General features: G+C 46.5%; 92 protein-coding genes and 1 pseudogene (1 of these 93 cut by a window edge). 43 read left to right on the top strand and 50 right to left on the bottom strand.

Going from position 1 to position 115,343, the window contains the following annotated elements:
- The 10 genes and pseudogenes from MY523_RS01945 to radD form a co-directional block, all read right to left on the bottom strand.
- Nucleotides 1-934: the start of a sensor domain-containing diguanylate cyclase gene (locus tag MY523_RS01945; protein ID WP_250657130.1), read on the bottom strand. Its footprint begins 941 nt before the window's first position; 934 of the gene's 1,875 nt are visible here — the first part of the coding sequence; the start codon lies at nt 932-934; the stop codon falls past the left edge of the window.
- Between the two features lie 96 nt (nt 935-1,030).
- A pseudogene (gene zapE / locus MY523_RS01940) lies at nt 1,031-1,231 on the bottom strand (AFG1/ZapE family ATPase); the annotation flags it as partial.
- A 332-nt stretch (nt 1,232-1,563) separates the two neighbouring features.
- Nucleotides 1,564-2,262: a 16S rRNA pseudouridine(516) synthase RsuA gene (gene rsuA, locus MY523_RS01935; protein ID WP_250657129.1), complete on the bottom strand. Its 699-nt coding sequence runs from the start codon at nt 2,260-2,262 to the stop codon at nt 1,564-1,566.
- Between the two features lie 101 nt (nt 2,263-2,363).
- On the bottom strand, nt 2,364-3,638 hold the full coding sequence (locus tag MY523_RS01930) for a DEAD/DEAH box helicase (RefSeq protein ID WP_250657128.1): 1,275 nt from the start codon (nt 3,636-3,638) through the stop codon (nt 2,364-2,366).
- Nucleotides 3,639-3,793: 155 nt separating this feature from the next.
- A complete protein-coding gene (locus tag MY523_RS01925; RefSeq protein WP_250657127.1) occupies nt 3,794-4,375 on the bottom strand; it encodes a hypothetical protein in 582 nt (193 codons plus the stop codon).
- A 91-nt stretch (nt 4,376-4,466) separates the two neighbouring features.
- Nucleotides 4,467-5,399, bottom strand: coding sequence for a DUF6160 family protein (locus tag MY523_RS01920; protein ID WP_250657126.1), 933 nt, complete (start codon nt 5,397-5,399; stop codon nt 4,467-4,469).
- Nucleotides 5,400-5,765: 366 nt separating this feature from the next.
- The gene (locus MY523_RS01915) at nt 5,766-7,634 is read right to left on the bottom strand and encodes a choice-of-anchor D domain-containing protein (RefSeq protein ID WP_250657125.1); all 1,869 of its coding nucleotides are present in this window, start codon (nt 7,632-7,634) and stop codon (nt 5,766-5,768) included.
- Between the two features lie 338 nt (nt 7,635-7,972).
- The gene (rlmF, locus tag MY523_RS01910; RefSeq protein ID WP_250657124.1) at nt 7,973-9,013 is read right to left on the bottom strand and encodes a 23S rRNA (adenine(1618)-N(6))-methyltransferase RlmF; all 1,041 of its coding nucleotides are present in this window, start codon (nt 9,011-9,013) and stop codon (nt 7,973-7,975) included.
- A gap of 91 nt (nt 9,014-9,104) precedes the next feature.
- A complete protein-coding gene (gene yihG, locus MY523_RS01905) occupies nt 9,105-10,046 on the bottom strand; it encodes a 1-acylglycerol-3-phosphate O-acyltransferase, YihG family (protein WP_250657123.1) in 942 nt (313 codons plus the stop codon).
- Nucleotides 10,047-10,160: 114 nt separating this feature from the next.
- Entirely contained in the window at nt 10,161-11,984 is a 1,824-nt protein-coding gene (radD, locus tag MY523_RS01900; protein WP_250657122.1) for a DNA repair helicase RadD, read from the bottom strand.
- A gap of 648 nt (nt 11,985-12,632) precedes the next feature.
- Between radD and MY523_RS01895 the strand changes: the two genes are divergently transcribed.
- Complete coding sequence (locus MY523_RS01895; RefSeq protein ID WP_250657121.1) at nt 12,633-14,156, top strand: FAD-dependent oxidoreductase; 1,524 nt, start codon at nt 12,633-12,635, stop codon at nt 14,154-14,156.
- A 74-nt stretch (nt 14,157-14,230) separates the two neighbouring features.
- On the opposite strand, the gene MY523_RS01890 is transcribed toward MY523_RS01895, so the two are convergent.
- Nucleotides 14,231-15,520 carry an FAD-dependent oxidoreductase gene (locus MY523_RS01890; RefSeq protein ID WP_250657120.1) on the bottom strand — a complete coding sequence of 430 codons (1,290 nt, stop codon included), beginning with the start codon at nt 15,518-15,520 and terminating at the stop codon, nt 14,231-14,233.
- 169 nt (nt 15,521-15,689) lie between these two features.
- On the opposite strand from MY523_RS01890, the gene MY523_RS01885 reads away from it, so the two are divergent.
- Together MY523_RS01885 and MY523_RS01880 are read left to right on the top strand one after the other, a co-directional pair.
- Nucleotides 15,690-16,415 carry a YcnI family copper-binding membrane protein gene (locus MY523_RS01885; RefSeq protein WP_250657119.1) on the top strand — a complete coding sequence of 242 codons (726 nt, stop codon included), beginning with the start codon at nt 15,690-15,692 and terminating at the stop codon, nt 16,413-16,415.
- A gap of 14 nt (nt 16,416-16,429) precedes the next feature.
- Nucleotides 16,430-16,693: a hypothetical protein gene (locus tag MY523_RS01880; RefSeq protein WP_250657118.1), complete on the top strand. Its 264-nt coding sequence runs from the start codon at nt 16,430-16,432 to the stop codon at nt 16,691-16,693.
- Nucleotides 16,694-16,804: 111 nt separating this feature from the next.
- On the opposite strand, the gene choV is transcribed toward MY523_RS01880, so the two are convergent.
- The 6 genes from choV to betI all read right to left on the bottom strand — a co-directional run bounded on the left by choV (nt 16,805) and on the right by betI (nt 23,823).
- Nucleotides 16,805-17,983, bottom strand: a complete 1,179-nt coding sequence (choV, locus tag MY523_RS01875) for a choline ABC transporter ATP-binding protein (RefSeq protein WP_250657117.1) — start codon at nt 17,981-17,983, stop codon at nt 16,805-16,807.
- Nucleotides 17,980-18,813 (bottom strand): choline ABC transporter permease subunit, encoded by an 834-nt coding sequence (gene choW / locus MY523_RS01870; RefSeq protein WP_250657116.1) that lies wholly within the window; start codon nt 18,811-18,813, stop codon nt 17,980-17,982. Before choW ends, choV begins: the two co-directional genes overlap by 4 nt.
- A 252-nt stretch (nt 18,814-19,065) precedes the next feature.
- The gene (locus MY523_RS01865; RefSeq protein WP_250657115.1) at nt 19,066-20,013 is read right to left on the bottom strand and encodes a choline ABC transporter substrate-binding protein; all 948 of its coding nucleotides are present in this window, start codon (nt 20,011-20,013) and stop codon (nt 19,066-19,068) included.
- Nucleotides 20,014-20,022: 9 nt separating this feature from the next.
- Entirely contained in the window at nt 20,023-21,714 is a 1,692-nt protein-coding gene (betA, locus tag MY523_RS01860) for a choline dehydrogenase (protein WP_250657114.1), read from the bottom strand.
- Nucleotides 21,715-21,763: 49 nt separating this feature from the next.
- Nucleotides 21,764-23,227 carry a betaine-aldehyde dehydrogenase gene (gene betB, locus MY523_RS01855; protein ID WP_250657113.1) on the bottom strand — a complete coding sequence of 488 codons (1,464 nt, stop codon included), beginning with the start codon at nt 23,225-23,227 and terminating at the stop codon, nt 21,764-21,766.
- The gene (gene betI / locus MY523_RS01850; RefSeq protein ID WP_250657112.1) at nt 23,224-23,823 is read right to left on the bottom strand and encodes a transcriptional regulator BetI; all 600 of its coding nucleotides are present in this window, start codon (nt 23,821-23,823) and stop codon (nt 23,224-23,226) included. Before betI ends, betB begins: the two co-directional genes overlap by 4 nt.
- Before the next feature lie 175 nt (nt 23,824-23,998).
- Between betI and MY523_RS01845 the strand changes: the two genes are divergently transcribed.
- The 4 genes from MY523_RS01845 to MY523_RS01830 all read left to right on the top strand — a co-directional run bounded on the left by MY523_RS01845 (nt 23,999) and on the right by MY523_RS01830 (nt 30,586).
- The gene (locus tag MY523_RS01845; RefSeq protein WP_250657111.1) at nt 23,999-25,321 is read left to right on the top strand and encodes an aspartate aminotransferase family protein; all 1,323 of its coding nucleotides are present in this window, start codon (nt 23,999-24,001) and stop codon (nt 25,319-25,321) included.
- A gap of 163 nt (nt 25,322-25,484) precedes the next feature.
- Nucleotides 25,485-26,666, top strand: a complete 1,182-nt coding sequence (locus MY523_RS01840; RefSeq protein WP_250657110.1) for an exonuclease SbcCD subunit D — start codon at nt 25,485-25,487, stop codon at nt 26,664-26,666.
- Nucleotides 26,663-29,722 carry an AAA family ATPase gene (locus tag MY523_RS01835; protein WP_250657109.1) on the top strand — a complete coding sequence of 1,020 codons (3,060 nt, stop codon included), beginning with the start codon at nt 26,663-26,665 and terminating at the stop codon, nt 29,720-29,722. Before MY523_RS01840 ends, MY523_RS01835 begins: the two co-directional genes overlap by 4 nt.
- Before the next feature lie 231 nt (nt 29,723-29,953).
- On the top strand, nt 29,954-30,586 hold the full coding sequence (locus MY523_RS01830; RefSeq protein WP_250657108.1) for a PEP-CTERM sorting domain-containing protein: 633 nt from the start codon (nt 29,954-29,956) through the stop codon (nt 30,584-30,586).
- Between the two features lie 239 nt (nt 30,587-30,825).
- On the opposite strand, the gene MY523_RS01825 is transcribed toward MY523_RS01830, so the two are convergent.
- From MY523_RS01825 to MY523_RS01815, 3 genes are all read right to left on the bottom strand, one after another.
- Nucleotides 30,826-31,569, bottom strand: a complete 744-nt coding sequence (locus MY523_RS01825; RefSeq protein ID WP_250657107.1) for a DUF3313 domain-containing protein — start codon at nt 31,567-31,569, stop codon at nt 30,826-30,828.
- 311 nt (nt 31,570-31,880) lie between these two features.
- On the bottom strand, nt 31,881-32,333 hold the full coding sequence (bamJ, locus tag MY523_RS01820) for a BamJ family beta-barrel-assembly machinery protein (RefSeq protein WP_370301511.1): 453 nt from the start codon (nt 32,331-32,333) through the stop codon (nt 31,881-31,883).
- Nucleotides 32,334-32,487: 154 nt separating this feature from the next.
- The gene (locus tag MY523_RS01815; RefSeq protein WP_250657105.1) at nt 32,488-33,081 is read right to left on the bottom strand and encodes a DUF1439 domain-containing protein; all 594 of its coding nucleotides are present in this window, start codon (nt 33,079-33,081) and stop codon (nt 32,488-32,490) included.
- A 200-nt stretch (nt 33,082-33,281) separates the two neighbouring features.
- Between MY523_RS01815 and MY523_RS01810 the strand changes: the two genes are divergently transcribed.
- The 3 genes from MY523_RS01810 to trmA all read left to right on the top strand — a co-directional run bounded on the left by MY523_RS01810 (nt 33,282) and on the right by trmA (nt 35,682).
- Complete coding sequence (locus MY523_RS01810) at nt 33,282-33,668, top strand: hypothetical protein (RefSeq protein ID WP_250657104.1); 387 nt, start codon at nt 33,282-33,284, stop codon at nt 33,666-33,668.
- 129 nt (nt 33,669-33,797) lie between these two features.
- On the top strand, nt 33,798-34,517 hold the full coding sequence (locus tag MY523_RS01805) for a nitroreductase (protein WP_250657103.1): 720 nt from the start codon (nt 33,798-33,800) through the stop codon (nt 34,515-34,517).
- Between the two features lie 67 nt (nt 34,518-34,584).
- Complete coding sequence (gene trmA, locus MY523_RS01800; protein WP_250657102.1) at nt 34,585-35,682, top strand: tRNA (uridine(54)-C5)-methyltransferase TrmA; 1,098 nt, start codon at nt 34,585-34,587, stop codon at nt 35,680-35,682.
- 42 nt (nt 35,683-35,724) lie between these two features.
- Here trmA and MY523_RS01795 read toward each other — a convergent pair whose 3' ends face one another.
- Both MY523_RS01795 and MY523_RS01790 read right to left on the bottom strand, forming a co-directional pair.
- Nucleotides 35,725-36,108 carry a hypothetical protein gene (locus tag MY523_RS01795; protein ID WP_250657101.1) on the bottom strand — a complete coding sequence of 128 codons (384 nt, stop codon included), beginning with the start codon at nt 36,106-36,108 and terminating at the stop codon, nt 35,725-35,727.
- A gap of 232 nt (nt 36,109-36,340) precedes the next feature.
- Nucleotides 36,341-37,876 carry a fatty acyl-CoA reductase gene (locus MY523_RS01790; RefSeq protein ID WP_250657100.1) on the bottom strand — a complete coding sequence of 512 codons (1,536 nt, stop codon included), beginning with the start codon at nt 37,874-37,876 and terminating at the stop codon, nt 36,341-36,343.
- A 243-nt stretch (nt 37,877-38,119) separates the two neighbouring features.
- Between MY523_RS01790 and MY523_RS01785 the strand changes: the two genes are divergently transcribed.
- Nucleotides 38,120-38,620: an MOSC domain-containing protein gene (locus tag MY523_RS01785; protein ID WP_250657099.1), complete on the top strand. Its 501-nt coding sequence runs from the start codon at nt 38,120-38,122 to the stop codon at nt 38,618-38,620.
- 204 nt (nt 38,621-38,824) lie between these two features.
- Here the strand turns inward: MY523_RS01785 and MY523_RS01780 are convergent, their stop codons facing one another.
- The gene (locus MY523_RS01780; RefSeq protein WP_250657098.1) at nt 38,825-39,052 is read right to left on the bottom strand and encodes a hypothetical protein; all 228 of its coding nucleotides are present in this window, start codon (nt 39,050-39,052) and stop codon (nt 38,825-38,827) included.
- Between MY523_RS01780 and MY523_RS01775 the strand changes: the two genes are divergently transcribed.
- The 3 genes from MY523_RS01775 to MY523_RS01765 all read left to right on the top strand — a co-directional run bounded on the left by MY523_RS01775 (nt 38,961) and on the right by MY523_RS01765 (nt 42,056).
- Nucleotides 38,961-40,037: a PAAR domain-containing protein gene (locus MY523_RS01775; RefSeq protein ID WP_250658755.1), complete on the top strand. Its 1,077-nt coding sequence runs from the start codon at nt 38,961-38,963 to the stop codon at nt 40,035-40,037. The two genes, MY523_RS01780 and MY523_RS01775, sit on opposite strands and share 92 nt — an antisense overlap.
- Nucleotides 40,037-40,900 (top strand): Imm49 family immunity protein, encoded by an 864-nt coding sequence (locus MY523_RS01770; protein WP_250657097.1) that lies wholly within the window; start codon nt 40,037-40,039, stop codon nt 40,898-40,900. The genes MY523_RS01775 and MY523_RS01770 overlap by 1 nt, the downstream gene beginning before the upstream one ends.
- A gap of 292 nt (nt 40,901-41,192) precedes the next feature.
- Nucleotides 41,193-42,056, top strand: coding sequence for an Imm49 family immunity protein (locus tag MY523_RS01765; protein ID WP_250657096.1), 864 nt, complete (start codon nt 41,193-41,195; stop codon nt 42,054-42,056).
- 810 nt (nt 42,057-42,866) lie between these two features.
- On the opposite strand, the gene MY523_RS01760 is transcribed toward MY523_RS01765, so the two are convergent.
- Entirely contained in the window at nt 42,867-43,229 is a 363-nt protein-coding gene (locus tag MY523_RS01760) for a Fis family transcriptional regulator (protein ID WP_250657095.1), read from the bottom strand.
- 491 nt (nt 43,230-43,720) lie between these two features.
- Between MY523_RS01760 and MY523_RS01755 the strand changes: the two genes are divergently transcribed.
- Complete coding sequence (locus tag MY523_RS01755) at nt 43,721-44,551, top strand: substrate-binding periplasmic protein (RefSeq protein ID WP_250657094.1); 831 nt, start codon at nt 43,721-43,723, stop codon at nt 44,549-44,551.
- Nucleotides 44,552-44,570: 19 nt separating this feature from the next.
- Here the strand turns inward: MY523_RS01755 and MY523_RS01750 are convergent, their stop codons facing one another.
- Entirely contained in the window at nt 44,571-45,665 is a 1,095-nt protein-coding gene (locus MY523_RS01750; protein WP_250657093.1) for an ATP-binding protein, read from the bottom strand.
- Between the two features lie 205 nt (nt 45,666-45,870).
- Here MY523_RS01750 and MY523_RS01745 point away from each other — a divergent pair, with 205 nt between their 5' ends.
- Nucleotides 45,871-47,676: an ABC transporter ATP-binding protein/permease gene (locus MY523_RS01745; protein WP_250657092.1), complete on the top strand. Its 1,806-nt coding sequence runs from the start codon at nt 45,871-45,873 to the stop codon at nt 47,674-47,676.
- 41 nt (nt 47,677-47,717) lie between these two features.
- Here MY523_RS01745 and MY523_RS01740 read toward each other — a convergent pair whose 3' ends face one another.
- The 4 genes from MY523_RS01740 to MY523_RS01725 all read right to left on the bottom strand — a co-directional run bounded on the left by MY523_RS01740 (nt 47,718) and on the right by MY523_RS01725 (nt 52,699).
- A complete protein-coding gene (locus MY523_RS01740; RefSeq protein ID WP_250657091.1) occupies nt 47,718-48,185 on the bottom strand; it encodes an acyl-CoA thioesterase in 468 nt (155 codons plus the stop codon).
- 285 nt (nt 48,186-48,470) lie between these two features.
- Nucleotides 48,471-49,415: a sodium-dependent bicarbonate transport family permease gene (locus tag MY523_RS01735; protein ID WP_250657090.1), complete on the bottom strand. Its 945-nt coding sequence runs from the start codon at nt 49,413-49,415 to the stop codon at nt 48,471-48,473.
- 3 nt (nt 49,416-49,418) lie between these two features.
- The gene (gene oadA / locus MY523_RS01730) at nt 49,419-51,233 is read right to left on the bottom strand and encodes a sodium-extruding oxaloacetate decarboxylase subunit alpha (protein WP_250657089.1); all 1,815 of its coding nucleotides are present in this window, start codon (nt 51,231-51,233) and stop codon (nt 49,419-49,421) included.
- Nucleotides 51,234-51,283: 50 nt separating this feature from the next.
- Nucleotides 51,284-52,699 (bottom strand): acetyl-CoA carboxylase biotin carboxylase subunit, encoded by a 1,416-nt coding sequence (locus MY523_RS01725; protein ID WP_250657088.1) that lies wholly within the window; start codon nt 52,697-52,699, stop codon nt 51,284-51,286.
- A gap of 190 nt (nt 52,700-52,889) precedes the next feature.
- Between MY523_RS01725 and MY523_RS01720 the strand changes: the two genes are divergently transcribed.
- Nucleotides 52,890-53,882 (top strand): LysR family transcriptional regulator, encoded by a 993-nt coding sequence (locus tag MY523_RS01720; RefSeq protein ID WP_250657087.1) that lies wholly within the window; start codon nt 52,890-52,892, stop codon nt 53,880-53,882.
- Here MY523_RS01720 and MY523_RS01715 read toward each other — a convergent pair.
- From MY523_RS01715 to MY523_RS01695, 5 genes are read right to left on the bottom strand one after another with little or no spacing between them, the layout of a single operon-like run.
- Nucleotides 53,846-55,246: a Wadjet anti-phage system protein JetD domain-containing protein gene (locus MY523_RS01715; RefSeq protein ID WP_250657086.1), complete on the bottom strand. Its 1,401-nt coding sequence runs from the start codon at nt 55,244-55,246 to the stop codon at nt 53,846-53,848. The genes MY523_RS01720 and MY523_RS01715 overlap by 37 nt on opposite strands.
- Nucleotides 55,236-58,697, bottom strand: a complete 3,462-nt coding sequence (locus tag MY523_RS01710; RefSeq protein ID WP_250657085.1) for an ATP-binding protein — start codon at nt 58,695-58,697, stop codon at nt 55,236-55,238. The genes MY523_RS01715 and MY523_RS01710 overlap by 11 nt, the downstream gene beginning before the upstream one ends.
- Nucleotides 58,690-59,529 carry a DUF4194 domain-containing protein gene (locus tag MY523_RS01705; protein WP_250657084.1) on the bottom strand — a complete coding sequence of 280 codons (840 nt, stop codon included), beginning with the start codon at nt 59,527-59,529 and terminating at the stop codon, nt 58,690-58,692. The genes MY523_RS01710 and MY523_RS01705 overlap by 8 nt, the downstream gene beginning before the upstream one ends.
- A 12-nt stretch (nt 59,530-59,541) precedes the next feature.
- Nucleotides 59,542-61,026, bottom strand: a complete 1,485-nt coding sequence (locus tag MY523_RS01700) for a DUF3375 domain-containing protein (RefSeq protein WP_250657083.1) — start codon at nt 61,024-61,026, stop codon at nt 59,542-59,544.
- 5 nt (nt 61,027-61,031) lie between these two features.
- Nucleotides 61,032-62,006, bottom strand: coding sequence for a virulence RhuM family protein/type II toxin-antitoxin system death-on-curing family toxin (locus MY523_RS01695; protein ID WP_250657082.1), 975 nt, complete (start codon nt 62,004-62,006; stop codon nt 61,032-61,034).
- 159 nt (nt 62,007-62,165) lie between these two features.
- Here MY523_RS01695 and MY523_RS01690 point away from each other — a divergent pair, with 159 nt between their 5' ends.
- Nucleotides 62,166-63,080, top strand: coding sequence for a WYL domain-containing protein (locus MY523_RS01690; RefSeq protein ID WP_250657081.1), 915 nt, complete (start codon nt 62,166-62,168; stop codon nt 63,078-63,080).
- A 326-nt stretch (nt 63,081-63,406) separates the two neighbouring features.
- Here MY523_RS01690 and MY523_RS01685 read toward each other — a convergent pair whose 3' ends face one another.
- Entirely contained in the window at nt 63,407-63,676 is a 270-nt protein-coding gene (locus tag MY523_RS01685) for a type II toxin-antitoxin system ParD family antitoxin (RefSeq protein WP_250657080.1), read from the bottom strand.
- Between the two features lie 655 nt (nt 63,677-64,331).
- On the opposite strand from MY523_RS01685, the gene MY523_RS21895 reads away from it, so the two are divergent.
- The gene (locus MY523_RS21895; protein ID WP_338021713.1) at nt 64,332-64,499 is read left to right on the top strand and encodes a type II toxin-antitoxin system ParD family antitoxin; all 168 of its coding nucleotides are present in this window, start codon (nt 64,332-64,334) and stop codon (nt 64,497-64,499) included.
- A gap of 246 nt (nt 64,500-64,745) precedes the next feature.
- Here the strand turns inward: MY523_RS21895 and MY523_RS01675 are convergent, their stop codons facing one another.
- Nucleotides 64,746-64,937, bottom strand: a complete 192-nt coding sequence (locus MY523_RS01675) for a hypothetical protein (RefSeq protein WP_250657079.1) — start codon at nt 64,935-64,937, stop codon at nt 64,746-64,748.
- Nucleotides 64,938-65,277: 340 nt separating this feature from the next.
- On the opposite strand from MY523_RS01675, the gene MY523_RS01670 reads away from it, so the two are divergent.
- From MY523_RS01670 to MY523_RS01630, 9 genes are read left to right on the top strand one after another with little or no spacing between them, the layout of a single operon-like run.
- Nucleotides 65,278-66,159 (top strand): helix-turn-helix transcriptional regulator, encoded by an 882-nt coding sequence (locus MY523_RS01670; protein WP_250657078.1) that lies wholly within the window; start codon nt 65,278-65,280, stop codon nt 66,157-66,159.
- 23 nt (nt 66,160-66,182) lie between these two features.
- Entirely contained in the window at nt 66,183-67,931 is a 1,749-nt protein-coding gene (locus MY523_RS01665; RefSeq protein WP_250657077.1) for a type I restriction-modification system subunit M, read from the top strand.
- Nucleotides 67,921-69,333, top strand: a complete 1,413-nt coding sequence (locus MY523_RS01660) for a restriction endonuclease subunit S (protein WP_250657076.1) — start codon at nt 67,921-67,923, stop codon at nt 69,331-69,333. The genes MY523_RS01665 and MY523_RS01660 overlap by 11 nt, the downstream gene beginning before the upstream one ends.
- Nucleotides 69,334-69,335: 2 nt before the next feature.
- On the top strand, nt 69,336-70,352 hold the full coding sequence (locus MY523_RS01655) for an SIR2 family protein (RefSeq protein WP_250657075.1): 1,017 nt from the start codon (nt 69,336-69,338) through the stop codon (nt 70,350-70,352).
- The gene (locus MY523_RS01650; RefSeq protein ID WP_250657074.1) at nt 70,349-73,573 is read left to right on the top strand and encodes a type I restriction endonuclease subunit R; all 3,225 of its coding nucleotides are present in this window, start codon (nt 70,349-70,351) and stop codon (nt 73,571-73,573) included. The genes MY523_RS01655 and MY523_RS01650 overlap by 4 nt, the downstream gene beginning before the upstream one ends.
- Nucleotides 73,574-73,633: 60 nt before the next feature.
- Complete coding sequence (locus MY523_RS01645; protein WP_250657073.1) at nt 73,634-76,093, top strand: McrB family protein; 2,460 nt, start codon at nt 73,634-73,636, stop codon at nt 76,091-76,093.
- The gene (mcrC, locus tag MY523_RS01640; protein WP_256470512.1) at nt 76,093-77,220 is read left to right on the top strand and encodes a 5-methylcytosine-specific restriction endonuclease system specificity protein McrC; all 1,128 of its coding nucleotides are present in this window, start codon (nt 76,093-76,095) and stop codon (nt 77,218-77,220) included. Before MY523_RS01645 ends, mcrC begins: the two co-directional genes overlap by 1 nt.
- Nucleotides 77,220-78,074 carry a restriction endonuclease gene (locus MY523_RS01635; RefSeq protein WP_250657071.1) on the top strand — a complete coding sequence of 285 codons (855 nt, stop codon included), beginning with the start codon at nt 77,220-77,222 and terminating at the stop codon, nt 78,072-78,074. Before mcrC ends, MY523_RS01635 begins: the two co-directional genes overlap by 1 nt.
- A 1-nt stretch (nt 78,075) precedes the next feature.
- Nucleotides 78,076-78,549 carry a 3'-5' exonuclease gene (locus tag MY523_RS01630; protein ID WP_250657070.1) on the top strand — a complete coding sequence of 158 codons (474 nt, stop codon included), beginning with the start codon at nt 78,076-78,078 and terminating at the stop codon, nt 78,547-78,549.
- Between the two features lie 5 nt (nt 78,550-78,554).
- Here the strand turns inward: MY523_RS01630 and MY523_RS01625 are convergent, their stop codons facing one another.
- A complete protein-coding gene (locus MY523_RS01625) occupies nt 78,555-78,794 on the bottom strand; it encodes a helix-turn-helix domain-containing protein (RefSeq protein WP_250657069.1) in 240 nt (79 codons plus the stop codon).
- A 257-nt stretch (nt 78,795-79,051) separates the two neighbouring features.
- Nucleotides 79,052-80,941: a DNA topoisomerase IV subunit B gene (gene parE, locus MY523_RS01620; protein ID WP_250657068.1), complete on the bottom strand. Its 1,890-nt coding sequence runs from the start codon at nt 80,939-80,941 to the stop codon at nt 79,052-79,054.
- 695 nt (nt 80,942-81,636) lie between these two features.
- On the opposite strand from parE, the gene MY523_RS01615 reads away from it, so the two are divergent.
- Entirely contained in the window at nt 81,637-83,157 is a 1,521-nt protein-coding gene (locus tag MY523_RS01615; protein WP_250657067.1) for a methyl-accepting chemotaxis protein, read from the top strand.
- Between the two features lie 167 nt (nt 83,158-83,324).
- Nucleotides 83,325-84,068, top strand: coding sequence for a substrate-binding periplasmic protein (locus MY523_RS01610; RefSeq protein WP_250657066.1), 744 nt, complete (start codon nt 83,325-83,327; stop codon nt 84,066-84,068).
- 124 nt (nt 84,069-84,192) lie between these two features.
- Here the strand turns inward: MY523_RS01610 and MY523_RS01605 are convergent, their stop codons facing one another.
- Nucleotides 84,193-86,937 (bottom strand): S8 family serine peptidase, encoded by a 2,745-nt coding sequence (locus MY523_RS01605; protein WP_250657065.1) that lies wholly within the window; start codon nt 86,935-86,937, stop codon nt 84,193-84,195.
- Between the two features lie 222 nt (nt 86,938-87,159).
- On the opposite strand from MY523_RS01605, the gene MY523_RS01600 reads away from it, so the two are divergent.
- Nucleotides 87,160-88,851 (top strand): amidase, encoded by a 1,692-nt coding sequence (locus tag MY523_RS01600; RefSeq protein WP_275975284.1) that lies wholly within the window; start codon nt 87,160-87,162, stop codon nt 88,849-88,851.
- A 152-nt stretch (nt 88,852-89,003) separates the two neighbouring features.
- Here the strand turns inward: MY523_RS01600 and MY523_RS01595 are convergent, their stop codons facing one another.
- From MY523_RS01595 to MY523_RS01585, 3 genes are all read right to left on the bottom strand, one after another.
- Nucleotides 89,004-89,501 (bottom strand): hypothetical protein, encoded by a 498-nt coding sequence (locus MY523_RS01595; RefSeq protein ID WP_250657064.1) that lies wholly within the window; start codon nt 89,499-89,501, stop codon nt 89,004-89,006.
- Nucleotides 89,498-93,193 (bottom strand): 7TM diverse intracellular signaling domain-containing protein, encoded by a 3,696-nt coding sequence (locus MY523_RS01590; RefSeq protein WP_250657063.1) that lies wholly within the window; start codon nt 93,191-93,193, stop codon nt 89,498-89,500. The genes MY523_RS01595 and MY523_RS01590 overlap by 4 nt, the downstream gene beginning before the upstream one ends.
- A 322-nt stretch (nt 93,194-93,515) precedes the next feature.
- A complete protein-coding gene (locus MY523_RS01585) occupies nt 93,516-94,121 on the bottom strand; it encodes a TetR/AcrR family transcriptional regulator (RefSeq protein WP_250657062.1) in 606 nt (201 codons plus the stop codon).
- 308 nt (nt 94,122-94,429) lie between these two features.
- On the opposite strand from MY523_RS01585, the gene MY523_RS01580 reads away from it, so the two are divergent.
- From MY523_RS01580 to atuD, 4 genes are all read left to right on the top strand, one after another.
- Entirely contained in the window at nt 94,430-96,268 is a 1,839-nt protein-coding gene (locus MY523_RS01580; protein WP_250657061.1) for an acyclic terpene utilization AtuA family protein, read from the top strand.
- The gene (locus tag MY523_RS01575; RefSeq protein WP_250657060.1) at nt 96,258-97,154 is read left to right on the top strand and encodes an SDR family oxidoreductase; all 897 of its coding nucleotides are present in this window, start codon (nt 96,258-96,260) and stop codon (nt 97,152-97,154) included. The genes MY523_RS01580 and MY523_RS01575 overlap by 11 nt, the downstream gene beginning before the upstream one ends.
- 12 nt (nt 97,155-97,166) lie before the next feature.
- Nucleotides 97,167-98,783 carry an acyl-CoA carboxylase subunit beta gene (locus MY523_RS01570; protein ID WP_250657059.1) on the top strand — a complete coding sequence of 539 codons (1,617 nt, stop codon included), beginning with the start codon at nt 97,167-97,169 and terminating at the stop codon, nt 98,781-98,783.
- Between the two features lie 145 nt (nt 98,784-98,928).
- The gene (gene atuD, locus MY523_RS01565; RefSeq protein ID WP_250657058.1) at nt 98,929-100,089 is read left to right on the top strand and encodes a citronellyl-CoA dehydrogenase; all 1,161 of its coding nucleotides are present in this window, start codon (nt 98,929-98,931) and stop codon (nt 100,087-100,089) included.
- Here atuD and MY523_RS01560 read toward each other — a convergent pair.
- Complete coding sequence (locus MY523_RS01560; RefSeq protein ID WP_250657057.1) at nt 100,066-100,452, bottom strand: hypothetical protein; 387 nt, start codon at nt 100,450-100,452, stop codon at nt 100,066-100,068. The genes atuD and MY523_RS01560 overlap by 24 nt on opposite strands.
- A gap of 28 nt (nt 100,453-100,480) precedes the next feature.
- Here MY523_RS01560 and MY523_RS01555 point away from each other — a divergent pair, with 28 nt between their 5' ends.
- The 3 genes from MY523_RS01555 to MY523_RS01545 all read left to right on the top strand — a co-directional run bounded on the left by MY523_RS01555 (nt 100,481) and on the right by MY523_RS01545 (nt 104,323).
- Complete coding sequence (locus MY523_RS01555; protein ID WP_250657056.1) at nt 100,481-101,302, top strand: enoyl-CoA hydratase/isomerase family protein; 822 nt, start codon at nt 100,481-100,483, stop codon at nt 101,300-101,302.
- An 88-nt stretch (nt 101,303-101,390) separates the two neighbouring features.
- Nucleotides 101,391-103,403 (top strand): acetyl/propionyl/methylcrotonyl-CoA carboxylase subunit alpha, encoded by a 2,013-nt coding sequence (locus MY523_RS01550; protein ID WP_250657055.1) that lies wholly within the window; start codon nt 101,391-101,393, stop codon nt 103,401-103,403.
- An 86-nt stretch (nt 103,404-103,489) separates the two neighbouring features.
- A complete protein-coding gene (locus MY523_RS01545; RefSeq protein WP_250657054.1) occupies nt 103,490-104,323 on the top strand; it encodes an SDR family oxidoreductase in 834 nt (277 codons plus the stop codon).
- A gap of 138 nt (nt 104,324-104,461) precedes the next feature.
- On the opposite strand, the gene MY523_RS01540 is transcribed toward MY523_RS01545, so the two are convergent.
- Entirely contained in the window at nt 104,462-104,968 is a 507-nt protein-coding gene (locus tag MY523_RS01540; RefSeq protein ID WP_250657053.1) for a hypothetical protein, read from the bottom strand.
- Nucleotides 104,969-104,974: 6 nt separating this feature from the next.
- Nucleotides 104,975-105,292: a hypothetical protein gene (locus tag MY523_RS01535; protein WP_250657052.1), complete on the bottom strand. Its 318-nt coding sequence runs from the start codon at nt 105,290-105,292 to the stop codon at nt 104,975-104,977.
- Nucleotides 105,293-106,057: 765 nt separating this feature from the next.
- On the opposite strand from MY523_RS01535, the gene MY523_RS01530 reads away from it, so the two are divergent.
- Nucleotides 106,058-108,274, top strand: coding sequence for a hypothetical protein (locus tag MY523_RS01530; RefSeq protein WP_250657051.1), 2,217 nt, complete (start codon nt 106,058-106,060; stop codon nt 108,272-108,274).
- A 252-nt stretch (nt 108,275-108,526) separates the two neighbouring features.
- Here MY523_RS01530 and MY523_RS01525 read toward each other — a convergent pair whose 3' ends face one another.
- The 4 genes from MY523_RS01525 to MY523_RS01510 form a co-directional block, all read right to left on the bottom strand.
- Entirely contained in the window at nt 108,527-108,880 is a 354-nt protein-coding gene (locus tag MY523_RS01525; protein WP_250657050.1) for a MaoP family protein, read from the bottom strand.
- Between the two features lie 21 nt (nt 108,881-108,901).
- Nucleotides 108,902-109,297 (bottom strand): hypothetical protein, encoded by a 396-nt coding sequence (locus MY523_RS01520; protein WP_250657049.1) that lies wholly within the window; start codon nt 109,295-109,297, stop codon nt 108,902-108,904.
- Nucleotides 109,298-109,569: 272 nt separating this feature from the next.
- A complete protein-coding gene (locus tag MY523_RS01515) occupies nt 109,570-110,451 on the bottom strand; it encodes a LysR family transcriptional regulator (protein WP_250657048.1) in 882 nt (293 codons plus the stop codon).
- A 33-nt stretch (nt 110,452-110,484) separates the two neighbouring features.
- Nucleotides 110,485-111,075 carry a hypothetical protein gene (locus tag MY523_RS01510; protein WP_250657047.1) on the bottom strand — a complete coding sequence of 197 codons (591 nt, stop codon included), beginning with the start codon at nt 111,073-111,075 and terminating at the stop codon, nt 110,485-110,487.
- A gap of 234 nt (nt 111,076-111,309) precedes the next feature.
- On the opposite strand from MY523_RS01510, the gene rimK reads away from it, so the two are divergent.
- The 4 genes from rimK (at nt 111,310) to MY523_RS01490 (ending at nt 114,876) form a co-directional block, all read left to right on the top strand.
- On the top strand, nt 111,310-112,215 hold the full coding sequence (rimK, locus tag MY523_RS01505) for a 30S ribosomal protein S6--L-glutamate ligase (RefSeq protein ID WP_250657046.1): 906 nt from the start codon (nt 111,310-111,312) through the stop codon (nt 112,213-112,215).
- Nucleotides 112,216-112,226: 11 nt separating this feature from the next.
- Nucleotides 112,227-113,282 (top strand): succinylglutamate desuccinylase/aspartoacylase family protein, encoded by a 1,056-nt coding sequence (locus tag MY523_RS01500; RefSeq protein ID WP_250657045.1) that lies wholly within the window; start codon nt 112,227-112,229, stop codon nt 113,280-113,282.
- The gene (locus tag MY523_RS01495) at nt 113,279-113,719 is read left to right on the top strand and encodes an ATP-dependent zinc protease family protein (RefSeq protein ID WP_250657044.1); all 441 of its coding nucleotides are present in this window, start codon (nt 113,279-113,281) and stop codon (nt 113,717-113,719) included. Before MY523_RS01500 ends, MY523_RS01495 begins: the two co-directional genes overlap by 4 nt.
- Nucleotides 113,720-113,859: 140 nt before the next feature.
- Nucleotides 113,860-114,876 carry a L,D-transpeptidase family protein gene (locus MY523_RS01490; RefSeq protein ID WP_250657043.1) on the top strand — a complete coding sequence of 339 codons (1,017 nt, stop codon included), beginning with the start codon at nt 113,860-113,862 and terminating at the stop codon, nt 114,874-114,876.
- 92 nt (nt 114,877-114,968) lie between these two features.
- Here the strand turns inward: MY523_RS01490 and MY523_RS01485 are convergent, their stop codons facing one another.
- Entirely contained in the window at nt 114,969-115,283 is a 315-nt protein-coding gene (locus MY523_RS01485) for an alanine-zipper protein (RefSeq protein ID WP_250657042.1), read from the bottom strand.
- Nucleotides 115,284-115,343: the final 60 nt, after the last annotated feature.

The raw sequence follows: 115,343 nt of genomic DNA, 5'->3' as shown, positions 1-115,343 counted from the left end.
TCGCGATCATTACAGTGTGACTAAACTGCTCCGGGAAACTTGATCGAATGAATAGCGCAAACAACGGCACACTCAAATAGAAGGTTAGGTAATCAACAATGATAATCTGGCTGAATGTTAGGGCAGGAAAAACATGAAGTAGAATAATATCGTTTAGTATCAGTTCTCTAACACCTAATGCGGTGCATATCATTGCCACCAAAAGAGGTAAAACCTCTTTCCTGCGCAGTAGACATAAAATCAAATTAAACGCAGCAACGGCGAATAGAAAACCCGATAAAAATACGCTGAGCAGCAAAGAGTGCTGCTGTTCATCATAGATGACTTCAGGGGAACCTAACCCTATTGAATACCAAACCCCACCCCAGTTATAACTAAAGTTTGCCACTCGCAAGGTCAGATCAAATGTCTTGGCAGGTGGCGAAAAACTGATAACTTTAGGTTGATAGGCAGGTTTAGTATTAGACGAATTCGTACCCGGCAAACCCACAGTGGTTAAGTGTGTTTCATTTACAAATAGCGAATAGGCCGTTCCTATCGTAGGTAACCTTATCGCAAGGGGATTAGCAACGTCACCAATAGTGATTTTCAGATGGAAGGTTCCAAAACCGTGAGCGCTATCCTGAACCGTTTGAAACTCACTCATATCCCAAGAATGCGGCAGCTCTATTACGTGAGTATTTTCAGACATCAAGCGTTCATTAACCTGGAAAGCTGACAAATACTCCCCGGGAAAGAAATTCCACTCGCCATCCAGTGATACCGCCTGTTCGGTAAGGTCAAACTCAGTTAAGTTAAAGCTTCCAGCCTGAGCAACCGGTCTGGCATCGGTCTGGTATCGCAGACTCAGCGAGCCCAAAATCATAAACATCATGGCTGATAAAAACAGAACCAGCAACACGGCAACAATGGGTTTAGTCCAATGCAAGATCATAAGATAGGCTTTGGTATCAGAACAATAAGTAACTCATTAACTGTAGGATGATAGCGGCCAGTAAGCAAACTCGTCAGGCCGAATCAGCAGGACAATTCAGGAAGAAGGAGCATGCGGCATACCATGATATTCTTCGGATGCCATTTCGGTGAGTCGGCTAAGCACCCTTTCGAACTCAAAGCTTAACGCACCGCCTAAGTAAAGCTGCGCTAGTGGCACTGAACAGGTCACAAAGAGCTTCACTTTGCGCTCATAAAACTCATCAACCAGCGCGATAAACCTTCTCGCCGCATCATCCGTTGATGACAACACAACCTTTCGTTCTCCGGTTTCGCCCGTCCCACTTTCCCCCACAGATATAAACCTCTAGGAGAGACTACGCGCTTATCAGCAGAGCAAAGCTGCTCATACAAAACGTTAAGCGCATCCAACACCTCCCGTTGCGCCATATCTTCCGATACGGCACCATTGTTAACCAGCAACTGGTATTTTTGTTTTGGACTTAGCGACAAAAAGAGCCTTTAATCGAATTATAAGAACAGACGGTCTGAAACAGACAGCCTGAAAAGGTGCTTATCTGAAAAATGATCACCTGAAAAATAGTTGTAGCTGAATGCAGTAGAGACCAGCTACGAGTGGTTCACCGAGTCAACTTCCTGCTGGGTTAAATATCGCCACTCACCCGGCGCTAGTTCTTCATCCAAGAGAATCTCCCCAACTTGCTCTCGATGCAACTCAACAACCCGGTTATTAACCGCACCAAACATGCGCTTTACCTGATGATATTTACCTTCGTGTATGGTTAATAGCACTTCTTTTGGCGATAGAATTTCCAGCTCGGCGGGGAGTGTTGGCTGTTTTTCCCCTTTCAGCATAACACCTTCAGAGAATTGTTGAGCCACATCGTCCGTAACCGGCTCTGCCAAAACGGCATAATAGCGTTTGCGGCAATGTTTTTTAGGGGACGTAATCTGGTGCGACCACTTGCCATCATCGGTAATAAGTACCAGGCCAGTGGTGTCAACATCGAGGCGCCCGGCAATCATTAAATCTTCGACTCGCTCAATATCAAACAGATCAAATATCGAGCGGTAATCATCATCCAGTGAAGTGCATACTGCGCCGTCAGGTTTATTCAGCATAATATAACGAGGGCCGGAGAAACGCAGCCGTCGCCCGTCATATACCACTTCATGGCTGTCATTGATCTTTACCTTCTGGTCTTTCTCAACAACCCCATCCACTTTAACATGGCCTTTACCGATAACTCGTTTAGCTTGAATGCGTGTTAACCCGGTGCAGGTGCATAAAAATTTATCGAGACGCATAGATACTCACTACTAAAACCAATATTCACTACTAAAATTGACGCTTATTAATATAGACACTGACGACTACTGACACTAACTACTCACAATATGGGTGCTGCTTATTTCTTCGGTCGAGGGTTATGCCCACGGGCATTTTCACCAGACCGCTGCCCGTCTTTGTGTTCTACTCTGGGCTTTTTAGGTTTCTTTGGCTTCTTGGTTTTTGGCGGACGTGTATTCAGCTTCGTTTCGCGCAGTGGTTCAACGGGTTTAAAACCTTCAATCTCTTTGCGGGGCAACAGCTCGCCAATTAGCCGTTCAATATCAGACAATAACTTAAGCTCTTCAGCGCACACCAATGAGACCGCCTGCCCACTAGCCCCCGCACGACCCGTACGGCCAATACGGTGCACGTAATCCTCGGGTACATTCGGCAAGTCAAAGTTAACCACCTGTGGTAACTGGTCGATATCCAAGCCTCTGGCTGCGATATCAGTCGCCACTAACACTCTCACTGCACCGCTCTTAAAGTCAGCCAGCGCTCTAGTGCGCGCGCCCTGACCTTTATTGCCGTGAATAGCCGCCGCGGTAATACCTTTGCTTTCCAGCTGTTTGGTTAACCGGTTGGCACCGTGCTTGGTCTTGCTAAAGACCAACACCTGTTGCCATTTGTTTTCCTGTACCAGCTTAATAAGCATCGCTGACTTTTTTGACTTATCGGCAGGGTACACCCACTGTTCAACCGCTTTAACCGTGGTATTAGGGGGGGAAACCGAGATCTCAACCGGATTGTTCACCAGCCCTTTAGCCAGCTTCCGAATATCGTCAGAAAAGGTTGCTGAAAACAGCAGGTTTTGTCGATTTTTGGGTAACAGAGCGAGGATCTTTTTAATATCGTGAATAAAGCCCATATCCAGCATTCGGTCAGCTTCATCGAGTACCAGCACTTCAAGTTGTTTGAACTTAATGGCGTTCTGGCTATATAGATCAAGCAGTCGTCCAGGGGTGGCAACCAACACATCAACCCCTTTACGCAATTTCATCATTTGCGGGTTGATCTTAACACCACCAAAAACAACCGCAGATCGCAAAGGCAGGTTTTTACCATAGGTTGCAACGCTCTCTCCCACCTGGGCCGCCAACTCTCGTGTCGGGGTTAAAACCAGTGCTCTGACTTGATTGTTTTGAGCACGTTCGCCATCAGAAAGCCGTTGTAGCAGTGGTAAGGTAAACCCCGCTGTTTTACCCGTCCCGGTTTGAGCTGCCGCCATTACATCCTTACCTTCAATGACCGCCGGAATCGCTTGTGCCTGAATGGGCGAAGGTTTGTCATAGCCTTGTTCGGATATGGCTTTAAGAATAGGAGCAGAAAGGCCCAGGGAATCAAAACTCATAGATATATCTCGTGTTACTGCGGAGGATAAAACTGCCAGATAGGCGGGCGTGCAGCTTACAGGATATTGGCCTTAAGCGCCATGTAAATACAAGCTTAAGGCAATAAGCAGAAGAGTTAGTGGTAAATGTGTATTACTGTTTCACTTTATAGCAACTAAAGTGAGTCCGTCAGCTCATCACTTTCTTTCAAGGTAAACAGCTTTGGCTCTGCTTTAGCGGTGTTAACCCCTCCCCATTCGAGCTTATTATCTGAGCCATTTAATATTTCAGCCGCAAAAGATTCGGCAAATCCCGTTTGATACTCCAACTCTACCCCCAAATACATTTGGTTGCTGCTCGCCTTTTTAAACTTATAAACCACAGCAACGCCTGCAATCTGGCGTGTATTGACTTGAGCATTAAGCGTTTGCCAAATAAGCGGTATGATTTTATCGGAGTTCTTCGCAACCTCACCTGGTTTCGCGTACCAGACATATTTAACAGTTCCATTCTTGAAGAGCGCGGCACCATAGGGGGAAAAATCCCCGTAAGTATCTTGTAATCCCTTTGATTTCTGTAAAACATTGCCAAGAAGGTACTTTAGGTTTGTTCGAGCCTCTTGCTCTTCAAACGCGGGCTTATCTTGCGTTGCCTGAGATTCCCCCCCCTCAGCTAAAACCATGCCCGAAAGGCTTTCCATCAGAAGAAAACCAAGTAAAGACAACCATTTTAATATTGATTTTTGATCTAGTTTCATCAGAAATGTTTGAATACTTAAGTAAATGTCTATAAAGCAAAAAGCCTCCTATGGAAGCTTTTTGCCATTAACTCTTGAAATAAAGCAGTGGCTAGTGTCCGTAGACCAGTGCCGAACCTGTCATTTTAATATCGGTCATGTAGACGCTACCTATAGCAGCACCACCAATTGTAATATCTTCAAAATCGATATCGGCTTCAAAGTTTTGCAAATCAATAGCTAACCCTGCAACGCCTTGTGCGCTAGTTCCTTTGTTTATATTAAGCTGTGCGTGGGCCATTGAGTGCCCCTTATCATCCACAGCCAACCAAACTTTGTCGGCACCACGACTGTTATGAATGGCAATTTTGGTTTCAACCCCCATAAAAGGAACTTTCAAAGAACCTTCAGCATTGAAGTAAGTCGAAATATTCATGCCACCACCATCACTATCAATGAAAATCTCAGTTGGCCCAAAGTAACCTGAGATTTTAAAATCAGAAACCAACACAGTCCCTGTGCTCACGTTACCTATCTCTTCAGTAGATTTACCAAGCCCCACTGAACCTATTTCCAAGCTGTAATCCACTTGATTGAGCAGATTAGTAAAGTCAGTAGCACTTACTGATATCAGCAGGTCGCCATCTGAGAGCACGGGAGCCGTGTAGTTACCACTTACCTGACCACCACCAACAACGACTTGAGATGCCAAGTCAATGAGAGTCTCCCCCATGTTGTTTCGGCCGAGATCGGAACCATCACCCACAACATCCACCATAATCTGGATATCATTTAAGATGCCGTCTCCCGTACCACCAAAAGCACCGGTTCCACCTGTCAGGGTTATATCTTTAATAGATATAAAACCGCCATCTTTATAGTCAACAGCGCCCATTTTTATTTCTGCTGAGTGGATATCTATGGTCAAACCCGCCTGGCCGGTGGTATTCCCCATTTCTGTATCATCTAGCGAAACCAAGTCAGCATGAGCTGTTGACGCTGCAGTTATCGCAGCTATTAACGCTATTTTCTTCAGGCCTTTCATATTTTTCTCCGTCATTGAAGATTATTTTATTTTTGATTTGAGTCGTCTCGCTTAACGAGCGGAAAAGCAACCGTGCCCGTAAAGCTATCGCGTAGTCATTAGGCTTTTTTTGCACAAATTAATCATTGTTAAAAAAGGAAAGGATTTTGTTAAAAGCGGTAACCGTGATGAGGATTAATTCAGATTGTGAGCTACTTCATAATATCTGCTAAACACCTTAACTCACACAACCCGTGTGTAACAGGTATCACGCTTACCCTTGGAAGGATATAGGCCACTTAAAACGAAAAAAAGCACTTTCCCGCAAAGGAAAGCGCTTAAAAAATCAAGCAATATTGGCCTGACAAGCCAACTAAGGAGAAAGCATTAGTCGAGGATAGGACTCATATCTAACTCGATTGTATTTCCTGAACCTTTCATTTTAAGGCTTAGAATACTCGTTAGCGCCCCGCAATTTTCAAGTTCAGGCATGTCATAAGTACCTGTAACCTTGCCACCCAGCAATGGATTGAAATCCTCTCCTTCAAGTGAATTGACCGTAAATGTAACGGGTTCTTTGGTACGACAATTTTCTCCACCGCCAATTTTCCAGTTAATCCACCCAAACATCGTTTTTGTCACTTTGGGTAGCTTAACATAAGCCGTAGATACCGCCGTTAACTTACCGTCAATCAACGTGCCTACTGTTTCACCCACTGGCTCAAACTCAACTTGAGCGGTCGCCAAATAGCGACTCCAGCCTTGGATAATTTCAAAGCTCCCCTGAGTTGAATCAAGTAGCAGGTTACCAACAAACGTGCCAGATGCCAGATCAAAATCATTGGTAATGACGCCGCTTAAAGGAATAGTGCCGTGATTGGCTGCAATATAAGATGAACCGTTTACATTGTAGTTTAGCTCTACACCAGGGCCTGGAGGTGGTGGAGTACAGCTATCAGGGTCTGCAATACATGGGTCAACAATTACTTCTTCACCGAAACCGGTCAAGGTTACAACGGTTTCTGCTTCGTCTGCATCATCAGACAAAATTGTAACGGCGCCTGTACCCTGACCTATACTTGCTGAATAGGTGACATCAACAGAACAGCTAGCACCAGCCGCAACCGTTGAACAATTATTAACGCCGGTAAAGCCTTCGCCCGAAACCGCTACGTTAGAAATCGTGAGTGCTGCTCCACCGGTATTATTAACAGTAACAACTTCAGTTTTACTATTGCCTGCTGCAATAGTGCCAAAGTCAACAGACTGAACGACATCAATCTCAGGGAATACTTCGATTTCACCTGATCCGCTAAGCTGAATGTCTACAGCTGGGTCTACCTCGTCGTTTGACTCGATAGTTAATACCGCATTCTGAGGACCTTCTTCTGACGCGTTGTACGTCACAGTAACAGCACAGGTTGACTTACCTGGAATAACAGAACACTGGTTATTCTGAGAGAAAACAGAAGCATCTGCACCTGCAATATCAACTCGACTAATTTCTAGATCCATTTCACCGGCATTGGTGATGATGATTGTTTTGCTAGTCTGCTGACCCAATTGAATAGTTCCGAAGTCCACTGATGTCTGGTCGACTTCGATATCAGCAGGAATTTCTGGAATAACGACACCACCAACGACCTCAAACGTAACCAGTGTATTGTCCTGACCTGGTGCAAGCGCACAATCAGCCACAAACTCACCAACAGGAGCCGGAGCAACCTGGCCATTTTCTTTTAGGTTTTTCAGATCCATAACAAGATCATCAACTGTCAACGTTACAACACCCGCGTGAGATGAATCAAATGCTTGCGCTGGAGCTGTGCCAGAAGCAGGCACTTCAAACGAGCCAGCCTCATCAGTTGGTATAGTCGTAGGAGGGATCACAAGATCAGCGTTATTGGTAATGTCGCCTACAACCGTTCTAAAAGTGTTCAAGCTTGTCGCTGTACCGGTGATGGTTGTTGCATCAACGATACTCAAACCTAAACGACCTTTTTCAGGGATTATATTGACCGTATCTATAAAAACCTCACCTAACGTAGCAGCACCACTTGCGTCCAAAACAAGTTGCTCTGGGTAGTCTGCAGTTATGTTAGCGGTAATCGTTTGATCACCGATCAAAGGAAATGGACATACAAAGTCTAGAGCTTTGGTGACGGGTGCAGCCATTGCCACGTTATTAGCAGCCATTAATGCGGCGCCCATTACTGCTACCCGCAAGGGGTTAAGTTTAAAGTTTGTTGTTTTCATCCTTTCATCCTGTGTGCTCTGTTATCAAAATTATTAGACATTCCAAAAAGCCCTCCACAGAAACTACAACTTATCTGACCAACTTTCATAGAATAAGATCTGTGCGCCGTCCTGTGGAGCAACAAGTTAGGCCTTGGAGGAACTTGGGGGATATTTGGCTGTTTTTGACTCAGATAGTCATTATCAAAATAGGAAGGATTTTTGTTATAAACGGTATATGTGAAGAGAGACCACAAGAAATTGTGACCAAAATCATGATTTGGATATATGAGCGGCTAAGAAACAGCTTAAGGTGAGGTGCTGCATAAATTTAGTTCCCGCCCCCTTTTAAAGTTACATCAAACGTGAAAAGTCCACGCGATCAGACGACTGATCTTTTGTCCCTGAGCCATTTCCACCACCTTAACCTGCTTAGCACCTGACTTACGCAGCATTGCCTTTAATGGCTTAACATTCTCCCTCTTTGATACCAGGCTCGTAAACCAACCGACCTGATGACCATAACCAACACTCTCTTTAACCATGCGGGTTAAAAACGCTATTTCTCCCCCTTTGCACCAAAGCTCTGCCTTTTGGCCACCAAAGTTAAGCGCTGGTTCTGTGCTATTTTGCGCGTCATTCTTTGATGTTTTATTCAGGTTCTTCCATTTGCGTCGGCTGCCCGCTGTCGCGTCTGCCATGGATGAGTGAAAAGGCGGATTGCAGAGTGTCAGGGCGAATCGGTCATTTGCGGTAATAATCCCTTTAAAAATTGACTGAGGGTCTTTCTGCAATTTCACCGTAACCTTGTCTTTTAAACAGCGGTTCGATTCAACAATACATGTCGCTGCAGCTACTGAAACAGGGTCGATATCTGTCGCCGTAAAGTGCCAGCCATAAGACTGGCTACCAATAATCGGATAAATGCAGTTAGCCCCGGTACCAATATCCAGTACCTTTATACCTTTTCCGGACGATACGCCAGTTTTGCCGGACTGTGCGATAGTTTTGCCAGAAACTACGCCATTTTTTGGCCGGTCCCCCTTCGTGGTGTCTATATGGTGAAGCGGCGCAGACTGTTCTAACAAGTCTGCCACATAGTGGATATAATCAGCCCTGCCAGGAATGGGAGGACAAAGATAGCCATCAGGAATTTGCCAGTGGGTGACTTTATAGTAATAAGCAAGCAAGGCCCTATTGAGCGACAGCACCGCTTTTTGATCGCTGAAATCAATGGTGTTATCGCCTTTCGGGTTGGGCTTGATATGGGCCTTCAGCTCCGGGCAGGCTTGGCAAAGCCTCTCAAGGTCGTAGCGCCCGCGGTGAATGTTTCTCGGGTGTAACGATCCTTTGCCTTGAGATTTATTTGCTTTCAGGTTCGAGCCACGGTTTGCTTTCAAGGTAGTCCAGTATTTATAACGTCAGGATTATGCAAGCTGACTGCACGAACCATGCACAGCCAGCAAAAGACAGAGCGTTCGATGAGTACGGTTACGATTGGTTCAAGTGCTGAGTCATGCTGTTACCAAGTGATGAAACTTCACTGGCTTTGAAATGTTCAATAAGTTGATCTTTATTTTGCCAGATACCGGTAATCCAGGCCTGAAACTCGGCCTTAAACACAGGGTCTTGCGAGTAGTCTTTGCCTCTCAGAGTCTCAGGTATAGGTACCTCTTTCACATCAACAACAATATTTTTTACTTTGCCGGTTAACAACCCCCAAATCCCCTGAGGGCCTTCCGGGTAATAGATCGTGATATCCAGCATGGTATGCATCTGCTCGCCCATGCTTCCCATTACAAATGCAGCACCGCCAAACTTTGGATTGAGCAGGTTAATGTATGGTGACTGCTGCTTTGCGTGTTTTGCTGGCGTAAACCGGGTACCTTCCAGAAAATTAAACACAGCTACGGGGGTGGTCTTGAATTTTTCACATGCGATACGGGTTGTTTCCAGATCCTTCCCCTTCATTTCGGGGTGTTTTTTCAAATATTCGCGGGAGTATCGCTTCATAAATGGAAAATCCAGCGCCCACCAGCATACCCCCATAATAGGCACCCAGATCAGTTCCTGCTTGAGGAAAAACTTGAGCATCGGGATCTTTCTATTCAGCACCTTTTGAACCACCGGAATATCGGTCCATGACTGGTGGTTACAATTTACAAAATACCAGTCGTTTTTCTTCAGGCCTTTTACCCCGGTGACGTGCCAGTTTATCTTTTGCGTGAGTGACAGAATTGCACTATTGAATGCGACCCAGGCATTGGCGATCTCAATAAGCAGGAGGGTCATTAATTTTCGAATAGCCTTAACTGGAAGCGCAAGCTTGAGGAATGTTCCGAATAAAAGGAAAGGAAGCCAAAAAAAGGTGTTTGCGACAATTAGTGTAAACGCCAACAGACCTCTGAACCAATTAGGAAGAAAGCTTAGCATCTAATATCCCGGCCATAGTAGTGAACAGATTGGAAAAATTCTACGCGGGAAAAAAACAAACTTCAATAACGCCGTATTGGTAGGCAACATCGCTTTGCCTAGGTCTCTACCAGTCTAAAGCTGGTTAGCCTTTCTATATGCGCCCTGATAGTCGAATATGCGTTCTTGAACCCGCCATATCTGCCCTGCACCTTTGCTGGAAACTTTTCTTGCTATTACATAGTCTGGCGCAGCGAATGATTCTGAAGCGCTCATTACCTGATCAATTCTAGTGAATTTCCGGGGCTCTGCGCCTTGTTTAAATCGGCGTCCGAACAGCTGATTAAAAACATGCTGCTGTCCTTTATGGGAAAGATCAAACGATTCACTCAGCTCGTCCCCTTGCTCGTCATGATAGATAATTTTTAGCCTGCCGTTACTCTCTTCAAAGGTGACGCCAGCACAGCGTATCACCAGCGCATCCTTAAGTTGAAGAGCCGCCTTTAGCTGGTCATCCGGGTCTATTAGCGCTTCATGGCAGCGTTGGCAATCTCGCGCTGCAATATCATTTTCCGCGCCGCAGTGACGACACTCTTTAAAGCGAAACCGATAGTCACAGGGAATTTTCTCACCCTGCGGGTCAACCTCAACTCCCCAGCACTTGCGCCCATAATGCTCGATGATATGACCGCTATCATCGGTTAGTCCCCAGAATGTATTGGCAAAGTCACAGCGAGGGCAATGAACCATGACAGGAACACTCTCCGATGAGGGTTTAGGGGCGCCCACCTCGGGATAAAATAGATCAAACCCATTGCCAGCGTAATCGATTACCAGACAATCTTTCTTCCCTTCCGATAACCGCAAACCCCGACCAACAATTTGTTGGTAGAGACTTACCGACTCTGTAGGACGCAATATGGCAATCAAATCTACGTGTGGGGCATCAAACCCGGTCGTCAATACCGACACGTTGACCAGAAACGTCAGCTGACCGGATTTAAATTTTGATATCAGCTCATTGCGCTCCTGATTTGGTGTCTTGCCAGTAATCAATGCCGTTTTTGTGGCATCCAAATACCCGGTAATTTCTACAGCGTGTTGCACACTCGCTGCAAAAATCATCACGCCGCGCCGCTTGGGCTCTTTGTTTGCCAGCCACTCAACCTGTTCGATGATCCCCTGTGTTACTCGGGGGTAACGAGAGAGCAGTTCGTTCACCTCTCGCTCATTGTACCGACCCGCCGCATCGCTTTTCAGGCTTGAAAAATCGTAGTGGGTAATCGCAGCATCAACAACCTTGGGCGGGGTTAAAAAGCCGTTTTTAACCATATAATTTAGCGGCAGCTCATAAATACAGTGAGCAAATGGCCTTGGCTCGTCTGCTCGACAATACCCATGATAGTGATATCGATAGATCCACCCTATCCCCATGCGGTAAGGGGTAGCTGTCAACCCGAGCACTTTCAGGTTCTTATTGTGCTGTTTAAGTTGGCGAATAAGTTGAAGATATTGGCTTTCGTTATCAACTTTACCCTCTTGATCAACGGCACTTTCTTGATCAACGATACTTTCGTGATCAACATTGCCGCTGACACGGTGGCACTCATCGATAATCACCAGAGAATAAGCCTCCGAGAAGGCGTCGAGATTTCTGGCAACCGACTGGATACTGGCAAAGGTGACTTGTTGCGACGTACTTTTTTGTTTCAAGCCAGCAGAGAAAATACTCGCCTTAAGGCCGTAGCTCTCATACTTTGCATGGTTCTGTTCGACCAACTCTTTGACATGCGCCAGAACCAGAATCTTGCGTTTTGCCAGTCGCGCCAATTCAGCAATCACCAGACTTTTACCCGCGCCGGTTGGCAGCACGATAACTGCGGATTCGTCACTGCTGCGAAAATGCTCTACCGTTGCTTTAACGGCATCTCGCTGATAGTTGCGAAGTGTAAACGCCATATTATTTTGATTGACCTGTACTTTACCGATTTACCTGGCACTGCTTTCCTGCAGATGACTGAAAGAGAGGATATTAACACTTATCAGACCCACATTAGCTAACCTTTTACATTCAGCCCGACGGCTGAAAATTTATTTGATCGGGCGCAGGGCACCCTCCTACCTTCGTAATCTCTTATTTTGCCAAGGTCTTTGTACGAGGGCGCCCTGCGCCCGATTCTATAGGGTGCGCCATGCGCACCAGTGTCAGCAAGTAGATTATATGCAGGAGCCTTCCACGCCTCTATTAGTTTGCAGTTCGTCATTTTAACCGCTGAAAGGAATTAACCAGAGCTTCCCTAAGCATTACATTTCTGCATATCACTTAAAGGGAGGATATTAACACTTATCAGGCTCGGATTAGCGAACCTTTTACATTCAGCCCGGCGGCTGAAAATTTATTTGATCGGGCGCAGGGCACCCTCCTACCTTTGTAGTCTCTTATTTTGCCAAGGTCTTTGTACGAGGGCGCCCCGCGCCCGATTCTATAGTCCACTATAAACCCTTTCAAAAATAGTCCTTAACAGAGTAAAATCGCTTCCCCTTACACTACTTAAAAAGATGAGTCACACTCGATTACAATGATTCAAAGAGCAGTAACGACAAACTATGATCGAATGTGATTCTCAACAACCTCCTTCGTCCCCTTCCCTGCGTATTGGTGTTGTCGGGGGCGGTATGGCGGGCTCAACAGTCGCGCTTCGACTGGCCGAACTCGGCCTTGAAATTGTACTGTTCGAAGAGGGTAAAACACTGGTGAATGGGCCACCTATTTGCCACCTCCATGCGGGCGGAAATCTCTACCGGGAAATTTCGGATCAACAGTGTATTACTCTGCTTCATCAATCAATCGATACGCTTCAGGTTTACCCCCATACGGCCAATATACGCCCCACCGTTATCGCTATTCCCAAACGTGACAAGGGTTCGCCTGATGCCCTGCTTCCCAGGCTTAAAAAACTGCAACACGAATATGCGTCACTGGTTGAACAACAACCATCGAAAAAAGTACTGGGGTCACCCAGTGAGTACTTTAAGCTATATGACCGGGCTGCACTGGAAGCGCTAACAGAGAAAGAAATACCCGATGCCGTCACGACATTGGATGACTGGATGATTCCAGTGGCAAAAAACCTGAACCTGGATGAATTCAAACTCCCTCTGATTATTGTTCAGGAGTACGGGTTAAGTATTTTCCGTATTGCCTCTACAGTCACGCTGGCCTTTGAAAAACTTGCCAACTGCAGGGTATTAACCAGTACCAAGGTTATTGATATTCAACCCCGGACAAACAGTCAGGGGTGGGAGATATCATATCAATCCCGCGGACAGGCAGCTGATTCGGTTCACGTTGACTACCTGATTAATGCATGTGGTTACCGAACAGGGACGCTGGACGATATGTCGGGATTTAAAAGAGACCGACTGGTTGAGTTCAAAGCCGCCTATATTGCACATTGGCCAGAGTGCCACGGACAGTGGCCAGAAGTGATATTCCACGGTGAGCGAGGCACCCCCGATGGCATGGCCCAGTTGACGCCTTACCCTGGCGGTTATTTTCAACTTCATGGTATGACTGAGGAGATTACCCTCTTCAAACAGGGGCTGGTTTCATCGTCCAGCAGCAGCGCTCAGCCTAAACTAAACAGCCTGTTTAATCGCAAGTTAACGGATCGCTGGTATCAAAACGAGATAGAACGACGCACCGACAAAGCCATAGACCATGTTGCTCAATTCATTCCAGCATTTGGCAGCGCCACTGTTGGCGGCAACCCGATGTTTGGCGCTCAACAAATCCCCGGTGATGATCCGACACTGAGGGCGGCCGACGTATCCTTTGCCGGGAGCCGATACGCAAGAGCGGAAATAGTGAAAGCATCATCCGCACTGGCCGTTGCGGATGCCATTCTGGAGCAACTCAAAGAAGAGTCACTATTGACTTCAGGCAATCCTATCAAAGCAGCTACATATGGCACTGAAACCGCTCAGCAGTTCTCCATAACCAACACGCTTGCCCCCGATAACATTACCTCTTTGGCTGAAGAGTTTGCCATAAGCAGAGCATGCCCGGCAGAACTAGCCAGGCCTGTTGGAACCCTTAGTATTGCAAAAACGAGCATTACAAAAAGCTAGTACCAGAAAAAATTAGTACCAGAAAAAACGAGTACCGCAAAAATCCAGTATCGTAAAACGATAACAAGAGCCGATCAGTTAACAGGCCAGGGAATCTCAACATCCAACTGCTGTGCTATTCCCATCGCAGATTGCACTGCGCTCTCAAGCAGCGGTATTCCCGGCATGGCATAAGACCCGCAATACCAGACCTGGCGGTTATTCTGTTTCTGAAGTTGATTCAGTGACTTGATGGCTGCCAGGCTTTCAAGATTGACGGTTGGACGCTCAAAATGAGAGCGGCCCAATACCGTCCCTTCCTCTGGTTCTCGCAACGGGTTCCAGGTCTGAAACAGTGGTGATCTGTTTTCGAGTGATGGGTAAATTTTGTTTAGCCAGATACTGGCCATCGGTTTATCCTGATGAGATTCCAACAGGAAGTTAACGGGCGCTCTATCGCGCTCTGCACGCGGTATAAGGTCGGTGTCACCATGTACCACCACCTCACTGCGCTCATAGGGTATTTTCTTAAGTAACTTGCCCGCCGCAGACTCATCGGCCGAAATCATTTTCACCGCCTGATTCGCTTGAACGGCAATGACGACATGATCAAACTCATGCTCATTACCGTTTCTCTCGCTTATTTTAACCTTGCCATTGTGCTTGCTAATAGACTCTACTTCCGCATTACAGTGCAGCGTATGGCAATTCTCGAGCATCTTGTGAATTGCGTCTTCCGCTCCGCGCTTGGCTCGCCATATGCCGTTAAAGAGCATACCACTGGCTAGAAAGTCGATAATGATTTCAGCCGGGTACTGTTTCACCGCCGCATATGAACAGGTACAGATTGCTGCAAATGAAGGAAATATCACCTCTTCAATAAACACACTAGAGTACTGATTGGCGCGAAGGTAGTGTTCAATGGTTAACCCATCAGTCAGCCCTTTACGACGGTCTCGCTTGGCAAACAACAGGAATCGGCCGGTGTCTCGCGCAATGCGAACCGATTTGGGATTTATCTTGCTCAGGCCAGCAAAAACCGGGAATGCCCGCTTACCGAATTCAACATAGCGATAGCCAAAATAAACACTTCTGTTATCGTTGGATGAGTATGCAGCCGAGTGGTCAGTACGCTGTATTTCAACCCCCATCGCTTTATAAAACGCAACAAGGTTTTGATAGTAACAAGTATTAAACGCCCTGAGTGGTACATCAATCCGTTCTTCAAAATCTCCCTCTTTGTAGGTGAGATTAAACGCCCCCATCCCCGGATTTTCATGGCGTTCAAACAGTGTCACCTCATGCTGACGACCGAGTAACCACGCGGCACTCAAGCCTGCTATTCCACTTCCTACCACTGCAATTTTCTTTTTCACTGTCATCATCCGTTTAATTCATCCGTGAGAGCAATCTAACCAGTCAGGCACGATCATTTCAAGCACATTATTATAAATATCAAGATCATACAGCGACAGTTTGTCACACGGCAAAAGGCTTTTTATTTGCTAACCTGCCCCAGTCAGTCAATATAATCGTTATATATGGAGAAACGAATTGAAAAAACTAACTCTGACCACCCTCGCCTTAAGTATCATTTCATCCGGCACGGCGTCGGCACATGTGTCCGTCGCAACAGGCGCTGCAACTGCCAATTCGAGCCAGCTTATCACACTTAACGTACCACATGGATGCGAAGGGTTTGATACCAATATGGTTGAAGTCAATCTTCCCACCTCGTTCAAGCTAACACGCCCTATCGACAGTACATTCGGCAAAGCCGTGACTCACAAGGAAGTGCTGGACGAGCCTTTTGAACTTTACGGCAAGACCTACACAGAGGATGTAAGAACACTTACCTGGAACAAAGCGGCAGAAGATGTATTAGAGTCCGACACGCACCTCTATCAGTTTTCGTTCAGAAGCAAAATCCCCAACACGCCGTTCAAAAAATACTATCTACCAACAATACAAAACTGCACTGCAGACGATGAAAGCACGATAAAAAGTGAGTGGACGTTTAAAGGCAAAACGGAACACGGCAGCAGCGAAAAGCCAGCGCCCGCATTATGGGTTGTTCCTGCTCACACACCCGGTTGGAATGAGTATACGATAGAAGAGAGCATCAGTGATTTGTCGGTGTTTGACAGCGCCTATATCGTCTGGTCCGGCAATCAGGCATATTCAAGTAATCCTGTGACGCTCAAACAAATAGAAGCGACGGACGATGTGGAGCTTCTGCAAAGCATACCGGCCAATGCAACTATCTGGGTGAAATACTAGAAGAGGAGAGCCACATGCTTAAGCTCAATATGCCAGCCAGGTTTGCTGTGCCAGCTAAGCGACGGTGGGTATCGGCAGCATATATGATGTCTGCACTGATGTTCTCGTCTGTATTGACAGGTTGCAGTTCTGATTCTGACAATACCCTGTCTCGAGGGGCCGTTTCGGCAACTAGCGATGTGGAAAAACCGCCCGAGGAGTCAGCGACATTGCCAAACACTCTAAGAGCGCCAACGGATACAACAACCTTAGACTCCAGCCAAAAACCTGAGACATAACAGACGTGGCTGCTGATATTTAGCAAAATCAAACGGTGAAAGGACAATAGACCTTTCTCCGTTTGTTTCTGGCTTTAGCAAGAGCGGGCAGCGTAGCTTAGTCGAAGCCGTTTAGTCCTCTTCGAACAGCTTACCCAGCATGGCGTGATAGATATCTTGGTCGCCAATATACCCTGCCATTTGATTTTGATCGACAACCAGTACACCATGGCCGGTGTGATATCGAATCTCCATGACATCCTTCATGAGGGTGTTCATTGGCACTCTGGTGGGCTGCTTACCCAGGCTCTCTACCGTCTGACCAGGGGACCAGTTTTGCAGATCATGCTCCTGATCACCATAGCGAACACGGCAGCCCGCAGGCGTCTCCCCTAACTTCAACCAGTAGTCATGACGTCGACTCAGGCAGTACTCGTTGTTTTCAACGGGCATTTGGCTCAGTGGCCGTAGCAACGCATTCGCTTTTACCACTTCAACAGGGTTGGTATGGGCAACAAAGTTACGGACATAATCGTCCGCCGGATTCAGCACGATATTTTCCGGTGTGTCATGCTGAACAATCTCACCATCTTTCATAATCGCGATGTGATTACCCAGCTTCAACGCTTCATCCAGATCGTGGCTGACAAACAGCACCGTTTTATGCAGCTGCTCTTGCAAACGAAGCAGTTCATCCTGCAACTGGTTGCGAATAAGCGGGTCGAGTGCTGAAAACGGCTCATCCATCAGAATAATATCGGTCTCCATGGCCAGCGCTCTGGCCAAGCCAACCCGCTGCTGCATCCCGCCTGATAACTCCGAAGGTTTCTTTTTAGCCCATTGGGATAAGCCAACCAAATCCAGTTGGTGCATAACCCGGTCACGAATAAGCGCTTTTTCCAGCCCTTTTTGCTCCAAACCGAACGCCACATTTTGTGCCACGGTTAACCACGGCATCAGCGCAAACTTTTGAAAGACCATGGTGATGCGTTCCATCCGCACCTTTCGCTTTTCCGCCTCGTCGAGTGCCAGAAAGTTCTGCATCCCCTGGTCTGTTTCCAACCGTACTTCTCCACGGGTAATGGGGTTCAGCCCATTCGCGGTTCTTAACAGGCTCGATTTGCCAGAGCCCGATAACCCCATCAACACGCAAATTTCACCTTTCGCCACCGATAGGCTGGCATTGCGAACCGCTGCGGTTAACCCCGTGCGCTCAAGAATTTTGTTACGGCTCATCCCCTGGTCTAGTAGTGGTATTGCTCGCTCTGGTTTCTTGCCAAAAACCACGTCAACATCTTTAAACTCAATCATCGGGCACCACTCTTAGATAAACGGTCTAACATAATCGCGACCAATACAATGGCCAAACCAGCCTCAAACCCCATTGCGATATCAACCGTATTCAATGCCCGAACAACAGGTTTACCGAGTCCATCAGCCCCAACCAGTGCCGCAATAACCACCATTGAAAGTGACAGCATAATGCACTGGGTCACCCCTGCTCTAATGCTGGACATCGCAGCCGGTATTTCAATTTTCACCAAAAGATTTTTGTTAGTGCAGCCAAACGCCTTGCCTGCTTCCAGTAACTCTGCCGGCACTTCAGATATACCCAGATAAGTCAGTCTGATGGGCGCAGCAATGGCAAAAACAATCGTTGAAATTAGCCCTGGTACAACCCCTAAACCAAACAGGGTTAATGTCGGGATAAGATAAACAAACGTTGGAATCGTTTGCATCAAGTCCAGAATAGGACGTAAAAAGCGGTACAGCATTGGCCGGTGAGCTGCTGCTATCCCAATCGGAACACCAATCAGCACACATGACCCCGTGGCAAACAGTACCAGCGACAGGGTTTCGATGGTTTGCTGCCAATATCCTAAATTCCATATCAGGAACAACGACAACGTACAAAACAGCGCTGTTCCCCAGGTTCTTTGCCGCCAGATCGAAAGCACGGCCACCAAAACAATAAAAATAATGGGATGAAGACTGGAAAGTGCATCGATCAAACCTTGTATCAAGAGCTCCAACGTCATCGCGACATAGTCAAAAAACGCACCGCTGTGCTCAATCAATCCATCTATCAAATTTTCGGCCCAATCGCCGACAGGTATCTTGTTCTCCGTAATAAAGCTCATAGCTATTCGCATTTCTTTGGTTGTATGAGACCTTTGCACGACGTTATGAGCGAAGCAAAGACAAGGCAAAAAATGGCGAAAAAGCGCAGTATATATGCAATATATGAGCATTTTGAGTCATTTTTTAACGCTGTATTTGTAAGCGCAGTAGTCGTGCAAAGGTCTCTAAATAAAAATAAACCACATTAACAACCCATATCGAGTTATTAATGTGGTTTTCTTCTGTGTTACCGCAACATCAAGATAACGTATCTACTTAAGACCAAGTGCTGCTTTTACAGCAGGCAATGCGGGTTTTCCATCAACAGTGTTCACACCAGCTAACCACTGATCCAACACTTGAGCATTGTTTTGCAACCAGGATTTAGCGGCATCTTCAGGCTTCTTACCTTCATCCAGAATGCCGGACATCACTTCATTCTCCATCTGAAGAGTAAACGTCAAATTGGTCAGAAGCTTGCCAACATTGCCGCACTCTTCAGCGTAACCTTTGCGCACATTAGTGTGTACGGTCGCGCCACCCAAATTAGGGCCAAAGAAGTCATCGCCGCCTTCAAGGTACTTAAGTTCGAAGTTGGCATTCATTGGGTGTGGCTCCCAACCCAGAAATACAATCCACTGGTTACGGCGTTTTTTACGTTTGACCTGTGACAGCATGCCTGCTTCGCTAGACTCAACTACGCTAAACCCTTTCAGGCCAAAAGCATCTTGGTCAATCATATCTTGAATCAGGCGGTTACCGTCGTTGCCAGGCTCTATGCCATATATTTTTTTATCGAACTTATCAGCAAACTTGGCAATATCTGCAAAGCTTTTTACGCCTGCATCGTATACGTACTTGGGAACGGCTAAGGTGTATTTAGCACCATCCAGATTTTTGTGGATCGTCTCAACCGTGCCTCTCTCGCGATAGGCTTTGATATCACCTTCCATCGTTGGCATCCAGTTGCCTAGAAAAACATCGATATCTTTGTTTTCCAATGACTTATAAGTGACCGGTACAGATAGCAACTGAGTCTTGGTTTTATAACCCATACCCTTGAGCACAACCGAAGCCGTTGCTGTCGTCGCAGTAATATCCGTCCAACCTACATCAGAAAATTTAACCGTATCGCACTGATTTGCTTGTAGTGAATTCGCTTGTAATAGCAGGGAAGCCGTCGTAACGGCTGACACCATAAACTTGCTGAATTTCATCATGTTGTTTTTCTACTCTCCTGGTATTTTCTTAGGTTCATTTGTCCGTTGCTTTGTTTCCCAGTCAGCATCCATGCCTACCTCGGCATCTATTGGTTCCAACATCTGCCGTCCTCTGATCAGGTCTGCCGCTCGCTCGGCCACCATAATCGTCGGTGCGTTCAAGTTACCGTTAGTAATCGTCGGAAAGATTGACGAGTCCACCACCCTTAGCTGTGCGATGCCATGCACACGGGTTTGAGGATCAACAACCGCCATATCATCCGTTCCCATTTTGCAGGAACAACTCGGATGATAAGCACTCTCTACGTTATTACTGATAAAATCATCAATCTGAGCATCTGTGACCACGTCTTCCCCTGGCTGAATTTCACCATCCCGGTATTCATCAAACGCAGGTTGATTGATAATTTCGCGGGTCAGGCGAACGCAATCCCTAAACCCTTCACGATCTACTTCGTGTTGCAAATAATTAAACCTTATCTCCGGGCTCTCAGCAGGGTCTGCACTTTTCACCCTGACCGAACCGCGGCTCTTTGGTTTGTTATGCCCTATATGTACTTGAAAACCATGGCCGGAAAACGCTGTATTGCCGTCGTAGCTCATGGCTGCGGGCAGAAAGTGGTATTGCAAGTCTGGCCACTCGACGCCCGGCTTTGAACGAATAAAACCGCAGGATTCAAAATGGTTCGTCGCTCCCAATCCATCTTTTAGGAAAAACCAGCGCGCACCAATTAAGAACTTGTTCCAGAGGTCAAGTTTTCCATTCAACGTAACCGGTTTTTTGCACTTGAATTGAAAGTAAAACTCAAGATGGTCCTGCAAGTTTTCACCGACCCCCGGCAATTCATGCTGAACAGCAATACCCGCTTTTTCCAGCACTGACTTTGGGCCAATGCCTGATAATTGTAGCAGATGAGGCGAACCAACAGGGCCAGCGGACAAAATAACCTCTTTATTGACCAGGCTCATTTTAACTTGCCCGTCGTGCCTATATTGAATACCCACCGCTGTTTTGCCTTCTAACAGCACCTTTTCAACCAGCGCATGGGTAACGACCGTAAGGTTCGGTCTGCTCATTGCAGGCTTTAAGTAGGCGTTTGCAGTCGACCATCGAACACCATTGTTAACGGTCATATGCATTGGGCCAAAGCCCTCTTGCTGTTTACCGTTATAATCTTCGGTACGCATATAACCCGCTTGTTCACCTGCATCGATAAAGGCCCGGTACAGCGGGTTTTGCATTTGATTGCCGTTGTTGACCGCCAACGGCCCCTGGTCACCCCGGTAAGTATCGGCCTTAAAGGCCCATGTTTCCGCTTTTTTAAAGTAAGGCAGGCAGTGAGCATAGTCCCACTCCTCGGCCCCATAACTCTGCCACTCGTCGAAATCCTTGGCATGACCTCTCACATAAACCATACCATTGATAGATGACGAACCGCCAAGCACTTTACCTCTAGGGCAGTGCATACGACGATTATTCAGGTGCGGCTCCGGCTCGGATTCAAACTGCCAATTATACTTTTTAGTATTCATTGGAATGGAAAGCGCAGTGGGCATTTGTATAAAGATGCTCTTGTCGCTGCCTCCGGTCTCTAGCAGTAAAACACTGACTTGTTCATCCTCAGTTAACCTGTTTGCCAGTACGCAGCCCGCAGACCCTGCACCGACAACAATATAATCAAACCGCTTTTCCTGTGTCATGATGACCTCTAAACCTTATAACGGACTAAACCTTAGAATGGACTAAACCTTAGAAAGGACTTTGCAGAGGGGTAAGCCCTACGTAGACAGATTTTAGCTGAGTGTACTGGTTGAGGGTTTCTACACCGTTTTCACGACCAATACCCGACATTTTGTAGCCTCCAACCGGCATTTCAACAGGTGATGCGCCGTAATTGTTAATCCAGCAAATACCTGCCTCTATTTGATGAATCACACGATGGGCACGACTTATATCGCGGGTAAATACCGCAGCGGCTAAACCATAGTCGCAATCATTGGCGCGCTGGATCACGTCGTTTTCATCATTGAACTTCAAGATCGACATGACGGGGCCAAAGATCTCTTCTCTCACGATGCTCATATCGTCATTGCAATCAGTAAAAATTGTCGGTTCGACAAAAAAGCCTCCCTCAGAAGAGGCAGGCATCATAGCGTTACCGCCATGCAGCAAGGTTGCACCTTCATTGACCCCCTTTTGTATATAGTCGAGCACCAACGCTTGATGTTTAGCTGATATGAGCGCGCCAAAGTTGGTATCCGGATTCATTGGGTCACCGGCAATAATATTGTTTTGCGTACGCTCTAAAAGCCGCTCGACAAAAATCTCATAAACAGCCTCATGCACAAAGACTCGCGTACCATTAGTGCAGATCTCCCCTTGGGTATAAAAGTTACCCAGCATCGCGCCCGACACAGCGTTTTCTATGTCTGCATCATCAAAAACAATCAGCGGCGACTTGCCCCCCAACTCCATCGTCACCTCTTTTAATGACGAGGCCGCAGCGGCCATCACTTTCTTCCCTGTTCCGACTTCGCCGGTAAATGAGACCTTGGCGATTTTAGGATGGTGAGTGAGCTCACTTCCAACGCGGCCATCCCCTTGAACAACATTAAACACGCCAGCAGGCACCCCTGCCTCGATAAAAATCTCCGCCAACTTTAAAGCGCCGAGAGGCGTCTCTTCAGAAGGCTTGAAGATCATGCTGTTACCACAGGCAAGTGCTGGGGCAGACTTCCAACATGCGATTTGCAGCGGATAGTTCCAGGCTCCAATTCCCGCACAAATACCCAGTGGCTCTCGCCTTGTATAGTAAAAATCACCTCCCAGATCCTGCTGGTTCCCTTCTATTGAGGGTGCCAGCCCTGCAAAAAACTCGATAGCATCAGCACCGGAAACCACATCCACAACAGATGCCTCCTGCCAAGGCTTACCTGTGTCAATAACCTCAATTTCAGCAAGTTCGTCATTGCGTTCACGTAATAGAGCAACGGCTTTTAATAGAATTCTGCTGCGTTCCATACCGGTCATCGCTGACCACGCTTTAAACCCTCGTTCTGCACTCTCAATGGCCGCCTGCATCACGCTTTCATCTGCAACGTCCACTTGATATGCAATTTCGCCATTGGCAGGGTTAACCACATCAAACGTCTCACCGCTTTGATTAGGGAGATACTGCCCATCAACAAAGTTCTGGTATTGTTTAAGCGTCATGACTGCTCTCCGTACTGCAAAATCAGCGTATCGATAACCTGCTTACAATGCATCTCGGCCTCTTTAAATTCGCCTTTGGATGAGTCACTGAGCGCACTGCGCAACCAGAAACCATCAATCATCGCGGCGGTAATTTTCGCCGCATCTATCGCTTTATCAGGCGGCATCAGTTGTTTGAAGGAGTAGCGGAGGTTGCTCAGCAGGCGCTGGCTGTTAACTCGCTGAAGCTTTGCCAGTTCAGGGTCATGCATGGCCTGAGCCCAAAAACTCAGCCATGTTCGGGTTGCCTCGTCAGACTGCTGTATATTGGTAAAGTTAGCCTCAACGATCATCATTAGGCGTTGCTTTGGTGAAAGCGCCTTTTGTTCAGCGCTGTTGAGTAGAGTCACTTTCAGCTGATCCAATAGATAACGGACAGTCGCTTTAATAAGCCCCTGCTTACCACCAAAATAGTGGCTTATAATTCCAGACGACAGACCTGCAATACCGCTAATGGTATTGATCGTTGTACCTTGCAACCCGTGTGTTCCAATTGAGCTCAGGGTAGCTTCTATCAACTGTTTTTTGCGTATCGGTTCGATTCCAACTTTTGGCATTGTTTTTGTTGCACCCTTTATTGATTGAACGTTCAATTAAAATTATTCTAGCCTGTTGGAAGATAATAAGCAATTTGAGTGGCGTTCCAATTGTCTATTGCCACATCTGACGCTAACCTATCACCCCATAAAGAAAGCCTAATACGTTGCACTTATCCACAGAGGAAACAACAGAATGACCAGCACCTCCCACCCCAAGGGCAAAGCACTGCTTGATAACGCCCACAAACACATGCCTCTGGGTGTTGCCGATTCCTACCGCTATTGGGGCGAACAAGACACCGTTTTTGTCAAAAGCATGAAAGGTGGCTCGATAACGGATAGCGATGGTAATGTATTTGTCGATTTCCGCCTCGCCTACGGCCCTATTATACTGGGTTACCGCGATACAAGGGTTGATCAGGAAGTCATCTCCACCATCACCGAAACAGGCACCATATCTGGGTTCAGTACCGCGCTGGATTCAGACGTTGTCAGCCTGGTCAAGACGCTCTGCCCGAATATTGAAAAAATGCGCTTCGCCAACTCGGGTACTGAAGCGGTCATTGGCGCAGTGCGCACCGCCCGCGGGTTTACCAACCGTAACAAGATAGTGGTTGTTGAAGGAGGGTTCCACGGGCTCTACGATGAAATGATGTGGAAGTCTGATGTCGACAACTGGGACAGCAGCACGCAGGCAGTTCCTGAGATCATTCCGTTCGGAGTCGGTATTCCAGAGAGCACCCGCGAGCACCTGGAAACCGTTCCTCTTAACGACTTTGCCGCGCTTAATGAGGTATTCGAAAGAGTCGGCCATGATATCGCCGCCATTGTGATCGAGCCGATTATGGGCAACTGTGGCAGCATTGCTTCCAGCCAGGAATATATGCAGAAACTGCGGGACATTTGTGACAGCAATGGTTCGCTGCTTATTATGGACGAAGTTAAAACCGGTTTCCGTGTTGCCAAAGGCGGTGTACAGGAGCTGTATGGCGTTAAAGCAGACCTCACCACCTACGCCAAAGCGATGGGCAATGGCTACCCGGTCGCCGCCTTTGGTGGCCGCGCAGAGGTGATGGATAAAATCAAATTTGGCCCTGATGGAGTGACTCACGGAGGCACTTACACCGCCAATATGATTGCGCTCAGCGCAGCAAAGGCAACCCTGACGTTATTGAAAGATACCGATGCATTAAAAACCATCGACAAAGTCGGTGCCGATATTCAGGATGTGTTAGCCAGAGTGTTTACAAAGTTTGGCATCGAACACAAGTTCGCGGGACCTAATGCGATGTTTGGCGTTCACTTTGGGAGCGAAGTCCCTCAAAATTACCGTGACTGGAAGAAAACAGACAGCGACCTGTACACCAAATTCGCTCATAACCTGATAAAAAATGGCGTGATGCTAGAACCGGACTCCCGTGAACCCTGGTTTATTTGTGAGGCACATCAAACGGTTGACCTGGCTTGGCTGGAAGACGTTGCCACCTGTTCAATGCATGATGCATTGAATCCATAACGTCAAAGCAGCTGATTAGCAACAGCAATCAGTTGGGTAGCACTCATCAACGTGCTACCCTCCTCGGCCATTCAATAGCCAAATTATAAACGTCACGTTATTAGGCACATCACGCTACTAGATAGAGCGCGTTCCAAATCCACGCTAAACCGAGTCGGTACACATGAAGTTCATCCACACCTCTGATTGGCATATTGGTCGGCAGTTCCACAATGTTTCACTGCTTGAAGACCAACGTCATGTCCTCACTCAAATTATTGACACCATACAGTTAGAAGATGCAGATGCATTAGTCATAGCGGGTGATATTTATGACCGCTCGGTTCCCCCGGCGACCGCTGTGGCCCTTTTAGACGAAGTGCTCAACCAGATATGCCATGAAATAGGCATTCCGGTCATCATCATTTCCGGTAACCACGACAGCGCAGAACGACTTCGGTTTGGTTCGAGGCAGCTTAAGCAGGCCGGGCTTCATATAATGGGTGACATCAGCCAAGTCACTGAACCCGTTATAATAAAGGGCAAATCGGGTATCACGATCAATTTTTATGGCATCCCCTATCATGACCCGGAGCAGGTGAGACACCATTATGAGGCCTCTGTCCGTAACCATGATGAAGCGCATACGTTTCTGGTAGAACATATCAAACAATCAATCCCGTTGTCTGATAGCACTGATCAATCAGATAGAGAAAGCAACTCAGTTAACGTACTGATTAGCCACTGTTTTGTTGATGGCGCCGAAGAGTCTGAGTCTGAAAGACCTCTGTCAATTGGTGGGGCAGACCGGGTATCGTTCACGCCCATGACCGACTTTGATTACGTGGCATTAGGACATTTGCACAGCCCTCAATACCGAGGCGAACAACACATCCGCTACTCTGGCTCCATTCTTAAATACAGTTTTTCTGAACAGCATCAATCAAAAGGCATCACTACGGTCGAATTCCACCTTGATAAAGCCCCCACCATTACCCCCTTGCTTCTCAAACCGCTGAGAGATATGCGTGTTCTGGAGGGTGAATTAGCCAATATCATAGAGCAAGGTAAAACTGACCCGAATAACAATGACTACGTAATGGTTAGACTCACCGACACCCATGCTATTTTGGATGCGATGGGGCAAGTTCGCGCGGTTTACCCCAACGTATTGCATCTCGAAAAACCAGGCATCATGGCCACTGGCGAGAAAAAGGCCATGAACCGGAAAAAGCTGCAACAAGGCGAAGTAGAAATGTTTCGGGATTTTTTTAGCCAGGTATCCGGCAACCCTCTCTCCACAGAACAGGATAAGGCACTGCAAACCATTATCGGTAACCTCCATAAACAGGAGGCCGACCAATGAGACCCATTAAGCTAACCATTCAAGCATTTGGGCCGTTTGCCGGAAAAGAAGAGATTGATTTTGCAGCGCTTGGCGATAACCCCCTTTTTCTAATTAACGGGCCAACGGGTGCGGGAAAAAGCTCTATTCTCGATGCCATCTGCTTTGCATTGTATGGCCATACAACCGGTAAAGAGCGAGAGCCTTCGCAGATGCGGTGTGATCATGCCGCACCTGACCTGCTGACCGAGATAACCCTGGAATTTTCCCTGGGTGAACGACGCTACCGAATTCGCCGCGCCCCCACACAAGAGCGACCAAAGTCACGAGGGGAAGGAACAACCACACACCAGACTCAGGCACAATTCTGGCAACTGAAGCCAGAAGGAGACGAACTTCTAGTCCCCCAGAAGGCGCAAGAAGCCACTCACGCCATTGAAACCATCACCGGCCTCAATGTTGAGCAGTTTAGGCAGGTTATGGTGCTCCCCCAAGGCAAGTTCCGAGACTTCCTTATGGCGGACTCCAGCCAACGGGAAGTTATTTTCAGCCGGTTATTTCAAACCCAGATATACAAGCGAATAGAAGATGCGCTGAAAAGCAAAGCATCCACTATTCGAAAAGAAGCTGAAAGCCTGCAAAATCAAATAAAAGGCATACTACAAGGCGCCGATCTAAGCGCTGAGTCTGATGTGCAAGAACAGCTAGATGAGCTTGCACCGCAACTTGCTTCGACCACAGAGCAAAAAGACCAGGCAGCCAGCTCGCTGGCTAAATCAGAGAAAGCACTAGAAGCGGGAAAGATTCTATCCAAAGCCTTTCTCGCACTGGATAGCACCCGACAATCGCTTAACCAGCTAGAAGCACAGAAAGCGGATATAGACAGCAAAAAGAATCGGCTAACCCGCGCACAGTCGGCACAAAAAATTGAGCATTTACAGACCACGCTAAAAAAGTGCACCCATAACAAAGAGCAACTCAACCGCGACATTGCCGAAACCGAAAAGGCGTTAGTTCATCAACAAGGCAACTTAGCCTCAGCAAAGTCAGCGCTAGAGCAGGCCGAGAAAGAGCGCAACCCGCTTGATCAGCTGAAAGAACAACTGGCAGAGTTACGCAAGTTAGAACCCAAAATCAGTCAATTGGCAGATGCCACCAGCCTAAGCCAAACCACTCAGGCATCATTAAAAGAAGCAACCCTTAACCATGAGCGCCTTCAAACACAACTCAATCAGCTAATCAGCCAAATCAGCTCGGCAGAAGAGAGAGTCACTAAGCTTAGGGCCTCTTGCAGCATACTGCCGGATAAACAACGACAACTGGACAACCTGAGACTATTAGGCCAACAGCGCGCCAATCTAGACAAACGTATTGATGAACAAAACGCTGTTCGCCAAGCGCATCACAACAGAGAACAGGCACTGGCCGAAGTAACTGCACGTTATGAAAGGCAAGAGACCCAAGTAAAACAACTTGAGTTCGCATGGCACAGTGGTCAAGCCGCACTGCTGGCAGCAGAGTTAAAACAAAACGAGCCCTGCCCTGTCTGCGGCAGTACGCAACACCCATCCCCTGCCAATACAAACACCCAGAGCAACCCCGTCACAAAAAAAGAGATTGATGACGCAAGAGCCGAGTTGGCGAAACTACAGCAACAACTTACCAGTGCGCAAAACCAAATCACCGAAACCGCTACGCAGCTTAATAATATTCAGTCGTTGCTACTGGAACAGCAGCGGGAGCTTGGAGAAAACCAGCACAAATCGACCAATCAATTGCGTGAGGAGTGGAAACAGCTGAATGATGAAGTCAGCGCTCTCAAACAACAACACAAAGAGCAGGGTCAGCTGGAGCTTGAACTTCAATCGTTGACTCAACAACGTTCAACAACTGAACAGCAGCGGGAGCAAGCGTTAGTCGCTCTGCAACAGGCACAGCAAAACCATTCATCGGCAAAACAGGATGAACAGTACATTCAACAAGCACTTCCCGAAGCGTACAGGCAGCCAGGCGCTTTGGCCAAAGCAGTTCAGCAACTTGAAGACCGAATACGTTCAATAACAACAAACTATGAGCAAGCAGTCGCGTCATTCGATACCGCACGGCAGAGTGTCACTCAGGTATCTGCAACATTGGAACAGCAACACAGCCAGGCAAAGGCATTCGACGTTGAATATAAGGAAGCCACAGCGCATTGGGAGAGTGCCCTCAGCAGCAGTGAATTTGAAAACCAGCAAGACTATGAGAGCGCATTAAAAACTGAATCAGAACAAGCCGCGTTAACCAAAGAGATAGACCAGTATCTGCACCAATTAAGCGGTTGCAAAGCAACACTGGCTCAGCAGCAGTCGCAGCTGGAGCAACAACCAAAACCAGACATAGAAAAGCTTCAAGCAGAGCGCGACAAGCTAGAAGCAGCATCAGCTACGGCCCTGGAGAGCTGGAAAAAAATCGACAACCGGCATCAGCAGCTTACCGCCGTGCAAAACAAACTCAAACAGGCACATGAGTCCAACCACGCATTAGAGGCTGAGTATAAGATATACGGCACACTGAGTGATGTCGCCAATGGCCAAACCGGGAACAAACTGAGTCTGCAGCGATTTGTATTAAGCGTATTGCTTGACGACGTACTAATTGAAGCGTCGCACCGCCTCAGTGTTATGAGCAAAGGCCGCTATCTACTGATTAGAAAAGAACAACGGGCAAAGGGTAACAAAGCATCAGGGCTGGAGCTTGAAGTCGAAGATGCTTACACCGGTAAAACAAGGTCAGTGGCTACACTTTCCGGCGGAGAGTCTTTTATGGCGGCCCTATCCCTGGCACTAGGGCTATCAGACGTTGTGCAGGCCTACGCGGGAGGCATCAAGCTGGAGACCCTGTTCATTGACGAGGGGTTTGGCAGCCTCGATCAGGAGTCCCTTGATCTGGCAATCAAAACACTTATCGACCTGCAGAGCAGCGGCCGAATGATAGGCATCATATCCCATGTAAGCGAACTAAGAGAGCAAATGGCCCTGCGTATCGACGTGCACAGCTCATCATCAGGAAGTCGCATTACATTACAGGGCGCTTAAAACTGCTAAGTATTTTTTACAGTTTAAAAGCGAGAAACAAAATAATATACACCACATAACTGTATTGTCGATTTTATTTACATTCCGAGGTATTTTAAGTACTTCCAAAATGAGTTATTGACTGATTTAGCTTATCTTTTAATTGTTGGCATGATAATCGCTTTAAATAACATAAATACTGCATTCATTCGCAGATAACCGGTTTTGTAGTCCATGAGAGAATTAGACGTTATGAAAGCAACTATAAAAAGCATCATTATTGCAGGCGGTTTGCTTGCTTCATCAGCCAACGCTAGCCTTATCACCAATGGCGGCTTCGAGTCAGACGTAGGTCTAAGCGGAACTCAGTGGGGTGTATTCAACACAATTGACGGTTGGTATACCTCTGACGGTGCTGGCATCGAAATTCAGCGCAACACGGTTACAAGCGCACAAGAAGGCAACCAGTACGTTGAGTTAGATAGCCACCATGCAGGCAGCAACAGCTCAATGTCCCAAGACCTTGTTGGTTTGAGCGTTGGCCAGGTTTACAAACTGGACTTCTGGTACAAAGCACGCACTGGTTCAACCAACGATAACGGCATCAACGTAAGCTGGGGTGCGTCTCCTGACCTATCACCTTTCACTTACGCATTCAATGTAGATGGCGTTGCACCAATGGACTGGACTCTGGTAACAGGCTTTTTAACCGCCACTGCTGCGGATATGACGCTAACATTTTCTGCTACTGGTAAAGAAAACACGCTGGGCGGTTTCATTGATAACATCAGCCTGGCAAGCTACTCAGTTCCAGAGCCAGGCTCTTTGGCACTACTTGCATTAGGTTTAGCTGGCTTTGGCGTATCTCGCGGTCGCAAGAAGTAAGAAACCAAACAGCGAGTTAAAAAAAGCCTGACTCTTTCGAGTCAGGCTTTTTTAGTTTCAGGTCTTATCAATTCTTTAATTTAGCATGATGCTCGACTTTTCCATCAGGCTGTAGCCTTGTATGCAGTGAGGAACGAACGGAATCAAGGATTTCTTCACGGAGCTTGAGATACCAGTGAGAATAGTCGAGATTTAGCAGTATAGGGTCAGCCTTTTTTTGGTCGCAAACCTTTTTAACGTTACTCTGCAGAAACCAATTCATCAACCTGCGGCGACTGGCTAACTACATAGCGTTCCTCTGCTGCCTGTTTCAAAGCAGAGACCTGCTGCTCTACCCACTGATCAATAGATCGAGTCAGCTTATTTAACGAAACGACTTCCCACTCGTTCTCAAGCCTCTCATGCCCAACCATGCCAACCAGCGTTTTAGCAACAACTTTATCACTCTCTGCATCCGAGAATTCGGCTTCAACAAACAGCAGAATATCTTCATCCCTGATACCGATAAGCTTAGTCACCCCTGTAAATGCCATGGCGGTTGGCCAGTATTCATAAAACCGTAAAGGCTCATCGCGAGTTTCCAGCCCTGTGATGGCGACCTTAGCTCTCAAGGTACGTCCGGTCATCCGATTCGACACCCGATAATAGGTTTCCAGCTTACGGGTTAGCACGTCGGTCATATACGACCTTATAGCCGTCATCGTATCATGGGTGATTTGAAGGTTTTGTTTGATGCCGGGGTCCAGTTTGATCGGGTCGACAATCATTGTTTTGTACGATCTGAGGTCTGCGCCGGGCGCAATCCATGCTTTCGAAGCAATAAACTCCCGTTCTTCAACGTCAACTGTATCTAGAGGCTCATAGTCGCTCATAAAGCCTGAGTAAGGACGGTCTACTCCAGGTGCTTTTGGCGTAAACATTTCACAAGCCGTCAGCGCCGAAAGCATCACCAGCAAGAGGGGTAATCTAATACAGTTGATCATCTATAAACCTTTATAATTATTATTTTCTGTTTTTAACGCGATGCTCTGCTTATTCTGGAATATTCAAAACACGCCATACATAACCTTGCATGAGAGGCTACAGGCTGATGGAAACGTTGAGAATGCGTATTATCTTTCGTGCAAGCTGTAATAGCCCTGACTCTATATAGCACGACTTCTGTGAAGCACTTATTGACTAGAGCAACAACATATTAAAAGATCAAAGAAACGAACACTGAGACGCACAGCTCTTTTTGTAAAGATTAGCGCTGTCAGATTGCATCGACCACTTAAGCTAAATAAGCCAATACTTAGTGAATCGCGATAAGTTTAACTTCAAAGATCAATACTGAACCTGGGCCAATCAAGCCTGCACCGCGATCACCATAAGCCAAATTACTGGGAATAAAAAACCGCGTTTTTTCACCTTCAACCATAAGTTGCAGGCCTTCAGTCCACCCTTTAATAACCTGGTTGAGCCCAAATTCTATCGGCTGGCCACGGGCAATTGAGCTATCAAATACAGAGCCATCTATCAACGTGCCATGGTAATGCACCTTAACACGATCAGTTGCGCGCGGATTAACCGTTCCGGAGCCCTCGCTCAGAATTTGGTATTGCAGCCCGGAGCTGGTTGTTTTAACACCTTCTTTTTGAGCATTTTCTGCCAGGAAGGCAGCCCCCTTGGCCTTGTTTTCCGCGGCAACACGCTTGTTAGCGTATGAACGTCGTACCAAAAAAACGGCTAATAACGTTACGACAATGGCAATAATAATTTGAGCCAAAATGCCTTCCTGTCAGTATCTTTATATTAATAAAAAAAGGGGCGCCCACTACTTGATAAAAAACGGAGCACCCACAATCTGATAAAAAACAGAGTACCCACTATCTGATAAAAAACAGAGTACCCACTACTCGCTAAAACAGGACTTCAATACCGGACGCCTTAACTTTAATATCACTTAGTGTTGGTGTCATTGTGCTCCCCGTCAATTTTTTAATGTCGAGTAGCACGATCACGGGCAAATCCTGACCGACCAGCTGAGTCACCTGCTTTGCCAACTCTTGATTCGCCCCTGATGATTGATCCTGCCAATCCAGGCTGGCTATGCTGGGTTTCACCAGCTGTAGCTGCTGAGCTTTATTATCGAACCGAATCCCCCCTTTGACCAGTGCTTTAGCCTTGGCTGTCTGCCCACTGGCTTCATCTTTGAGTGAGATGTTCAGTGTAATCCCCACTTGCTGTGACTGCTCATAAAAATGAGGTTTTGGGTTGGACAGTTTTATGTAGCTCTCTCCCATGCGGGTTTCATAGGGAAATGTGAGCGCCAGCATGCTATTAATCTGTGACTCGCCAATCATAAAACCAAACGCCCAACAGGCCGTAGCGATAAACGAGGCCAATACAAACGCGGAAACGCTTGATAGTTTTGAGGCCATAATTCTCTTCAGCTGAAGGGTGTACTTTGTTTTCATAAATCCCTTTGGCCGCATTAGCGGATTAAAAGACATAACGGCTCCTTGTGATGTAAATAATTCGTTTGACTGATATTCTACCAATGCATTGAGGCTATCGCCTAGCCTGAAACAAACGGGCTCTGCGTGTTATGGACAACACGGTTATGCTTTACCACTATACTCTATACCATAATACGCTGAATCATAACGGCCTGAAACCCGTTGTTATCGCTTTAGGGCAAATAGGAGCATAAGTGATGGAGTACTTTGAAATAAGACACGCCAAACCGGAAAGTCTGGTGCAAAAGTCATCAATACAGTGGTTTGGCAATCACTTCCCGGGAGAGGAAGCGCAGATTATCCGCGCATTAGAAACTGTATTTGATATATCGGTGTTAGCTAAAAGCCCACCTAACAATAGCGTTTATGAGGCGACATATCGCGCCATTGAAAAAAACGGTGTCAGCGAATTTACAATAGCCGCTCAATGGTTTGATGACTTCAATGGCTTTATCCTATCCATCGAAGACAAAGCGTTAAACGATGAGAAATTCGATATTTTAGTGCGAACACTCACCAATAGCGGCCATTTCGTAGAGACGACCATGGAACAGTATTCCGCCAAACATCCCGAGTGGTAGTCAACGACCTTTGGTTCAGGATAAACTGTCATCTGGGCTTAACCTGATATCACGCGATGCCCGACTTTTCCTGAACCGTTCAAACCACTCCCTATTTACCATAAAACAATCACAACATTTGGAACACGCATGGATTTTTCGGAAGTATTAAAAAAACGTAGAAGCATTAGAGCGTTTTCAGATCAACCTGTTGATCAGGCAACGCTGGATGAGATTTTGCTCGATGCGCTGGAATCGCCTTCAAGCTCAAATACTCAACCCTATAAGTTGGCAGTAGCGACAGGGGAAACCTGTAAAGCACTGGGGGATGAGCTGCTGTTGAAATACCACAAGTCTAACAAAATCCAGAAACAGCCTCTTCCGCTCAAACTGATCTCAGCAATAACCAGTGATGCACTGCCAGACAGTGACTTCAAACCCATGCTTGGAAAATATCCATCTATCTTTCAAGAACGACGTGTATCTACCGGCATGGGACTTTATGAAGTATTGGGGATTGAGCGTAAAGACAAAAAAGCCCGTGACGAACAGATGGCAAGAAACTTTACATTCTTCGATGCCCCGGTAGCGATCTTTCTATTTGTTCACCCCGGCATGCAACATACGGCACTGCTCGATGCAGGCATTTTGATGCAATCGTTGATGCTTTCCGCCACCAACAAAGGGCTGGGAACCTGTGCTCAAGGCGCACTGGGCATTTGGCGCTCCCCTATCGATAAGCACTTTGATATTCCAAAAGGCTATAAATTAGTCTGTGGACTGGCGCTGGGGTATCCTGAAGACAATAAGGTCAACGAATACAAACCCAAGAAGATAGATCTGAACGAGTTATTAATCCCAAAAAAATAGTGCGGTTGAAACATCTAAATTGGCGTATAATTATGCGCCTATTTACTCTACCTGTTGTAAGCACTAAATGAATACTATCGACACCAGCCAGTACCCGGAACTCCTTAAAAGCAAAACAGAGCAGATCAACGAGCGATTTGCTGAATTCGACGTCCCCGAACTCGAAGTTTTCGCCAGTAAACCGAGCCACTTTCGGTTACGTGCCGAGTTCCGTATCTGGCATACGGGAGATCGCTGCCATTACGCAATGACCGAAAAGGGAAATAACAAAAACATCTATGAAGTCACCGACTTTCCCATCGCCTCAGCGCTTATCAACAGCCTAATGCCCGCCCTGTTAGCGGAGATAAATAACACTCAAGCGCTCAAGCACAGACTTTTCCAAGCCGAATTCTTAACCACACTCAGTGGTGATGCGCTTATTACGCTTATCTATCATCGCCAACTTGATGAACAGTGGAAAACACTGGCCCTTGCGCTTCAGGAAAAACTCGGCGTATCCATCATCGGACGCGCCAGAAAGCAGAAAGTCGTTCTGGACAGAGACTTTGTTATTGAAGAATTTGATATTAATGGCAAGCACTACAAGTACAAACAAATAGAAGGCGGTTTCACTCAACCCAATGGTGAGATGAATAAGACCATGCTGGCCTGGGCGCAGTCATGCTCAGAGCAGACAACCCCTGATAAAGATACCGATTTGGTTGAGTTATACTGCGGCAATGGTAATTTTTCCATTGCGCTTGCAGGGCACTATCGCAACATACTGGCGACCGAGATATCCAAAACATCGGTCAACGCCGCTCAATACAATATTCAGGAAAACAACATAAACAACCTCATCATCGCCCGACTTTCCAGTGAAGAGTTTGTACAAGCGCTTCAGGGCGAAAGAGAATTCAGGCGTTTGGAAGGGATAGACCTATCAGGCTATCAATTTGAATCGGTTCTTGTTGACCCTCCCAGAGCAGGGCTGGATGACGAATCGGTAAAACAGGTTCAGTGCTATAACAATATTATTTATATCTCCTGCAACCCTGAAACACTTAGCAACAACCTCGAAGTTTTGACGAAAACGCACGATATAAAACGCTTTGCCCTGTTTGATCAGTTTCCCTATACCCACCATACCGAATGTGGCGTTTTACTGACAAGAAAACCTTAACTCTAGTTTTGACAGTTGGTGAAGAAGCATCAGCCTCATAAGTCACCGCAATGACTCTTCTTTAGGTGGTCGATGGCGATGTTTCTTGGCCATCTGTTCAAACTTTTTCAATTGACTGTCATTTAATACCGGCTCAAGCAATTGCATTGTTTCGTTATGAAGGGCATCCATATCAGCCTTTTCAAGCGCCCGGGTGTTATAATGCTTGTCGCGAACAGTCATTCTTTTCTCATGCTGTTGTTTCATGATGTCTAAAAACTCTGTTCGCTGCTGTTCCGATAACTCAAGCAGCTCAACCAAATGCTCAGGCCCCTTCTTGCGTTCAGGCTTTAATGTATCAGCATGGCCAAATTGTGAATGCACAAAAAGTGTAATCAACAGAAATATGCTTAAGAAAAGTGTGTTTAACCCGATGAGTTGCTTCATAGCCTATCCCCTTTTTTCTTTGAGTTGTTAATGCGTAAGGTTAACGATCAAATATGGAAGAAATATGGACTAAATGAGGAGCTAATTAATAGGGAAGAGAATATCTGAAGAAAAACCGCAACCAGCAACAATAAAAACCTACCGCACATAGAAAAGCCGGTCAGATCTACATCATAACCGGCTTCTATCTTTTACTAATCTCCAAGCGCTAAGCACCAACTTTTTATCAGGGCTAAGCAGCTGATTTCAAAGCCTGCTGTTTAGCTTGCTGGCGCCTCTGCTGGATAACTGCACGGTCTTCCAGTGCATATTTCTGAAGGCCTGCAAAGTGCACATCACGAATATAATGCCTCCAGTCGATCAGCGTAGCATCAACCGGAAATAGCATTTTGTCCTCTTTACCAAACTCTTCAATTAAGCGAATCATTTTATGGTTATTAAATACGACGTTCATATCGCCATAAAACGCATAAATCTTTGACAGCGTTTTTACCACCTGAATATTATCAAGGGCTTTCGTTGAAGGTTTAAGGCCGAGCCATTTTTTGGCTTTGTAAAGCGCTTTAGTCTGAAGTTCAACCAAGCTGATCGCCTTCTGAAAGATAGACTTATTCAAAACATTAAACGACTTCTCTGGCTTGGCATAAAACAACCGGTCGTATTTCGCGTAGTTTGTCTTCCCTTCTTCAACAACATAATCAATTAACGTCTGCACGGTAATGGGATTTGCATGCCCACTACAACATTGGTAAATACGGCTGGCACCAGGGTCTTTAAATGACTTGGCGATGCTGTAAAGAATACTGTTTGAAACAAAATCAGCAGGTACAATATCCATCAAACTATCTTTTCTGCCCGGGAAAAAGCTCACCTTTTGCCGCGCATAAGCCATGATCATTGCATCAGCCACTTTAACCCCTTCAATCCACCCGCCTACAGGCTCTTGATATGTACTTTCGATAATCGAAGGCCGAAGAATGGTCAGTGTTTTGCCATCTAACTTGTGCAATACGAGCTGCTCTGCCATCCACTTGGTAAACGTATAGGTATCATTCCAGCCATACAGATTAGCCGTTCGAGCCCCGAGCTCAACCAGCTCCTCCGTTAACGTTGAAGGGTCACAATTTGCTGCTTTGGTTTCCTCAATGAGGGATTGAAACTCCGTAATCAGGGACTCTACGTCGTAATAACCGTCACTATGTTGCGCAATGCTCTTACCTGTCGGCCCAACAATGCTTTCTCCCATTTGCCCTTCATTAAACCCGTTCACATAGCAGGTAGAAACGTGCACCAGTGGCGCATTTCCAGCGGCTTCTGAAAATTTAATAATATTGAACAAGCTAAGAGTGTTAATTGACAGCGCTTGATCCAGAGCTTCTCGAAAGTTAACACTGGCGGCAGAGTTAACGATTATATCAACCTGCTGTGACAGCTCTTTCCATGTATGCGAGTCAAGACCGAAATTTTCCTCGGTTATTTCACCTGTTATGCATGTTACTTTTTCAGCCAGTATTTTTTCCAACGCCTCTGGGTTTTGTTCCCGAAGCGAATCAAAAATAGAGGCTGATGCAATTTCATGCTTAAAGCGTTCTTCAGCGCTAGAGTATTTACCGCTACCTCGAATTAATAAGGTAATACCTGCAACATCGGGGATCTCCCGTATAATTTTTTCCAGCAGCACCTTACCCAGAAAGCCTGTACAGCCCGTGATAAGAAGGCGCTTGTTTGCAAGTTGTTGCTTGATCACAGAGTTATTTTTATTGTCCATAGCAGTAAACCATTTAATAGCGGAATTCACACCAGCAACAGATCACAACTGGTATCTCGACTGAGTGTGCTTCATGCTAACAGGTTCGGCAATTTTGGCCGTGACCCACTGCACAATACGTTTTTTGCGTGCAAACCGTCTCAGATATTTAACCACTTGTTCAAGCACCACCGCTAGAATTCCTACCCTGATAGACGCTCCTGACCTATAGTCTCTGTAGATTACCCAGTATGGAATACGCTCATGAAAAGCCAACGACAGTTATTTGGCCGTCTTATAAAAGATATAAAACCTGGCACATTAACATGGATAGGTTTGCGCCCTGAACGAAAAGCCCCCATGCGAGCAGTGGATGGTGTGATGGCGCTCAAAGATTTGGGGCTAGAGGGTGATCACCGTTGCACTAAAACACCGGGATCAGCCCGACAGGTAACCATCATATCGGAAGAGTATATTCACCTGATTGCACACTTTATGGGAAGGCAGCACCTTGCGCCTGACTTGCTTCGTCGAAACCTCGTTACCCAAAACATTAACCTTACAGCACTGCGCCATCAGCAATTTTCTATAGGCGACGCCATTTTCGAAGCCACCGCACTATGCCACCCCTGTTCGCGAATGGAGCAAGCACTTGGCAGAGGGGCCATCGCCGCAATGCTTGGCCATGGCGGCCTATGCGCCAAAATACTGAAGAGTGGGCAGATTCAACTCGGTGATGCGGTAGAAATAATACCAAACACCTAACGTCGCGCAGGTATGAAAAGTGCGAATATGCTCAATACTCCACTTTTCCACCAGGCTGTAGTCTTGCACGTAGTGAGGAACGAATGAGATCTGACTGTGGCGCGACAAGGCTCATACGCCGTTAGTGCCCCTGCCTTGACATTTGACTTACATTGCTGAGTTTATATAATCCCGTTTCCAGTGTTTCAGGAAGAAGCATTATCGTCAGATAAAACAAAGGATGTTTTTATGACCACAAAACCCGCCGCCCGCTTGGGCGACATGCACCAGTGCCCCCCTTGTCGATGGCAAAACCCGCCATAAGGGAGGCCCCACTGCCACCGGCTCATCAAACGTTTTCATTAATGGCCAACCTGCCGCTCGCGTAGGCGATACGGCTGTTTGCAATGGCCCGCCAGATACCATTGTCCAAGGTTCTTCAACCGTATTCATTAACGGCATGCCCGCCGCGACCATGGGGAGCGTAACCGCCCACGGTGGTATTGTTATCGGCGGTTCCGGTGATGTTTTTATTGGCGATGTCACGCCAGTGGAACCCTCACCTGCAGCTGAAGCGTCCTTTATTGATACACTGGTTGGCGGGGCCAAGGAGCTGCTTAACCAGTTTCTCAGAGAGAATGCGGCAATTCACGCGGAGTGGATGGCTGGCAGCGGCATTATTCAATATCAGGATCAGGCCACAGGCGAAATACTAAGCGCTGACGAAGTCGCTTATCGCTATAAAGCCGAAGGCCGGGATATGATTCCGCTCAGCAATGAAACAGAGCAGGCAGCAGCAAAGAGCCTGCGCAACCTGCCGCAAACACCGGCGGTTGTATCTGCCATTACGGCGCTGGGTAGCCGGGGCAAATCACTGCTACGCAAGCCCGACCAAATAATACAGGATATTGAGCAAGCCTTGCTAAACAGTCGCTCCAGCAGCGAGGCGCTGGGCAAAGTAGGAATGGAGCAAGCCAAAAAACGTCAGGGTATCACCACAGACTCGCGTTATATTGACCGCTACCATGGGCCAGACGACCTGGCGCTGGACAAAAGCGGTAAGCTGGTTGAAATAGAAGCCAAAGGGAACAATAAAGACAGCCTGACAGTTGCTAAAAATACCAATTTGGAAAGGCAAAGCTCGGAAAAGAAAAATAAACGCAGAGCTAAACTAATGACCAAACAAAAGCATAAAAAGGTCAATCAGCCATCCAATAGACAGGGTGGCCCTTACACAGAGGCTGAGCTGGAGCTCTGGGAAAGCGTTCGGCTTAAGGACGGTCAAAAGCGTCATTTGTCGACCCATACCAATACAGAGACCGGGCGGGTACGAGTGCTGGAGCGTGACTCAGAAGGTGATATTATCGATACTCTGGATGATTTTAATATCGAGAACTTTGACAAGGTCAAACAACTGGTAATGGAGGCGTTTAAATAATGAAAAAAGCAGATCAGGAAGATATTGATTATTGGATAGAGATGAGCTTGAAAACTATTCGGCAGTCTGAGGATGATTACAAAACCGGGTGGTATAAAGATCAGGACATCCCCATGCAAAGTGTTTATTCTGGCACGGCTATGGATTATGCCGGTTTAGGCCGCGCCCGTTTTCTAAATGGCGAACCGCCGGAAAGATTCAGACATGAATTTTCAGCCGCTGGCAAGTGTATGCTTAAATGCTTCAAAATGGCTTATGACGTCACAGGCCCGGATTACGTCGGTGATAAACCCAAACCCCCAAAAGCACCCAGTGCAGGTTACGGCCAAGTGGACTGGTCTGAGGTCATGGAGACTAATGCCATTGACGGTTTTAACTACGCCTTAATGGGAGCCGACTTTGAGACCGCCAGAGAGTTGGCCTACTGGTATCAAGACAGAAAAGATGGCAAAAAAATGGATGCTGTGGTCAACCGGTATACTTATGCCTATAAATATGCCTTGTTGAATGAGCTGGAAAAAGGCCGGTTATTACTGGAAAAAACACTTGAAGAGTATGCCGCCAAACCACCTAAAACAACGGCGGATATGAATTACTTTACCCTCAGCATGACCCTGTACGGCATACTGAAACGCGATGAAGCCCTGTTTAATGAAGGCCTGGCATTACAACTGAAGTTTTATAAAAAGTCATACATCCCCGCCGAAGATTTATGGGGGTCACCTTATGAGTTTATCTGCGACCATGCCGTTGCCCTCTCCAATCTGGCGCTTGATGCAGGGTTACGGGTCACTGTAGAGCATGACCTTTTACCGAAGGGGTTGTTAATCGGTGGGCTGAACAGGCCGCCAGAAGAATGTTAAGTCTTTTGAGGGCTTTGTCTGCGGTTTACAAGCGCGACAAGACGGCTTGGTGATACCAGAAAATTGACCGGTGGAAAAATAGAGCATTAACGTGCTCTATTTTTCGTTGTAGCATCGGCAATGGCTACTCCATCAAAAGGGACAACCACCTGTCGACTCATACCAATACAGAGACCGGGCGGGTACGAGTATTGGAGCGGGACTCAAGAGGTGATGTCATAGACACTCTAGATGATTTTAATATCGAGAACTTTGACAAGGTCAAACAACTGATGATGGAGGCATTTAAACAGTGAAAAAAGCAGATCAGGAAGATATCGATTATTGGATTGCTCAAAATACAAGAATACTTAGGAAAAGAGCCGAAAATATTAACAGCGACTGGTACCAGCAAGAAGATTTGCCGGTGCATAGTGCCTATGCCGGCGCGGCCATGGATTATGCGGACTTAGGCCGTGCCCGTTTTCTAAATGGCGAACCGCCAGAAAGATTCCGGGCTGAGTTTTCAGCCGCTGGCAAGTGTATGCTTAAATGCTTCAAAATGGCTTATGACGTCACAGACCCGGATTACGTCGGCGATAAACCCAAACCCCCAAAAGCACCCAGCGCAGGGTATGGACAGGTAAACTGGTCTGCGGTAATGGAAACCAATGCCATTGACGGTTTTAACTACGCCTTAATGGGGGCCGACTTTGAGACAGCCAGAGAGTTAGCCTACTGGTATCAGGACAGTAAAGATGGCAAAAAAATGGATGCAGTGGTCAACCTGTACACCTATGCCTACAAATATGCCTTGCTGAATGAGCTGCAAAAAGGCCAGCTATTGTTAGAGAAAACCCTTCAGGAATATGCCGAAAAGCCCCCAAAAACCGGGGGGGATATGCACTACTTTACCCTTAGCATGACCTTGTACGGTATATTGAAGCGGGATGAAGCCCTGTTTAATGAAGGCCTGGCACTACAGTTAGCATTCTACAAAAAATCACACATACCCGCAGAGGATTTATGGGGAACAGCAGAAGAGTTTATCTGCGACTATGCCGTTGCCCTCTCCAATCTGGCGCTTGATGCAGGGTTACGGGTCACTGTTGAGCACGACCTTTTACCGAAAGGGCTGTTAATCGGTGGGCTGAACAAACCACAGAAAGAAGGCTAACGCAGTACTGCGCGCTTTTTCCACCAAACTGTAGCCTTGTATGCAGTGAGGAACGACTGGAATCAAGGTTTCCTCATCAGTGCTTGAAATACCACTGAGGATAATCAAGGTTCAGTGAATGACCTTGATTCCAGTCGTACCTCCTTTCATGCAAGGCTACATGTGGCGCATTTTGCATGCCGCAGAAAACACGAATTATTTACTTTACGCCCAAAATACGCCCTACGGACGATTACACTACGCCCCCCTTCTCCTTAATATAAACTCATCTTTTCAAAGAGTGAAACGACATAAACCTTCAGGCCGTTTATCTCGTTTTACTCGAAGATTTCCAATCAGGGCCCTCCCTACAGTGTTAGCCCTATCGTATAGCGATACATGATTAACGTTCGGCGTCATGTGTCGCTTTTTTTTGCTTTAAATTCAGTCTCGCATACTCAACTCACTTAGCTGGACTCTGTATAAGCCCCTGAAAAATACCGATCCCGCGCTGCTTTTTCTCGTTAGCTGTCATTAATGGGTAATATTTAAACACTTGTTCGAACCCCTTATAAACAGTGGCTTAGGGAAGAGTGTAAAGAAGATATTAAGAATGTTATCCACAGATTGTGTGAATAGTGTGAGTGAAAATCCAGGCGTGCCTCCAACAACTCAGCCCTTGATTCATTACAATACTACCTGGCTATCAACCCGCATACAGACCCATCATACGCTAAAAAGCTGCAAGCCACACTGGAGCAGATCAAAGCTGATGGCACTTATGATCAATTACGTCTTAAGTATCTTCATTAGCGGTATTCAGTGAGTTCACTAACAAATGCGTTTTGAACGAGTGGCAAGCCGCTCTTTCCAATTCCCGCTGTGCTCTCTTTCACACGCCTCTTCAGTGTCAAAACAAATTTGCTTTTGTACATGTTTAAACTTAACACCTACTTTGAGCAAATGGCCCTGTATCAGTTTTCTAAAATAAATATCCTGCTCATTTTCATAAGCGGCATCAAGCGCATCACTCGTATCAAAAACGCACGTCACCACAAGACTTCCGGGAAAACAATCATACGACGCGGTATGCGTCAACCACTTAAAACCCTCAACATTTTCCAGTGCGGTATCACAGGCAGTGGTCAGTGCTTTTCTTACATTGTTGTCTATTTTTTTGTCGGTTCTGCGCATTAAATATGCAACCTTTAATCAGTCTAAACGAGGCCTGAATTATAGAGCGTTGAAGGATTGAAGGAAACGCTGTCACAGATGTGTAATTATTAAACACTTGTTTGAAAGCCTTTACACAAAAGGGCTAACGCACTGTTTCAAGAAGTTACTCAGAATGTTATCCACAGTTTGTGTGCATAAGGTACCGACGATATGGAGTGCTTGCTGCTAACCTGGGATAAATGTAAATTACTATTAAAAATATCCACTTATGTGGAAAATACTAATGAAATAGGCAATACTCAACCCAACGATAATAATTAACTCTTAAAGAGACCTTTGCACGACGTTACGAGCGAAATAAAGACAAGGCAAAAAATGAAGAAAAAGCGCAGTTTATGAGTAATAAGTCCCGGTCGACCCAGGAGAGCGCACCATTTTGAGTCATTTTCTAACGCTGTATTTGTAAGCGCAGTAGTCGTGCAAAGGTCTCTTAAAAGCTAAGCACTCATATGATGAACCAGGCCAGCTTAAGGACAATTCGAAGATTTATAACCCTTTCGCTAATTACGGCCATACTTTTATACACCTCTTTCGCTTATGCCAACGCCCGCTCATCTTGGGAGAAAGATGTTTACAGTCCAGCTCAAAGCAAGCCTGGTTATACTGAGACAATTACTGTTTCGACTGGTGAATGGGCCCCCTTTATATCCGAAAAAAAAATAGGTTATGGCCCAATATCAATGGTTGTCTCTGAGGCTTTTGCATTAAGCGGGGTAAAGGTGAAGTATCGTTTTTTTCCATGGAAGCGGGCAATGCAGGAGCTAAGATCCAAACGAGTTGTGGCAAGTTCTGCATGGCGGGCAACCGACGAGCGTCAGCAGGAGTTTCTGTTTAGTGATGGGGTTTACGATAACCAAAATGTTTTCTTTCACCTCAAAAGTACGCCGTTTGACTGGAATAAGCTAAGCGACCTTAAGCGTTACTATGTAGGCGCTGCCTTAGGGTATGCCTATAGCGAAGAATTTGAAAAAGCAGAAGAAAGAGGCGACTTTGATGTGTTCCGCGTTAACAAAGAAAAATCCCTTGTTGAAATGCTACTCACCCAACGCATTGACGTATTTCCCGCCAATCGCGAAGTGGGATTACAGTTGATTCGCCAGCAAGCGCCGGAAGCCTTTGACCAGTTTGCAATACACCCTAAACCAATATCTATTAACCCTCTGCGCCTGATATTTAACCAAGACAAAAAAGGGGCCGCACTGCTGAAAAAGTTTAACGCTGGTTTGCAGCGAATAAAGCAGTCTGGTCGGTATGCTGAAATATATGGCTCAGGGTCGTAAGCAGTGCGCCTCTCCGACTTTAACGTGAAAGTATCCACTCTTTAAAGCCAGGGTCTTCAAACTCCCACACTCCACGTGCCGGGCTGTACAAAACCTGATTAAGTCTGAGCCGCTCAATCGAATTCTGAATGACCTTCACCGAAACCTGTTCGGTGCCGATCTCTTCACCCACAAATACACGAGCCTCGTCAGAGTATATCCCCAATGCCGACGGTTGAGCCAATAGCTTTAGCACTGCACAGTCTGCGGGTTTACATTGATCCCAAAGCGCCGAAAAGTCTGCATCTACATCTACCAGTTCTTTAAAGTTTTCGTAACCTTTTTCAATATCCCATATACCTTTAATGACCATGTGCCTCAACAGATGATGAAAGAGCGCCGGGTTATGGTTCATTTTACTGAATATACGTGTCGCTTTACCTAACGACAGCGTTTGCTGGCTGGCTTGCTGCACCGCATTCAGCATAAAGGCCACAAAGTCTGACTCCAGCTTGGGAAATTCCACCTGCTGTGCGGCGTGAAACATAGGCGCTTTACGGTCACGAAACATCCGTTGCAAGCCGTCCCGGCTACTCCCGGTATAGACCACATGAAGCTTTTTCCGATGTTGATCAAATTGGGTGCGCAATGTCGCAACCAGTGGCGCATAACCATCATTAGCTAAATGCTGAACTTCATCCAGCAGCAATAATGTCGGCCTTTTCTGGCTGGCTAATTTGCCCAATAAATCAATGATTGTGAGCAAATCATCCTCTTCCACTTGCGCGGTTTGGGGATTCGCTTTTAACTTGAGCGTTGCACCGGCAATACTTGCCGACAGTTCGCTTGTAACACCAATATAAGAAGACCACTTATCAAGCCAGTCGCCTTTTTTACTAATTCCTTCAAGTGCAATACGAAGGGCTTTAGCGGGATTGTCCTGCAGGTTCCAAAGCGAGCAGTAGCCTACCTGATAGCCTCTCTTTTCTGCCTCTGGCGCAAGATCAAGCAGCACGAACTCAGTTTTGCCCATTCTACGCGGAGCAAATAGAGCAAGTGCGCCAGTAATACCCGTATCAAAGGCATTCATATATTGCTGTGCCAATTGAGTACGCGGGAAGTGCCAGTCAATCATCTCTAATATCACCCTATCAGTATGCGATTACTTAATATTACTACCAAAAATAGTAATTACCATTATATGAGGTAATTTTTAGTTAAATGGCTTTGGGCATCCGCTGTAAACTCAGCCTCTTTGCCAAGCCTCCATTGATTTTATGAAAAGCCCCCCAATGATAGACTCTACTCTTCATAATCAGGCAGGCTGCTTTAGGTATTTTATGCAATCCAGTGCTAGCGAACTCAGTGCTCACCAAGAGACAGTTAACAAACCCAAGACAACTAAACGGCTGTCCATCCTGCTGGAACTTACTCGCTTTATTCGCCCTTACAAAGGCACTGTAATTGCCGCGGTTATCGCACTTATTTTTACTGCTAGTGTTATGTTGGCAGTGGGTCAAGGCGTTCGTTTACTGATCGATGAAGGCTTTGCCCAACAGTCATATGAACAGCTCAGGCAGGCGATATTTTTCATCTTTGGCGTAACCATATTAATCGCAACCGGCACATTTTTCCGTTTTTATCTGGTTTCATGGTTAGGAGAACGGGTTAGCGCGGATATTCGTCTTGCGGTTTTTAACCACGTTATCACCCTGCACCCAAGCTATTTTGAGGCCAATGGCAGTGGGGATATTATGTCCCGCATCACAACCGATACAACACTGTTGCAAAGCATCATTGGCTCATCATTCTCCATGGCCATGCGTAGCGCCCTAATGTTTGTCGGTGCGCTGGTGATGCTATTTGCCACAAATATTAAGTTGACGTTGATTGTCATGGCATCCGTTCCTTTCGTGTTGTTACCGTTATTGATCTACGGCCGAAAAGTAAAGGCCTTGTCGCGCAAAAGCCAGGATTCAATGGCCGATGTCGGCAGCTATGCCGGTGAAGCGATTGAGCACATAAAAACCGTACAAAGTTATACCCGTGAGCCTGAAGAGCGTCGATCATTTTCAAATGAAGTAGAAAAAGCATTTTTAATTGGCAAAAACCGAATACAGCAACGCGCGATACTGATTGCAGGCGTTATTATTATCGTCTTTAGCGCAATCACAGGCATGCTCTGGGTCGGCGGTAGCGATGTGATCTCAGGTCAAATGACTGGCGGCGACTTAGGTGCGTTTGTGTTTTATGCGATATTGGTCGGCACATCGCTGGCCACGATATCCGAAGTATTTGGGCAACTGCAACAAGCAGCCGGAGCAACAGAGCGGCTGGTCGAAATACTTCAAGTTCAACCCCATATAACTCCCCCCACCAACACAGCAGTATCCGCATCAACGCTAACCGCCGAAGTCGCGTTTGATAATGTCACCTTCCATTATCCATCCAGGCCTAACCAGGCAGCAACGAAAGCGCTCTCTCTTAAAGCAGAGCAAGGTAAAGTGCTCGCGTTGGTAGGGCCATCTGGCGCAGGAAAAACCACACTGTTTGAACTGCTGCTACGTTTTTATGACCCTCAATCCGGCACTATCACACTGGGCGGTGTGGATATTCGCCAGATAGACCCCGATGACCTCCGTCAGCAGATGGCACTGGTGCCTCAACAGCCAGCCCTGTTTAGCCATGATGTATACCACAACATACGATACGGCAACCCTCGAGCGACTGACGAAGAGGTCATCGAAGCAGCCAAAAAAGCGCATGCCCATGAGTTTATTATGAAGCTGCCAGATGGCTACAAAAGTTTCCTGGGAGCCAAAGGAGTCAGGTTATCAGGGGGGCAGCGCCAGCGTATCGCTATCGCGCGGGCGATATTAAAAGACCCTAAAATATTGCTGCTGGATGAAGCTACCAGCGCGCTGGATAGTGAAAGTGAACATCATGTACAACAGGCTCTGCAAACGCTGATGCAAGGCCGAACCACGCTGATTATTGCCCATCGATTATCAACCATTCAGCATGCAGATAAGATCGCGGTGCTCGATCAGGGAAAACTGATAGACTCAGGCAGCCACTCATCACTCATTGCATCAAGCGAGCTCTATCAGCGACTGGTGGAACTACAGTTTAAGCAGTTGCAATAGAGCAGAGTAAGCAGTTCACCTTCCAGCGGGCGAAGATGTTGTCAGTGATTCTCTGCCGTTTGGCTCTGGGCCAAGCCCTTCTCATGGGCAGCGATAAATTCTTCTGGCATTTTTGCAGGCCGACCGGTTTTGAGGGAGATACAGGCAAAATCCATTTTTGCTTTAAGGATTGTTTTACCGTTCGAGGTATTAATCAGTTGAAAGTGGCGGGTTGATTGCAGCTTCATATCACTGGAGGTAATCCAGGTGCCTAGCAGCAATTCATCCCCGGCATAAGAGGCGGATAAGTAATCAATCTCTGTTCGCACAATCGCCATGGCTTTTCCCAGAGCGTCTTTAACCTCCCAGCCACAACCGAGCGCCTCTATATGGCTCCAGGCAATGCCCTCCAGCCATTCCAGATAACGGACATTGTTTGTATGCCCTAACCGGTCGGTCTGTTCAGCCGTAACCTCAATCTCTTTGAGGTGGGGGTTGGGCCAAAGCCAGTTGATCATTTGTTCGCTCATGAAGGCATCATTCCATCAATAATGAGAGACCTTTGCACGACTACTGCGCTTACAAATACAGCGTTAAAAAATGACTCAAAATGCTCATATATTACATATATACTGCGCTTTTTCGTCATTTTTTGCCTTGTCTTTACTTCGCTCGTAACGTCGTGCAAAGGTCTCAATGAATACGAGGTCAATGAACGTAACGTAAAAGTGGCCTAATTTTCAATCTTTATCTGCGTGCAGGAAAGACGCTACTGGTGGCGTCTTTCCTGCCAGACCAACAAGCAGCAGCCCATATCAGCCATAAACGCTTGTGATTATCTGGTGATATAGAGGAATCCCGATAATGGTATTAAATGGAAATGTGATCCCCAAAGATAACAGCATCGCCAAACCAATATCCGCTTTGGGTATCGCCGTTCGAATCGCCGCAGGTGCTGCAATATAAGACGCACTGGCAGTTAGCGTTGCCAGTATCAATACGCTCCCCGCAGTCAACCCTAATGCAATCCCCGCACTCATTCCAACCAGTGATAATATCGGTGGAGCGATGATTGCGAACAGTAGCAGTTTCCACTTTTTCCACGGAATGGGAGACAGCGTTTCTGCCGCAGTTAGACCCATCTCCAAAAGGAACAACGCCAATACGGCTTTGAACGCACCGGTTAATAACTCTGTAACCGCAGCGCCTTCCACTGGCCCATACATAAAGCCAATAATCACACCACCGGTTAAGAGCACCACCCCTCGGTTAGTAAACGTTTCATGCCATAGCTGGCTATGATTGCCAACCGACTCAGCGCCCTTATTCAACCTGCGATAGAGCGCCAACGCAACAAGAATGGCGGGTAGTTCAAGCATCACCAAATATAGCGTCACTTGAGGTTCAATAGGCAGGCCAACGGTATCAGCATAGGCCAACGCCACCGCAAATGTACCTGCGCTAACAGACCCGTAATGAGCCGCCAGACTGGCGGCATTTTCTTTACTGGTTTTAGTCACCTTAAGCAGAAGCGGAATGAGGATAAGCGTAATAATAGCCCCCAGCGCAGCCACCGCCATTAACTCAATAACAAGCGACCACTCAATGGTGCCATAAAGCGCCATACCGCCTTTCAGCCCTATTGTTAACATCAATAACAAACTAAGGATGTCATAGGCGGCTTTTGGAATCCTCAAGTCAGACTTCAATACGCCTGCTACCAGTCCCAGCAGGAAAAACATGACAACAATATCTGGCATAACCTATTCCTCAACAACAATTTCAGCAAGTACTTCTCCAGGGGTAATGCGGTCACCTTTCTGGACATATATGTTAGCCACTCGGCCAGCGATATTGGCTTGAATCTCATTTTCCATTTTCATCGCTTCGGCCACCAGAATACCCTGACCCGCTGTGACCATATCCCCCTCCTTAACAAGAACCTGAACCACATTACCCGGCATGGCAGTCGTCACATGACCTGGCTGACTGGCTGAAGCGCGCTTGCTTCGACCCTCTGACTGATAGGCATTTAGTGGCTCAAATACCGTTTCTTCTGGCATACCGTCAAGTGACAGATAGATCTTACGCTTGCCGCTACCGGCATCCCCTACCCCGGTTATCGCTACCTCATAGGTCTCACCGTGAATATCCAGCTTAAACTCGGTTGGCGTGCCTCCCTGTGCTTCAACTCTGCCAGCAGACTCAACCGGCAACAGTGCTTCCGGCTCTAGTGTGCCATCTTTGCGTGCTTGCAAAAATTCTCTTCCCAGTTCAGGAAACATTGCATAGGTCAGCACATCTTCATCAGACTCCGCCAGCCCTTCAATTTCAGCTTTAAGCTTTGCCATCTCGGACTGAATCAAGTCAGCAGGTCGTCCCTCGATAATATCTTCATTACCAACTGCGCGCTTTTGCAACGCTTTGTCGACGTCTGCCGGGGCTTGGCCATAGCCGCCCTGTAAATAACGTTTCACTTCATTGGTGATAGTTTTGTACCGTTCGCCACTCAGTACATTGTAAACCGCTTGAGTGCCAACAATCTGAGAGGTTGGCGTTACTAAAGGGGGAAAACCCAAGTCTTTACGAACACGGGGGATTTCATCAAATACTTCTCTTATTCGATCAAGCGCATGCTGTTCTTTCAGTTGATTTGCCAGGTTAGACATCATGCCGCCCGGCACCTGATTAATCTGAACCGACACATCTTCCTGGGTGAATTCACTTTCAAACTGGTGGTACTTTTTGCGCACCTCCTTAAAGTAATCCGATATCTCAGTTAGCTGCGCCAGATCCAGCCCTGTATCATAAGGGGTGCCTTTTAGCGCTGCGACCTGAGACTCTGTTGCGGGGTGGCTAGTACCATTGGCAAAAGCCGAAATAGCCGTATCGATGCGATCAGCTCCTGCCTCAACCGCTTTTAACTGGCACAGTGCGGCAAGCCCGGCGGTTGAGTGGCTGTGCAATACAACGGGCAAACTGACCTCATCTTTTAGTGCTTTTACCAAGTCATAGGTTGCAAAGGGTGTTAGCAAGCCCGCCATGTCTTTGATGGCGATAGAGTCCGCCCCCATCTCTTTTAAACGTTTTGCCTGATCGACATACAGCTGTGGTGTGTGTACCGGGCTGGTGGTGTAGCACAAAGTACCCTGTGCGTGCTTGCCTGCCTTTTTGACTGCACGCATTGCCGTTTCCAGATTGCGCACATCGTTCAGCGCATCAAAAATACGGAATACATCAATGCCGTTTTCGGCAGATTTTGCAACGAAGGCTTCTACCACATCATCGGCGTAATGTCGGTATCCCAGCAGATTCTGTCCTCGTAATAGCATTTGCAGGCGGGTTTTCGGTAATGCAGTCCTCAGCTGACGCAGACGCTCCCAAGGGTCTTCTTTAAGAAACCGTACGCAGGCATCAAAGGTGGCGCCACCCCATACTTCCAAAGACCAATAGCCTACTGCATCCAGCTTATCACATATCGGCAACATGTCTTCTGTACGCATTCTGGTGGCAATAAGTGACTGGTGTGCATCACGTAATATAAGGTCAGTAATCTCGACGGGCTTATTTGCGGTCATATCAATATCCTTTAATTCAAATTTATTGGTTAGAGGTGATTGCGCTTGATTTACCAACCCGCATGGGCCGCAACCGCAGTGGCAATCGCAAGCGCCACTTCAGAAGGATGTTTTTTATCCGAATATTCCAATAACTCAGGGTGTTCCGGCACAAAACTCGTATTGAACTCAGCCGCGACAAAGTCTTCATGACTTAAAATCTGTTTATAGTAGTTCGCCGTGGTTTTCACTCCGTGCAAACGCATATCATCCAGTGAGCGTTTGCCTCGCGCAATCACCTCTTCCCAGGTCAGCGCCCAGGCAACAAGCTTTAAACACATTGAGTCGTAATAAGGGGGAATTTCATATCCGGTATAAATAGCCGTATCAACACGTACGCCAGGCCCTCCTGGTGCGTAATAGTGGCTAACACGTCCGAAACTCGGCAAGAAGTCATTTTTAGGGTCTTCAGCATTGATACGAAACTGCAAGGCGAACCCTCGAAACTGAATATCAGACTGTCGATAGCTGAGAGGAAGGCCAGAAGCGATACGAATCTGCTCTCGAACAACATCAACACCGGTGATCTGCTCGGTAATGGTGTGCTCGACCTGAACCCGCGTATTCATTTCCATGAAATATACTTCGTTTCCGGTCAGCAAAAACTCAACCGTGCCGGCATTTTCATAGCCCACTGCTTTCGCAGCTTTCACCGCCAGATCGCCAATATAGCTGCGCTGCTCAGGGGTTAATTGAGGGCTGGGCGCAATTTCTATCAGCTTCTGGTTTCTTCGTTGAATGGAGCAGTCGCGTTCATACAGATGAACCACCTCACCTGATGAGTCTGCCAATATTTGTACTTCTATATGCTTGGGATTAACAATACATTTTTCGAGAAAGACTTCCGCACTGCCAAAGGCTTTAGTCGCTTCACTAATGACGCGGGGGTACTGGGTGCGCAGCTCTTCTGCCGAATCACAACGACGAATGCCTCGCCCTCCTCCACCAGAAGTTGCTTTCAACATCACCGGGTAGCCTATCTCTCCAGCCAGAGTCAGAGCCTCATCGAGGTCTTTCAGGTTACCTTCTGAGCCAGGTGTTACTGGAACGCCTGCCCCTCGCATACTGTCACGGGCCTGCGTTTTATCGCCCATACCATGAATCACATCAGATTTTGGCCCAATAAAGCGAATACCCTGCTGTTCACACAACCGCGCAAAGTCTGCATTCTCAGACAGAAAACCATAACCTGGATGAATAGCATCACAACCCACCTGCTTGGCCAGGCTCACGATAGCTTGAGGGTCAAGATAACCACTAATCGGGTCTTCACCTAGAGAGTACGCTTCATCTGCGCGTTTCACATGCAGCCCGTAGCGGTCAGGCTCAGTATAAATGGCGACTGAGCGAATATTCATCTCTGCGCAAGCCCGAATAATTCGAACAGCGATTTCTCCACGATTTGCGATCAAGATTTTCTTAAGCATAGTAGGCACTCTTGCAACTAAGATAATGACACACGATTAAGCAGGGCAATGTTTCGAAAACGCCCCGCATAACCTGCGTGAATTAGCGATAGATTAGCAATTACAGATATAATGTAAAATTGATATATTTATGCTCAGCTATAAGTAATAACTTATACATAAAAATAAATGGTTTCGATTCGGAGAACTTATGCCATTAACCGTTCAAAAGCTGGTCAATCGACTAACGTTCCGGCAGCTACAGGTTTTCCTGAGCGTTTATCAGTCAAAAAGTTACTCCAAAGCCGGTGACATACTTGGGCTGACCCAACCCGCTGTTAGCAGCCAAGTTCGTCAACTCGAATCGGCCATCGGTGTCCCCGTATTTGAATATGTTGGAAGGCAGCTCTATTGCACCCCTGCTGGCGAGAAACTCGCATCAAGCATCCATGTGATGTTTGACGAGCTGCGCTATTTACAGACTGACCTGGCGGCCTTAGAAGGGCATGTAGCAGGTGATTTAAATCTGGTAGCGGTGAACACGGCACAGTATGTAGTACCCTATTTATTAAAGAGTTTTTTAGATATTCACCCTGCTGTAAATATAAACCTCAGTGTGGTTAACCGGGCTGAGGCCATTCAGCGCCTCAGCCAAAACAAAGATCACTTTGTTGTTATGGGCATCGTACCCGAAGAGAAACCACTGACTTCAATTCCATTCCTTGATAACGAATTTTTGCCGGTCACCAACCCACACCACGAACTCCTTAAAACCAACAATCCTTCCATCAGTGACTTCCTCGAAAGAGATCTGTTAATACGTGAGAAAGGGTCAGGTAGCCGCCTTGCACTAGAGCTGTACTGCCATCAAAACCGGCTCGACCTAAAACCCAAAATGGAATTGGGGTCTAACGATGCAATAAAACATGCGGTTATCGCAGGGCTCGGCGTAGCTATTTTACCGAAACACAGCATCCTCCCCGAGCTAAAGCTAGGACAACTAAAGGTCGTGCCTATTGACGATTTCAGACTTAAACGATCATGGTGCGTGGTCTATCAGAAAGCCAAACATCAAACACCCGCGATGAACGCCTTTTTAGAGTTCGTCATGGAGAATTTGAGTAACTTCAAATCAATGATTAATGTGGATGCAGAGCAGATTGCAGATTACCCCAACCATAATCTTAAGGATTCCAGCACGTAGTCCACAGGTATCCGCTCCTGCTCCAATCTCTTATTGGCGTAATGGTCAGCACGTAATCCGTTAAATAGAATCAGCTCTTTATCAGTCAGTGCAACCGGGGTTTTCGCTACGGAGTCAGGCCCTGAAACCATACGGTCTGCGAAAGTTTTGACCGTCTGCTCATCCATCATTAGTGGAGTAATGCTACTGAGCTTACTTCTAGCATCGCTCAAAATAGCCATGCCTTCAGAATCAATATCTCCCCAGTAACCAACATTTTTATCAGCCAACCAGCCAGCCTTCATCCATGAAATATTTTTTCCTCCTCCCGAGACCGCTATTGTGTTACGAACATCGCGCAGTGCCAGACAGGACTGTTCGTTCTCGACCACCAAGATATTTCTCGCAGGTAACTCAAATTCTTGTAAAGTGTCTGAGGACAGGCGAAGCAGTGGTAGACCACCTAATAAAGCCTTGGTTTTCTCGCATAGCGGCTTAACCAACAACCAATCCTTCGGTTTTTCTTTACAATCAAGCCAGCTTATTAAGCCTGTATCTTTAACGCTCTTATCAATCAATGCAGTAGCGGCAGACTCAATTATTCGTGAATTTTTCTCGATGAACTTAGTATCAACAAAAGTGACGGGTAACGCCCTGAGATAGCCCCCTTCACCCATTCCTTTTTGTAGCTGTGGCAATAATCTCACCAACAGCTCCAAATCATCTTTGTCGAAATTATCCAACGTTTCTAGATGATCAATTAATGCTTGGAATAAGTTCTGGTCGCTGTTCTTATGGAAAGAGTCATGGGAAGAGCTTCCCTCATAAGAGCTGGCTTGATGACCCTCTCTTTGTAGTGAAAAGGATTGCGGTGAAAGTTGTTCAAAAATGTAGCGAATCTTGGAAAGCCAGTTTTGCAGTTGACGCTCTTCGTTCGGACCAAGAATGCAGGCAAGTGACCCTATATCTAAAATCTTTAGATGTGTGGGAACATCCTGCTCAGCGAGCGAACGGAAATTCCGCTTTTCCCAAACCACCTCACACCCTGTGTTTTTACTCTCTTCACCCTTTCCATAAAGTCGGCTTCTTTCTTGGCCAGTACCCTGACCAGATTCTTGAAAATCAGCTTGAGAAAACGCCTTCCAAGACGATACAAAGTTCTGAAAGTGGCCAATATTCTGGATTGCCGCATTACCCCTTGGAGGCTTCAAAGGAACGACCAATGGAAATGAAACCCCACCACTCAGCAAGCTTTTCAACTTTCTTGAGTTCTGCCAGTGCTTATTTTTCAACGCTTGAAGGACATCTTGTGGAAGTAAGCCCCAGCCTGGTCTTGATGAATCAGACTTTAACGAATCGGGGTCATTGTTTAATTCAGATGTCATCGAGCTGCACTTCATTATCAGTTAGGATTGCATCATCAGTTAAGTCTGTTAGTTCTATTTCCGCTGCTATCTTATTTTTTAGCTCAGAGCTCTTTTGCTCAGCCATGCGCCGATCAATTTCCTCCCATGTCACCTCACATAAGTGGCTTTCATGAAGTTCAGGGTCCCGCTCGGCAATGAGCAATGATTTCGCCGATTCTCGCGCCAGGTTTAGATTTTTATAGGGCGTAATCAGATTCACATGTATATGAAGCTCCTTGAAGACACGAAGAACTCTTCGGCTTACTGCCTCAGCGGTATTTGAAAAGGCCTCATCCAAAAACACGGTGCAATAAATAGGCTTATCATAGCCATCGGGAGTCAACACGTAAGCAAGACTAGCGGCTACGATAGTACCGGCAAAGGACTCTTTCTCACCGCCTGATTTGCCGCTACTCGATTCAAGCACGTCTCTGACTTCATCTGTTTTAGAATCTCGCTCTTCAGCAAAGAATGACATTTGATATCTGGGATCTAACAGCCTCAAACTTTCCATATTGTTGGAGGTTCCTGGCGCACTCGCTTTCTCAAGGATTTCCACAACCTCCGCCAGAAGGTTAAACTGGGTTTCGTGATCACCACTTGTTAATTTTTGAAGTGCAAGCTTCACCTTCCTATCAAAGTCCTGAACATGTGGATACTTTTCTCGTTTTGAGCCAAGCTTTAGATGACTGCCTTGCTTAAACTCAGTACGCCTCAACACACGATTAATAGTACCGATCCGCTCCAGGATATCTTCTCTTTCAGATTGAAGGCTCTGCTGGATTCGAGCCAAAGATTGAGTTGCGTGTTTATTTAAGCGTTCTTTGAACTGGTCAATTAACTCGGGCAACCCCTCTTTTTCAATATAGAAATAATGACCCAAATAATCTTGAAGACCTTCTAGGCCTGTAGGCCAATCAACCGTAAGGGGCTGCCATTTATCTTTTCCTCTAAACGACCCCATAATTCCATTCGCGGCATTCTCGGCAGTATTTTTTGCCGAGCGCACTTTTTCCAACTCACGATCCAAAGCTTTTTCAAACTCCGGTTGCTGATCGGCGGTTTCTAATGTGACGACACCAACCCTGTCCGAAAGCAGGATTCTAACCTCATCCGTCATGCCTGATGACGCCAGCAGCTGGTACTTTCCCACCTGTTGTTGCGCATCATCTCTCTTGTTTTCCAATGCGCCTTCATTTTTTTTGAGTTGCTCTTTATTTTCTTGAATATCCAGCAACTGCTTCTTAGCTGACTCCCAGCGTGATTTAGCGAGTTCCAGACTTCCACCTGCTTGCTCAAGCGCCGCTAAATCAGCTTTTACTGTATCCAGGCGCTGTTGCCAGTATGGTGCATTTATCTGCTCCCATACATAAAAATCCAACCTCTCCCATAGCTGTTTTCGCTCATTCACCTGATCCATCGCTTTCCGTGCTTGCTCTGTTGCCGCATGCAGCTTCTTCAATTCCAGCTCAGTGCGTTGTTTATCCAAATTCAACAGACCAAGACGTGACTTATTCGAAAACCCCAGACTCCAACTTCTTCGATCATCTACCTTTCGCTGATCCTTCTTTTCAAAGCGGCCTCGCTCCATATGCACGAGGCCTTCCTTTGTCATTGAGAATGGCGTGGCATCAAGCTCGTCTGTGCCAGACACGCATCGCAAATCAAACTTATTCAAGTGGCTTTTGAGCCAATCGCGATATGAGTGATCTTTCCAGACCAGTTTACGAAGGTAGCCGCGCTCATTAAATTCAGTAAAATTTGAGGCTGACTTATCTTGAGCGCTATTTTCCATCACGACCTGGGCGCGCACATGCAAGCCGGTGTGCCGCGTATTGAGCCAGCGAGTCACCATTGAGTAACTCTTTTGAGGGACTAGTAAAGTCGTCCTTAGGCCACCTAATGCTCGTTCAATTGCGCCTTGCCAAGTTTTCTCTTCGTCGTTGACATCCAGTAACTCACCGATAAATACCAACTCATTATCAGATAAATTTAGTGATGCGATCATTTCATCACGAAGCTGCTGATAGCGAACATCAATGTTTGAATCCGGACGCGCCTCTATCTCTCGAATCTCGTCTTTAATATTGTTTAAGCTTTTTTGCCGTTCACTCAACTGAGCAGCAATTCCGCCAAACTCATCCTGGCTTTGCTTGGTATCGTCTTCTATTTTTTCTAGCTTTATTGTCGCTTCGCGTTTATTGGAAAGAAATATCTCTTCATTCAGATCAGTATCCAACGCCAAGCTGCGACAATCACTTTGATAATTTGAAGATGTTTGTATGACGACGTTCAGCTTGTCTTTAGCGTATAGGATATCTTTCTTTAGGGATTCAATCTTATCGCCACCCTGATTGAGGTATTCTTCATGCCTTTTTTCAACCGACTCCTGTGCATCCTTCTCTTCTGTTTCGGCTCTAGCAATAGTCCTTCCAAGCGATTCCAGTTCTTCTTCCAACTCACTCAGCTTGTTTGACCAAAGTAGTGAAAGTGCCTCGCCAAAGTAAACACTCAAATGATTTTTCTGCAGATGAAGCCTCTCTAAAGCAAGCTTGGATTCGGCAATGGATTCAGAAAGTTCAGGTAATCTAGTCAAGTGTGTTTTTTGTTCTTTGGCATCAATCAGCTGCTCGTGGATGGCGACGAGATCAGAGAACTCTTCAACAACCTTTTTCGCATCCTCTTTTACACCACTGGGTTCCAAGACTAGTTCACGGATCAGTTTTGTAAGATCATCTATCTTCTTGAGACCCAGCGCTCGCGATAACAAAGCAGGTGCGTTTTTGTTGTCCATGTATAAATGCTTGCGATAAAGCTCCTGGTAATCAGTAAAGTTGCTATCACAATCAGTAATGGCTGAATCATCGCGCAGCCATTGTTTCAGCTGCCTTGCATTTCCTTCACCAAACGCGTCCAACAACTCTTTTAGTTGCATGCTCCTTTTTGCAACAAGATAAACCCGCTTAACATCGCCAAGTGTATTAGTTGAACTCGCTGTCCAAAAAAGCGCTGCCAGGGTAATACTTGAACCATCTTCACATTGGTAAAGCGCCCTAAGTCCGGTTACAACCCCTTTCTCACGCTTACTTTTGACCCGTGTAGAAGACCCATCATGAGCAGTTCCAAAGCTGCCGCGCATATAAGATAAAAGAGAACGATCTGAACGATCACCCTGAGCCGCAGCAACGTTAAAAGTTGCCTTGCCTGCCGGTAAGAGTAGAGCCATTAGTCCATCAATAAAGGTCGACTTTCCAGCACCGTTATCGCCGGTCACAAGGGTTCCATCAGGATTGATAGAGGCGGTATGCAAGCCATGAAAAGAGCCCCAATTGTAAACCGACAGCTCCGCTAATCGAATTTGGCCTTGAGAAAATAATTCCTTGTGGGTCACAGGGGCTGTATGCTCTGTATTGCCAAAAAGGTCAGACATAATCACCTCCTTCTGTCGGCCCAGACTCAACCTGTGTGGCCGCTAGTGCACGGTATTCCTCTAGCATCGACTCTAAAAAACTCGCACTAACCACATAGCGAATAATCGGAGTAATTTCGTATCTATCTTCAACCCCGCGAATCGTTGATAATATTTTTCTCTTAACCATCTCCTTCACTCTGGCCAGTAGTTTTTTTCGATCTTTAGACGCATGATCAGTAATTGGCAGAAAAGGGGTGAGATAGGATTCAAGACGTTCAATGTCTATGGTGATTTTTTGCTCTCCGGCCGACTCTCTGTCTTGATAATGTTTTCTAAGCACCAGCAATATCAGCGTGTCGTACAGCGATAGGGTTCTTTTTGAGATAAGTGTTGTGGCATCTTCAGTTTCCTGTTCATCCCTATCTGCGTCTTCAGCATGCTCAGAATCCATGCTCGCAATAAACGCCACCCCTGATTTTTGATCGAGAACCAACTGCAGATAAACTTCCGACAAGTGCTTTCGTATTGCGGCTTCATGTCGACAAAGTAACTCAAAGAGTTTGGACTTTTGCGAAGCCATCACCGAACCTTGCCGCATTAAATGCACCAGCACTCGCCTGGCATCATGAGGCATTGCCGACTCATTTGGCCCAGCCAGTGTTGCATCATCTATGGCCGAATCATCTATGACCGAATCATCTATGACCGAATCATCTATGACCGAATCATCCTCAGTCATGTTATTAGTATCGTTGTGCGCAGGCGACTTTATATCATTATCGTCATTACCGTTTTCTCGGTTTCCTGTCACCATCGAGAAAAAGCTATTTGAATTCAATTCTTCAGCCATACAAAGTTCCTGCTAGAGTGAAAGCTCATCAATATCTTCGGGGAATAAATCGAGGGTCAACAGGTAAGTAGGTATTGATGCCTTCAACATAACACCTTGCTTATCCATCAATGCCACCTCTTCTTTTTGCTCCAAGGCCGTTGCACCCACTGCTTTGGCCACTCGGAGATAGGCAACCAGTTCTTCCAAACCAGACTTCAATGGATTCTTAGCAGCCAGCCCGGCTATCGACATCGGGCCATGTTCTTTGAGGGAGCCAAATGCTTTATGTGCAATCTCCCTCACTTGAACCGCATCCAGGCAATCGAGAACATGAGCGCTTGGTTCACGACTGTTTGCTTTTTCTTCCACACCTGATGTGTCTAACTTATCGTCAGGGTTTCTTAGTCGCATAGCTTCTGGTGACTTAATTTCGATGGGGCCAACAGGTAAACTAAGCGTGGTTTCGGTTTTTAAGTCCACTCTTAAGCCTAAACCGTCATCACGCATCCCATCCCTTAACAACACAGCCTGCCTTTCAAGTTTTGATAGCAAGCGATCAACCGCTTGGTTTTCTGCCGCAGCGCCACTTTCGATATAAGAACGAAGACCTTCTTCTGTGCGACGCCTAATGCGAAAAACTCGATCACTTTCGCGGCTTAACTCTCGCATCAGTTGATTCAAGAATTGTTGCTGACTACCAGATAGCTGCTTAGCAACAGGCCTATTCAAAATGCTACGAAGTTGCTCGCGAAACTCCATTGATCTGTTTTGGTCGCAGAGCAATTGAAAGAACCCCTCAAATGCGCTTCCGGCCTCAGTGGTGGAAAGCAATGCTTCTTTCTCCATAACGGATAAAAGAATATCACCGCGAGACGCATCTCCCTCGATTATCTGCACTCTCAGGTCTTTGTCTAACACCCTGATTTCGTCTTCTACGCGTCGAAAGTCACCGGTTAACACTGAAGCAAGTTGGTAGATTTCCCGGATACGCTCTCGTTGCTCGACTTCGCTAAGCTCAGGCACAACGCCGGCTTGGAGCGCATCTATTTCGCGCTGAATCTCTGCTTTTTTACTTTCCAGTAAGGTGACTCGCTCATCTACATTAGGGCTTATAGCAACAGCCAAGTCGCGAACCGCTTCCTGAACAATACGTAAATGTGAGGCTGTCGTGCCAGAGTTTCTTTCATCCAAGCCCTTACAGAACCTAAGCGCAATCTCACTTGCGTCGGTCTTGGTTAAAGCATCATCCATTTCTCGCAGCCAACCGGCTCGAATCCACTGGTTCAGATAAGTCGCCGCAGAGGTTTCTGTGGACCAAATACCCAATTCACGGCTACGCTCTATTTCCGCATCCAGCATGATTCGAGCGCGACCATAGGAAATTTCACTTTCCTCAGAAAATAGATCCGCAATAAAAGCCAATATATAAGGCGCATTATCGGCTCTTAATAGTTTCCATGCGGCATGCTCGGAATAGAGCCGACGATAAGTGGCTTGCTTTTGTTGGAAGCTCATGACCGCTAGTGTTCCGCTAACATATTCATAATTAAGCGAATCATCACTTCTTTTTGCTTCGGGTCAGATTCCGCGACTAATAATGTCAGGGCCGCCAATCCGGTATCATTGATTACAGGAATACCTGATGGTGAGAGCAGTCGACCATTTCGATGCAGAAAATCGACAAACAGGTAAGCCGCTGAGCGTTTGTTACCGTCTGAAAAAGGGTGGTTTTTAATCACAAAGTAAAGAAGATGTGCCGCTTTACTTTCAATGGATGGATAAGCAGGTTTACCGAACACAGTTTGCTCCAGGTTACCGAAAATACCTGCCAAACCCTCACCCCTTGGATTGGCAAAAAGAGTCGTTGCCTCGCCTCGCTCCATGAGCTCGGTTTTCAGGTTTTCCAATGCAGTGGTTGCTTCTTTAGCAGAGGGCAGCGAACCACCTGCTTGCCCCTCTGGTTCTTCCAGCAAACCCTCATCGTAACGCTGCAGCCATAAAAAAGTTTGCGTGTAACGACTGACAATTTCCACCAAACCACGACCCGCGGCTAACTCCAGCTCAGGGGACTGGGCGGTACGCCTAATCAAATTAAGCGCCTGCTCTAATGCTTGAGCATTTTGTTCAAAGCGTTGCTGATTCAAGGTATATCCTTGAGTGAGCAATTCCTTTAACCGCTCAGTGGCCCATTTTCTGAATTGAACGCCTTGTTTGGACTTTACGCGATAACCAACGGAAATAATGACATCCAGGTTATAGGCATTTGTGGGCTTGGTAGAAAATTCGGAATTTCCGAATTTTCTCACCACCTCAGCCTCTTCAAGCTCACCCTCTTTGAACACGTTCCTGATATGCTCATTAATGGTAGATTTAGCCTTGCCAAAAAGTTCACCCATCTGCTCTTGCGTTAACCATACCGTCTCATCTTCCATTTTCACTAGTATTTGAGTCTTGCCATCCTGGCTTTCGAATATCTCTATGTGGCTATTCATCATCTGACCTTACACTTCTCAGCAAGTTACACAAACGATATCATCATCATTTTGATGATGTCAACTTCTATTATTGACACACATAAGCTATCAGTATTATGATCCATGATAAATTTGATCATCATTTTAAACACTAAGGCATAAAACAAAGGCCCTCAACCCTTGATTGAAAACAAAGCACTAGCAGACATCAGCCAAGCGCAGCAAGAAAGGCTATTTCATATCGATTTCAAGCTACGTTTTTTAGGCGCAGTCAACAGAAATGATCTGGTCAGCCGGTTTGGCATTAAAGCCGCTGCTGCAACTCGGGATATATCTCTGTATAAAGAACTGGCACCTAAAAACCTTATCTACGACACAAAAGCCAAGACCTATATAGAAGCCGATCAATTCAAACCCCTGTTTGACTATCAAGGGAGCCAAGCCTTATCGGCATTATGCTACGGACTGGGAGATGATCAAGTATCAGGCAGCATGTCTTTGGTCACCGCAGAGTCACCAACTCAACTTAACCTTTCATTCTCTTGGCCAAACCTGGATGTACTGGCAGAGATCACCAAAGCCATTCACCAGAAAAAGGCGCTTAAGATAGATTACCGATCCCTTTCCAGTGGCTTAAACCAGCGAGAAATCGTGCCCTTTGCGCTGGTCGATAATGGCCTTCGCTGGCATGTAAGAGCCTTTGATCGAAAAAGAGAGCGGTTCACCGACTTTGTCATTAACCGTATGGCAAAACCGAAACTGCTCAATACAGAAATTACGAAGCCTGAAACGAAAGAAGACGATATTCAGTGGAACCGTATTGTTGAAATGCACATTGTTCCGCACCCTAACCTGAAACACCCAGAAACCATTGAGACCGAATACGGAATGGTAAATGGAATGCTAAGAATACAAGTGCGAGCGGCAGTTGCTGGTTACGTGCTAAGGCACTGGAATATCGATTGCTCAGTCGATCATTCGTTGGAGGGCCGTGAATTTCATTTGTGGCTAGAAAACACTCCTACGCTTTATGGGGTAGAAAATTTAGCGATTGCGCCAGGGTTTAATTCAGACAATTTGAGCACAATGAATTGATTTGGCTAATCCACTCCTTTAAAAACATAAACCCTATTGGGAGAAGCAGTAACTAGTGAGAGAAATAATGTTGTTAGTTAGTAAATTTGTACTCGAGGTAATCTCATAAAATATCATGTGCTTGATATGTTTTCTGGGTGCGGAGGATTATCTTGGGGTTTTCAAAGGTTGAACCGGACTTTGGGTTACGCCCGACGTGTTTGAGACCTTTCTCCAAGGCATCGACGAAGCCCAGAGCTGTTTCTTCATTTGCTTCGGTGGGTAATACTCAATGATCTGATCTACGTCTTGTGAAGCTTTCTCGCGCAGATTTGCTGGCTTGAACTTCACTTAGGCTGACGAATACGGTCACGCAGACCACCAAAGTAGCTTTGGTTTGCTTCGAGCGCAACAGGGGATTCGACACCCTCAAGCAACAGGCTACGGAGTTGTGCCCGATCCTGATCCTTACGAATCAGCTCTCGGACGTATTCACTGCTCGAGCCAAAGCCTCGCTGATTGACCTGATCATCAACGAAACCTTTAAGGGTATCTGGTAGGGATATATTCATCGTACTCATAGACTCTAGAACAGCCCCGATGGCAAAAATTGGCAAGACTTTCTCCCCCCCCCTAAAACCCTGGGCTATTTGATGATTTTTCGCCACTTTCGGTCAACTTGGTAAGATGTGGGATTCCATTTAATTCTTCCCTAATCACTCGAGAAAGCCTAAAACACACCTTGTGAAAAATTGAATTCTTCCGCGAAGAAAGCTATTTAATTCTTCCCTATAGGTTTTTAGACTGCTTAATATTTCCCAATCGTAACGCATTAATTATATTGAGGAATTCAGGGATTTTTCAATAGCATTTTTTTACGTTCAATAGGTCACAAAACTAAATTGAGACACCTGACTTGTTAAAAAATAGGTCGTGACCAGAGCATACAGATGCCTAGCAGGACTTAGGAGTAAAAGTGCCAGAAAAAGGCGCTGGCACTACTTATATTTTCGCTGAATAATACTAACTTCAAATCGCATAGTGATATTTGGAGCTGATGAATAGCGGTCATAAGAACAGAGTCAACTTTCATCGAAACCTTACATTACCTAAAATGGGAAAGCCGAAATAAAGCGAGCATTCTCTTCAGGTCTGAAGGCAATTCTGTTTCTCTAACATTTACGACCTACTAGTCTGGCACAAACCTTTTTTTAATGGTTACCGCATGCTCAATTACTAAAATATAGTAATATACCTTGAGAGGTGAAAATCATGGCACGAACAACCAGTATCAATTTAGGTGATCACTTCACCGATTTTTTAATCGAACTGACTAACAGCGGGCGTTACGGCTCAGCAAGCGAAGCTGTTAGAGCTGCTTTGCGCTTGCTCGAAACAAGAAGAAGCCAAGATAACAGCCTTGGAAAACGCTTTAGTTGAGGGTGAGAAAAGCGGTGAAAGTAGCCGCCCCATCAACGATATCGTCGCAGAAGTCATTGCCCAGTGCAAAACAGGCTTACATGCCGAATAGTTATACAAAATCCAAGTGTGCTGATAGAGATGTTGTCGATATAACGGTCCGTAGCTTCAATGACTTTGGTGACGTCTGAAGCTAAATTCAAGACTGTATGGTCTGGTTCGAGCCGATATATCTGACTCCGATACGGCTGACTCCATAATCAACTTTCAGAGAAGGTACTTTCCTACCGCTATAAAAATTAGCGCAAAACTTATTCCAACCACCAAATCCACATAAGGATTTCTAATAGAAATTTTTAACGTATCCTCGGTTAGCTTCGCCATCAGTTCAAGCTGCTGAGTATGAATTTTCTGCCTCATTTCAAACTGCTTGATTTCTTCCGGTGATAGATTTGACATAGTACTTGTGCCCTTAATGTTTTGAATCATAACCAACACGTATACAAAACTTATGGTCTGAGTATAAACTGACCATATTACTACAACAAGGTACAAGATTTACCAGGTATACCGTGAACGCCTCGGCTGTGACCACACCTTTTCATACAATTCCTCTCGTCCAATTTTTATAAAACTCATACTCCCTCCCAAAACAAATGCTAATCATTTTGATGATAACAACAAATACTATTGACCATAATATAAACCTACTTTATTATCCCTACATAACATAGGCAGATTAAATCTCGAGTCGCTTCAAAGATTAGAATAAAACCAAGAACAAAAAGGATCGGTCTGTATGCCTCAATCTTCTTTAGAAGAACTCAGTCAATCGCAGAAAGAGCGACTGTTTCATATCGACTTCAAGCTCCGCTTTCTGGGGCTGATCAATCGTAACGACCTTGTGACGCGCTTTGGTATCAAGCAAGCTGCGGCAACCCGCGATATTGCCTTATACAAAGAACTTGCGCCAAACAACCTGACCTACGACACCAAAGCTAAAACCTATTTTCAAGCAGATAAGTACAAGCCCCTATTTGAATGCAGTGGTACTCAAGCTCTATGTGCACTAAGCCAAGGTCTGGGCGATGATTCAGTTAGCCAACCCTCCTCATTGATTGAGACGGATATACCTTCAGCTCTAAATACACCGAATTTAGATGTACTCGCCGAAATCACTAAGGCTATATTCCAAGAAAAGGCATTAAAGATTGAATATCGTTCTCTATCAAGTGGTTTGACTAAAAGAGAGATCGTTCCCTTCGCACTAGTCGATAACGGCTTACGTTGGCACATCCGTGCGTTTGATAGAAAGTCAGAAAGTTTTAGAGATTTCGTCTTAAACCGAGTATCAAAGCCAAAACGCTTGAGCGATGACATACCCAAGGAACAAACGCGCGAAGCAGATATTCAGTGGAACCGAATCGTGGAAATGCATCTAGTGCCACATCCAAACTTAAAACACCCGAAAACAATCGAAACAGAATATGCGATGACAGGCGGTGTATTAAACATTCAGGTACGCGCCGCTGTTGCGGGCTATGTATTAAGAAAGTGGAATGTAGACTGTACCGAGGACCATTCCCTTAACTCGCCAGAAACTCACCTCTGGTTAAAGAACACTCAAACATTATATGGAGTATCGAATCTCGAGATCGCTCCAGGATATCAAAAGAATTAACGAAACAAGGATTGAAATTCACAATGAACAACGCAGATCAACAGTTTTTACGAGATCTTGATATTAAGCTATGGGCTTCAGCAGATAAACTTCGTAACGCCTTAGATGCAGCAAACTATAAACATGTTGTACTAGGCCTTATCTTCTTGAAATATGTATCCGATGCATTTGAGGAGCGCCAGCAAGAACTTAGCCAGCTTTTCACTGAGGACAACAGCGACGACAACATCTACTACATGCCACGCGAAGATTACGAGTCTGACGAAGAGTATAACAAAGCGGTAAATACCGAACTTGAATTACACGAATACTACCAAGAAAAAAATGTTTTTTGGGTACCCAAGCAAGCGCGTTGGGAGTTTTTAAAAAGCTCTGCTGCGCTTCCAATCGGCACTGAAATTGAACTAGAAAGCGGTGATAAATTCAAACTCACCTCTATCTCAAAGCTGATAGACAACGCCCTAGAATCCATCGAAACCTACAAGATTGATGACAAGCTCGCCAACCCGAAGCTAAAAGGTGTTTTACCGAGGGTTGGGCGCTATGAAGTAGACAACCACAACTTAACTGAGCTTATCAATAAGTTCTCAGATACCAGTTTCCGCAATCCAGAATATAAGGGGCAAAAGCTAGACCTTCATAGCAAAGATATTCTTGGTCATGTGTACGAGTACTTCCTTGGGCAATTCGCATTAGCAGAAGGCAAGCAAGGCGGCCAATACTACACCCCAAAAAGCATTGTTACGCTCATTGTTGAAATGCTAGAGCCCTATCAAGGTCGCGTGTATGACCCCGCCATGGGAGCCGGTGGATTTTTTGTCAGCAACGATAAATTTATCGAAGCCCATGCCGCTGAAAAGCACTATAACGCAGCCGAACAACGCAAGCATATTTCTGTATATGGCCAGGAGAGCAACCCAACAACCTGGAAGCTAGCTGCGATGAATATGGCTATTCGCGGCATTGATTTTAATTTTGGCAAAAAGAATGCGGATACTTTCTTGGATGATCAGCATCCAGACCTGCGTGCTGACTACGTAATGGCCAACCCACCTTTCAATATCAAAGACTGGTGGCATGCAAAACTAGAGGAGGATGTACGCTGGAAATACGGTACACCTCCTGCTGGAAACGCCAACTACGGTTGGATCCAGCATATGCTGCATCACCTTAACGATAACGGCTCGATGGGCTTATTGTTGGCGAATGGCTCCATGAGTTCAAATACCAACAATGAGGGTGAAATCAGAAAGTCTCTAATTCTAGGTAATACAGAAAATAGCGTCCCCGGTGATCTTATTGAATGTATGGTGGCTTTACCCGGACAGCTATTTACCAACACTCAAATTCCAGCCTGTATTTGGTTCTTAACTAAAAACAAAAAAGGCGGCAATGGCAAACGCGACCGTCGCGGCGAAACCTTATTTATCGATGCTAGAAACCTAGGCTTCTTAAAAGATCGTGTCTTGAGAGACTTTACAGACGAAGACATTGCCAAAATTGCTGACACATTCCATGCCTGGCAAAAAGGTGAGAATTACGAAGACATTAAAGGCTTCTGTTATTCCGCATCAATTGATGACCTTAAAAAACACGACTTTGTATTAACACCGGGTCGATATGTGGGAGCAGCCGATATCGACACAGACGATGAGCCATTCCCAGAAAAAATGCAGCGTTTGACAGCGCTACTTAAGTCCCAGTTTGAAGAATCCGATCGATTAGAAAAATCGATTAAGGACAATTTAGCGGGGATTGGTTATGAGCTGTAATTGGCCAACAGTAAAACTTGGTGACTATTGCAATAAGATAGGCAGTGGAGCAACTCCAAGAGGTGGAGCAAGCGTCTACATGGATGAAGGTGAAATCTGCCTAATAAGAAGCCAGAACGTATACAACGAGGGATTCAACCCCAATGGGCTAGTTTATATCGATGAAGAGGCAGCAAAGAAGCTTAAAAATGTTACCGTAGAAGAGAATGATGTTCTCCTGAATATTACTGGTGATTCTGTCGCTCGAGTTTGCCTCGCAAAGTCAAACTTCTTGCCAGCTAGGGTCAATCAGCATGTTGCTATTATACGTCCGGACGAAAAGGAATTTGACTCAAGGTTTATTAGATACCTACTAGCTTCTCCAGCCTATCAAAACATCTTACTTTCCATAGCAGCAGTTGGCGCAACAAGAAATGCACTAACAAAAGGAATGATTGAAAACCTTGATGTGGTAAAACCTCCTATTGAGCAACAAATCGAGATAGCCGATAAATTAGAAGCATTAGAGAATAAAATAGACATCAACTCAGAAACCAACCAAACACTAGAACAAATCGCCCAAGCATTGTTTAAAAGTTGGTTTGTCGACTTTGATCCGATCAAAGAAAAAATTGCGGTTCTAGAGGCTGGCGGAACAGCTGAAGAAGCAGAGCTTGCCGCAATGAGCATGATTGCAGCCAAAAGCTCCGAACAATTAGCTGAGTTAAAGCAATCAAAACCTGATGCCTATGAGCAACTAGCTCAAACCGCTGCGCTCTTTCCATCAGCGATGCAGGAATCAGAGCTTGGGGATATTCCGAAAGGTTGGACTGAGAAACCGCTTGGAAGCCTAATAGATTTCATGACTGGTTTCGCTTTTAAAAGCAAGCAGTTTTCGGACAGTGGTGTGAGGCTGGCACGAGGGGACAATGTTAAGGAAGGCAAGTTCTATTGGGGGGATAAGTCTAGATTCTGGCCTTCCATATCAGCCGAAATAGAAAAATACCAGCTCAAATCTGGAGATATTCTTATTGGAATGGATGGTTCTAAAGTTGGTAAAAACTGGGTGAGAGTCAATAGCTCAGATTTACCTTGCCTATTAGTTCAACGAGTTGCTCGGTTAAGAGAAAATGGCCAGATTGGGAGTTCGATGCTCGAAGTTATAGTCGGTGGGAATAGTTTTAAGCGATATGTCGATAATGTAAAGACTGGAACATCAATTCCTCACATAAGTGGAAAGCAGATAAAGGATATGCCAGTTCTTTGCCCAGACGATGGTGGGAGTTTATTTCAAGAGTTTGAAAGATTGCTTTCACCATTAGCAGAGAGAAAAGGGAATAACATTTCTGAAAACCTAACCCTTCAAGGGATGCGCGACACACTATTACCTAAACTTATATCCGGTGAACTTGAAAGGGGGTAGATATGGAATACTTGACCCCACAATTTCACGAGTACCTCAATGAAGAAGGAGATGTAGAGATTGCAGGTAATACCTTTCGTCGAGATAGGATCCTAATAAGCCTTGAAGAAAAAGGTTATCAAGAAGCGTTTGTTGATTGGTTACAACAGAGGCAGGAAGAAAACATCAATCGTGCAGATGAAATATTAGGTCTGTACGACAATCAACGTCGATTTAATAAGCTTAAAGAAATATATGCTCGGGGCGCGATTATCCCTTTTGTCGGTGCAGGTATGTCCATGCCAAGTGACTACCCTGGCTGGACAAAATTTCTGTATCAAGTTCTTGATGAAACAACTGTCAATAAAGATGCTTTTAACTCAACAATCGAAGATGGCCAATATGAAGAAGCAGCGCAAATGCTCAGCGACGCTTTACCTGCAGGCTGCTTTCTTGAGTATGTTGAAAATGCATTTGGTGCTAATCAAGAGATTTGGGGCGTGGTGCAGCGTTTGCCACTGATATTTAAACAAGCAGTGGTAACAACAAATTTTGATAATGTGCTCACCCGGTGCTACGAGAACGCTAACTTCAATTTTGAAGAAGAGTTACTCGGCCCTGCGGCTGAAGAACTTCCAAGAGCTTTAGGAGAAAACAAGCGGGTATTGGTCAAGCTGCATGGCAAAGCAGGTTCCTCTCGTAACCGCATACTTACCAAAAACGAGTACGACAACCACTACCAAGATGATCAGGCATTAGAAGCGGTAATAGAGGCAATTAGCAATCGTACGCTGTTGTTTTTGGGTTGTAGCCTGACCATTGATCGGACTATTCAATGTTTAAGCCGTATTGTCGATCGCAAAGGACATGAAAATGTTCCGCGTCACTATGCATTTTTAAAGCTCAATGAAGGTGAAGACAGGCTTGCGAGAAGAGATCAATTAGCGGCGGCCAATATCTATCCTATTTGGTATACCGAAGATCATGACGAATCAATTGAAGCCTTATTGGAAAAGCTAACAGAGGGAGTAAATCAATGAACGAAGAACAATTAGAAAACCTCTGCTTAGACTGGTTTCGAGAAGGCGGCTGGGATGTACTGCATGGGCCCGACATTGCACCCGACAAGGTGAATGGCGAAGCCAGAGAGGGCACCCTGGGGTGTAGCGCAACACCGATGCGCTCGGATTATGCGCAAGTAGTGCTGGATGGCCAATTGCTTGATGCATTTAAGCGAATAAACAAACATATCCCTGCAGACCAAATTGACAGCTGCTATGAGCAGTTGAAAACTATAGCCCTTAAGCCCGAAAGCTTGGATCTGATTACTAATAATCGAGCCTTTCATCGGCTATTGCTTGAAGGCGTCCCCGTTGAATTTAAACAAGACGATGGAGAGTCTTCAACGGGTGGAGAGCCAGTTTCGGATCACGCATTTCTAATCGACTTTGAAAATCTCGCAAACAACCAGTTTTCGGTCGTCAACCAATTTACCATTTCGGGCACCAAACAGCCGCGCCGACCTGACGTTATTTGTTTTATCAACGGCTTGCCCATTGCCGTGCTGGAACTCAAAAGCCCCAGCGATGAAAACGCCGACATTTGGGATGCCTTCAACCAATTACAAACCTACAAAGACGAAATCGCAGACCTGTTTATTTTTAACGAGGCATTAGTCGTCAGTGATGGCTACACCGCCAGAGTGGGCTCGCTAACCGCCAACCAAGAGCGCTTTATGCCGTGGCGTACTATTAAGCATGAAGATGACAAGCCTTTGCTTGAATGGCAGCTAGAAACCATGGTGCGCGGTTTTTTTGACAGAGAGTTGCTGCTGGATTACATACGCTTTTTTGTGTTGTTTGAAACCGATGGCGAAGCAATTATCAAAAAAATTGCGGGCTATCATCAGTTTCATGCCGTGCGAGAAGCAGTAAAAGCCACAGTGATTGCGGCACAGAATATCGGCGGCATCAGCGAAAAACGCGCGAACTATGGCGATGAGGTGGTGCCCGGCAGCAAAAAAGCCGGTGTGGTGTGGCACACCCAGGGCAGCGGTAAAAGCATTTCGATGTGTTGCTATGCGGGTAAATTGCTGCAACAGCCGGCCATGAACAACCCAACCCTTATTGTGGTAACTGACCGCAACGACCTGGACGGCCAATTGTTTGAAACCTTCAGCAATGCGGTTGAACTGCTGAAACAAACCCCGGTAAAGGCGGGCAACCGCGATGAGCTAAGGCAGTTACTGGCCGAGCGTGAATCGGGCGGTATTATTTTTACCACGGTGCAAAAATTTGCGCTGCTGGACGATGAAAGCCACCACCCAATTTTGAATGACCGACACAATATTGTAGTGGTGTCGGATGAGGCACACCGCAGCCAATACGGTTTAAAAGCCCAGTTAAACAAAGACACCGGCGAGTATAAATTTGGCTATGCCAAACACATGCGCGATGCCTTGCCCTTTGCCTCGTTTATTGGCTTTACCGGCACCCCCATATCGCAAGAAGATAAAGACACCCGCGCCGTGTTTGGTGGTTATGTATCTATTTACGATATTCAAGATGCGGTGGACGATGGTGCAACGGTACCTATTTATTATGAATCGCGCCTGGCCAAGCTAGATTTAAACCACGATGAAATCGCTGCTTTGTCTGACCAAGTGGATGAAGTAGTAGAAGACGAAGAAGACGTAAGTTCGCGCGAGAAAACCAAAGGCGAGTGGAGCCGGCTTGAAAAGCTGGTAGGTGCCACCCCGCGCTTACAACAAATTGCCGCCGACATTGTTGAGCACTTTGAAACCCGCAATGCCAGCATGGATGGCAAAGCCATGATTGTGGGTATGAGCCGTGATATTTGCGCGCATCTATACAACGAGATTGTAGACCTTCGGCCCCAGTGGCATTCAGACGACCCAGAAAAAGGCGCCATCAAAATTGTGATGACAGGTAGCGCCTCTGACAAGCCCTTATTGCAGCCGCACATCTACAACAAGAAAACAAAAAAACGCTTGGAGAAGCGCTTTAAAGACGTGAACGACCCGCTAAAGCTGGTGATTGTGCGCGATATGTGGCTTACCGGTTTTGATGCCCCTTGCTGCCACACCATGTATATCGACAAGCCCATGAAGGGCCATAACCTGATGCAGGCCATTGCCCGTGTTAACCGGGTGTTCAAGAACAAGCCTGGCGGCTTGGTGGTTGATTACATCGGCATTGCCAATGAGCTTAAACAGGCCCTGAAAACTTATACCGATTCCAAAGGTAAAGGCGAACCCACACTTAATGCTGAAGAAGCCTTTGCGATTCTTCTTGAAAAACTCGATGCCATTCGAGGCATGTTTGCCAAGACACCTAAATCAGATGGCCTAGACATATCAGGCTTCGAATCAGAAGCGCATAAGATACTAGTGCCCGCTGCCAACTATGTACTCGGATTGGAAGATGGTAAAAAACGCTTTCTTGATCTGGTGTTAGCCGCAAGCAAGGCTTACTCGCTTTGTAGCACATTGGATGAAGCGAAAGATCTGCGCAAAGAAATTGCTTTCTACTCGGCAATTAAAGCGGCGATCAGCAAGTTCACCAGTGTGGATAAAAAACGGACTCAAGAAGAGAAAAACTCCGCATTAAAGCAAATTTTAGACAATGCAGTCATCGCAGAAGGTGTTGCGGATGTATTTGCATTGTGTGGTTTGGAAAAGCCAAATATCGGCTTGCTGTCGGATGAATTTCTTGAAGATGTTCGGCAGATGCCAGAGAAAAACTTGGCGGTTGAATTATTAGAGAAGCTCCTCAAAGACGATATAAAAGCCAAAACAAGAAACAACGTAGTTCAAGAAAAGAAATATGCAGACAGACTGCAGGAGACACTTCGAAAATATAACAACCGCGCTATTGAAACGGCTCAGGTTATTGAAGAGCTCATTCAAATGGCCAGAGAGTTTCAAGAGGAAATGGAGCGTGAAGCTAACCTCGGGCTAAATCCAGATGAAATTGCCTTCTACGATGCGCTAGCAAATAACGAAAGCGCAGTGCGCGAATTGGGTGATGAAATACTCAAGAAAATTGCTGTCGAGATAACCGAAAAGCTTAGACGATCGACGACTGTGGACTGGCAAGTTAGAGACAGCGTCAGAGCCAAATTAAAGATACTCGTTCGCCGCACGTTACAGCGATGGAAGTACCCGCCTGACAAGGCTGCTGAAGCGGTAGAGCTTGTATTAAAGCAAGCTGAAACCCTGTCCAATTCCTGGACAAAATAATAACAAAGTGAGCTCTTATAAAAGAAACTGGGGCGTGACTAAAGACAGGTGTATCCAGAAATGATTAATGAAGCAAAATATGACATGAGAAGTTTTGTTCTAAACCAAATCTCCAGTAAGAAGATTAGTGTAGATGATTCGAAGGCTGAACAAATCATTGAGCAGATCAATGCTGCTGTATCGGATGCATCCCAATACACCGACTGGGAAGTGAAGAGCAACATTCATGCAGAGTTAAAAATACGCTTACGCTCGATTCTGGATAAGCATCAACTGCCTATTGTCGATGAAGTATTTGAGGAGGTTCTCTCAAGGGCAAAAAGTACCGCAGGCAGCCCTAAGTCATTTTGGTTTGTTGGAGCGTCCTACGGCAAAGGTAGTGAAGATCAAACTGAACGTTTTCTCAACGATGGCGTTTGGCAAAATGGCTATGAAGATAAATATCTCGATGTAGTCCGTAGTATGCAGCCGGGCGACAAGATTGCCATTAAATCGTCATATACACGAAAGCGAGAGCTCCCTTTTGATAATAAAGGCCAGACTGTTTCAGTAATGGGGATCAAAGCTATTGGTGTGATTACCCGTAATCATGGCGATGGCCGGTTTGTCGACGTTGAATGGCAACCACGCTTTGAGCCTGTTAATGAATGGTATTTCTATACCAATCGCAGCACGATTTGGCGCGTTTCTCCTGATGATTGGATGACAGAGGGCCTTATTGACTTCACTTTCAATAATAAACCCCAGGATATAGATCGTTTTCGCAATGCCCCCTATTGGAAAGAGCGCTTCGGTGATACCCCTGTCGACAAGCAGCGTTTTAAGTGGACCCAATTTTACGAGGAATTTGCCGACAAGCTATTAGCTTACAAGGATGATCGAGCTTCTTTAATGGCAGCCATCCACGATTTACCGAACAAAATTGAAAGCATTTCTGTCCTTCAAGATCAGCCTGAGGAAGGCACAAAAGAATTGCTAAGTGATATTTGCCCATTTACCGTCTTCGGCCTGTTTAACCGGGGCATTACTGATGCTAACCGAATAGCCATCGCAAACGAGCTTGCTGTTTTTTTGAAAGTTGAAACGCCAGTGCCTAATTCCTTTGAAGGTATCCCTGTTGTTAATAATCAGCGCTCTTGGTTTTTTGGATACAAATACCGACGGGGTGAACACGACATTGATACATTATGGAACCTTTTTGAGGCTGCCATAGAACACGCTAATAACTCAGAAACTGATACCGCAGAGGCTCTGTACGACGCTTATGAAACGGCGACTACATGCTGGGGAACCGGCTGGAACCTTTCAATGGGCCTCTATTGGATTCGACCATGGAAGTATTTGACACTTGATGGCCAATCACAGACATACATCACTAAAAAGCTGGGTTTAGAAATAGGCAAGAATGGCGAAAAAGGCCGCTGTAGCTCGAAAGATTACTTCGGCCTGATTGATGATCTAGAAACACGGTTTCAAGAGGACGCCTACCCCGTACACTCTTTTCCAGAACTGTCGCTGTCGGCCTGGCTGTTTAAGGACACCGACACATCCGCGCATCCGAATGCTACTGACCTTGATGATGAGGAGCTATCGGCAGAAGAAGACGAAGTTTCTGTTCAGACTGCGCCTATTGAACCTTATACAATTGACGACATCATTGCCGATGGTTGTTTTCTTGAAAGAGACAGCATCGCAAAGATAATTACTCAACTTAGGCATAAGAAAAACCTAATTCTCCAAGGCCCTCCGGGAACTGGTAAGACATGGCTTGCAAAGAAACTTGCATATGCGTTAATGGGCCAAAAGGACGAAAACTCTCTGCGTGCTGTTCAGTTTCACCCCAATCTATCATATGAAGATTTTGTGCGTGGTTGGAGACCATCAGGCGAAGGAAAACTAACTCTCGTTGATGGCCCATTTCTGGAAATGATTAATGAAGCCAAAAAAGATGCGAGCATCAAACACGTTGTCGTTATCGAAGAAATTAACAGAGGAAACCCTGCTCAGATTTTTGGCGAAATGCTCACATTATTAGAGGCTGACAAGCGTACGCCAAGCGAAGCTTTAGAGCTTAGTTATCGTCGAGCTGAAGGCGAAAGAATCCATATTCCCGCTAACCTTTATGTTATAGGCACTATGAATATTGCCGACCGTTCATTAGCACTTGTTGACCTTGCGCTACGTCGCCGATTCGCATTTTTTGATCTTAAGCCAGCGCTCGGTGAGGCATGGCGCAACTGGGTTCATAGTAAGGCTGGTATTGATAACGATTTTTTGCAGTTAATTGAGCAGCGCATAGTCTCACTAAATAACGAGATCTCAAAAGATCGTAACTTGGGTCCTCAGTTTAAAATCGGCCACAGTTATGTAACACCACCGTTAAATACCAAGATTGAAGATGCTGCAGCATGGTTTCAAGGTGTCGTAGAAACTGAAATTGGGCCGCTTCTTGAAGAATACTGGTTTGACGATATAGAACGCGCTATCAAATCCAAAGACGCTTTGGTTGAAGGCATCTAATGTCTGCCGTTATTGAAGCGCAAACCCAAACCACATCGTCGAGACGATTAGGAAAGATTCCTGTTCGCAACCTGTGGTTGTTAATGCTCTATGCTTCAGATCTTTATCGCCACCTTGGCACCAATAAAGTCGACGTAGAAGACAACCCAGAAGACATAGCCGATTTGGTTGCCGAGATTCTCTGCCATCAAGTTGAAGAGCGTATGATGCGAAATTTAAGCTATGGGTATGAATCGAAAGTTGCTGTAATCAGTCGAGTTCGTGGACGCATAGATACCCTAACCACCGAGCGGCAAAGGCTACTTGAAAAAGGAAAGGTATGCTGTCGTTTTGATGAGTTAACGGTAGATACTCCGCGTAATCGCTATGTTAGATCTGCATTAGAACGTTTATCAAAGCTGAATATTAAAACAACTCTTGCGCATAAATGCCGAGCCTTAATGCTGAGTTTAGAACGTCTAGGCGTAAGCAAGGCAAAGCCAATAAATTACAGCGGAAAGTCGGAAAGATTTGGTCGCCATGATATTAGCGATCAGAAGATGGTTGCTGCAGCCGATTTGGCTTTTTCACTCGCTTTACCCACAGAGTTTGACGGTCAATTTCATCTAACAGCTCCTGACACTCAAAAAGAGTGGCTTAGAAAATTGTTTGAAAAAGCTGTAGCGGGTTTTTATGCCGTAGCACTAGATAAAAAAGAGTGGCGGGTGTTGGCTGGCAAACAGTTTGATTGGCAGATATCAGATAAAAGTTCAGGGATCGATGAAATTCTTCCCAGCATGAAAACAGACATCATTATTGATAATCGTTCATCAGATAAGCGTTTGGTAATCGACACAAAATTCAATTCAGTGACCGCCAAAGGTTGGCATAGGGAAGAGACTCTTCGCAGTGGTTATATCTACCAAATGTATACTTACCTTAGAAGCCAGGAAGACACTTCGGACCCCAAATCACTTGAAAGCATTGGCATGTTACTTCACCCGACAGTAGATAAAGAAGTCGCTGAGATGGTAACAATTCAAGGCCACCCAATATGGTTTTGCACTGTTAATTTAGGTGAGTCAGCTATATCAATCAGAGAACGCCTACTTGTTCTTTTACAAAAGAGTTTCCAGGAGAAAAAATAATGGTCACATTCGATCAACTTATGCTGCCGCTATTAAAGGCATTAGTAAACCTTGGAGGCTCAGGCAGCATCGACGAAATATACGAAGAAGTTGTCGAGCTTGAAAAGTTTGATGAAGAAACGCTAGCAGTTCTGCACAACCCCGAAAAAAGCAGCCAAACAGAGATTGGCTATCGATTAGCTTGGGCCAGAACCTACCTTAAAAAAGCAGGCTATCTGGAAAACTCTTCTCGTGGTGTATGGGCGTTAACTGATAAGGCCAAGCAAGCCCCGGAAATTGATAGCCGAGATATCGTTAACTTTGTCCGTTCGATGGACAAGAAGACTAGTGACAAAACTGTAGACCCCAGCGACCCATCTTCGTCAGTTGACGATTCTCCTGAAGAAGCACTTGCCTGGCGAGAGAAGTTGCATCATGTTTTGATTGAGGAAATGAGCCCCGACGCATTTGAGCGACTCACTCAAAGATTGTTACGTGAGTCTGGCTTTGTTCATGTGGAAGTGACCGGCAGGACGGGTGATGGAGGCATTGATGGAAAAGGTATAGCCCGTATAAATGGATTGATGAGCTTTCATATCGCCTTCCAGTGCAAGAAATACAAAGGCTCTGTTGGTGCCCCAGAAATACGTGATTTTAGAGGCGCTACAGTTGGCCGGGCGGACCGGGGCATGTTCATTACGACAGGCAGTTTTACTAAAGCCGCGATTGAAGAAGCAAACAGAGATGGCGCGGCTCCTATTGATTTGGTCGATGGAGACCAGCTAGCTGACAAACTGAAAGAGCTTTCACTTGGAATCAAAACAGAACTCGTTGAAAAAGTTACCGTCGAGCCTGACTGGTTTTTAACCTTGTAATATGGTTATTTTCGATATTGAAGCCTCCGGGCTACATCCAGAAAGCTACCCCATAGAAATAGCTTGGCAAGATTCTAACGAGCCTAGTCATTTCGATAGCTTCTTTATCCGTCCCACAAGTAATTGGACTTACTGGGATGATTACGCTGAAACCGAAATCCATTGCACATCCCGTGACACAATTGTTGCGCAAGGCATCTCAGTAGAAGACGCATGTCTGAGATTAAACCAGTCTCTTAAAGAAAAGATCATCTATTCAGACGCTATCGAATACGATAGACATTGGATGATGAAATTATTTGATGAAGCAGGAGTTAAACCTACTTTTAACTTTGGCTCAGTCTTAGATACGTTACCAGAGGACGGAGAGTTTAGATTAAGCCAATTAACTGAAACCGCATATATAAAACACCGAGCTCTCGACGATGCTAGACAAATCGCCGGATGGGTGGATCAACTAATAAATGAAAAATAAAAAATTCACTCAGAAAGATCCTTAACCAAATCTGAAATAGCTTTAGCAGGCTCCAAATCAAGTGACTTAGCAATATCAATCAGCTCAATCAAATCGATATTTCGATCACCACCCTCGTATTTAGAAACATAAGATTGTGGTCGCCCAAGCTTTTCAGCAAGCTCTTGCTGCCTAATATTCTGACTCTTCCGAAGCTCTCGAAGCATAGACTGCAATTTCTCATATCTCGGGTCTTGCTTGTTCACTATTTCTATCTCTGTTGAATAAATAAATTGTATCTGGCTGAGAAGAAATGCAAGGCAAAAATAGCGAAGTTTTGTGCTGCGTTTAGCTGCCGTTTCTGAAGGTTACTTTTTAATCAAAAAGTCGAAATAGGTCGATTTCTTGAATGGTGAGTAACATACCCTTGAAAATCCTGTTTCATGACCGTAGACACGCAAGCAAAACGCAGCGACACGTCTATGAAACAGTACGACAAGTTAAACGAAACGGCATAGTAAGACTAAACCTCTGCCATATCCCCCTTCTCTTCTAACCAGCTCTTGCGATCTGACGCCCGTTTTTTACCCAGCAGCATATCCATGATTTCATCGGTGCCATCTTCGTCTTCGACCCTTAGCTGCACCAGCCGACGGGTATCTCTCGCCATGGTGGTTTCCCTGAGCTGTAGGGGGTTCATTTCACCCAGCCCTTTAAATCGGGTAACTTGAATTTTGCCACGCTTTTTTTCTGCCTCAATGCGGTCAAGAATGCCTTGTCGTTCACCTTCATCCAGTGCGTAAAAGACTTCCTTGCCAATATCAATTCGGTATAGCGGCGGCATCGCAACATAGATATGGCCCGCTTCAACCAAAGGCCGGTAGTGTTTTAAGAAAAGGGCACAAAGCAACGTTGCGATATGCAAACCATCGGAATCGGCATCAGCCAGTATGCAAATTTTCCCGTAGCGCAGTGATTCCAGGTTTTCAGCTCCCGGGTCTACGCCGATGGCCACTGAAATATCATGAACTTCCTGCGACGCCAGTATCTGATCGGAGTCGACCTCCCAGGTATTCAGGATTTTACCTCGAAGCGGCATAATCGCCTGGTCATTTCTATCCCGCGCCTGCTTGGCCGAGCCACCGGCTGAATCACCCTCGACCAGAAACAGCTCAGATCGCATCGCATCTGCACCGGAGCAGTCCGCCAGTTTACCCGGCAGAGCAGGCCCGCTGGTCACCTTCTTTCTGGCAACTTTTTTACTCGCCTTAAGCCTGCGCTGTGCGTTGGAAATGCAGACTTCTGCCAGTCGTTCCGCTTCGTCGGTATGCTGGTTTAACCACAAGCTAAAGCTGTCTTTCGCAACACCTGAAATAAACGCAGCGGCCTCCCGCGACGAGAGTCTCTCTTTGGTCTGACCTGAGAACTGAGGGTCTTGCAACTTGGCCGATAGAACAAAACAGCACTTATCCCAGATATCTTCCGGGCCGAGTTTTATGCCACGGGGCAGCAGATTTCTGAATTCGCAGAACTCACGCATGGCTTCCAACAAGCCGGTTCGAAGGCCATTAACATGGGTTCCGCCTTGTGCGGTAGGTATAAGGTTAACGTAGCTCTCCTGAACTTGCTCTCCCCCTTCTGGCAACCACTGTACCGCCCAGTCGACTGCTTCGGTATTACCAGCTAACGAGCCGGTAAATGGTTCAGATGGGCAGGTTTCATATTCGTTAGTGGCTGCTCTGAGGTAATCTTTTAGCCCATCCTCGTAGTACCACTCGTCCTTATCACCGGTTGCTTTGTTATGAAAAGTGACTTTCAACCCCGGGCACAATACCGCTTTGGCACGAAGAACATGTCTTAGACGGCTTAATGAGAATTTGGCTGAGTCAAAGTATTTCGGATCTGGGTGAAAGGTGACCGTGGTTCCAGTGTTTCGTTTGCCAACCGTATCGATCACTTCCAGATCCGAGGTTTTTTCTCCATCTGCAAAGGTAATTCGATGGAGTTTTGAATCTCGCTTGATCAACACTTCCAGTTTGGTAGAGAGAGCGTTAACGACCGATACACCAACGCCATGCAGACCGCCGGAGAAATTGTAGTTGTCATTGGAGAACTTACCACCTGCGTGCAGGCGGGTCAGTATTAGCTCAACCCCAGGAACCCCTTCTTCTGAATGCACATCAACGGGCATTCCGCGGCCATCATCTGAGGCAGAGAGCGAACCATCTTCATAGAGAACAACATCAATTTTGGTGGCGTGCCCGGCTAGCGCTTCATCGACGCTGTTATCAATCACTTCCTGGGCAAGGTGGTTCGGGCGGGTTGTGTCGGTATACATCCCCGGTCGCTTTCGCACGGGGTCCAAGCCACTGAGAACTTCTATCGAGTCTGCATTGTAGTTGTTGTTTGTCATATGCTAGAACAGGCACCTGTAGGTATCAAACATAGGCAGGTCTGAAAGACCACGAATAAGCGTTTAAACTGGCCCCTAGCTTATCGAATTACACTGAAAAGGCAATATCGCGATATCAGTAATTCAGCAATATTGCCTCGCATATCTGTTTGTGAGGAAGTTACATCACTCATAGAGCATGCCTTAAGTCATTATCTAGTGACCAAGATGGCTTTTCATAATGGCTTTTACGTCAATTTTGCCCAACCCTTCGTTAAATGACTTAGCAGCAAGAGCCCCTAGCCATTCTGAGCAGTTTAACCACAGCAAAATTTGCTTAAACCTGACTGGCTGTTCAAATTGCAAGAATCAAACTATTGGCTATAGTAAATTTACTACCCTGTAAAGCTGCGTGGACGCCAAACACGTAGCCCTGCAAGTGCGTAAAGGTGGCTCGCTCCAGAGAATGGGCAGCAAACGTTCGGCTGGCAGAAATATCAAAATTTTATTTGCCCGTTCATAAGTGAAGGAATTTAGTAAAGTTTTAACAAAGCAGGTCGATGAAAGAACTAGATCAGTAAAAGAACCAACAACAATCAGCAGTCGAGTAAACGGCAAGAAATACTCGATAAATATGGGCTAAAAGATAGAAGTAGTTGAAAGCGCTATTACTTTTTTAGCATTAGTAAAAAATAAAAACAGGCAGAGGTTCATTTGTGCAAAAGTCACTCAGTTTAAGGTTTAACCTGCTTACCAGTTTACTGGTAGTCGTACTGCTTACAGTGTTTGGTGCCTACAACCAGTCTGAAACAAGAACCGCATTAAATGCGTCGCTGGATAAGCAGACCGATGCGGTTATGGGACGACTGGTACAGAGTTTACCTGCAACATTATGGAATTTTGAAACCGATCAGATGATCAGCATTGTTGAGTCTGAAGTGAGCGCCAGCGAAATTCGAGGTGTTTTCGTTTTCGATAATAAGAAACTGGTACTGGGCAGAATGTCAGACGAATCTGGCGAAGTCATAGACGCCACACTGCCTGACGACTTGGGCACCATGAAGGAAAGCCCGTTAAAGTTTGACGATTCAGGGGTTCTCAATAAAGTTGGGCGAGTCATCATTCTGGTAGACGAAAGCGCAATCGAAGATCTGCTGAATAAAGCACTGGTGAGAACCTTCCTGCAAGTTATCATCATGGTTGTTCTGTTAGTCGCGACCATCACCATACTGCTCAGACAAATCGTTATCAGACCTCTGGCGGATGTTGCAGAAGCCCTTAATGACATATCTCAGGGCGAAGGAGACCTCACACGACGGCTGACCGCGCGCAAGCAAGACGAAATTGGTTCAGTTGCCAACCACTTCAACAATTTTGCCGATAAAATTCAGGTGCTTGTGCAGCAGGTCGTCGGCTCAATGACCAGCATGTCAGAACTTATTCAGGAGTTGCTAGAAGTCGCCCAAAAGACCAGCCAGGGTGTACAAACTCAAAGCTCCGAAACAGAGCAAGTCGCCACTGCGATCAATGAAATGAGCGCGACTGCTCACGAAATATCAAAAAATGCCGCTGAAGCGGCAGAATCAGCGCAACATGCGGATGGAGAGGCACTGGATGCTAAGTCAGTTGTAGCCGTGACCATAGAGGCCATAGGTAACCTAGCCAGTGAAATAGAAAATGGTGCCCAAGTCATTAATGCACTTGAAAACGACGTAGGCAATATCACCTCCATGGTTGGTGTCATTCAGGGTATTGCAGAACAAACCAATCTGCTGGCACTCAATGCGGCTATCGAGGCGGCTCGTGCGGGTGAGCAAGGAAGAGGGTTCGCAGTCGTTGCGGATGAAGTTCGATCATTGGCTAGCAAAACCCAGTCGACCACAGAAGAGATTCAGGAGATGATTGTCAGACTTCAAAACGGCGCTAAAAGTGCGGTGGGTGTGATGGAGAGCAGCAAAGAGAATGGCGAGAACACGGTTCAGGAAGTCAATAAAACAGACAAGTCACTGGCCGATATCGTTAAAGCCGTCTCAACCATTAATGACATGAACATTCAGATTGCCAGCGCCTCAGAAGAGCAAACCGCCGTTTCTGAAGAGATCAGTCGCAGTGTCACGCGCATTGCAGATGTTGCAGACGAAACTGCGCACGGCGCAATGAGCACAGAAAATGCCTGTTCCCGCCTAGCGGAGCTGGCACAGCAAACAAGGGAGCAACTAAGTCAGTTTAAGATTTAAGTCAGTTCAAGGTCGAACATAACTCAACATTCGGCAAGATTAAACAACCGAAATGCCAACGGCTCGCCGTACTCGAGCCTTGTCATTGAATTAGCTAACCGAATGTTTCATTGCCTAGCCCTGCCAAACCGACAGGGCTTACTCCCTTTGAGGGGAAGGAGAGCTAGATGTTTCGCATTGTCCTGATCACTTTAACCTTCATTTTCTCATCATTCGTCCACTCAGCGGAAAAGATCACCTTAGCCAATGGCGAGTGGGCCCCCTATTTATCAGAAGACCTTAAACATTACGGCTATATGTCACACATTGTCAGCGAAGCATTTGCTGAGGAAGGCATCGAGGTTGATTATGTATTTCTGCCTTGGAAGAGAGGGTTCGAAGATGCCAAGGAAGGTAAATACCAGGGTTCGCTAATATGGGGATATAACGAAGATCGCGCTAAACACTTTCTATATTCCGATACCGTCGCGGACTTGGGAACCTCATTATTTCACCAAAAAGGTAAAACGATTGAATGGTCAGAACTATCCGACCTGAAAAACTATCGGATCGGTGGAGTAATAGGCTACGCATACGGTGTCGAAGAGCTGGAAAAGCAAGGCGTTCTAAAAATCGACAGAATAGGAAAAGATGTCGGGAACTACAAAAAGCTGGCAGCAGGCCGCCTTGATATCGTACTGGAAGACACCGAGGTCGGCCATGAAACCATCAACCGATTGGGTATGGCAGACAAACTCACAGCCCACCCTAAAACACTTCAATCGCGAAAGTACTCAGTTATTATCTCCAAGAAGACACCTGGAGCGCAGGCGTTAATAGACGCGTTTAATCGGGGGTTAAAAAAGCTGAAAGATGATGGCCGTTACCAACAGTTTTTAGAAGCATCACGCCGAGGCGAATACAAACAATAAGCGTTGAAGCCTTAACGCTCTCCGTAGCCGTGATGAAAGGAGGTACGACTGGAATCAAGGGAAAGCGACGAATATTCCCCCCCCTGAAGCTACTTCCCGGCATCAAAGCTACAAAAGCAAAACCCTAATTCTGTTTTTGAATGACCTGAGTTTTCTCCCCTTGCCCTTCAAGCATAGAAGCGGGAATTTTCCTGATAATCCGTCTCTGGTTGCTCTCTTCTAATGACAACCCTTCCACAAAATTCAAATAACCCACATTAAAATCCAGCCCAGTGACATCTGCATCTCTAAGCTCAATAAGCGTCGCATCGCCCACTACCGGGTAATCACCTTGTGCTTCGCCAACATCGCTCACGACGCCGTCCTGATCCATATTGGTACTGGCAAAAATGTAATAATCTCCCACAGGAACATCACTAAAGGTATAGCTGTAGGTACCTTGATTTTCCTGTGCGGGCTGAAGAACAAAGACATCGATTAACACGTTCTCCTGCCCCTGATTAATAGCGTTTTCAGCTTCCTCTTGATCTGAACGCTCAATTAAGCCAACAAAAAGTTCGCCGACTGTCGCAACTTTGCTTGGGTCAGGTACGGTCATCAGAACGGGTATAGCTACACTCTCCTCAGCACCCGCATTAATTTTGTATTTTACTGTGATAGTTCCAGCGAAGGTTGTACCTACATCTTTGTTAGTGCGGTCAACATTGACAGTGTAAGTCCTAAGACCGTCACCCGAAATGGTATTTGGATTAACTGATAACCAAGTATCAGCAGGATCTTCATTATCGGCCGCAGATATTTCAGTGACCAGAACGGTTCCAGTTGTTCCTCCCTTCGATAAGCTAAGCGGGAACGAGGTCTCTATACCATCAAAACTGATACTTTGCGGGTTAATCGACAAGAAAGTAGGAACTGGTGAGCCTGCTAACGCCATCGCCTTTGACGCATTGATCAGTCCGTAACCATAATGGTCATCTTTACCAGCGGCTCCAAGGTCATCGGTAATATTTCCTGATGCCAACAACGAGTTGAAGTCAGTACCGGTTAACCCTCTGTCAGCCTGCTTCATCAATGCGGCAACCCCTGCAACATGAGGGGCTGCCATTGACGTTCCCTGGAACCAGGCATAAAAGCTGGCATTTACCGTGCTCAACACACCATCTGCATTACCATCACCGTTCGCATCTTGCAGCATATTACCACCAGGTGCCGCAACAGTAATGGTGCTGCCAAAGTTGGAGTAAGGCGCTCGCTCCTTAGTCTGTCCTACGGCACTCACCGACACCACATTGGCAAAAGCAGCTGGGTATGATGCTGTAGATGAGTTTTCATTACCGGCAGCAGCAACAAGAATAACACCTTGCGCAACCGCAGCATCAACCGCTGACTTAAGAGAATTAGAAAAGCCCGGACCACCTAACGATAAGTTGATTACATCAGCTCTACTGGCAGGGGTCGTATTGCTATCATTTGCGAGACCTGCTGCGTATAAAATCGCTTGGGCGATGTCTGCATCGTTGCCAGACCCATCGATACCCAACACCCGTAAAGGCATGATTTTCGCGTCGTAAGCAACACCGACCCCACCGACGGTGTTATTCACGGCAGCCACGGTTCCGGCAACATGGGAGCCATGAAAGCTGTTACCCACATCTTCAGGGTCGTCATCGATGCCATTGCCGTCACCAGCAATGGACGCTTGAGAGATAAAGTCAAACCCCGCAATAAGATTACTGGCCAGGTCAGCATGACCAAATGCAATACCAGTATCAATAACGGCCACGATTGAACCTGCGCCAGTAGATACCGTCCATGCAGCCGGAACATCAATTAACGGGTAGTGCCACTGTGCGGCATAAAGGGGGTTATCAGCCACTGCAAATGCTGTTCGAATATAGTTAGGCTCAGCCCACTCCACATCATCACGCTTTTTAAGCGACTCAATAAAGGTAAGCGTCTCCCACTTTTCACGCTGTTGCTCGGGCCACCCCTGGAGGTCAGTAGATGACTGGCTCATTCTGGCTCGTGGTACCGCAAGATCTATTCTCATCTTCATGCCGTGCTCAGCACTTCCGCCAGCATGAGACAAGCCTTCAATAGTTTCCAAATGAACTTTGGCTTGCTCGTTTGCTTGTCGATAATTCAAACCAGATGAGGCCGAGAAAGCGCCAACCTTGCCCCCCTTCACTTTCACCAAGACCTCTCCCGGCACAAAATCATGCGCCATGGATAACGAGTAGTTGTTCTCCGGGGCTTCGGCGGAAGCACCTGCCGCTGTAACCCCTTGAGACACAGTTAACAGATAAAGGATAGGCCCTTGATCCGCTTGCACCTCTATGAAATAGTCAGCCGATGCGGGAACGGTAATTTCTTTAGCATTAGCATTACTGACCATATTAATCACTGTCGTCCCATCAGCAGCAATTAACTTAAGTATTGAGTTCAAGTCCACCGCAGAGCTACCCGACTCTGCCGGGAAAGCCGCCAGGGTAATCACCTGATCTTTTAGTAGCGAAACAGAATAGATATCAACAGGGTCAGCATCATAGGAAAAGAGAGTGTTCTGATATCTTCCAGAGGCAGGGCTAACGTACCCCCCAGTAACGGAGGGGTTACTGATGCTTTGTGCTGTAGCAGTCGAGTTGTTATTGGTTGTTAACGATACTGCTGGTCGCATAACATCCCCATCGGCAACCGAGCCGACAGGTATTTGAATGGTGCCCGAAATATCAAACCGTGTTGCAGCTTCGGTTCCGCCTGATACCGGAGTATCACCACTGCCACCACTACCTCCCCCACCGCCGCACCCGGCAATGGCTAAACACAGAATGGCAACCCCAACACTCGAAAAACTCTTATAGGTAAACATATAAACCCTGCACTCGTACTCTGAGCTGTACCGCTCCAACACCTAAGCAATGCTGGAAATAAACAAACTGAGCTTCAGGGGGTTCGACAACCCAGGATCAATTTAATTCAAAACAATCAGGTTTATCGTTGCCCGTAGCGTTATTAGCAAATAAAGTCTATTCTAATCGAAAACACAAACAACAATGCTCCATTTCTGTAACTTTATAAACAGTATTTCGCCATGCCTTACGACCTAAAATCACTTCGCGTTCCTCGTCTCTGGGGTGTCCCGTTAAAAACACTGGTTACGCTGCTTGAAAACGGCTACTCCAGGAAGATTCTCGAAAACCCGTTAATTAAGGAAGCCGGTGTTGATAAGCTAAGAGCGTTAGTGACTGACGATGCTCCCATTATGACCCCTAAACATCCCAAGGGGCGCTCGATGTCGGCGGCTAACGCGAAAGAGACACTCAACATATTTGACGAAATGCCGCCCTCTGAGTGCGATCAACCCGGCTTCGGTTTTCAAACGGTTTTTGATTTTTCCAAAGCTTATAGAGATGGCACCACAACCCCCGTTGACGTTGCCCAGCACGTTATCCTCGCCGTTAAAGCTTCAAACGAAGGCAAAACGCCACTTCGAGCGATCATCAACTCAAACGAGCAAGACATTCTTAGTCAGGCTAAAGCATCACAAAAAAGGCTTGAAGAAGGAAAACCGCTCAGTATTTTAGACGGTGTTCCCGTTGCGGTGAAAGACGAAATCGACATGGTGCCTTACTCAACAACGGTGGGTACGCGGGTTTATGGACAGGACAACTCTGTATCTGATGACGCCACGGTCGTCGCCAGACTGCGTGCAGCAGGCGCATTGCTAATCGGCAAAGCCAATATGCACGAGATTGGTATTGGTGTCACCGGGGCCAACCCTCACCTTGGCGTCTGCCGTAACCCCTATAATCCATTGCACCATACTGGCGGGTCTTCAAGTGGCTCAGCCTCGGCAGTTGCAGCAGGCCTATGCCCACTATCGGTTGGCGCTGATGGAGGAGGCTCCGTGCGAATACCAGCGGCGCTTTGCGGTATTGCTGGCCTTAAACCCACCTGGAGCCGGGTGAGTGAGTTTGGCGCAGCACCACTGTGTTGGAGTGTGGCGCACATCGGCCCAATGGGGGCGACCGTTGACGATGTGGCCTTGGGGTATAGCTTAATGGCGGGGCCTGATACAAAGGATAGTGTAACCGCAGAGCAGCCTAGCGTTCACCTCAAAGATTACCTCAATGACGACCTAAAGGGGCTTAGAGTCGGTGTATTCACCCCTTGGTTCAATCACGCAGAACAAGAAGTCGTGGAGCATTGTACCCAGGCACTCAAAATACTTGAAAGCCGGGGAGCCACACGGCATGAGATTATAATCAACAAGCTGGATGTTCAGCGAATTGCCCATGCAGTCACTATCTCAAGCGAAATGTTTACTGCAGTAGAAGATGAGTACAGAAAAGATGCCAGCAGATTTGCACTTGATACCCGTATAAACCTGGCCATTGCTTCAAACTTTACCTCAAGGGACTACGTTAAAGCACAACGAATTAGAGGGTTGGCCATTAAAGCCTTTATGGATGCCTTCGAAGATGTTGATGTGATTATCACCCCCTCTTCTGCTATCGCGGCACCCTTAATTAACACCAAAGCCCTGCCAGCGGGTGAGTCAAACTTATCCGACCTCACAGAGATAATGCGATTTGCTATTTCCGCCAACTTTACGGGTTTACCGGCGCTTACAGTTAATGCGGGATACACATCAAAAGGACTACCGGTTGGCGTGCAGTTGATGGGCCGACCATGGGAAGAGAGTCTGTTGCTGCGTATGGGCAGGGTTATTGATTGTGCGACTCCCAAGCAAAAGCCCGAGGTTCATTTTCCTCTTTTTTAAGTAGCTGTATTTATCGGGCGCTGTACGAGGGTGCCCTGCGCCCGATAAAGCAAGTCCTCCAGTTCTTTGTACGAGAATGCCCACGCCCGATAAAACAAGCCCTCCAATTCTTTGTACGAGGGTGCCCACGCCGGATATGTAACTAACGGGAATTATTCTTTTTTATTTAACAGCGCATTGGTTGAAACAACAGCACCGGAGTAGGCTACAACCCCCATCACCAGCAGTAGAGGCTGCACAAACATGGCAAATTGAGGCACAGGGTCAGCAAGCATCACGAGAATCGCAAACAACAAACCTGGCACCACGACCAAAAACACCGTCCCGGCAATCAAAAATACCATCCGCTCTTTGTATTGCAGCATTTTAGGGTCGATCAACAACCCAACTACAAATTTAACCAGAGCCAGCCCCCCTAAAATAGCCGCTGCCATAGAAAGATCATAACTGGTAAGAATTGACTTGATATCGCTTTGCCAAAGCTTAAATATCGCCACCACAAAAAACGGCAACAAGATGAACATAATGTCGGCATAGGTACCAAACAAAATGCTCAGCTGCTTTTCATCTTCAACAGAGGGTTTACGCCGCTCATCAATCGTATCTTCAATGCTTTCATCGATCATAGGGTCAACAACTTCGGTGTTCATATTTCAACCTCTTCAAGCTGGGCAATATAAGTCAGTGTTTCTGCAAGAACACTATCAGTTTTGAAAAACAGTTTTTCGACATGGGTTGATAACGCGCCACACTCTATGGCGTCTTCCAGGTTTGCAGCTTCAACCCGTAGCGGCTCTGCGGCCAGACTGGCGGCCATCCCTTTAAGGCTATGGGCCAAACGGTGAGCCAGAGCGAAGTCTTTATCGTCATATGCATCGATTATTTGCTGCACAGATTCCCGTTGCTCATCTTTAAATTTAACCAGCATCCGGTTCAACATCTCTCGGTTCCCTCCCATTTGTTCCAGCGCCTTAGTCAGGTCTATCGCATGCTCTCCAAGAGCCGCTGCATCACTATAAGCAGACTCTCCCTCTGCCTGATCTTTTTCTTCCATATCTCTTTCGTTAAGCGGTTTAATTGCTTGGTCAACGTCTGATTCTATTACCAAAGGCTCTGCCGTATCAGAAGCGCCAACGCCATCAGAAGCATCAGCACTATCAGGAACGATCCAGTTGATTAAGGTGCGATAGAGAACATCTTGAGCGACAGGTTTGCTGATGTAGTCATCCATACCGGCATTGAGGCACTTCTGCTTATCGCCCTTCATGGCGTTTGCAGTCATGGCAATAACCGGCAGGTCTTTTAATCCAAGCTGATTGCGAATACGGCGTGACGCCTCAAAACCGTCCATAATGGGCATTTGTACATCCATCAAAACGGCCGAAACTAGCGCTACATTTTCTTTTATCGCTAAAAAGTCGACTGCCTCCTGGCCGTTACTGACCAGCTCTACATCAATATCCACCTGCTTCAGAAACTCCGTTGCGATCTCCTGATTGAACGGGGTATCTTCAACTAGCAAGACTTTATGCCCTCGCAGCAGCGCTAACTGCTTTTCGCCGTCTTCTATCGCTAGACGTTTGGAACGCTTCGGCCCTGTAAAGCCGAGTATTTCCTGAATTGAGTCTAATAGTAGCGACGGTGTAACCGGTTTGATCATTGGATAAAACTGGTGGCTTTCTGCATCGTTTATCAGCTCTTCTTCGTTGGACAGTGCCATGATCATAATCGGCACATCAGCAAAGGGAGCCAGATTTCGGATACCTGTTGCCGCGTCCATCGTCCTCATGGCGTTAAGCTGGCGATCAATAATGACCAAATCATACGCCTGTTCTTGAACCTCATTGGTGAGTTTTTCTATTAACGTATAGTCCGGCTGTATCCAGTTGGCTTTACACTGGAAGGAGGAGAGAATTTCAAGCATCGCTTCCTGCCCGGCATCTTTATCATCAATTAGCAGAACTCTCAGCTCGCTCAATTCCTTACAGGCGTATATATCTTCATAGGATTTTTCTTTCTGAATATCGAACCAGGCATTAAACGCAAAAGTACTGCCCTCACCTTCTTTACTCTCAACCCAGATTTCACCATCCATCATTTCTACCAGCTGTTTACTGATACTCAGGCCCAGCCCTGTACCACCGTATTGACGGGTTGTTGAACCATCGGCCTGGGTGAATGGTTTGAATAGTTTCTGCTGCTGAGCCTTGGTAAGACCTATCCCTGTATCACTGACCGAAAACTGAAGCTGCACTTTATCTTCAAGAGATTGAACCTCACTGATTCGAACAACAATTTCGCCTTCGGCCGTGAACTTAATTGCGTTATTGGTGAGATTGACCAGTATCTGCTCCAGCCTCAATGAGTCGCCAACCAACCCGGAAGGGACGCCGTGGCTGGCGTTCACCACCAACTCAAGATTTTTTTCTGCCGCGCGATGGGAAAGCAGTGTCACCAGATCATTAACCACATGGTAGATATCGAACGGCACGCTTTCCAGATCAAGCTTTCCAGCCTCGATTTTTGAGAAGTCCAGAATATCATTAATAATACCCAGCAGTGACTTTGAAGAGTTTTCAATCTTATTAACATAGTCCCGCTGCTTTGCAGTGAGATCTGTTTTTTGAGCCAACGCCGAAAAGCCAATGATGGCATTCATCGGGGTTCGTATTTCATGGCTCATATTAGCCAGAAACTCACTTTTAGCCGATGTAGACGCTTGGGCCGCCTCTCTTTCTCGTTCCGCTCGCTCACGTTCAATGCGTTCGGTAATATCAATGAGTGAACCTTCCAAATAGGCCGGTTCGCCCTTATCATTACGCACTAAACGCGCTGAGCTACTACCCCAGAATACCGAGCCATCTCGACGTTTGTACTCCGACTCAAATGCAGTAACCCGTCCATCTGCCATTAATTGAGCTTCAAACCGCTCCCGCTCCCCCGCATCAACACAGCACTCTGTAGCAATGTCTTCCACTTCAACGATAATCGACTCTGCGGTGTCATAACCAAATATATTGGCCAATGCAGGGTTGGCACTCATAAAACGACCATCCAAGGTGCATTGGAAAATGCCTTCCGAGGCGTTTTCATACAGGGTCTGAAACTTGTTCAGGTTAGCCAACGCGCGCTGATTGGCGTCGACGGCTTGCTTCTGGGCAATCAATGCCTTTCGTCGAGCAAACTCTGTCTGCCGTTTCTGGGTGTTGATGCGGTCAGCCAAGGCCAAAGAAAGAAGCAGCACATTGGTAAATGCGCCTAACTGAATTCCATTACTGCTGAAGTAACTATGGGGCAATACGCCAAACAGGTAGAGCAGCGCAGCCAGCACGCCCCCCATGTACCCAACCCAGGCAAAGGTGTAATATCGTGCTGCCCGATGGCCCCTGCGCCAAAGAATAATCCCGGTAATACTGAGCAAAAAGGCGTAGAAAATCGTCACCCGAGTGGATAGCTGAATACTGAAATTATAGTCACTCATCAACGAGATTGCGGCTAGCCAGATCGATGCAACGATACAGAATTTGATCATCACATCAATCATCGGTGCGCGCTGCCGCGTATGCAAAAACGCACGCGAGAACAACATCAGAAATGCCCATGTAATATTCAACACAAAAGGTAAAATGGTGTTATTCCAGGTTAAATCTTTCCAGTCAACGTACTGCCAAATCAGCCCGTTAAGTGCAGCCTGGCCAATAACAAAAGCGGTTATCGCCAATACGTAATAAAGGTAGGCAACATCTTTTATTGAGAAGTAAACAAATAGATTGTAAAACAGCATAATCAACATAATGCCGAAGAAAATGCCGTGCTGAAGGCGCTCTTCAGAAATATGGTCAATTAGCCCGCGAGTTGACCACAAGTTAAGCCCCAGCTGCTTGGAGCTATCACTATCAACCCTGATATATAACGTTTTGGTTTCCTGCGGAAGCAGCTGAACATTGAACACCGCGTGGGGGAACGCGAAGGGGTTATTCTCAAACTTGCGCTGATCACCGCTTTCACTTTTGGTAATACTGCCATCCGCCGAGACGACATAGGCATCAACCCTGTCAAGCAGCTGATATTCAAACTCCAGCCACCAGTCTTTAGGCAGGGTTGCCTTGCGGGACTTATATTGAACGTTAAATTTAATCCAATAGGCTGAACGGTCAAAGCCAAAATTGGCGTGGTCATTATCCACTTGAAAAAACTGATCGTCGGCAACACCGTTAATCAGGTCGTCAACGCTGTATTTCCCTTCACTGTCCTTAAGATACCAAACCTGAGAGCCGATTGACTCCAAATGAGTATGATCCTGAAGTTTGATAACTGAAGAGCCATAGGCGAAGGAGGCCATTGAAGAGCAGATCATCAGAGCCAGAAGAACAAGTAAGTTAGGTAAGCAGGAGGGCCGTACCCGACAATCCCCCAGTAACCGCGTGAACAACGCGTAGACCCCTTTGCATCAATATCAAAATAGTGTTGTGACTAATCAGTATAGACAAGGAGTCAAAATGCGAAGGGTTTTGTACACTCTAAAACGATTTTTAACGGTTCGTTACCGTTTGAACAACTAGATAGATTTAACGGGACAATGCTCTCTTTATTATGTATATAACTAAAGCAACAAAGCCCCACCTGCTTCAATAAAGATGGGGCTTTGTCGCTTAAACAAGCGGTTACTGCTTTACCGCCAGAAGCAACGCCTGCTCCGCCAGCTCATCGAGGCTCATGCCCCCTTTTTCATCAAACCAGGTTGTCGTCCAGCTCAGTGCGCCAGTTAAAAAACGACGCAATATAAACGTATCGCCGGTTATCAACCCCTCTTCTTTCGCTTGATTCAGCACGCCTAACCAAAGCGCTTCATAGATATCCCTGAGCGATAAAATATGTTTCTGGCTCTCTTCCGACAAGCTGCGCCACTCATACACCAGAACCGTCATGGCCTCTCCGGTAAAGCCGGTAATAGAGGTCAGCTCACACTTGATTAACTCCAGCAGTTTTTCTTTTGTTGTTGATGCGTTAGCCAGTGCACGCTTCATTCGCTCGGTATTGTAGCGAATCGCCTCTTCCATGACGGCTTTCAGAATTTCTTCTTTGGTTTTAAAGTGATGAAAAATACTACCGGACTGAATGCCTACTTCGTTGGCCAAATCCCTGACGGTGGTTCGCTCATAACCTTTCATTTTAAATAAGTGGGCCGCCTTCACCAACAACCGCCCACGCGCACTATCCGGGTTTGTTACATACCCTTCTTCGACCAATGTTTCCAATTCAGATTTCAACCTGCACCACCTTTATCATTCTCTGCGGCAATTCTACATCACTCCGCTTTACTTAGCACTGCGGTGCCCTCTCACCTGAACATTATCGTAATACAGGTGATTTCGACCGATCATCCGTTGCTGTTTTTACATAATAACCGCAAGCAGTCATTTTTTACAAACCAAGCGCTTGCTTGGTTTATTTTTCTATTGTATGGTTAACCCAACAAAAACAGTACAACAGGCGTTATGTAACAGCATGGCGTAACAAGCATTGACTAACAGGCTCTATTCGACCAGCCCCAAACGAACAACAGGACAAGCACGCTATGAGCTCTCAACATCAGACCGACAAGGACGCTACCAAAACGGTACGTATTGGCTGTGCCGCCGCATTTTGGGGAGACACAGAAACCGCAGCTTCCCAATTGGTAGAGAAAGGCAATATCGATTATCTGGTATTTGATTATCTGGCAGAGATCACCATGTCGATTATGGCGGGCCAGAAAATGAAAGATCTGAATGCAGGCTATGCAACAGACTTTGTTAAAACGGTCATGACACCTTTGCTGGCAGACATCAAGGCCAAGGGCATTAAAGTCATCAGTAATGCTGGCGGTGTAAACCCTCAAGCATGCCGGGATGCACTACAACAAGCGGCAGATACGGCGGGCGTGGAACTCAAGATTGCCGTTATCAGCGGTGACAATATACTCCCCAAAAAGAACCAGTACGCCAAACAGGGCGTGGTCGAGATGAACACTGGCGACCCGATTCCCCCTATGCTGGTCAGTATGAACGCCTACCTGGGAGCACCCGGCGTCGTTAAGGCACTTGAGGCAGATGCCGATATCATTATTACCGGTCGAGTGGTCGATAGTGCGGTGGTACTGGGGGCTTTGATTTATGAATTCAATTGGCCGATGGATGACTACGATAAGCTCGCACAAGGGAGTCTGGCTGGCCATATTATTGAATGTGGCGCACAGTGCACCGGCGGCAACTTCACTGACTGGGAAGCGGTAGCAGATGGCTACGACGATATGGGCTTCCCAATTGTGGAGGTTAATCGCAATGGAGAGTTCGTCGTCAGTAAACCTGAAGGCACAGGAGGCCTGGTCAGCACGGCAACTGTCGGCGAACAGCTGGTGTATGAAATTGGCGACCCTAGAGCCTACTTTTTACCTGATGTTGTGTGCGACTTCACACAGGTTAACCTCAAGCAGTTAGGAGAAAACCGCGTTCAAGTCACTGGCGCATCAGGCAACCCGCCTTCAGAGCTTTATAAAGTGTCAGCGACCTACCCTGATGGGTTTAAGTGCAGCGTCTCATTTCTAATAGGCGGTTTAGACGCTAGCGCTAAAGGGCGCGCTGTCGCAGACGCCATTATTAAAAAGACCAGCCGCCTGTTTGAGGCTCGTGGGATGAAACCGTTTTCTGATATCAGTATTGAGTTGCTGGGCACAGAAACAACCTATGGAGAAAGAGCCTCCAAAGCAGACACCCGGGAAGTGGTGGTAAAAATTGCCGTCGCCCACCCGGAAAAGAAAGCACTGGTATTGTTCTCGCGAGAAATTGCCCAGGCAGGAACCGGCATGGCACCCGGCCTGACAGGCATCGTCGGTGGCCGCCCAACAGTATGGCCAAAAATCAGACTGTTCTCATGCCTTGTACCTAAAGAAGGCATTGATGTGGCTGTCGATATCAGTGGTGTATCAACCCCCGTTACTATCAATACCCGCAGTGGTTTCAGTGGCGAATGCGTATCACCGCAACCTGTTAACAGCGCATCATTAGACACTATCAGCGCAAGCGTACCGCTGATTGAGCTAGCATGGGCACGCAGTGGTGACAAGGGAGACCATTCAAATATTGGCGTGATTGCACGCAAACCTGAATACCTGCCCTATATCAGAGAAGCACTGACTCCGGCCAACGTTGCAAGCTTTATGGCGCATACTTTGGATAAGGACAATGGCAAAGTCAGTTGCTGGGAGCTACCCGGCATCAATGCGATCAATTTTCTGCTTGAACATAGCTTGGGTGGCGGGGGTGTTGCCAGCTTAAGAATTGATCCGCAAGGCAAAGCGTTTGCGCAACAACTGCTTGAATTCCCTATCCCTGTTTCATCCACTATTGCCGAAGAGGTTGTTAATAATGGGCTATAACTCCATCTACAAAGAGAACCTTTTTGCAGGCCAGAATATCATTGTAACCGGCGGTGGAAGCGGGATTGGCCGATGTGCAGCCCATGAGCTATCAGCGCTGGGCGCAAACGTCATCATTGTCGGGCGAAAAGTGGAAAAACTTCAACAGGTTGCCAGCGAAATTGAGGAAGATGGCGGCAGAGTTGACTATTTTAGCTGCGATATCAGAGAAGAAGACAATGTAAAGTCAATGGTTAAGAAGATTGTTGCTAAACACGGTCATGTCAGCGGTTTGGTTAACAATGCCGGCGGCCAGTTCCCTGCACCTTTAGCATCCATCAACCAAAAAGGATGGGAAACGGTTGTTCGTACCAACTTAACCGGCGGCTTTCTGGTCGCTCGGGAAGTCTATTCGCAATCGATGTCAAAGAATGGTGGTTCAATCGTCAATATTGTCGCTGATATGTGGGGTGGTATGCCTGGCATGGGACACTCTGGTGCAGCACGGGCGGGCATGGTTAATTTCACTCAAACCGCCGCCATCGAATGGGGTACATCGGGCGTCAGGGTTAACGCCATTGCACCCGGCTGGGTTGCAACCAGCGGCATGGACACCTACCCGCCTCATATGAAGCCCTACATTCTGTCGCTGAAAGATGCGGTGCCTCTCAAACGGATGGGAACCGAATCTGAAATCAGCTCGGTTATCTGCTTTTTGCTCAGCGAAGGGGCCAACTTTATTAGCGGCGACTGCATTAGAATTGACGGTGCAGCCTCTCAAGGGAGCCGCGTGTGGCCGCTACCAAAGGCCAAGAATTCCCATTCTTACAACGGTTTCCATAGAGCCACCACGCCCAAAATTTTTCAACAAGCCGAAACATCACCAGATACTGATAACAACAGCTAGCGGAACTCACTCATGCCAGTAATACAGTCACAAATAGATACGCAATCTGAAGAGTTTAAACAGAATGCCGAAGCCATGCAGGCCTGCATTGATGAGTTTCGAGCGGTCGAGCAGAAGGTTATTGATAAAGCGAATGAAGCCAAAGTCAAAATTCATAAACGCGGAAAACTACTGCCGAGAGAACGCCTTAAACTGCTGCTAGACCGTGGCGCTCCATTTTTGGAGTTATGTCCATTGGCGGGTTATAAAATGCATGACGACAAAGACGGTTCGATGGCCGGCGGCGGTGTGATCTCGGGCATTGGTTACGTCGAGGGCGTCCGCTGTCTTATTGTTGCAAGCAACAGTGCTATCAAAGGCGGCACCATCTCACCCGCCGGGCTGGATAAGTCATTGCGCATTCAGGAGATAGCCAAAGAGAACAAGCTACCCATCATAACCTTGGCAGAAAGTGGCGGTGCAAACCTGAACTATGCCACCGAGATTTTTGTACAAGGCGCGCGCGGTTTTGCCAACCAGGCGAGGTTGTCTGCTGCGGGCATCCCCCAGGTCACCGTTGTTCACGGCAATGCCACCGCGGGCGGCGCTTATCAGCCAGGGTTGTCAGACTACTCTATTGTCGTCAAAGATAAAGCCAAAATGTTTCTTGCAGGCCCTCCCCTGCTAAAAGCAGCCACAGGTGAAGTGGCTACAGATGAAGAACTTGGTGGTGCAGAGATGCATGCCAGCATTGCGGGTACCGCCGAATATATGGCAGAAGACGATTCTGACGGCATCCGTATTGCGCGAGAAATTGTTAAAAGCATCCCTTGGAATGAGCAACTGCCTCCAAAAATCGCCAAACAGTGGAAAGCTCCCTTATATTCACCCCAAGAGCTGATAGGTGTAGTCCCTAGCGATGCCAAGCGCCCATACGATGTACGAGAGGTTATCGCACGCATCGCGGATGGTTCTGAATTTCTGGATTTTAAGCCGCTGTTTGATAACCAGACAGTTTGCGGGCATATCAATATCGAAGGTCACGCTTGTGGCATTATTGGTAACAACGGCCCGATAACACCTAAAGGCGCAGCTAAAGCCGCACAGTTCATCCAGCTATGCGAGCAATCAAACACGGCGATTCTGTTCTTCCACAATACCACCGGTTTTATGGTGGGCACAGACTCTGAACAGAATGGTGTGATTAAGCATGGTTCTAAAATGCTTCAGGCCGTTGCCAATGCCACAGTGCCTAAATTAACCGTGGTTATTGGTGGTTCATACGGGGCTGGTAACTACGCCATGTGTGGTCGCGGGCTCGACCCTCGATTTATCTTCGCCTGGCCTAACAGCCGTACCGCGGTTATGGGCGGCGCTCAGGCAGGAAAAGTACTGCGAATCGTCACCGAGGAAAAGCACGCCAAAATGGGTAAGGAAGCAGACCCTAAAATGCTCGATATGATTGAGCAGGCCACGGCACAGAAGCTGGATCAAGGCTCAACGCCACTCTATGGAACCGCCAGATTGTGGGACGACGGGCTCATCGATCCCCGAGATACGCGAAACGTACTGGCATATTTGCTTGATATATGCGCCGAAGCAACCGTAAGGCCACTACGCCCGACTCGCTTTGGCGTTTCACGATTTTAATGCAGCGATAAGCGCTTAGTAGCCGTGATGAAAGGAGGCACGACTGGAATCAAGGAAATGGTCTCAATTGAACACAAAACCCTGATTCCGCTTCGAGGCATCATGACGACAAGAACACGACATAATAAAAGATAAGGTAATTACCATGCTATTTACTCAAGAACATAACGAAATTCGCCGTACCGTAAAGAACTTTGTCGAAAATGAAATAAACCCTTATTGCGACGAATGGGAACAAGCTGGCAGCTTCCCTATGCGCGAGCTATTCAAAAAATTAGGTGACCTTGGCCTGCTGGGCATCAGTAAACCTGAAGAGTATGGCGGCATGGGTCTCGATTACAGTTACAACATTGTAGCAGCTGAAGCACTAGGCGCTGCGCACTGCGGCGGTGTTCCCCTGGCGATCGGCGTTCAGACGGATATGTGCACCCCCGCACTGGCTCGATTTGGCTCAGATGAATTGCGCAAGGAGTTTCTGGCACCGGCCATTAGTGGAGAGATGATTGGCTGTATAGGAGTCAGTGAGCCAGGTGCCGGTTCTGACGTAGCAGGCCTTAAAACAACGGCGAAAAAAGACGGTGACGACTACATCATCAACGGCACTAAAATGTGGATCACCAACGCGCCAAGTGCCGACTTTATCTGCCTGCTTGCCAACACATCAGACGACAAGGTGCATATCAACAAGTCACTTATCATTGTGCCAATGAACACGCCCGGTGTCACCGTTGCGCCAAAACTCGACAAACTAGGCATGCGCTCCTCTGAAACGGCTCAAGTATTTTTTGACAATGTACGGGTACCGCAACGCAACCGTATCGGCAACGAAGGCATGGGCTTTATGATGCAGATGATGCAGTTTCAGGAAGAGCGCATGTTTGGTGCAGCTAATGTGCTCATGGGGCTGGAAGGCTGTGTCAACAAAACCATTGCCTACTGTAAAGAGCGCGAAACATTTGGCCAGCCACTGATCAACAATCAGGTGATTCACTTCCGTTTTGCAGAGCTACAAACCGAGATAGAGGCCCTGCGAGCTCTCACCTATCAGGCCGTTGAACTCTACCTTAGTGGCAAAGATGCCACCCGCCTGGCATCAATGGCGAAGCTAAAAGCAGGCCGGTTAGGACGGGAAGTAACCGACTCCTGCCTGCAATACTGGGGCGGAATGGGTTACATGTGGGACAACCCGGTATCACGCTGCATGCGCGATATTCGCTTGGTCTCAATTGGTGGTGGTGCAGATGAAATTATGCTCGGCATTATTTGTAAGCTGATGGGTACGTTACCCGGTAAGAAAAAGAAGTAGAGGCGCATCAATACCTGCATCTGTAGCCGTGATGAAAGGAGGAACGACTGGAATCAAGGAAGTGGTCACCATTAAACATAAAACCCTGATTCCGCTTCGCTGCATCAAGGCTACAAACGCAATACCCAACTGTAAGCACTTCGTAGCCGTGATGAAAGGAGGCACGACTGGAATCAAGGAAATGGTCACCATTGAACACAAAACCCTGATTCCGCTTCGCTGCATCAAGGCTACAAACGCAATACCAACTGTAAGCACTTCGTAGCCGTGATGAAAGGAGGCACGACTGGAATCAAGGAGATGGCCACAATTGAACACAAAACCCTGATTCCGCTTCGCTGCATCAAGGCTACACAAGATCATATTTGGCAAATTATTGAATGGTTTAACTATGAGTTTACCAACCACCGAAACGTTACTGCTGGAACAACAAGATCACGCGCTACACATCACCATTAACCGGCCCAAAGTGCGTAATGCCATGAACCTGAAAATGGTTCATGAACTGATGGCCGTATTTGACAGCATCAAAGATAGCCGCTCAATTCGCGCGGTGGTGTTACGCGGTGCTGATGGGCATTTTTGTGCAGGGGGCGATATTAAGGATATGGCCAACGCTCGGGCGGCGGCAAGCAAAAAAAGTGAAACGGACGACCCGTTTTACACCCTGAACCGGGAGTTTGGCCGCATGATCACTCAGGTCAACCATGCCCCACAGGTGGTCATTGCGGTCATTGAAGGTTCAGTTCTTGGCGGAGGGTTTGGCCTGGCCTGTGTGTCTGATGTGGCGATTGCAGCATCATCCGCCAAGTTTGGTCTGCCAGAGACGGGGCTGGGCATTCCTCCAGCCCAAATCGCACCATTTGTAGTTAACCGCATTGGCGTCACCCAGGCCCGACGTTTAGCGCTGCTTGGCGCTCGATTTGACGGAACTGAAGCCGCCAGGCTGGGTATTGTGCATACCGTGGCCAGCGAAGATGCATTAGATCAGGAGCTTACAGCGGTGCTGGCGCAAGTTAAGCGGTGCGCGCCAGATGCCAATCGCATTACCAAAGAACTGGTGTTGTCAGTGGGCAACGATGAGCTGTCATCGGTTCTCGACCGAGCTGCAGAATCTTTTTCTGCCTGCGTACAAGGAAAGGAAGGACAGGAAGGCACGATGGCATTTATACAGAAACGTACGCCCAGTTGGGCAGAAAACAGTGACGCATAGCCAGCAACATGTAGCAACGGCGACTAGCGTATCTTAATAGCATAACAACAGATGCCTTAAGAAAGGCGCGACTGTAAGGAACAAATTTATGTCACTCAAATGCACGTTCTCAAAAGTACTCATTGCGAACCGTGGCGAGATAGCGGTTAGAGTCATACGCACAGCCAAAAGCCTGGGCTTCAAAACGGTAGCTGTCTATAGCGAAGCAGATGAAAACGCACCGCATGTAATCGCGGCAGATGAAGCTGTTTGTATAGGGGGTGCTGCCGTTGGCGATTCTTATCTTGCCATACATAAGATCATCGATGCAGCAAAACTCACCGGTGCAGATGCCATTCACCCAGGGTATGGTTTCTTGTCCGAGAATGCTGATTTCGCCCATGTCTGCGAAAAGGCTTCAATTGAGTTTATTGGCCCGCCTGCCGAAGCGATAACGTTAATGGGCAGTAAACGGCTTTCAAAAATTGCCATGATCAAAGCCGAAGTTCCTTGTATCCCTGGTTATGAGGGCGAAGCTCAGGACGAGGCCACCCTGATTGACGAAGCCAAGCGAATAGGCTTCCCCATTATGATCAAAGCCTCAGCTGGGGGCGGTGGCCGTGGTATGCGTCTGGTTCACCAAGCCTCAGAGCTTTCAGAACAGATAAAAACCGCCCGATCAGAAGCAGAAAATGCATTTGGCAGCGGTGAGCTTATTCTCGAAAAAGCAGTCATCCAACCACGCCATATCGAAATTCAAGTCTTTGCCGATAAGCACGGCAACGTGGTGTATCTGGGCGAGCGTGACTGCTCTATTCAAAGACGGCACCAGAAGGTTGTCGAAGAAGCCCCCTCTCCGTTTGTCGATGACGAACTACGGGCACGCATGGGTAAGGCCGCATGCCAGGCGGCTAAATCTTGCAACTATGTCGGCGCAGGCACGGTTGAGTTTTTAGTCGATGCAGATAAAAACTTTTACTTCCTGGAAATGAATACCCGGTTGCAGGTCGAACACCCTGTCACTGAGCTGGTCACCGGGACAGATCTGGTCGCATGGCAGCTCAATGTCGCGTCAGGGGCCGAACTCCCACTCACGCAAGAGCAGATCACTATCAGTGGTCACGCCATTGAAGTACGTTTATATGCAGAAGACCCAAGGCAGAACTTTATGCCTCAAACAGGCCCTATCAAACGCTGGGAGCCAGCACAGGGTGATGGCATTAGAATCGATTCAGGCATATCGACCGGGCAAACCATTACACCGCATTATGACCCAATGCTGGCTAAAGTGATCGCCTATGGAAGTAACCGGGAAGAGGCAAGACGCCGCTTGGTGAGAGCCATCGAAGACAGCACCTTGTTGGGGGTTACAGTCAACAGCGAGTTTTTATCAAACATCATACAGCATGATCGTTTTATTGAGGGCGAGGCTACCACCGCCTTTATTGAAGAAGACTTCGGCCAGGATGCGTCAATGACGGTCAACCCTCCCGATAACCTGGCGACCGCCCTAACAGGTATCCTGCTTTACAATAGACGCCATGTTGACGCTGGCTACAGCCAGGTGCTTAATGGCTGGCAAAACTCAAACCCAACGCCCTGGCCTTATGAACTCCGCTGCGGTGAATCAGTATTGGAAATTGCACTGGAGCAAGCAGGCAATAACTTTGTTGTCACAGAAGATAAAGGGCCAGATCAGCCGCCTGTAACCGTTGAGTTATCGGTCATTCAACAAACGGAAGATCAACTTGTGTTCATCTACAACGGTGTTCGCCAACGATGCAACTACCTCACCGGTGGCGATGATATCTACCTTAAAATAGGCTCTGGCTATCATCACTATACTGACCTGACCCACGAAGAAGCAGTTAGCGAAGATGCCGCAGGTTCAGGCAAGATAATTGCCAGTATGGATGGCGCAATCATTGACGTACTGGCAGAAATTGGTGACCGCGTCGTTAAGGGGCAGTCACTGGTTGTTCTTGAAGCCATGAAAATGGAGCACCCACTAAAGTCAGACGTTTGCGGCACGGTAGAGTCTATTCAGGTACAAGCCGGTAGCCAGGTTAAAATTCGTCAGCTCCTGGTAACGATTACACCTGATGGCGAACAAGACCATTAAGAATATAGGGTGCGCTTGCGCACCAAGCCGCCTTGGTCACAGGCAGACTTTTAATGAACAATCAAAAATTCGAAAGGCAATCTTAAATGGCTAATTTAAAAGATAAAACAATTGTAATTACCGGCGCCAGCCGCGGCATTGGTCGAGAAATTGCGCTGAAGTGCGCAAAAGATGGTGCCAATGTGGTGATAATGGCAAAATCGGCAGAGCCCCACCCCAAGCTACCAGGCACAATTTTTACGGTTGCCGAAGAAGTTGAAAAAGCAGGCGGCAAAGCGCTTGCTATTCAAATAGATGTGCGTGACGACGAAGCCGTCAAGGCCGCGATGAAACAGGCCGCTGAAACCTTTGGCGGTATCGATGCGGTAATTAACAATGCAGGTGCAATCAAGCTAATGGGAGCCACCAGCCTGCCTCTCAAACGCTTTGACCTGATGACCCAGATAAATTCACGGGCGGTGCTATCAACTGCACAAGCCGCACTGCCATGGTTAAAGAAGTCTGATCAGGGCCACATCATCAGTTTGTCACCGCCATTAAATCTCGACCCGAAGTGGTTTGCTCACTACTCCCCCTATACGATCACCAAATATGGTATGTCGATGCTGACTTTAGGGTTATCGCAAGAGATGAAACGGCACGGTGTTGCAGTTAACTCACTATGGCCCCAAACGGTGATCTCAACGGCCGCTGTTGAGTTCGAAGGGGGTGGAAAGGCAACCTTGGACAGAGGAAGAACGCCTGCAATAATGGCCGATGCGGCATACGAAATACTCACCACTGAAAACTGTGAACTCACCGGTGAGTTTATTATTGATGAAGCCCTGCTTCGCGAGCGCGGCGTAACGGATTTTGACCAGTACCGTTATAACCCTGAATGCGATAAACCGCTGATGACCGACTTATTTGTGGCGGATTAGGCAACTAAAAATCTGGTAAAGCGGTAAGATCTGTTAACCAAATATAGTTAACAGATCAACTCTATATGGCAGACCGTGCTTACAAGAAGGTTCGTGACTGCAAAGCTCTTAGCCTTGCTTACGCAAACATCACGTTATTCAATCAACGTATTGGCTAATTATTCTTTTTAGTTCATTTTTATCCATAAAGTCAGAATCTATCTTAATAACTTTATCGTCTTTAAATACAAACAAAAAAGAGTGTTCATTGTTAGAAAAGTAGTAAGAAGTAAAGTCAGTATTACTCCACTCGCCTGTATCAGAGTTACCGACAAAGTACTTTTTAAAGGACGCAATTTCGGACTGAGAACAACTATTCGAACTACTTCTACCCGCAAGCTGAGCATAGAACTCCTGAACGTCACAACCATACTCAATAGTGTCATCTTTTGATATATCACTAAACGCGAGAAATTCTTTACCGTTATTCGAGCCATAGCGGAAAAAAGTAAAATTCTCGCGCCCCCCTTTGGTTCCAATAATTGAAGCGCCACCAGGAATATAAAAATCAAACCCAGAATAAATGAACTTCACACTGGAATTATCACTTAACACAGACATAGGGAAGATCAACATACCAAACAATATAAATAGTAAACGAGACATTGTTTATTATCCCCCCATCAACGCAATTTGAATATGTGATTTATAACCCATGCCAACCGCACCTTTGCACAGGTTATAGATTGACGTATCGCCTGATATTATTCTTTTTCCAATTTTAGACAACTGCTTGACGACATAACCTGGACTGGCTATCAGCGTTGGGCGAGGAACTAAATCCATAGAATCAGAACAGACATTTGCCTTAGCTAAGGCTTCAAATGCAATCTGCGCGGCAGGTTCATTTACACTATGCGCATTTGTTAAGTTTGGCCCCCAAAAATAATTAATGACAGCCGCAACATATTCACGTTCATAAATATCCATATTATTACTCTCCTTTTTAGTGGTACAGAATCAGTCTTTACCACTCACTCCTATATCAGCTGCCTCCTAATGTGAAGCATCACCACCGCGATGATACACCACTTCTATAACAGGTAACCACCAGCACTAATCTTTTGACTCTTTTTCGTAATCACTATCAACGTCATGCTGCCGCTGTATTATTGCAACTACCTGGCAGATGGAGATGATATCTGCGGAAGTTACCATACAGCAATGGGGCCACGTACTTTGTTTCGAAACCACAGAATTTCATTGGCAAATTAGTCACATTAGCTCCTAAACCCAGAGCCAACTTAACCCGGTTTTACGGCATTTTTTCACCAGGAAATGGGCATTGGAATTGAATCTGTACAAATACCAGTCAACTTCACCCAAAGGCAATTCAAAGATTATATTTAATGAAGGTAGCTATCCCACTTAGGTTGATTGTTAAGCAATAATAAGTTGAATTAAAAAAAGCATTGACTCGCTTAAGCAGGTAGGGAAAGCTAAACATACACGCTACCACACCACTTTGCGACTAATTTTGTCTTGTTGGGGTTGGCCAGGTGATGATCTAAATATCAACAAAAATCATCACCAAACCTTTACCGGATAAGTAGTTTTTATTCGCTGAATGAATAAGTAACTCGAGGCCCCACAATGCGCTTTCATCGTCAGTTTTATACATTTATCTGTTTGATTTTGACTTTCGTTCACAGCCCAGGCTATGCAGAGGTTAATCCTGGATTTGCAGGTTTTTGGATGGGTGAACTTGTTACAACAAAAACCATAAATAGTCGTAAGTATGTAGAGAAAAATGGCATATCCAAATGGGAGTATGATGTCGAATATCAATATACAAACCATCCTGTAGCTCTCACCTTAGAAAGAGATGCCAATGGAATAGTATCTGGTTATATGTTTCATGAAAAAGAAAACTGCATTTTTTCTGTAAAAAATGTAGCGTTGAGCAATAGGCGAAACTCAGAAATAAACTTAAAGTTAGTTGAAAATAGTGTGCTTGGTGAGTGCCCCCATAAGCATATACTGCCAAATGTTCAGCTGAGGTTATTGGATGACAACAGTCTCCGAGTAAAAGGGCGCTATTTCCAAAAAAGTGTTGATCAACAAAAAAGTATTTTGTCGAGGCAGAAGTCAAATGTTTTTGCCAGGCAGTTGGAAGCCGCGTTAGAGCTGCATGGAGACAGGTTCGATACAACTCCAGTCCTTCAAAATGTCAGCGGCGCTTATGGAGGCAAATCCTTCGATTTCAGGTTTCTATTTCCGCAAGGCCTCGCAACACCAAATAGTTTATATATACAAAGTCTAAATGAATCCAGTGGGTGTGAGAACGCCTTTTATTCTCAGCAAAGTATCAATGGAAAAATAAAAATTGTAGCCCATGATGAAGGCTGTACGGCATTTGCCTATGGTTATTTTGCTATTAATACTGATGATTCTTTGAAAGTGACATGGCAACCGGATAAACATGTTGAGAAGCAGGCCATCCCTGCAGACCAGGCTCTTATACTGAAACGACAGCTAAAAATTACGGGCAACCTGGCACAGCTTAAAGACTTTTATCTAAATAATAGCGATAGGCTCTCTTTGTCTCAGGCTGCTAATGAGTACCTGTCAGATTTGAAAAATAATAAACGCCTATTAAATACTTTGTTTAGTAATGAACTGAATTTCAATGATTATAGCTATAAATTCATTGGCTCATGGGATGGAGTAATAGAAGTAGATGGTTCAGTAAACCAGGCAGCATTGGCGTTGTGGACCGGAAAGCACGGTGATTACAGTTATATGCAGGGGTATCTGGCATTATCCGAAAACTGTTTCTACCCAGTGTCATTAAGTGATGAAAACGGTGTAGCGTTATTTAACTTGAAAAATGGATATGAAAACAAATGCTCATCGACTCATGTCAGCATTCGATCCAGGTTTCATACCCCTGTTTATATGGATACGGAGTTTAAAAAACTTCGTTTTCAATTTCCCCTTAAATTTCCGCCTAAAGGTGTCCGCTATAAAAAGTCGACGGTACGAGCAGCCTTTAAACGTGCTAAGCCAACCGAGTATCTGTTATCGATTATCAACGGCTCTAACGAGCACTCCATGACACCACCGGATGCGACAACATCTATGTTGATGTCATCAGCCGAAGTACCAGGAAGTAAGATTGAAGAGATACACAATGGGGCGCTGAAAGCGTCATCTGATTTACTGGAGCAAAGAAGAATCGCCGGTGAAAAGCAGAGGGCAGCTCAAAACGCATTAGCACTTGAGAAGTATGAGAAGAACAGGCAAAGGGAAATTGAAGTTGGCTTGAGAAAACCTGACCGACCAGAAAGGCAACGTTATTCATCAGCGGACGTACAGCCAATGCCTGTGGTGAATGGCCCATTTGACGGCCTCCCTGGTGCGACGTTCTTGAATGCAGTGTATCAAGGGAAGCCTTCGCTAGTACGCCGCATCAACGAAAATTATAATCTTGCTCAAAGCGCGGGTCTCAAAAGGTTTTTTGGCTCTTATGGAAATCAAATGACGGATGCAATGGCGAATATGCATAAGAACGTTCGAATTCAGGATTCCGTTGCAGCCAAATATCTTTTTGAATATGAAAGATATTCTAAGCAATGTTTATCTAGCTCTCCGGCTATTTTTTATGTAATAGGATATGAGCCTGATATGGTTTTTACCAACTTGCTAGGGGTTGAAACCGCTCGATACTATGGCTCCACGTCAGTGAATCAGTACAAGGTAAACCAGGAGTTCTCTGGGGTATTTAATAGAGTAGGAAAAATGAGTCCAGAGTCAATGAGTGCTCAATTAACAGGGTTATTTGCTAGCCAGGGAAATGAGGATTTGAGAAAGTCAGCAATGGCAGGCATTGGAAAAATGCGAAATAAGTTTGCTTGCGACAGTGATGAAATTAAGCGGTTTGAAAGAAATTTGATTGCACTATTTAAGTAGAAAAGCACGCCCCATAGAAATTCCAAATGAAAAAAGCAGCCCCTCTCCCATGCAAATGCCAGCATTTGGTGAGGGCAATATGGACAATGTCTGCCAAGACTCATCCGAAGCTGTTAGCCTCTACTTCTACAGTCGCTAACAGTCCACAGAAGGCACCTTTGACGTTGGCATTTAGCTTGTTCTGATACAGCTAAATGCCAATAACTGAGTTACTTGGTCGTTAGGTATTATTCGGCGCTGCCGACTGCAATCTTATGCTTCATCGTCGTAAGCATAGTCATCGGATGAGTAGTCTGCATCGTTGATAACATCTGACAAGATACACCGCTTCATGTGGGCTTTTTGGCTGGTCTTTGAAAGGTATTTTGACCAGGCTTTTTCTACATTGGAGGTTGCTTCAACCTCGCCGGTTATCACTTTTAGTATGCGTTCCTGTTCCTCGTTTTGAGGCTCCAGCCTTTTATTAATGAGTTGCTTGATGGTATAACCACAGCGGCTCAAAATATCGGACTCAGCCAGGGTAAACTCACCTGACCGTCGAAACCCATGCGGGAAGTTGACGGCATCATAAAACTCACACTGCGAAGCAAAAAGTTCAATGGACATACTCGTATCCTCCAATGGCGATTAATTAGCGCTACTACCGTTTAAACAGTTATTTAGCAGCTGGTCATAGTCATAGCTGCTATCGGGGTCATTCTCCAGTTTATCCTGCACAATATTATCAATCTGTTGATAACAATCAGGTTCCGATATTTCATAATCCTCGTCCGTATCAACATAGGCCATCTGCTCTGATACGCACTGGTCGACAAAATCATTCGCATCCGAATCGGGGGTGCCATCCTGAAGCATGGACTGACAATACTCTTTTGCCTGCTGGAGACCATAGCTTGTGCGTTCATAACCAGCGTCTGCCCTGACAGCCTGCTCTTGAGCATCACCTTCTTGATCAGCACTTTCCGGGAGGTTATTGGCGTATGCAAACGGCACAATAGATAGAAGCAAAGCAAAACGTTTCATTGCAAATCCTCATAGATTATTTAGAGGATTATGTATTCGGCTTTGCAAACAGGAAAACTAATTTTTTTTGTTATTACGATAAAAAATTTTAGTTAATAACGCTTAGAGACCTTTGCACGACGTTACGAGCGAAGTAAAGACAAGGCAAAAAATGAAGAAAAAGCGCAGTTTATGTGTAATAAGTCCCGGTCGACCCAGGAGAACGCACCATTTTGAGTCATTTTTTAACGCTGTATTTGTAAGCGCAGTAGTCGTGAAAAGCTCTCGCTTAACTAAATTTCTATGGTATCCAAACTACCATCCTCTACCGGCACTTCAAGAGAGCGAATGACATCTAAAATCGACTCGATCTCTTGAGTGTGGCTGTTTTCGCGGTGGTAGGAGGCATAAATTTGGCGTGAAATGACCGGGGCTTCATCAACTTGAAACAGCGCCGTATCCATATATTCAGCTACCATTCGGTATGGCAGATAAGCACTGCCGCCGTACTTAAAAATAAATTCCAAGGCTATTCGGGCCAATGTGGTATGAAGAACCGGAGGAGACGCGTCTGGAAAAGACTGCGCATAACTCATATGAAATGACAGCCCCCAATCAACAGAAACATAGCCATGAGACATCACCGTTTCCAGTGATTGATTCGGTTTGTTGCTGACCAGAATCAATTCGGCAGGCGTGATTGGCACAGAGACCAGATCATTCAACTTGGCAGGCTCATAAATCATAGCCAAATCCAGGGTTCGTTCCATCAGGTGCCTGATCAAGGTTTCCGGCCCATGAGCTTCAGCCCTGAGTGCCAGTTCAGGCAGTGAGCAATGGGTTACGTGCAGCACATCCTGCATCAACAGGTCCCAAAGTCCGCTGGTCGCGCCTAGTGAAAGTACATGCTTCTGGCGTTTTTTCAGCGATACATCCTGCCGGGCTCGCTCCCATGCCAGCAATATTGTTTCCGCATGGTTGATCAGGCGCTCGCCGGTTACGGTCAATTGCAGGTTATTACGGAAGCGAGTAAAAAGGGGGGCGCCAAGAATACTCTCAAGCTGTTTTATTCTGGCGCTCACGGCTGCCTGGGTCAGGTACAGGTTCTCTGCGGCCTTACCAAAGTGGCGGGTATTTTTAACTTCCAGAAAGGTGCGTAATAGTTCGATATCCATGCGTCTACTTTAACACTGAATATCTAAAAGTCTCTACCACTGAACAGCGATAAGTGCATCCCTAATCGTTGATGTCAGCGTTACATAGAGACTACTCCGGGGAGACGAGTCATCATCTGATGCCTGCAACAACATAGAGAGCATAGGATCCCGCCCGTTATGCTGTATTGGAGGGCTGTAAGCCAGTTCATCACACAAGCAGCGAGCAATATTTGCGTAAATGCAATAAACCTCTGTGGTTGATGCGCAGTGCCCCAACACTGCCAACTCTTCCAGGTTTATCGCGCCATGCTCAGCCTGATAGTGCCCTCTCAACATGGAAATGTGGCCGGGTTCCAAGTACGCTTTTATCTCAACTAGCGCAGCCTGTAACTCATCAGATGAAACCGGGGTTTGTCCTCTGCTCTGACACTTTTTCTCAATATCACGATCAACAATTAAACGCAGGTGTTGCTCGGCCTGCGCCCGCTCAGGCGCTTCACAGTAGGCTAACTGAGTCCCTTTGCTGAATACTTTTCCCACATAAATACCCGCTTCAACAGAGGCTGTGATCTTATGATTGCGATAAGTATCGACCAATACAGGCCTATCGCACTTCGTCATCGAAACACTATCGTTATTCATAGCAATATCAGTCAAAACAAACATCGGGGCTTATAAAATTCTAACAAGCTGGTCTAGGGTCTAGTGATCTATTTTCGCTTTCTTTTAATGATATATACATCAAGTTTTCTTTGTCGTAACAACAAATAGATTTTGTTTTACCGTTTCATATTTCTGACGCAGAATTCCCGCAATATCAGTGAGTTCAATTGATATTAACTGGCGAGTCCAACAACACACTTTAAGGCAACCATTATGAAAATCGCTATTTTATCCCGTAACCCAAATTTATATTCGACTCGCCGTTTGAAAGAAGCAGGGGAAGCGCTGGGTCATACGGTGGATGTTATCGACACCATGCACTGCTACATGGACATCACCAGCAGCCGACCATCGGTTCGTTACAAAGGTGCACCACTGCCCAGGTATGATGCGGTTATTCCTCGCATAGGGGCTTCTGTCACGTTCTACGGCACGGCCGTGGTGAGGCAGTTTGAAATGATGGGGACATTCAGCATTAATGAGTCGGTTGCTATTAGCCGATCCAGAGACAAGCTGCGCTCTTTACAACTGCTCTCTCGTAAAGGGATTGGTTTGCCTCGTACCGGGTTTGCTCACCACCCAGACAAGATCAGTGACTTACTTAAGAATGTCGGTGGCGCTCCAGTGGTAATCAAGCTACTGGAAGGCACTCAGGGTATCGGCGTGGTATTGGCAGAAACAACAAAAGCTGCAGAAAGCATTATCGAAGCTTTTATGGGGTTGAAGGCCAACATTCTGGTACAGGAATATATTAAAGAAGCAGGCGGTGCCGATATACGCTGTCTGGTCATTGGTGGCAAAGTAGTCGCGGCAATGAAACGACAAGCGGCTGCGGGGGAGTTCAGGTCTAACCTGCATCGCGGAGGTTCCGCTGAACTGGTTCGTTTGTCCCCTGCCGAGCGCAAAACAGCGATTGATGCGGCCAAAACCATGGGGCTTGGCATGTGCGGCGTTGATATTCTGCGCGCGAAGGATGGCCCTGTCGTAATGGAAGTAAACTCTTCGCCAGGCTTGGAGGGTATCGAATTAGCCACCGGAAAAGATGTCGCTTCTATGATTTTCCCCTATATTGAAAAGACAGCGAAACTAAACAGCACTAAAACCAAGGGCAAAGGTTAAGAGATAACGAGATGGCAGACATCCTGGAAATTGCCGGTATTGAGATAAAGCCCGGCGAAACGAAACGAATAGAGTTGCCAGCAGTAAAACTTTACACCGATACGAGTATGGCTATTCCGGTGTTTGTTAGACGAGGACGAAAGCCCGGCCCGACTCTATTTGTCAGTGCCGCTATTCACGGAGATGAACTCAACGGGATTGAGATCATCAGCCGACTGATTAATAGCAAGCAGATCAAGACGATTAGAGGAACCCTGATTGCGGTGCCATTTGTTAATGGTTATGGCGTACTCAATCAGAGTCGATACTTACCCGACAGGCGCGACCTGAATCGTTCGTTTCCAGGGTCAAAAAGAGGGTCTTTGGCTGGCCGTATGTCACACCTGTTCCTCAATGAGATTGTGGCCAAATGTGACTATGGCATTGACCTTCATACCGGGGCCATACACAGGAGCAATTTACCGCAAATACGAGCGAACCTGGATGATGAAAAAACACTGGCAATGGCAAAAGCATTTGGCTTGCCTGTGCTGATTAATTCGAACTTGAGAGATGGCTCTTTAAGGGAAAGTGCAGACTCACTCGGCGTTAGAATCCTGCTCTATGAAGCCGGTGAGGCCCTGAGGTTTGATGAACTGTCTATCCGGGCGGGTTATAAAGGCATTATCAATGTGATGCGGCACTTGGCGCTATTGCCGCCCAGGCGATCAAAATCCGCCTTAGTTGAGCCATTTGTGGCACGGCAAAGCGGCTGGATCAGGGCCACCGATAGCGGTTTTGTCAGCCATAAGAGGCAGTTGGGAGATCATGTCGCTAAAGGCGACCTTCTTGCAACCATTAAAGATCCTTTCGGGCAGGTACTCGACAGTGTCGTCAGCAATGCAGAGGGGATTATAATCGGGAAACAAAACATTCCCCTGGCCCAGGAAGGTGAAGCCATGTACCACATCGCCTACTTCAAAAAGCCTGATGATGTGGCCGAAAACCTGGAAATCATGCACGATAATTTAGTTCCTCAAGATACAACCGGCATAGCTGAATATAAAGAAGGCAATGAACAAAAATGAGAAAAATTGACGATAAATTACTGGTCGGGTCACTGGAGGAGTGTGGCCTGCCAGACTTAAAAATAGACGCTCTCAGCATACGTGTCGATACGGGAGCCAAAACATCCTCCCTTCATGTTGATAATATTGAAGAGTTTGAACGCGATGGCGAGCTTTGGGTGAGCTTTGATATTCACCCCGATATTCACAGCGTCACCACCATTGTTAAAAGAGAAGCCAAAGTCAAAGGCCAGCGACAGATAAAAAGCTCAAATGCCACCCGCCAGAAAAGGTGCGTTATCGACACCAGGATTCAGCTAGGCGATAAGGAGTGGACGATAGAACTGACGCTAACCGACCGTTCTGAGATGTCATACCTGATGCTGCTCGGTCGCCAGGCAATGGAAGGACGCCTGATTGTAGACCCTGAAAAAGAGTACCTGTTAAAACAGGATTGACCCTGCCCTCATTAACGATTTATAAGCATGATTCTAGACATATGGCTCTGACGGCGTTATGGTTCAACTAATGTCGGGGTTGCGGTATAGGTGAATCGCAGACCACTCAACGAACAAACTTTGAAGTGCATAATCGAAAAATGGCTCGCTCTTTAACGACTCTCGGTATTTCAGTTATCCTTTCTGCTGCTACCTCTCTTTCAACCGCGAAAGAATTTTCCTGGAGCCAGCAACACGACATTATTGGTGAGAAAAGAGTCGTAACGACAAAATACGAAGACACCTTGTCTGACCTTGGCGAATCAAACAATATTGGTTTCAATGAGATTGTCACTGCTAACCCCGGCGTAGACGCCTGGCTACCTGGCGAGGGCAATAAAGTCATTGTGCCGTCAGAGTATATATTGCCCAGTATTCGTGAAGGCGTCGTCATTAATTTGCATGAATATCGACTCTACTACTTCCCCAAAGAGGGGGGAAAAGTTATCACCTACCCCGTCGGCATTGGCACTCAGAAAACCCCTTCGCCTCTGGTCGAAACCACGGTAGAGCTCAAGCTCGAAAAGCCAAACTGGTATCCTCCCGCGTCAGTACGCGCGGAGTATCTGAAGGAGAATGGCAAGGAGATGGCCAGGATGTTCCCTCCTGGGCCGGAAAACCCTCTAGGGCCTTACGCTATTAAGCTCGACCTGCCCGGCTACTTTTTGCACGGCACCAACAAAGCATTTGGTATCGGCACCAAAGTAAGCCATGGCTGTATCCGTTTATACAATGACGATATTTCAAAACTGGTTTTTCAAGTTCCCAATAAAACGCCCGTCAGGTTTATTAAAGAACCGATTAAACTGGGCATGAAGGGAGATAACCTTTATGTTGAATTGCACCTGGACGACGCAGACAATATATCCGACAAAAAGATGGTTCAGAAGGTAATACAGCAAACGATACGGCTGGAAAAGCGCCTTGGGGCCATTGACCTGGATATTTACGCCATTGAAAATGCGATAAAAAACCCGCTGGGTATTCCTCAACATATTGGCGTTAAAGCGTCGACAATAAGCAATGCCAACAACGTTGTGGCTCAGAAAAAGGCTGGCAATAAAAAGGCCGACGTCATTGCCGTCAGCCCTCTATCAACCCCCGACACCATTAATTAGATACTCGGTATCACTCACTCAGTACCGCTCACTCACTACCATTAATGAGTAGCCGGAAGTTCATTGGCTAGTGCCAGACTAGCCCTAACAAATTACTTGCTGCTTGCTTTCTTAAGCATACGCTCAGCTTTCTCTGCTGATGCTTCTGCTTTCTTCATCGCTTCCTGAGCCATCATTAACGCTTCCTCAGCCTTGCGGTAAGCGTCGTCTGCTTTACCTTCTGCGCTAGTCGCTTTACTCATTGCTGCTCCTGCAGCCGTTTTCGCAGAGTTCGCAGCGCTCTGTGCCTGTGCAGCTTCTTGAGCAGCAGTGTTAAGCGTTGCCTGGTCGTCTTGAGACAAGCTAGCACACCCTGTTGCCAAAGCCATTGAAGTTACAGCACCTAACGCGACTATTTTTTTCAACATTGTTTCACTCCATTATTTAGCAGTATGCTTTTTAGATGACTTTCCATTAAGCGTCTTTGT

It is taken from the genome of Alkalimarinus coralli, assembly GCF_023650515.1.
GTDB classification, from domain to species: domain Bacteria; phylum Pseudomonadota; class Gammaproteobacteria; order Pseudomonadales; family Oleiphilaceae; genus Alkalimarinus; species Alkalimarinus coralli.
The sequence above is the reverse complement of the archived record's forward strand: the minus strand, read 5'-3'. Positions and strand labels throughout refer to the sequence as shown.

What these genes read in the sequence shown, in the direction of transcription:
- rsuA (WP_250657129.1), bottom strand. Translation starts at nt 2,262, where the DNA reads ATGCGTCTCGATAAATTTTTATGCACCTGCACCGGGTTAACACGCATT.
- MY523_RS01930 (WP_250657128.1), bottom strand. Translation starts at nt 3,638, where the DNA reads ATGAGTTTTGATTCCCTGGGCCTTTCTGCTCCTATTCTTAAAGCCATA.
- MY523_RS01925 (WP_250657127.1), bottom strand. Translation starts at nt 4,375, where the DNA reads ATGAAACTAGATCAAAAATCAATATTAAAATGGTTGTCTTTACTTGGT.
- MY523_RS01920 (WP_250657126.1), bottom strand. Translation starts at nt 5,399, where the DNA reads ATGAAAGGCCTGAAGAAAATAGCGTTAATAGCTGCGATAACTGCAGCG.
- MY523_RS01915 (WP_250657125.1), bottom strand. Translation starts at nt 7,634, where the DNA reads ATGAAAACAACAAACTTTAAACTTAACCCCTTGCGGGTAGCAGTAATG.
- yihG (WP_250657123.1), bottom strand. Translation starts at nt 10,046, where the DNA reads ATGCTAAGCTTTCTTCCTAATTGGTTCAGAGGTCTGTTGGCGTTTACA.
- radD (WP_250657122.1), bottom strand. Translation starts at nt 11,984, where the DNA reads ATGGCGTTTACACTTCGCAACTATCAGCGAGATGCCGTTAAAGCAACG.
- MY523_RS01895 (WP_250657121.1), top strand. Translation starts at nt 12,633, where the DNA reads ATGATCGAATGTGATTCTCAACAACCTCCTTCGTCCCCTTCCCTGCGT.
- MY523_RS01890 (WP_250657120.1), bottom strand. Translation starts at nt 15,520, where the DNA reads ATGATGACAGTGAAAAAGAAAATTGCAGTGGTAGGAAGTGGAATAGCA.
- MY523_RS01880 (WP_250657118.1), top strand. Translation starts at nt 16,430, where the DNA reads ATGCTTAAGCTCAATATGCCAGCCAGGTTTGCTGTGCCAGCTAAGCGA.
- choV (WP_250657117.1), bottom strand. Translation starts at nt 17,983, where the DNA reads ATGATTGAGTTTAAAGATGTTGACGTGGTTTTTGGCAAGAAACCAGAG.
- choW (WP_250657116.1), bottom strand. Translation starts at nt 18,813, where the DNA reads ATGAGCTTTATTACGGAGAACAAGATACCTGTCGGCGATTGGGCCGAA.
- MY523_RS01865 (WP_250657115.1), bottom strand. Translation starts at nt 20,013, where the DNA reads ATGATGAAATTCAGCAAGTTTATGGTGTCAGCCGTTACGACGGCTTCC.
- betA (WP_250657114.1), bottom strand. Translation starts at nt 21,714, where the DNA reads ATGACACAGGAAAAGCGGTTTGATTATATTGTTGTCGGTGCAGGGTCT.
- betB (WP_250657113.1), bottom strand. Translation starts at nt 23,227, where the DNA reads ATGACGCTTAAACAATACCAGAACTTTGTTGATGGGCAGTATCTCCCT.
- betI (WP_250657112.1), bottom strand. Translation starts at nt 23,823, where the DNA reads ATGCCAAAAGTTGGAATCGAACCGATACGCAAAAAACAGTTGATAGAA.
- MY523_RS01845 (WP_250657111.1), top strand. Translation starts at nt 23,999, where the DNA reads ATGACCAGCACCTCCCACCCCAAGGGCAAAGCACTGCTTGATAACGCC.
- MY523_RS01840 (WP_250657110.1), top strand. Translation starts at nt 25,485, where the DNA reads ATGAAGTTCATCCACACCTCTGATTGGCATATTGGTCGGCAGTTCCAC.
- MY523_RS01835 (WP_250657109.1), top strand. Translation starts at nt 26,663, where the DNA reads ATGAGACCCATTAAGCTAACCATTCAAGCATTTGGGCCGTTTGCCGGA.
- MY523_RS01830 (WP_250657108.1), top strand. Translation starts at nt 29,954, where the DNA reads ATGAAAGCAACTATAAAAAGCATCATTATTGCAGGCGGTTTGCTTGCT.
- MY523_RS01825 (WP_250657107.1), bottom strand. Translation starts at nt 31,569, where the DNA reads ATGATCAACTGTATTAGATTACCCCTCTTGCTGGTGATGCTTTCGGCG.
- MY523_RS01815 (WP_250657105.1), bottom strand. Translation starts at nt 33,081, where the DNA reads ATGTCTTTTAATCCGCTAATGCGGCCAAAGGGATTTATGAAAACAAAG.
- MY523_RS01805 (WP_250657103.1), top strand. Translation starts at nt 33,798, where the DNA reads ATGGATTTTTCGGAAGTATTAAAAAAACGTAGAAGCATTAGAGCGTTT.
- trmA (WP_250657102.1), top strand. Translation starts at nt 34,585, where the DNA reads ATGAATACTATCGACACCAGCCAGTACCCGGAACTCCTTAAAAGCAAA.
- MY523_RS01795 (WP_250657101.1), bottom strand. Translation starts at nt 36,108, where the DNA reads ATGAAGCAACTCATCGGGTTAAACACACTTTTCTTAAGCATATTTCTG.
- MY523_RS01790 (WP_250657100.1), bottom strand. Translation starts at nt 37,876, where the DNA reads ATGGACAATAAAAATAACTCTGTGATCAAGCAACAACTTGCAAACAAG.
- MY523_RS01785 (WP_250657099.1), top strand. Translation starts at nt 38,120, where the DNA reads ATGAAAAGCCAACGACAGTTATTTGGCCGTCTTATAAAAGATATAAAA.
- MY523_RS01780 (WP_250657098.1), bottom strand. Translation starts at nt 39,052, where the DNA reads ATGAATACGGTTGAAGAACCTTGGACAATGGTATCTGGCGGGCCATTG.
- MY523_RS01770 (WP_250657097.1), top strand. Translation starts at nt 40,037, where the DNA reads ATGAAAAAAGCAGATCAGGAAGATATTGATTATTGGATAGAGATGAGC.
- MY523_RS01760 (WP_250657095.1), bottom strand. Translation starts at nt 43,229, where the DNA reads ATGCGCAGAACCGACAAAAAAATAGACAACAATGTAAGAAAAGCACTG.
- MY523_RS01755 (WP_250657094.1), top strand. Translation starts at nt 43,721, where the DNA reads ATGATGAACCAGGCCAGCTTAAGGACAATTCGAAGATTTATAACCCTT.
- MY523_RS01750 (WP_250657093.1), bottom strand. Translation starts at nt 45,665, where the DNA reads ATGATTGACTGGCACTTCCCGCGTACTCAATTGGCACAGCAATATATG.
- MY523_RS01745 (WP_250657092.1), top strand. Translation starts at nt 45,871, where the DNA reads ATGCAATCCAGTGCTAGCGAACTCAGTGCTCACCAAGAGACAGTTAAC.
- MY523_RS01740 (WP_250657091.1), bottom strand. Translation starts at nt 48,185, where the DNA reads ATGAGCGAACAAATGATCAACTGGCTTTGGCCCAACCCCCACCTCAAA.
- MY523_RS01735 (WP_250657090.1), bottom strand. Translation starts at nt 49,415, where the DNA reads ATGCCAGATATTGTTGTCATGTTTTTCCTGCTGGGACTGGTAGCAGGC.
- oadA (WP_250657089.1), bottom strand. Translation starts at nt 51,233, where the DNA reads ATGACCGCAAATAAGCCCGTCGAGATTACTGACCTTATATTACGTGAT.
- MY523_RS01725 (WP_250657088.1), bottom strand. Translation starts at nt 52,699, where the DNA reads ATGCTTAAGAAAATCTTGATCGCAAATCGTGGAGAAATCGCTGTTCGA.
- MY523_RS01720 (WP_250657087.1), top strand. Translation starts at nt 52,890, where the DNA reads ATGCCATTAACCGTTCAAAAGCTGGTCAATCGACTAACGTTCCGGCAG.
- MY523_RS01715 (WP_250657086.1), bottom strand. Translation starts at nt 55,246, where the DNA reads ATGACATCTGAATTAAACAATGACCCCGATTCGTTAAAGTCTGATTCA.
- MY523_RS01710 (WP_250657085.1), bottom strand. Translation starts at nt 58,697, where the DNA reads ATGTCTGACCTTTTTGGCAATACAGAGCATACAGCCCCTGTGACCCAC.
- MY523_RS01705 (WP_250657084.1), bottom strand. Translation starts at nt 59,529, where the DNA reads ATGGCTGAAGAATTGAATTCAAATAGCTTTTTCTCGATGGTGACAGGA.
- MY523_RS01700 (WP_250657083.1), bottom strand. Translation starts at nt 61,026, where the DNA reads ATGAGCTTCCAACAAAAGCAAGCCACTTATCGTCGGCTCTATTCCGAG.
- MY523_RS01695 (WP_250657082.1), bottom strand. Translation starts at nt 62,006, where the DNA reads ATGATGAATAGCCACATAGAGATATTCGAAAGCCAGGATGGCAAGACT.
- MY523_RS21895 (WP_338021713.1), top strand. Translation starts at nt 64,332, where the DNA reads ATGGCACGAACAACCAGTATCAATTTAGGTGATCACTTCACCGATTTT.
- MY523_RS01675 (WP_250657079.1), bottom strand. Translation starts at nt 64,937, where the DNA reads ATGTCAAATCTATCACCGGAAGAAATCAAGCAGTTTGAAATGAGGCAG.
- MY523_RS01670 (WP_250657078.1), top strand. Translation starts at nt 65,278, where the DNA reads ATGCCTCAATCTTCTTTAGAAGAACTCAGTCAATCGCAGAAAGAGCGA.
- MY523_RS01665 (WP_250657077.1), top strand. Translation starts at nt 66,183, where the DNA reads ATGAACAACGCAGATCAACAGTTTTTACGAGATCTTGATATTAAGCTA.
- MY523_RS01660 (WP_250657076.1), top strand. Translation starts at nt 67,921, where the DNA reads ATGAGCTGTAATTGGCCAACAGTAAAACTTGGTGACTATTGCAATAAG.
- MY523_RS01655 (WP_250657075.1), top strand. Translation starts at nt 69,336, where the DNA reads ATGGAATACTTGACCCCACAATTTCACGAGTACCTCAATGAAGAAGGA.
- MY523_RS01650 (WP_250657074.1), top strand. Translation starts at nt 70,349, where the DNA reads ATGAACGAAGAACAATTAGAAAACCTCTGCTTAGACTGGTTTCGAGAA.
- MY523_RS01645 (WP_250657073.1), top strand. Translation starts at nt 73,634, where the DNA reads ATGATTAATGAAGCAAAATATGACATGAGAAGTTTTGTTCTAAACCAA.
- mcrC (WP_256470512.1), top strand. Translation starts at nt 76,093, where the DNA reads ATGTCTGCCGTTATTGAAGCGCAAACCCAAACCACATCGTCGAGACGA.
- MY523_RS01635 (WP_250657071.1), top strand. Translation starts at nt 77,220, where the DNA reads ATGGTCACATTCGATCAACTTATGCTGCCGCTATTAAAGGCATTAGTA.
- MY523_RS01630 (WP_250657070.1), top strand. Translation starts at nt 78,076, where the DNA reads ATGGTTATTTTCGATATTGAAGCCTCCGGGCTACATCCAGAAAGCTAC.
- parE (WP_250657068.1), bottom strand. Translation starts at nt 80,941, where the DNA reads ATGACAAACAACAACTACAATGCAGACTCGATAGAAGTTCTCAGTGGC.
- MY523_RS01610 (WP_250657066.1), top strand. Translation starts at nt 83,325, where the DNA reads ATGTTTCGCATTGTCCTGATCACTTTAACCTTCATTTTCTCATCATTC.
- MY523_RS01605 (WP_250657065.1), bottom strand. Translation starts at nt 86,937, where the DNA reads ATGTTTACCTATAAGAGTTTTTCGAGTGTTGGGGTTGCCATTCTGTGT.
- MY523_RS01600 (WP_275975284.1), top strand. Translation starts at nt 87,160, where the DNA reads ATGCCTTACGACCTAAAATCACTTCGCGTTCCTCGTCTCTGGGGTGTC.
- MY523_RS01595 (WP_250657064.1), bottom strand. Translation starts at nt 89,501, where the DNA reads ATGAACACCGAAGTTGTTGACCCTATGATCGATGAAAGCATTGAAGAT.
- MY523_RS01590 (WP_250657063.1), bottom strand. Translation starts at nt 93,193, where the DNA reads ATGGCCTCCTTCGCCTATGGCTCTTCAGTTATCAAACTTCAGGATCAT.
- MY523_RS01580 (WP_250657061.1), top strand. Translation starts at nt 94,430, where the DNA reads ATGAGCTCTCAACATCAGACCGACAAGGACGCTACCAAAACGGTACGT.
- MY523_RS01575 (WP_250657060.1), top strand. Translation starts at nt 96,258, where the DNA reads ATGGGCTATAACTCCATCTACAAAGAGAACCTTTTTGCAGGCCAGAAT.
- MY523_RS01570 (WP_250657059.1), top strand. Translation starts at nt 97,167, where the DNA reads ATGCCAGTAATACAGTCACAAATAGATACGCAATCTGAAGAGTTTAAA.
- atuD (WP_250657058.1), top strand. Translation starts at nt 98,929, where the DNA reads ATGCTATTTACTCAAGAACATAACGAAATTCGCCGTACCGTAAAGAAC.
- MY523_RS01560 (WP_250657057.1), bottom strand. Translation starts at nt 100,452, where the DNA reads ATGATCTTGTGTAGCCTTGATGCAGCGAAGCGGAATCAGGGTTTTGTG.
- MY523_RS01555 (WP_250657056.1), top strand. Translation starts at nt 100,481, where the DNA reads ATGAGTTTACCAACCACCGAAACGTTACTGCTGGAACAACAAGATCAC.
- MY523_RS01550 (WP_250657055.1), top strand. Translation starts at nt 101,391, where the DNA reads ATGTCACTCAAATGCACGTTCTCAAAAGTACTCATTGCGAACCGTGGC.
- MY523_RS01545 (WP_250657054.1), top strand. Translation starts at nt 103,490, where the DNA reads ATGGCTAATTTAAAAGATAAAACAATTGTAATTACCGGCGCCAGCCGC.
- MY523_RS01540 (WP_250657053.1), bottom strand. Translation starts at nt 104,968, where the DNA reads ATGTCTCGTTTACTATTTATATTGTTTGGTATGTTGATCTTCCCTATG.
- MY523_RS01535 (WP_250657052.1), bottom strand. Translation starts at nt 105,292, where the DNA reads ATGGATATTTATGAACGTGAATATGTTGCGGCTGTCATTAATTATTTT.
- MY523_RS01530 (WP_250657051.1), top strand. Translation starts at nt 106,058, where the DNA reads ATGGGTGAACTTGTTACAACAAAAACCATAAATAGTCGTAAGTATGTA.
- MY523_RS01525 (WP_250657050.1), bottom strand. Translation starts at nt 108,880, where the DNA reads ATGTCCATTGAACTTTTTGCTTCGCAGTGTGAGTTTTATGATGCCGTC.
- MY523_RS01520 (WP_250657049.1), bottom strand. Translation starts at nt 109,297, where the DNA reads ATGAAACGTTTTGCTTTGCTTCTATCTATTGTGCCGTTTGCATACGCC.
- MY523_RS01515 (WP_250657048.1), bottom strand. Translation starts at nt 110,451, where the DNA reads ATGGATATCGAACTATTACGCACCTTTCTGGAAGTTAAAAATACCCGC.
- MY523_RS01510 (WP_250657047.1), bottom strand. Translation starts at nt 111,075, where the DNA reads ATGAATAACGATAGTGTTTCGATGACGAAGTGCGATAGGCCTGTATTG.
- rimK (WP_250657046.1), top strand. Translation starts at nt 111,310, where the DNA reads ATGAAAATCGCTATTTTATCCCGTAACCCAAATTTATATTCGACTCGC.
- MY523_RS01500 (WP_250657045.1), top strand. Translation starts at nt 112,227, where the DNA reads ATGGCAGACATCCTGGAAATTGCCGGTATTGAGATAAAGCCCGGCGAA.
- MY523_RS01495 (WP_250657044.1), top strand. Translation starts at nt 113,279, where the DNA reads ATGAGAAAAATTGACGATAAATTACTGGTCGGGTCACTGGAGGAGTGT.
- MY523_RS01490 (WP_250657043.1), top strand. Translation starts at nt 113,860, where the DNA reads ATGGCTCGCTCTTTAACGACTCTCGGTATTTCAGTTATCCTTTCTGCT.
- MY523_RS01485 (WP_250657042.1), bottom strand. Translation starts at nt 115,283, where the DNA reads ATGTTGAAAAAAATAGTCGCGTTAGGTGCTGTAACTTCAATGGCTTTG.